Origin of the sequence: Paucibacter sp. B2R-40, from assembly GCF_025717555.1 — a bacterium.
In the GTDB taxonomy this organism is placed as follows: Bacteria; Pseudomonadota; Gammaproteobacteria; order Burkholderiales; family Burkholderiaceae_C; genus Paucibacter_A.
Map to the genome: position 1 here is coordinate 1 of NZ_JAJIRP010000012.1, position 115,343 is coordinate 115,343.

Sequence of the window (115,343 nt, forward strand, 5' to 3'; positions counted from 1 at the left end):
GGTTCGGTGCAATGGCTGAGCGAATCGGGCGCCATCATTTCCTATTTGCGCGGGCGCTTTGCGGCTTGAGCCACAACCCCGGTCAATGAGCCAACCAATGCGGTCCTAGTGCGAAAGCCTCCGGGCCCCTTTTCTGCACATTGATTCAAGCTGCACATAGGCAAGTTTGATTCAACTTAGCAAGCCACGGCAACCAGCGCCCTTGAGTACAGCGCCCTTGGACGCGCTTTTTATATGCCTCAGCTGAGGGCGCATTTTCTTGCCGCCTCTGATGGCGCCGCCGATTGCAGACCAAGCACGCGGCAACGATGTTTCCAGCCTGATCAGGCCCACCGTCGCATTGCGCTATCAGGTGCTCAGCTGTCGCTCGGTGTAGTTCGGCCTGCGCCATGGTCAAACCATGAGACTTGGCAAATGTACATACGTCCTGCTGCCACATCGAATGGCTACAGTAAAAGCAGCGGCCATGTTGCTGATCGAAGGCGGATTGACGAAGTTGTGCAATGGATTTACGCATAGGGATCTCCAAAAAGACTGGGAGTCCCCGATGGCGTGACGCTCAGAGCGGGCACCGGTGCAGTGCTGATCCGGTGGTGCGTGCAGTTGCTGCTACGCGGTCTGGCTACCTGCCAGCGCGCTCAAACTATAGCCGACATCGCCAAAGGCGGAGAACGAGATGGAGATGCTCCACGTCCACACTCGTTGGGTGCGCATGAAAGCCAATCGCTTGCTTAGGCGTATAGGTGAAACACCGAAGCCGATGGATCAGTGCAGTGGCTGGGCGAATCCGGCGCCATCATTGCTTACTTGCGCGGGCGCTTCGCCGGCTTGAGTTGATTAAGTGATTTAGGTTCTTGGCAAGCCAAGGACAAAGCCCTCGTGTGAAAGCACCGGGGCCATTTTTTTTGTCCGAACGGGTGGATGGCTAGCCGGGATGGTCGGAACAGCCTGAATTGAGCCTAGCAACGGGAACGCCCGGTATCGCCACACGACCTCCAGTAGCATGCAACATCATCACGCGAATCAACCCGGAGCATGACCCTGTGACCATACGTCGTCTTCATGACTTTTCAGTATTTGCGAAGGCTCAGCCTGTACGGCAGAAGATAGCTGTTGGCCCACTCCAACTAGACGCATCCGTATCTTCATGCGGCCGCGCATCTTGGCCTCCGCAGGCGAGCGGTCCAGTCGGCCTACCCAACCCAGTTAGCCCTTGCAAAGACTCAAGAATCACGCATCGCTTGCAAATGGCTATTGTTTTCTGTGAATAGCCACTGCACAACGTCAAGAACTCACCAGCCCGCCTACTAGAATCCAGCTATCGCTTTTGCAATAGTTGGTCACACATTTAAGAGCTAGGACAGAGCGCCCCCTCGCCCCTTTTCGAGTTTTGCCATGCTAAAGGCACTACCTCACATTTACGAGGGGTGCGAAATAAGCGGCAAAGTGTACTACCCCTCTGAATTTCGGGTTAGTCATTCTGCGCACTGCCGTTACAGAGTGGAGCGAGAGCATGAAATTCAGCAAAATAAGTCCATTCCGCCTCCCGGCAAGAAGTTAAAAAATAATATGAACTCTATTCTCAGGTGGGCAGGAAGCAAAAGAAAATTGCTTAATGTTTTACAGAACCGCGCCCCAGTGAGTTTTGGAAAGTACTACGAACCATTCGCAGGATCAGCCGCCTTGTACTTCAAGCTACAGCCCAAACATGCTGTACTTGGCGATATCAACCCTGAAATCATCAGCATGTATAGGGCAGTAAAATCCTCGCCGCGCGAAGTTCTTGACTACATCGAATCAATACCAACGACAAAAGAAGGCTATTTGACTGTTCGAGCACTGGAGCCCAAGAACCTTTCTGAAAATCAAAGGGCTGCAAGGCTAATCTTTATCATGAAGGCCTGCTTTAATGGTGTATACCGAACCAACAGAGCTGGCGCATTCAATGTCCCACTTGGTTCTAGGTTTTATCGCCTCCCCTCCAAAGAAGAAATAGATGAGGCCTCGCGAGTACTCAGCAACACCGTATTAAGGCTCGGAGATTACTCTAAAGCACTCGACGGAGCAGAGGCAGGTGATTTCGTATATCTCGACCCCCCATATAGTGATGGCAATAGATTCAGGGGCGAGTATAGTTACGATGGTGCATTTTCCGTCGATGACCGGGACAGATTCCTGAAAACATGTGCGGACTTGACCACAAAGAAGGTAAAAATTCTCGTTTCATTCAAATTGGAAGAGAGCTTCATTACTAAACTTAAAGGGTGGAATGTGCAAAAATTAGATGTACCTCGAAGCGTCGCAGGGTTTGCGTCGAGTCGGGTCGCCGCTGCTGAAATTATTGCAACAAACTACTGAGTTCACCAATGACTGAGCGACGGTTGAAAATTGGACTACTCAGCGACCTGCACGCCTTCAAGCCAGAAAATGGAAAGCCGAGCATCTCTCATCTGCCAGCAAATCCGGTTGGATCCAATCCAGACCCTTTCGGCGACCTAGAAAATATAATCGCTTCGGACCCCAGCCTGAAATGCGACCTACTAATATGCCCTGGTGACATTTGTGATAGAGCAGACTATCATGGATTTGATTACGCATGGAAGCGCCTAAATGCACTAAAGGCTCGATTGGAGGCAAAGGCATTAATTGCAACATGCGGAAATCACGACTTAGATTCCAGAATAACTTTTGATCCGGATGATCCAGACCCTAAGGGGGCGCTGCAAACGATAACTCCTCAATTCCCTTTTGATGACGATGGTGATACCAATCATTATTGGGCGAAGAATTTTGTCGTACTGACCCCACTTGATGGTGTGCGAGTCGTAGTTCTAAATACTAGCGCGTTTCATGGAAGTAAGACTGACGAACAACAGCATGGCCGAGTTAGCCGAAGGACGATTGAAGCCATAGTTAAAAAACTGAAAGATGACCCGCATAGTTACCGCATAAATCTACTCGTTTGCCATCATCACCTCAGGCCATTGCGCGGATACGGAACTACAACAGATACCGAATTCGTCAAGAAGGGCGGCGAGCTTCTCGAGGCTATTTGTCCATTGACTGACTTGCCTTGGATAGTACTACATGGGCATCGGCATCAACACAACATTGAATTCTCAACTAGCCCGGGATACCTGATTGTCGGAGCATCAAGTTTTTCTATGCCAAATTCAGGCTATCTTAATCAGTATCATTCGCTAGAAATATGCGTAGATTCTGGTTCCTCATACCCACTCGCCGGAACAATTTCCACTCTAAGTTGGGCAACAGGCCAAGGTTGGCACCAAAGACGTGCCCACCCTGGAACCGACGAAGGCTTCCCGCCGTTGTGCGGGTTTGGTTATAGCGGATCTATGGAAAATTTGTGCATTCAAATAGAAACCAGCATCGGGGATACTTACAAGTTCTGGAATGAACTGGCCCAAGATATCAGTGGTCTGCGTTTTCTCACTCCAATAAGTCAAGATAAATTACTACGAGAATTAGGCAAGCGACGCATATCTGTTCAATTTGACTCTAACGGAAACTTTGGCCAAGTTGGGAAGAACAAATGAATGCCCATGCAAGTTCTGCCTTTTTTGGTGCCTACAACGCAAGGCACATTGACCCTGAAGAAGTTGCAGCTCGGTTTGTTCCGTCAGGAAGATTTTGGGAACTCATTCAAGCAAGGAATTCACTTCTCGTAGGGCCACGAGGCAGCGGTAAGACACACCTGCTAAAGATGCTTCAACCAAAAGCACTTGCAGCCTGGGCCGGCCCGAATGCGAGTACGGCTAGATCTAAAGTCGGCTTCCACGGTGTTTTCATCCCTGCCGATATTAATTGGCGAGCTCAAGTTGATTCCCGTTTCTCAAAGTACGACTCACATCAGCAATCACAGTATATTCGGGCAGTATTTCTCACCAATTTTCGAGAAGCATTTATTGGCTCATTACTGCAATTAACACGCGACCGCCCTCAAGTTGACCAATACCTTTCCATACCACTCTCGATAAACAGAGAATCTGAAGCGAGCTTTTGCAAAAACCTTGCCGAATCTTGGCAGCTTTACCTAAAAATTCCTTCACTCGACGGTCTTCGTATAGCCCTAGTCGAAGAGTTGGTACACCTAGGAAGTAATGGAGGCGATAGCGATTCACCATATGTCAAACAGCTACTAAATTCAAATGTTATTACCTGTGCCAAACAGATAGCGGTACATATAGCTCAGTCCTTTCAGGCATACAATTTGCGCTGGGGACTCTGCTTCGACGAACTTGAGATCGCTCCTTCCTCAATTCAAAGGGAGCTGTTTGCGTACTTACGCTCAACGGATCAACAGTTTCTCTTTAAATTAGCTATCAGTCCTTTCAATGATGAATCAGCAGGGCTAAATGAAGCTGTGGGAGCCTCGGTTGGAAATGACTTCGATGCCATCCCCCTCTGGTTCACCGACTCTCGTGAACGTGATGTATTTTGTGAAGAATTGTGGGACAAACAAGCTTCTCATACTGACGTCAAGCAGTTAAAACCGCAGGATTTTTTACTCAGATCTTCGTTTCAATTCGCCAATGACGAAATGAATTCTGGCGCACGCCGGTACAGGGAAAGTAGCCCTTGGACTCAAATCTTTAAAGATCTTGAATACAAAGACAGAACTTTTGCAAAGTATTTACACGACAAGGGTATTCGGGCTGCAGGCTTAGCGGACGTGCCTCGTCCCTTAATGGATTCAGTAGTTAGAAAAATTGCGCCGCTTGTTGGTTTTAGGAATGTCTATTTAACCAAGGCAGGAGACCATTCAACTAGGAGAATTCTCCGAAGTCCACCAGCGGCAATTTTTTCGGGATGGGATGCTCTCTGTACAGCGACTGAAGGCAATCCAAGATGGTTTTGTGGGGTTGCGAGCAAGATGATGCTAAAGCGATCTAGTAGCGTAAGCGGTCGATCAATAACACGAGATCAACAGGCGCTTGAATTCCAGAGCGCCGCAAGAAAATTTATGGCGTGGATAAGTGCAATTCCACTGGTGCCATACACGACTACTGTCGAAAATCCAAACAGTAGCTTGAGTTTACGCGACCTCGTCAATAATTTAGGCCACTATTTTTCAGAATCCGCACTCGGGAAGAAATTCAGTGCAGATCCAGTTCTTTCTTTCGAGGTTGATGAATCTACGCCAGAGCAGATTCGAGCTTTGCTAGTCGTTGCGTTAAACGTTGGCGCTATCGTAATCATGGATGATAGAGAGGTTAATTTCACCCTCAATAGCCTCGTTGGGCATAAGTTCAGGCTAGTTCACATTCTGGCTGCTCATTTCAATATTCCGCTTAGAAATGGAAAGTCGAGGAAGCTCTCCACTATTTTGAAAGAGACTGACTTGCTGCGTTACTCTCCAAAAGTCATTCCTTCAAATACGCCCAACCCACAAATGGGGCTTTTTTAATGACAGCGTTATTCCGTCCGTCTGTTGAGAACATCACCACCACTGACTTCTCCTTCGCAGAGTATCATTTGACGTTGAGTGCACTTGGATTCGAGCAGCGCTGTACTAGCTTTGCATGCGATGTGGAATTCACCTCAAAGAAGAACATTGCCTTAGGTTTTGATCACGGCAAAGACTGCTCGTACGAGGACAACATCTCAAAATTCAAGGCGAGAGATTATTCAATAATAGAAGATATCCCCGACAATGCATTCGATGAAGTTATCGAGAAATTGTTCAAAAAATCTCTCAACGCCTGCAAGTCAACTGATTATTTCCGAATTGCCGTCGATGTATCCTGCTTCAACAGATTTCGACTCGCCAGCATAATTAGCGCAATTTTCGATATTGCTAGGGTGCACGGAATTTCGGTGCACGCTGATTTTCATTATACTATTGCTGCTTTTTCGCCCCCCAACTGTACTTATACGCCAAATAGAATCGTTGGCCCAATCCATCCCAAATTCGCTGGTTGGGCCACTGGCCTTTGTACAGCGACAGCAGCAGTCGTAGGTCTTGGTTATGAGCAGGATCAAGCTTTGGGTGTAGTTGAACACTTACAGGCCGCTCCGGTTTGGGCTTTTTTACCTCAATCGCCATTATCCGAGTATGAAGAGGCCGTTAAATCAGCCAATGACCTGTTACTCGAGGAGCTCCCAGTCGACCAGCTTTTGTACTATGGCGTAACTGATCCAAAACAAATTGTCACATCGCTAGAATCTGTTAGTCGAGGCTTGGAACGCTCACATAATGTGGTTTTCATACCCCTCGGCCCAAAGGTCTTTGTGCTGTGCTGTTTGATCGTTGCTGCAATGCGCGGCGGATTATCAGTATGGCGAGTAAGCCAGGGAGATTCAATTTCACCTGGACCGCGGGCATCCAGCGGCATTAGGTCATGCTTGCGACTACGCCTTGAGACACAAAGAGATTTTTCAGTTTAGTCAGAAGTAGGTCAATGTCAATTATCTGGGATTACGCGCCACTTGTTCCAAGTTCTTTTGAACTACTTTCCTACCGATTCCGGTAGGCCTTGATTTCTTCACCAAGCGCCCTCGGAGCAATCCCAGGGCGTTTTTTATTGCCCAACCGAAAGGACCTTGCCTATGTATGTCATGAGTGACGCCAAGACCATTCAGGCCTTCGTTGCCGAGCCATCCAATACAGAAATACATGCACTCATCACCAAGCAGACCAAAGCCCTCGCCGAATTCGACGACTACGCCATTGATGACCTAGTCAATTTCATCATCATTCAACCAGGAGACACTTTCACCACCCTTTGCAGCCACCTCGGCATTCCACCAAATGCCAGACCATGGGAATTCATCGAAGAGCACTGCACCTGCTATGAAATGGTCGTCGTTCTTCGCAGCGATGGCTTCGGTGTAGTGATATTCGTCCCCAAGGCTGAAGGTATCAATTTAGACCTGTTAGCCATGTGCAAGCTGCACGCTTTACCAACCAACGGCCAAGCAACACCATGAAACCTCAATACCCACCGCCACAGGCCACCTCCGGGTGGTTTTTTTTCGCCTGTACTTTTTCTATAGACCACTAAAGGAGGACCAGCACCAAAGTATTTCGCACTTAAAGACCCATCCCAGAGTGCTTTCCACATACTAGGTGAAAAGCCAATCTGCGGATTAATCGCCACCTTATATGAAGGAACTTAAATCCTTCGCACCTTTCACCAGCAACCAAGGACTATCCATGACTGATATTGATACGCCATTGATTCCCTCTCGAATCCTCAAGGCTGGCACCTGCCCTACTCTTTCCGGTCGATCCAATTTGGCCTACCAAGTAGCTTGCGCTGATGAGCCCGAAGCCAGTGAATCGAATATTCTGATTCGAGTTATCTCCAACACTGGGGGCGGCTACTTTTCCAAGGACTGGGTCAAGTTCGCTGATGTTGTCTGCTTGATATCGGCGCCGGTCCCATTGACGTTCTCAACGCTTCAGCCGCTATTTGCAGGGCGCTCGGTGAACACGGGTGGCTTCTTGATGGCCGTGCTGAAACATCTGGCGGTGATCCGGGCCGTGGCCAACAACCCGCGCATCCATGAGAAGGCCGACATCGATGGATTCCTGGCCGAGATCCAAACCTTGATGGCGTCCGAGGTATCGCTCCGGGAGGATGCGAAGCCTGATGGCGCCAAAGGCAATAGGCGCAAGACCATCACGATGCCTAAGAGCAAAAAGGGTGCACTGGAGACTTAGTCCGGCAGCCACCGAAAGCCATTGCACCTAACTCGTTGAAACGTAAGGGGTCTATCAAACCACTTGGACTACCGGCGCCAATGCCGACCCAATACCGACCCTTTTAGTTTTTTTGGAGCCTCAATGGTGTCTTTAGCTTTCGCCCTATTTACAGCTGCTGCCATCGCATTTGTCATCAAGTCGACCCGCTGGCTTGGCGTCATTTGCTTGGCCTTGTTCTGCTTTTTGCACCCCTGGGTGACGCTGGCCTTGATGGTCACTGCGCTCGGAATCCTCTTTATCTACCACCACTACTTTCGTTGAAGGATTTTCACCATGTTTTTCCAAGACTGCTTACTTACTGCTGCCTCGGCCATGCTCGACCTTGATCTGCCGCCCGAGTTGTTGCCACTGACAATCACCAACTACGCGGCAATGTTGGCCGGCATCGGGTCGGAGTCGATCGGGGACCCTGGCTGGAACTAGGCTAAGACCCCCCGCGCCACCACCCGCTCGACCTGCACCGCCATCTAGCCACTTGGCCATCTAGCCACTCGGCTTCTAGCTCACTTCCCTCGTACCGCCATTCAATCCGCTGTTTTTTTGCGGAGGCATAGGTGCGCCTGGGTTTTGGGTCGGATAGCCGAGTGGGCTTTGATGAATAGGCGCCAATCAGTCGCGCCGCACCTGGTTTCTACATCAACTGAGCAATGGCGGCTTCTATATTGCGCCCCTGATCTCGACCTCGGGCGCTTTTCTTTGTCTTATCCATCGCAACTGAACCAAGGAGTACCTGACCTATGACATTTTTGATCTTCCTCTTGACCATTTCCGGCGGTGCCGCGCTGACCAAGCTCGGTGCCACGACAGCGATGGTGAACATGCTCTGGTGGGTTGTTGGTTCCCTCGGTGCTGTCATCGCATTCCTTCTCGGCTGGATCCTGACCTTGTCTCGAAATCGCTAGTACGCAATACGCGGATAGGCAGCGCGAAGGGGTGCTAGCGATGGCGATTGATGACGGCCATTCGTAAATCCACCGAAAGGCGACCGGCAAGCCACCGCCAGCCCTGTTGCTGGTTTTCTTCCATCTGGCGAGTGACTTTGGTCAAAATGTTGGGCGCGCCGTTTGGAGCGCTCGGCTTTGCCATGAGCCAGGAGCGATTTTTGAAGAGTGCGCCTAGGCGGTGCCAACGTTGGCTGTTGTCCGCTCCCTTTTGGGACCGCCTCGCGCTGACCCTTTGCACCTGTTCGGTTGATCTCTGCTTCAGCCCCTCGCGGCACCGGCCACAAGGGCACCGGAAATCCAGACATGAACCGAGTCGCCCGTCCCGTCAAACCCTGAGTTGCGCTGGCGGTCATGTCACTCCACAAAAAACTGAGGAAAACGACGTATCTAATATGGAGGATCCAAAGTGGATATTCTTTAACCATCAGCCGTATCGCACAGGCTAAAGTTGAGATACACTCCGGCCCGAGCTGAGGCCTGTTCGGGGTCTCTAGCAAACCTCCGATCCCCAGCGATCTGCGGCTTCAGCATCAAAACGTCACCCACTGAGTGGAGCAGACCACAGCATGCTGAGCCAAACAAGTGTGCGGCAAGTGCCCCTCCAGGTATTTGCGCGCATCATCAGGCAAGCGCCGTCCGAAACGAAGTACATGTTTGCCCTGGGCGCCCTACGTCCTTTGCAAGCGCCCCCTGTATTCGTCGCTTGCACGTCCTAGACCTCTAAATGCTCTGTGCAAGCGATCCAATCCTAAAAGGATCGTTCGATGGTTATTGACCTCCAATCCCCTCCTCCCATTAAATTCAAGCCGAGCGCGCCAGCTCTGCCGTTGATCATCACGTCTAGCCCAGAAGTTACGCTAACTTCAGATGATCAAAATTCGATCACAACCGCCGAGCACCCCCAGCACGCCGAACACCACAAGCACGCAAGCCTATGCGGGGCCGGCATACTTCCTTCAAATGCTTCTGCGGATCAGACTCTTCCTAGCCTAACCTCCGGAGGGTCTGATGAATGCCACACCGCCAGCCATCCCGCCAAAGTTCTCCTGAGGGCACTTTGGGGCTCACCCACTGCCTGCCATCAACTGGTGTCCGCGAAGGAGCAAGTGTGGGCGCATCACCAAGTCACCGATATCGCCTCAGCAGTTAAGAAGGCAATGTCGCTTTGCGATGCTGGCCATGAGGTCTACTTCGCATGCGCGGAGTACCTAACACCCAAGAGCCGCAAAGCCGAGAATGTCCTTCAATCCTGGACATTTCATTTTGACATTGACGTCGGCGAAGAAAAGGCCGAGAAGGACGCTGGCTATAGGACCGTCGCTGAGGCCGAAGCAGCTTTGGCTCATTTCTGCACGGTCGCTGGACTGCCAATGCCAACCCATCGCGTCTATAGCGGTGGTGGCCTGCATGTCTATTTTGCACTCGACAAACCAGTAGACAAAGTGACCTGGCAGGACATTGCCCAAAAACTGAAAGACTCAGCCAAAAGCCTTGGCTTTCTTGCAGACCCATCCCGAACTGCGGACATTGCCAGCATCTTGCGGGTGCCTGGGACCGTGAACCACAAGTACAGCCCGGCGAGGCAGGTCACACTTGAGCACGCCAGTGCACCGATCGACAGCGCCGGTCTGCTTCAAGCTATCAACGAAACCCATGACAAGCTTTGCGCCAAGCCCGAAATCCAGTTGGGATTGAGCCAACCCATTGGTGAACCCGCCGACAAACGCGATCCAGGCTCAGCCAAGAGCTACGGGCCGCCGGACTTGACCAAGCTAACTTCTGCTCTCAAGGTTCTTGACCCCGACTGCGACGACGGCACCTGGAAACTTCACCGATTGGCGCCGATGGCCGCCGCAGCCCGCGCGTACCCAGAACTTGCCGATGAGTTGAAAGCGCTAGCTAGGAGCTGGAGCAGTGGCGAGCTATGCGGGAAATCGTCAACTGCTTGGACTACACCGGGTTCTAGCAACGGAGTGACCGGTCAGGCTGCATTTAACGCCACATGGGATCGTTTTTTTACCGGCCCTTGCAATGGCCGGCCAATCACGGTCGGCACCATTTACCTCGACGCAAAGAATGCGGGCTGGCGATTCGGGGGAAAAACTTTCGAGCCACTTGAGACTGAGACGGTCATCCCGGTTGATATGGCCGCCAAGGTCAAGCCAGTGGCCGAGGCTCTACAAGCCCAGCCGGTCATTGACGATCTTGTAGCCAAAGTCAAAGACGGTGACTGCGGTGCGCCGTTGGAGCCCGAGTATTTGGCGGCACTTGCAATGCTCTCAGCACGTGACCCCGCAGAGTACCAGCGTGTACGGAGACAACTGAAGCAGATAAACAAGCACATTTCTCTAGCAAGCATCGACAACGCCGTTAAAGGCAAACGCAGAACCGGGGGGAGCGCGGCAGCAACTCATCACGGCTACGCGACGTCAACTGTCGATCGCTTAACTTTTGAAAATTGGGCTCCAGTCGGACACGAGGGGCGTCTCTTTGTCGTTGATCCCCGTTCGAAACTCTGGGTGGCAAAGGAGTCGGTCGCACTTGAACGAGAGGTGGCCGAGACCCACGACGACCACGAAAACTGTACACGGCGGGCAGACTACAGCGCGATCGCTCAACACGCATGCTCTCTGGTCAGTAACGGTGACTTCTTCGCCGATGCGCCGCACGGTTTAGCTTGCCCTGATGGCTTCTACCGCATCGAGGATGGCACGACAAAAGTCGAGCCCTTGACACCTGCTCATCGCCAACGCATCGGTCTAGACATTACGCCAAGTAGTCAGCCGACACCTCTCTTTAATCAATTCCTTCAGCAGACGTTTAAGGCCAACGACGAAACTGAGATGCAGCAGCAGATCGCCTTGGTGCAGGAGATTGCCGGGGCGGTAATGTTGGGTTTGATGCCACTGCACCAGAAGGCAATACTCTTCTACGACCCTTACGGCAGAGCAGGGAAAGGCACCTTGGAATCGATTCTGAGGAATCTTGTGCCTGAAGTCTTCGTCACTGCGATCTCACCATTCAGCTGGAACGAGCCGTACTTCTTGGTTTCGTTGGCTGGAGCTCGACTGAATGTGGTTGGCGAGCTGCCCGAAAATGAGTCAATTCCGGCCGCGATCTTCAAATCAGTCTTGGGTGGAGACCTTCTCACCGGCCGAAATCCAGCCCATCGCCCGACTTCCTTCAAGAACGAGGCGGCCCACCTCTTCATGTCCAACCACATGATCAGCACAAAGGATCAGAGCGAGGCCTTTTTCGCCCGGTGGTTGATCGTCGAATTTCCAAACAGTCTCCTGCGCTCGGGCTTACGACTTGACCCACACATCGCCGGCCGGATCATCGAGAAGGAGATGCCGGGCATAGCTGGCTGGGCACTTGAGGGGGCTGCCCGCCTTTTGCGAAATGGAAAGTTCTCGCCATCAAAGGCAAATGATCGGCTGATGCAGAAATGGCGACGTAGCAGTAACTCGCTGGATGAATGCATCTTCGAGGACTTCGACTTGGCCCCTGACTTAAGTATTCGTCGGTCCGGACTTTACGAACACTACAAAAACTGGTGTTCGGAAAACGGCCGCAAGCCCTTTGCCAAAGCCCGCGTGAAGGAGCTTTTGGAGTTCAATGTGGGACACGGTATCAAGCTTGCAAAACTCGATGGCTACGAGATCTTTCGTGGCCTGGCAGTAAAGCCTGATCGTGAAATCACCCTGGGACCAATCGGGTAAAAGAACCGTCGCTCTAGTCCTGCTGCAGTCCTTAGGTACAGGCCAGCGGGTTAAGGCTAGAAGTGGAAAAAGTGGATTTTTTGTCTGGGGGATAGGCCTATAGGCAGGATGTGTACCGGAAAGACCAAGACAGGTAGACATGCCTATTTCAGCGCCCCCCGGCACCTCCGCTTTCCCACTTTTCCCACTACGCCTCAGACTGCCGCCCACCTGAGAACGTCAATCGGCCACTAGGGCCAAAACGACGGCGGGACTCGACTGCCCGAACTATCGTGTCCCGTCACATGAGCGTCCAACACGCCACACTGACACCTAGCCAGACCGCCACGGAGGATCGCACGAGCGCCCTCTGTTTCCCATCCCGGTTTCAGACCAAGGAACAAGCTGCTGCATGTAACAAGTTATTCCAACGACATCAACCTCAAGGAGAACGCCATTCCAGTCATCAAACTCACCCCGGCTTTCATGGCCAACTCGCTCCACTGCCCACCTGACCAGCCACGCATCGAATTCGTACCGGATGACCTGCCCGGCATGTACATCGAAGTGCGCGCCACCAGCCCCGGTCAGGGCACGTTCTTCCTCCGGTACAAGGACAAAACCGGCAAGACCTGCCACCAAAAGATCGGCAAATCCACTGAGATCAGCCTCTCAGACGCCCGCAAAGAGGCCAAGAAGCTGAAGGCCGAGATCGCACTTGGTGCCAACCCCAGGGCTCAAGCCAAGGTCCAGAAAGCCGTACCGACCTTCGCCGCATTCTTCACCGACACCTACTTGCCATATGTCACACCGAGAAAGCGCTCGTGGAAACGTGATGAGGAGCTATTCCGGCTGCGCATCAAGGGCGTCTTAGGCGACTACCGACTGAATCAGATCACCCGGCAGCAAGTCCAGCTGTTTCATACCTCGCTGCTCAGTGGTGGTCTGAGTCCAGCCAGTGCCGACCATCACATCAAACTGATCCGGTCGGCGCTGAATCTGGCTGTGCTGTGGGACCTGCTTGAAAAGAACCCGATCAAGGGCATCAAGCTGTTCAACGTGGACAACAAGGTGGAGCACTACCTCGATGGCGCCGAGCTGGACCGGCTGCTGACCGTTCTGAAGACTGATGAGAACCGGAACGTCTGCCACATCGCCATGTTCCTGCTAAGTACGGGATGCCGACTGAATGAAGCGCTGCAAGCCAAATGGGAGCAGATCGATCAGGCCAGCAATGTGTGGCGCATTCCGGCGACTAACTCAAAGTCAAAGCGGATGCGCTCGGTCCCGCTGAACCCAAGTGCCCTGCATGTATTGGCCCAGTTGGACACGGCCAGCGAGTTCGACCATGTCTTTGTGAATCGTCAGACCCGCCTGCCGTACACCACCATCATGAAAGTTTGGTCGAGGCTGCGGGTCAAGGCTCAGCTACCAAGGCTGCGGATACATGATCTTCGGCATGGCTTTGCATCGCTCTTGGTGTCGGCCGGGCGGACCTTATACGAGGTCCAAAAGATCCTCGGTCACTCAGATCCGAAAGTAACGATGCGGTACAGCCATCTGTCTACGTCGGCCTTGCAACAAGCGGCAAACAGTGGATCGGTGATCGTCTAGGAAAGCCATCAAAGTAGGGCACTTGGCAAAAAAAAAGCTAGGCGCCGGGCTGAGTCCAGGGCTTGGGGAGCGACTGCCCCTCGCCTTGGGCCAGAACGGGCCCAGCTTGCTCGGCGCACAGGTGCCCCATGTCCACCCCGTCAGGGCGCCGGGAGGCTCGGCTAGGGACAAGAATTGGCCGGCCGATTTCAAGCAGCAACGACAAATAGATAGCGGAAGAAACTGCATACACACCACCCCTCCATTGCCCTCTACAACTGAACGGAGCTGCATTCGGCGCCATGCCTTGTTGGCGATGACTCGGAATCACCCAAAGCGCCGAAATTGAAGTGGGGCAATTTGAACCCCTACTCATCAGCAATACCGCAGACATGCAATCGAAGCATGTGTCTCAGCAGCATGTCTGCAGAAGCAAACAAAGTGGCCCAATTCAACATCGGCCACTAAGTCCAACGCGTAACACCGTACTGGGTCGCTCACTAGGAAGCTGGCGAATTTCGATCAATTTAGCCGCCTGCTCCGGCCCAACGTAGCCGCCCAGTCCGACAAAGCTAAGCTAGGCACCGGCTATCAAACTTGAACGATTCTGAATGGCCGAAAGGTGCCGGAAGGCGGTGATAACGGCAGGCCAACGGCAGCATCGAAAAATAGGAGAGGCCTCCACAGTCAAAGCCTCGCCCTCCCTTGGCCTGCCGCTATTGCACCCATTGGGCGGGGTAAGGCCTCGTTTTTCCATATGAATCAGTAACCGCTGCGGCAAAGCTATGTGATTTGTGAGACCAGGTCCTGGAGACTTACTGTCAAATCACCGTGGTCGTGCGAGCCATCGACGTAGGCATATTCAAGCACACGTAAATTCATCGTATCTAAGAGCACATTTTGCATATCGACATCTAATGAACCTTGAGCAGCGACAAAAAAATGGCTACGAGATCCAACGGCTCCAAAATTCATATCCTCAAGCACCTGCCGAATATCCGGATCGTCGACGCCACATCCGATGAACAGAAACGTATGCGTCAAAACAAGCGCTCGAAGTATGTCATAAAAGAATGAATGCTCAACTCGCGCCTTCGCATAGTCTTTCCGACCAAATATCATTTTCCGATGTGCATCAACAGATCCATGCGTCTTTATGACAATTTGTCGATCACCACGAATGAACTCGGCAAGTTCCGAGACATGATAATCTTTGACATCAATCGTGCCGCGAGCCTTCTCACCTACATAAACGTCATATATCTTATCGAAGTTCGGAGTAAGTACAATTTTGCAATTTAACCGATAAATTGCATCATGAATAGGGGCTGGCTCATAAGCTGGCGCCAGATACTCATTCCTGACCATTTCAGCATAGTCTTCCTGAGACATTCCATGTCGAATTATATCGAGTGCTGTAAGGTAGTCCTTCGAGTCCAAATATGGACGTATTTTGGCTACCATGTTTCGCCTTATGGCAGCGTCTTCAAGAAACGCTGCCCAAGTCTTGGGTCTGGTCGCGCCATCCCTTCCCAGGGAATTTCTAGACACTCCAGACCCAATAAAGAGAACTACTCGTTCGGCATCAAAGTCATCCAACAATCGCTTTGGCCAACTAATCATGGGTTCACCCCGTCGGCAACCGCCAATCTCTTGAAAAGGTTATCAGCAATTTTTTTGTATATATTCTTCGCGTCATCAACCGCAGCGAAGTGTGCACCCACAACCCCATCAAACTTGTTTAACGCGAATATTGGAGCGTGCGCCAGTTGAGACAGGGGGACTAAGCTTGCCAGGTTTGGAATTTGTCCGAGTGCTGCGGATGCTGAGTCGTGAAATCCAAACTGATTCTCCAGCCGATCTAGTTCGGGTTTAAATCGATTAAGCAGCGTATCGAAAGACTTCACTACCATTCTTTCGCCGCGTACAGTCTTCGTTCGATATTGTTGCATCACGTAACCAATGAACGACACGCCCCACTTCACGTCTATTCCATCCAACGAGTAATGCGTATAGTTATTTTTTCGCTCATAGTGGGTCAATGCGACTTGGAGATCTTCCTTCCATGTGGTCAAAGACACTAAAATATTCTCGATAGCCATTAAGCTAAAAAGGTCGACGGACATCGGAGTAAGAAAATAATCTACCGCCAGAAGAATTGATCTATTGATAGCACCCAGAGATGGGCCCATATCGACAAAAACAAAGTCAAATCCGACAGTCACGTCCTGCAGTAAATGCCTGAAGGTGAATGTCGTTTGCAGTCCGCGTTCCGAGCCTACTAAGCCGTCGCTCCAATCCTTCGAGAGCAGATCTTCTCTAAGCGAGAACTTCGGATGCCCAGGAAGCAGGCTGACACCAAAACGCGCAGATTTTGAGATAAGTGGGGCGGTGTCGGGGAAGCCCTTTCCCCTGGCGACGCTGTCGTAATAGGCGTAAAGATTCATCGATCCATTGCCTTCGTAGATCGAATTTAGCGTCTCCTCGGGCAGCAGGTAGGCCGTGGCATTGCTCTGTGGATCTGCGTCGATTATGAGAACTTTTTTCCCGTGGTGCAAAGCCAAGTAACTCGCCAAATTGCAGAGAAGAGTCGTCTTCCCTACTCCACCTTTGTTGTTGAAGAACGCGATACTTTTCATGTGCACATCTTTTTCAAAAGAGATCCAATAGACGCTGACAACCCTAAGCCTCTCGGCTTCGAATCGGTTGAACTGACGGTAGAACCGACTAAACCTAAGGACAGCGCCGGGAGCCAACATAAAAGCCAGTGGGTACGGGACCGGCGGACGTCGGCATCTAGATTTACCGAACTACGATGCGGCTTCCCGCGAGGTCGTACAGTTACGTTTGTCTGCCGCAGCACGCCGACTACTAACCCGTCCAATGCGGCCGACGGCAGACGAACCTTGTTGAACGAAACGCTGCCAACTACGTGGATAGCAAAGCCCTCTGGCAAAGAGGCTTGATTAGTTCTGGTGGTCAGCATTACGCTGATTATGGACGGCATCTGCACCTCTTTTTTTGGGGCACTCCCTCCTATCGCCTCTTAGCCATGCCAAAACTAGTACTTCGCCTATGTGAAGGCGGTTCGCCTGAACGCTACGGATAGCGCGCCCCGAACCCGCCGAACCCCGCCATAGCCGGTTATTGATCGGTCAATGGCGACCCAAGCCCTTGATTCAGTTCAAGTTTTCCAATGAAATGCCCCGGCACATCTATTCCAGGCTCGGTTCCAGGTCGGTGCTGACCATTGCCAGACCTGCCCATAGACAAAACTCGTTACGAATCTTCAACTTACGCTCAAGAAACTCGGCCGGTGATCTGGACTGTTAATCCGTAGGTCCCTGGTTCGAGCCCAGGTCGAGGAGCCAAACTAAACCCCCAGCATCGTCAAAGGTGTTGGGGGTTTTTTCATAGCCGCTCGCTTTTCACTTCCCTGCCATGAAACCACTGATTCGCCTCTTCTTCAGAACCTTGCGCCTCTTGCTGGGTCCCGTGCTGCTGCTGAAAGAGCGCTTGACGCGCCCCGCGCCGATGCAGCGCTCGGCCGAAGCGCAACTCGAANGCCTATTTGCGCGGGCGCTTTGCGGCTTGAATCGAGGCTGGCGCTTCGGCATGGACAATCCGCTGCAACAATCGCAGCCACGACTGTGCACCATTGATTCATAAGCCAAATCACCATGCCGATCAACTTCCATTCAAAGCCTTTGCTGGCCGCCTTGCTGGCCCTGCTGCTGAGCGCCTGCGCCACGACGCCCGGCGGCCCGCATATCGACCGCAGCTACAGCTCGGAGAATCAAGACAGCCGGGCACAATTTTTGGTGCTGCACTACACCGCCATCGACTGGGAGAAGTCGCTGCGCGCGCTGACCAAGGGGGGCCAGGTCAGCAGCCATTACTTGGTGCGCGACGAGCCGGTGCGCAGCTATTTGCTGGTGGACGAGAGCCGCCGCGCCTGGCATGCCGGGCAGAGTTTTTGGGCCGGGCACACGAATTTGAACGCCTCCTCCATCGGCATCGAAATCGTCAACACCGGCTTTGTGGATACGCCCAGCGGCCGGGTCTACGCGCCCTACCCCGAGGCGCAGATCACGGAGGTGATCGCACTGGTCAAGGACATCGTCGCGCGTCACCAGATCCGCCCGGAACGCATCATCGGCCACGCCGATATCGCCCCGGGCCGCAAGCAGGACCCCGGCCCAAAGTTCCCCTGGAAGCGCCTCGCCGACGAAGGCCTGATCCCCTGGCCCGATATGGAGCAGGTAAAAAACAAGATCGCGCTGTTTGAAAGCCTGCCGCCGGACGCCGCCTGGTTCCAGGACAAGCTCAGCCGTATCGGCTACAAACTGCCGCTAACCGGCCAAATGGACGCAGCCAGCAAGGACGTGCTCTCGACCTTTCAGATGAAGTACCGACCCAGCGACTACAGCGGCAAGGCCGATGCCGAAACCGCTGCGCTGCTGGAGGTCATGCTGAGCCCGAACGGCATGCTGCTGGTTTCGCCCATCGTGGCCGATGGTGCCGCCGGTGCTGCGCCTGGTATGGCGCCTGCTGGTGAAGCCAAGCCTTACACCTCACGCTGGTGAGCTCGGTTCATCAGAGTTCCCGATGATCAATTGTGAAGACATTCCCGGCCACGCCGACTTCTGCTCGCTGCTGAGCCTGAGCGAGATCGACCTTGACCTGCGCTACGCCTCGCCCGACAACTTCGTCCAGCGCGCGGTCTACGGCGGGCTGGACTGCGCTTGGCTGCGCCGTGAAGCTGCCGACGCCTTGCTCGAAGCGGCCCGCTGGCTGGCAAGGCAGCGTCCCGGCTATCGCTTGCGGGTGCTCGACGCCTTGCGACCGCAACGTGTGCAAGAGGTCTTGTGGGCCGAACTGCAGGGTACGCCGCTGCAGCCTTATCTGGCCGATCCGCAACGGGGTTCCATCCACTCATTCGGCATGGCGCTGGACATCACCTTGCTGGACGGCCAAGGCCGCGAGGTCGATATGGGTTCGGGCTTTGACGAGATGAGCCTGATCTCGCACCCCGATCACGAGGCCGAGCATTTGGCTCTGGGCCTGCTCAGCGCGGCGCAACTGATCGAACGTGGCTGGCTGCGCGCGGCGATGCGGCAAGCAGGCTTCCAAGGCATTCCTAGCGAGTGGTGGCATTTCGAATTCGGCGACCGCGAGGCCGTGCGGCGCGATCTGCCTCGCGTGCTTTGAAGCCAATCACGGCAGAACTTCAGGCGTAGTTGGAGTCGCGCCGCGTGCCTCCAGCACCTGCCGGCAGTCTGCGGGCAGATCGGCCAGGGTCAGCGGCGGAGTTGGCTTGGCAGGCGGCTTGGGATGCAGCGCCTCCTCGCTGAACCACCAGTCCAGGCTGGCGTCACAACCATCCCCCTCGGGGGTCGGGTCTTGCGCTTTGCATTGCGTTTCTCCCTCAGGGCAGAACAAGCGCACATGGAAGTGATAGTCGTGGCCCTGCTCGGGACGAATTTTGCGCAACCAGCTTGCCCCTTTGGCGCTGCGGCAGAGTTCCCGCTTGATGGCAGCGTTAGCAAAAACGCGTTGCACCTGCGGGTCCATGGCAGCGGCGCGCAGCACCGCCTGATGGCCTGCCGTCCAGGTTGCCGGATCCACGTCCAAACGATCGGCACGCACCACGGAGATGGACGAGACTTGCTCCCGCTGCGCCTGCGAAAGGCGCTCAACCGGCATCGGCTTGAGCCAGATATCCGCATCCAGACCCAATTGATGCGACGCATGACCCGTCAACATCGGGCCGCCACGCGCTTGCGCCATATCCCCCACCAAGATGCCCGGCCAAGCGCTGGCCTGGGCAGCCACCGGCGCAAAACGTTCAAGGAAACGAATCAACTCCGGGTGACCCCACATGCGCTGCCGAGACGGGCGCATGGCCTGCCAATGCGGCCCATCCAGCGGCAGCGCCTGGGCGCCAGCCAGGCAGCCTCGGGAATAAAAGCCAATCGCCTGTGGCGCAAGTGCCGCAGCTTTTGTGGCTTGGCCAAACAAGGTCTTGGCGGCCGGCTGCGCATCCGCAGTTTGATGCTGATCTTGCGCCCTGGCTGGCCCCGCACCGAGCAGCACCCCAAAGGTCAAGACCAGAACGAATCGAATTCCACTTTGCATAGATTTTCTTCTAAAAAATAATGCGGCCATTCAAGCCCCTTGGCGCCCAAGCCCATCCAACAAAGTATCCAACACTGGCCTTCCTTTGGCAGCGGCGTTTCGGGCTTGAGCAAAATGATGGCGGGTCACACCGACGACCAGGCGGCAAGATACAGAGCCCTGACAATGTGCAGGCATTTGGCTTCGGTGATCAATGCTTTGTTCGCAATATATAGGCGCGACCCTGGTGCCGGCAAAATCCTGTGTGCGCGGCGACGAGCAGCACCTCGCCTCACCCAAAATGCGCGCAGCATGATTCGCGTCACCTATCGCCACGCAAGCACCCGGCATGAGCACTCAAACCCACCCCACTCATTTACGCATTCACCAATACGCGGGCCTCAAACCCGGCCCCAAACTGCTGGTGACGGCGGCCGTGCATGGCAACGAAACCTGCGGCGTCGAGGCCATTGAGGAGGTGATGGCCGCGCTGGACAGTGGCGCCTTGAACCTGCTGCGCGGCACCCTGAGCTTGCTGCCGATCGCCAACCCGCTGGCCCACCAAATGGGCCGCCGCGAGGGCGAGCGCAATTTGAACCGCAACCTGCGCCCGGCCGTGATCGCGCAGGATTTTGAAGATCGTATTGCAGCGCGTCTGTGCCCGCTGATGGCCGAGCATGATGTCTTGCTGGACCTGCATTCTTTTCAGAGCCAAGGTCAAGCCTTCGTGATGCTGGGCCCGCCCGACAACGTCGGCGACATTGAGCCCTTTGCGCATGCCAGGGCCGAAGCAGCACTGGCCACATGCTTGGGGCCCACGCGCATCGTCGAAGGCTGGCTATCCACCTATGAATTGGGCCTACGGCGGCGTGCAGCGAACAAGCAGGGCGCACCCGCCCCTAGGCAAGACCTGACCCTGGACCCGCACTACGGCGTCGGCACCACCGAGTACATGCGCAGCCAAGGTGGCTATGGCGTCACGCTTGAATGTGGGCAGCATCTGGACCCGCAAGCCCGCGAAGTGGCACGTTTGGCCATCCTGCGCAGCATGGCCCTGCTGGGTTTGATTGCACCCGAGGCCGCTGCGGCGCACCAGCCCGGCCAGCCCGCCGAAGTGCTGCAGCTATATGAAGTCATCGACAGGCAGCACCCGGACGACCGCTTCGAACAAGCCTGGACCAGCTTTGACGCGGTCTCAAAAGGCCAGAAAATTGGCACACGGCACGACGGCAGCGCGGTGCTGGCCCCTGCGGATGGCCGCATCGTGTTCCCCAATAGCAAAGCTTTGACGGGCCAGGAGTGGCTCTATTTGGCGCGGCCTAGCCCGCGCGATTTGAACGCCTAAGCTCAGCGCATATTGACCAGCGCCCAGCTCGGGCGCTCGCTGCGGCAGGCGCCGGCACAGCCGCTCTTCGCGAGTGCCGCATCAAAAACCTCGCGCGCGCAGTCCCCACAGCAACCGCAGGCACTGGCTACGCCGGTTTCATCCTGCAACAGCTCGAAATTGCTGACGCCGGACGCCACTTGGGCTTGGATGTCGCGATCGGAGACTCGGCGGCACAGACAAACAATCATGAGCTTGGCGAAAAAAAGGCAACTCTTGTTGAGTTGCTTGGACTTTAACGCAAATACGAATGTTTCTCAATGCGATTCAATTGACCATCCAAATCCTCGGGGATTGGCGGTCATCCGTGGCTCAGGAGCTGGCGCCGCCCATTTGCGACTGCAGCCAATTCTGCTCACCGACCTGGGCCACCAAGCCGATCTGAGTTTCGAGATGGTCGATATGGTCTTCGGTGTCTTTGAGGATGCTGACCAGCACTTCGCGGGAAACAAAGTCACGCACCGACTCGCAATAGGCGATCGCTTCCTTCAGCCCGGGCTGAGAGCCGGCCTCAAGCTTCAAATCGCAGTGCAAGACTTCGACGGCGTTTTCTCCGATATAGAGCTTGCCCAAGTCCTGCAAGTTTGGCAGGCCGTCCAACATCAGGATGCGATCCATCAGCTTGTCGGCATGCTTCATCTCTTCAATCGACTCGTCATGCTCATGCTTGGCCAGGCGCTCGAAGCCCCAGTTCTTGAGCATTCGGTAGTGCAAAAAATATTGATTGATCGCGGTCAACTCGATCTTCAACTGGGCATTCAGATAGTCCAAAACCTTTGCATCGCCTTGCATGGGAGTCTCCTCAATGAAACAGCAAGCATTGTGCGCGGTGCTTGGAAGTTCACCAACGCAAAACCATCATTTTTTGGAGTGCATAAGAAGCGTTTGCACCGCAGCAAGTCACTCGCAAAAAAACAGAATCCGCAAAAATATATTGCCAGTGCGAATCATTCTCATTTAAGATGCAAACATGCAGACCTTCACCTCCAACGAACAAGCAGCATGCGTCGCTGCGTTTGCCAACGATCGCGACCTATCGGCAAGGCCCACGCATGCCCTACCCGCGCCGCGCAAACGCATCAGCAGCCAGAGCCTATTGGGCAACGAGACAGAGGTCGAAATCGAGCATGGCCAGCAACTCTACCGTCTGCGCCTGACGGCCTTGGGCAAACTGATCTTGACCAAGTAGGCCGACATCCTTGAGCGGCGCGCTTCAGCGCGCCTTGGGGCCCCTCAACCATTGACGTACAAGCATCCGCCCTCGGACATCGGCCAAACCGCCAGCTCAGCGCTCGCGAGCGCGCTCAATCGAGGGGGCAGCCAAGCTTTTCACTGGCGCCAACGCCGGTCATTTGCAGGCTTGGCAAGAACAAGCGCAGCAAGGCCTGTCAATTCAGCAATTCAAGTTCGAGTTTTCGTGCAAAGCGCACAAACCAAAGCAATACCAATTCAGCCCAGTCGCACTTTTCATCGGTGCTTTCCCTAGAATTTCAGCCATGGCGGAGCATCCTTCGCTGTGATCGAAAACTCATCTAATCGAGGTGTTTCAGGTGAAAAGCAAAATGTTGAATCGTGCAAGTGGTCTGAAGTTGGTTTCTATCGCAGCGGCAGCATTGCTGGCCGGTACTGCACAAGCGCTGCCAACCATTGACTTTGGCGCCGCCAAAGGCTTCAGCGCTTTCATTTTGGGCAATGTAGATCAGGCCAACGACATTGAAGGCCGCATGGCGGTGGGCGGCAATATGACGGCCTCGGGCCTGTCCATGAACTACCGCACGCCGGCCGGCACCAGCGGCCCGGCCCTGGTGGTGGGTGGCGATTTGAAATATGTTGGTGGCCGCATCTATGCCAACGCGCCGGCCGGTGTCGACAGTACAAAAGGCTCGCACGTACCCTACTGGGATCAGAACCTGACGAACTACGGCAACAGCTACGGTGTTTATGGCGGCAGCAAGGCCGGCTCATCCAGCGACTTGGACTTGCGTCGGCAATCGAATGTGATTGACTTCAAGGCCGCTGGGGCTACTTTGCAATCAACCGCAAGCCAATTGGGTGACCTCAAGGCGACGGGCCAAACCGCGGTGACGTACCAGTGGAACAGCAACATCGTCAACGGCATCAGTTTCACCGGCACAGGTGCTGACTTTGAGGTCTTCAACGTCAATACAGCGACCTTCCGCAACCTGAGCCTGAGCGGTGTGAAAGCCGGCGCCACCGTCGTCATCAACTACACGGGCAGCGACTCGGTCTTGTTCGCCGGCGGTCAACTGACCCAAAATGTGGGAATTGGCGGCAAAGATGCCTGGGGCAATCCGGCCACCCAATTGGACGCGTTCAGCAGCAACATCCTCTTCAACTTCGACAAAGCCAAGGATGTGACCGTCGGCAGCTTCGTTGGCGGCAGCATCCTGGCACCTAACGCGCTGGTTTACGGCGGCGAGAACCGCCTCGGCGGCGGCCACCTCGAAGGTCAGTTGATGGCGCTGGGCCTGAAGTCAAATCTGGAGATCGGCTATTCACCATTGGTGTCCGCAGTGCCTGAGCCCGAGAGCTATGCTTTGATGCTGGCCGGCCTGGGCGCTGTAGCCTTCATGGCACGCCGCCGCAAGACGCTCAGCAACTAAGACCGAGTCGGCTTCTGGCTGCTTTCAACAAGGGCTCCTTCGGGAGCCCTTTTCGCTTTTTCGGGAGCTCGTCCGAACTGCGTTTCACCAAGTCCAGCAGCTCACAAAGCCTTGCACGGATTCAACCGGCCAGGCAAGGGAACCAAGGGGCTACGGGCTCGCAAGCCTTTGCTGCCAGAGCTCTGAGGCCCGCGCCGGTCCGGCGGCGCGCCACATCCAGCAACAACTTTCTGGCTGAAGCTACAGATGAGCCGCCCCCCCCTTCAAAAAGAAGAGTCGGCTGATGGCAACGTCATATTCGCGCCCAATAAAACAGGGCCGCTGGGCGTCCGAGAACAAGACAACTGTCTGAGCACAAAAGCAAAGGGCACCCATGAGGTGCCCAACTTGCAATCTAAATCCCAACTCGCGGTGACTCAATGACCCGCCACAGCGCGGTCTCAGGCCTGTTTGTTCGAGCGCCTACGTGCGATCAAGCCCAAGCCAGCCAAGCCGGCTGCCATCAATGCAAAGCCGCTCGGCTCGGGCACGGCACTCACCGTCAACAAGTCTTGATAAGTGTCATTGCTGAGCTTTGTCAAGGTGTACAGCTGAGGGCCCGAGTAATTGGCCGCAGCACCGAGATAGCTGTTCACCGAGGCCACAAAAGCCAGATTCTCGGTCGAATCAGGTGCACTGGATGAACTCAAGGAATTGACAAAGAATTGCCCCTTCCCGTAGCCAACATCAAGCGGCGCGCCGGCCGCTTCATGGGTGATCTCCCAAATAGCGGTCTGGAACGCAGCCTGCTGCGTGCTGTTCAAAGAGTTCGAAAAGCTGGTCGCGAACAGCCCTTGCAACAATGCCGCCTGGGTGCCAGAAAAAGAGCCTACGGTATATGTCTTGAAGCCTTGGTCGGCAAAAGCGTGGTCTTGAGCCACTTCAACACAGAAGGCCGCAAAGCTTGCGCCGGCGGTATTTTCAAATCGCAGTCGGCCTGTTTCATAGTCATCGGTCCCGAGCTGAGCACTTGAGCCTGAAACCTTGTAGCTCGTGCTCAGCGACACAACGCCTTCGTTTTCGACGAATTTGATATCCAAGCTTGACGCGAAGGAATTGCTCGCTGCCATCAAAATCAGCGAAGCGAGCAGTGTTTTCTTGGTGGTGATCATGTGAATCCTTGAAAAGCTAGAGTTTGGCTTTGCGGGTGAATCAGCGGCCGAGCTTGCGCCGGCGCGCCAATCCCGCCATGGCGGCAAGGGCCAACAGACTCAGGGCCAGAGTTTGCGGCTCAGGTACCTGGCTATCGGCCTGCACTGCCCCCGAATACGCCCCAAAAGATTTGGAGCGCCGCAGACCTGTGACTTCCAACTGCCATTCGCCCGCGCTCAAACGAACCGGCGATCTTTCCCACCGTTCGCTCGCCGTACCCTCTTGTTTTGTCCAGTCCACGGCTAGAGTTTCTGTGAACGCTAGTCGAGTCGACTCATCGGGCGCACCCTGAGCACCCAGCTTGACGAAAGAGACGCCCTTGATATCGAGCATCTGATCTTTGGTCGCAAGGTAAGCCGTGATCATTTGGTTGCCGTCTACATGCAGCGTCTTGACGATGTCGGAGAAGCCATTTTTCGAACCACTCACTGCTGCATTCCCGAAGGTCCAGTCCGGAGCCAGCGTCAGCACCGGCCCAGCCAGCGCCGAAGTGGCTCCTGCCAGCAAGGCCAAAGCCAAGGAAATTGCTCCCACCGTTTTATTTGTACGCATTTCTTTCACCCTTGTTTAGTCCGGACTCGGAAGCCGAAAGCGGCGAGTTCCGTCGCCTTCAAAATCAACCTCAATCTAGGTCTGAATGCTAGGGGAATGCACCCATTTAGCCGCCCCCCTGACTGGGTGGCGGCGAGCGGCGAGCGTGCAAAAAGCACGGCAAATGCTGCTCTTTTCGGGACCTCGCCGAGGCCAAAGGATCGAGTGCGCCAAAAGCTCGCGCCACATAGGCAAAAAAGAAGGGCCGCATCCTCGCCGGATGCGGCCCTTCTGATGAGATGAATCGATTCAGCTCTGAACCGACTATCAGGCCAGCTTACCGTGGCAAAGCTTGAACTTCTTGCCGCTGCCGCATGGGCAGGGGTCATTGCGACCGACATGGCCGTACTTGCTTGCATCAAAATCGGGCGCAGCGTCTTGCGACACCGAGCCGTCCTCGTTCGGGTGCGTATAAGTAACGTTGCTGACCCGCTCGGCGCGCGCTTCAATTGCTTCGGCCGCACGGTTGGCTTCTTCTTGGGACTGGATACGCACATTCATCAGCGTGCGCGTCACTTCCATCTTCACCACGTCCAGCAATTGCGAGAACAGCTCGAAAGCCTCGCGCTTGTATTCCTGCTTGGGGTTTTTCTGCGCGTAGCCGCGCAAATGGATGCCTTGGCGCAGGTAGTCCAGCGAAGCCAGATGCTCGCGCCAATGTTGGTCAATGCTTTGCAGCAAGACCATGCGCATGAACGGCGTCAGCTGATCGATGCCGACGCGCTCAACCTTGTCGGCAAACACCGTGTCACCGGTCTTGACGACCAGGTCCAACACATCCTCATCGGTGACCGAATCACTCTTGTCGACCATCGCCGTCAAAGCGACTTCAAGCTGCCATTCGTCGCGCAGCACGCGCTCCAGGCCGGGCAGGTCCCACTGCTCTTCGACGCTTTGGGATGGCACAAAAGTGCGCACCACATCGCCCAGCGTGCTGGCACGCAGATTGTCGATTTGCTCGACCAGGCTCTGCGCCTCCAGAATGTCATTGCGCTGCTGATAGATGACCTTGCGCTGATCGTTCGAGACGTCGTCGTACTCCAGCAACTGCTTGCGAACATCGAAGTTGCGTGCCTCGACCTTGCGCTGCGCACTTTCGATCGAGCGGCTGACGATGCCGGCCTCGATCGCCTCGCCTTCGGGCATCTTCAGTCGGTCCATGATGGCGCGCACGCGGTCACCCGCGAAGATGCGCATCAATTGATCGTCCAGCGACAAATAGAAGCGCGAAGCACCAGGGTCGCCTTGGCGACCGGAGCGGCCACGTAACTGGTTATCGATACGGCGGCTTTCATGCCGCTCGGTGGCGATGATACGCAAGCCGCCTGCGGCCTTGACTTGCTCGTGCAGGCCGGCCCATTCGTCTTTCAAGGTTTGAATTTGCTGTGCCTTGTCGGCCTCGGCAACGCTGGCGTCGGCCTCAATCAGCTTGATCTGGTTCTCGACATTGCCGCCCAGCACAATGTCGGTGCCACGACCGGCCATATTGGTGGCGATGGTGATCATGCCGGGTCGTCCCGCCTGCGCCACGATCAGCGCCTCTTGCGCATGCTGCTTGGCGTTGAGCACCTTGTGCGGCAACTTCTCGGCCGTCAGCAGCTTGGAGATGTACTCGGAGTTCTCGATCGAGGTGGTGCCAACCAGAGTCGGCTGACCGCGCTCATGGCTGTCCTTGATGTCGGCGACGACAGCGTGGAACTTCTCGAACGTAGTCTTGTAAACCAGATCCTGCTCGTCTTTGCGCTTGGTTGGACGGTTAGGCGGAATCACCACCGTCTCCAGACCGTAGATCTCCTGGAACTCATAGGCCTCGGTATCGGCCGTGCCGGTCATGCCGGACAGCTTGCCGTACATACGGAAGAAGTTCTGGAAGGTGATCGAGGCCAGCGTCTGGTTCTCGCTCTGAATCGCCACGCCTTCCTTGGCTTCAACGGCCTGATGCAGGCCATCGCTCCAGCGGCGACCGGTCATCAAGCGGCCGGTAAATTCGTCAACGATGATGACTTCACCGTTTTGCACCACGTAGTGCTGGTCGCGGTGATAGATATGGGTGGCGCGCAGTGCGGCATACAGATGATGCATCAGCGTGATGTTGCCGGCGTCGTAGAGGCTGGCGCCTTCCACCAAGAGGCCGGCCTCGCTCAGCAAACGTTCGGCGTTTTCGTGGCCGTCTTCGGTCAGATAAACCTGATGCGACTTCTCATCGACGGTGAAGTCACCCGGCTCGATGACGCCCTCTCCGGTGCGAATATCCAACTCGCCGATCTGCTTCTTCAGGCCAGGTGCGACCTTGTTGATGGCCAGGTAGACATCGGTCTGGTCGTCGGCTTGGCCGGAGATGATCAGTGGCGTGCGTGCCTCGTCGATCAGAATCGAATCAACCTCGTCGACGATGGCAAAAGCGAGTGGGCGCTGCACGCGGTCCGAGACCTCGTGCACCATATTGTCACGCAGGTAGTCAAAGCCATATTCGTTGTTGGTGCCGTAGGTCACGTCAGCGGCGTAAGCGGCCTGCTTCTCTTCGCGCGACATTTGCGCCAAGTTGACACCGACCGTCAGCCCCAGGAAGTTATAGAGCCGCGCCATCCACTCGGCGTCACGCTTGGCCAGGTAATCATTGACGGTGACCAGGTGCACACCTTTGCCCGTCAAAGCATTCAGGTAGACGGCCAGGGTACCCATCAGCGTCTTGCCCTCGCCGGTGCCCATTTCGGCCACTTTGCCAGCATTCAACACCATGCCGCCGATCAGCTGCACGTCGAAGTGGCGCATCTTCAGGGCCCGCTTACCGCCTTCACGCACGACGGCAAAAGCCTCCGGCAGCAAAGAATCCAAGGTCTCGCCCTTGGCAAGACGCTGCTTGAATTCTTCGGTCTTGGCCTTCAGGGCTGCGTCATCGAGTTGCTCGAATTGCGGCTCCAGCGCATTGATCTGCTGGACGGTGCGGCGGTAGCCTTTAAGCAAGCGCTCATTACGGCTACCGAAAATCTGGGTGAGAAGCTTGGGCAACATGCAGCGTGGTGATTGAATCGTAAGTTCTAGGAACAGCATGGCTGCTCCCTGGGGTAGGCGGTCGCTGTCGGCAAGCAAATCCTCTTGCTTGCCCAGAGCTAGGCCCCTGAATTCTTCTTGATGCTTGGCCCATATGAGGCGCTCTCGGCGCACTGCAATAGGACAACACCTGTGCTGCTCAACACTAGCCAGCGCAAGGGTCCGGCAGTTTAGCATCTGAGTGAAGACAGTCCTTGGGGGCCGGGCCTGCGGCATACACTGGGCGGATGCGCGCGCCTTTTAGTCCCCGATCGAAATTCCGCAATGGCCAGCAAGTGCCAGAACCAATGGCGATCGCAAGTGCCATACAGCAGCATGAGGGCTTGGCCCGATTGAGCTTGCTGATGCGGGAATCAAATCGGCGCATGGATCTGATTAAACATTGCCTGCCGGGCGCTTTGATCAGGTTTGTGCGCCCCGGGCCAGTCGATGAGGATGGCTGGACCTTGCTGGCCGCCAACGCCGCTGTCGCCGCCAAACTGCGCCACCTGCAACCTCGACTGCAAGAGCTACTTGATGAAGCTGGACTGCAGCCGGCCAAGGTTCGGGTGAAGGTGCAGAAGTAGACCAGTTCGGCTGATCGGCTTAGGTACCGTCAGGGTGCGACTCTTGCTGGCACTCTCTTGCTGGCACGCTCTTGCGAGCACATCAGGCATTTCGTTGAAGTTCGACAGGCATCCGCGCCGCCGCAGCCATACCCCAAGCCTTGTTCAGACTCGCAGAGCAAATTTCTTCGGGCAAAAAAATACCGCCTAAAAAAGCGGTATTTTCAACTTTGGTGCCGGCTATCGGATTCGAACTGATGACCTACCGCTTACAAGGCGGTTGCTCTACCAACTGAGCTAAGCCGGCGAAAGACCAAGAGTATAGCCTGTATTTTTCAGGCTGTAAACTATTTTATGCGCTTCAATGAAGGCCGGCCCGAATTTGGTGGCGGCAATTCGGGGCCGTCGTCGCCCACCGGGACCTCGGCTGCGCTTGCGGGGGCCAACACAGGCTTGGCGTCAACCGACTCTGACTCACCGCCCTGGTTCAACTTCACTGAACGTAAAGGCACTGCAGCGAGACGCTCCGGCGCCGCCAGCTCCTGCTCAGGCGAGCTCGCTGAAACGGGCGAGACAGCTGCCACGGCCGGACCCATCGCAGTTTGCGTATCGGGCGCTGGGAAAGCCATGCCTTGCCCGTTTTCACGCGCATAAATAGCCACCACATGGTCAATGGGCACAATGATTTCGCGCGCCGTGCCGCCAAACCTGGCTTTGAACTGAATGAACTCGTTGCCTAATTCGAGACTGCTGGTGGCGTCGAAACCGACGTTGAGGACAATCTCGTTATTGCTGACGTATTCCATCGGCACCTGCACGAACTTGTCGACATGGACCGCGATATAGGGCGTGAAGCCGTTATCGGTGCACCAGTCGTGCAAGGCTCGGATCAGGTAAGGACGGGTTGACGCACTGCCCGGCCCGCCGTTCTCACTGCTTTGTTCCATATGCAGATCGCCAATTACTTGCGCATGACCTTTTCGGACGGCGTCAACGCCTCGATATAGGCCGGGCGCGAGAAAATCCGCTCGGCATATTTCAGCAGCGGCAGCGCATTCTTCGACATATCGATGCCGTAGTAATCAAGGCGCCACAGCAATGGGGCAATGGCCACATCCAGCATGGAGAAATCGTCACCGAGCATGTACTTGTTCTTCAAGAAGATCGGCGCCAACTGAGTCAGGCGATCGCGGATTTGCGAGCGAGCCTTTTCCAGCTGCTTGTCGGCCGCCTTGGCGGTCTGGCTGCGACCTTCCAGCACATTGACATGCGCAAACAGTTCCTTCTCGAAATTGAGCAGGAACAGGCGCACGCGAGCGCGCGCGACCGGATCGCCGGGCATCAGTTGTGGATGCGGGAAGCGCTCATCGATGTACTCGTTGATGATGTGCGACTCGTACAGGATCAAGTCGCGCTCAACCAGGATAGGCACTTCGTTGTACGGGTTCATCAGGGCGATGTCTTCGGGCTTGGCGAACAAGTCCACATCGCGGATTTCAAAGTCCATACCCTTTTCGAACAGCACGAAGCGGCAGCGATGCGAGTAAGGGCAGGTGGTTCCAGAATAAAGCACCATCATGGCGGCAGGCTCCCAAAGAGTGAGGTGAAAAGGGTTGCGGACTTAACTGATCGAATCCGCACAAAATGCAAACGCAGTGGGAGCTTTCGCAAGCATCCCACTGCGCTTTCGGCCGGGCAAAGCCCAGGCCTGATCGACTACTTCACGTCTTTCCAATACGACGCATTCAGGCGCCATGCAAAGACGGTGAACACCAGCAGGAACAACAGCACCATCACGCCAAGGCGGAAACGCTGCGCCTGCGCCGGCTCACCCATCCACTGCAGATAGGCCACCAAGTCTGCCACGGCATTGTCATATTGGGCGGGCGTCAAGCTACCCGGCGTCAGTTGCTCGTAGCCCTTGAAGACGTGGATCTTCTTGGCGTGGTCATGCGGGTCGGACTCCTCGGCAAAATTGGCGCCACGTGTTCCCTGCAGTTCCCACAAGACATGCGGCATCGCCACACTTGGGAAGGCCAAGTTGTTCCAGCCGGTGGCCTTGGTGTCATCAGCGTAGTAGCTGCGCAGATAGGTGTACAGGTAGTCAGCACCAGAGCCCTTGGCGCCATCGGCTCGCGAGCGTGCAATGACAGTCAAATCCGGCGGCGCAGCGCCAAACCATTCTTTGGCCTGGCGCGGATCCATCGCAACCTTCATCGTGTCGCCCACCTTGTCGGTGGCGAACATCAGGTTGTTCTTGATCTGCAACTCGGTCAATCCAAGGTCACGCATGCGGTTGTAGCGCATGAACGCAGCGGAATGGCAGTTCAGGCAATAGTTGACGAACAGCTTCGCGCCATTCTGCAGCGCTGCCATGTCCTGCATCTTCTCTTTCGGGAACTTGTCCCATTCGATGCCGCCCGCATTGGCAAAGGCGCCGGACACCAAGCCAAAACAAGTCAGCAAAGTCGCGATGAGTTTTTTCATTCTTTGTACTCCGAGGCTCAGTGGGCGTGGAAGGTCACACGATCAGGCACAGCCTTAGGCGTGCCCAATTTGCTCCACCAAGGCATCAACAAGAAGAAGCCAAAGTAGTACAAAGTGCCGATCTGCGCCACCAGCGTGCCCGCATCGGTAGGCGGCTGAATGCCCAGATAACCCAACACCAAGAAGAACACGACGAACACGGCGTACACATACTTGTGCCAGTCAGGACGATAACGGATCGATTTGACCGGGCTGTGATCCAGCCAAGGCAAGACGAACAGAATCACGACCGCGCCACCCATCACCACCACACCCCAGAACTTGGCGTCGAACGTCTTCAGCAGCGCGGCTGCCACCAAGGCAGCAACCAAGACCACCACTTTGGCCTTGCCAGAGAAACTACCCTTCAAGACCGCCAAGATCGCCGACAGGCCAATGATGCCGACCAGTACATTGATCAGCGTGTCATTGGTGGCACGCAACATCGAGTAAAAAGGCGTGAAATACCAGACCGGTGCAATGTGAGCCGGGGTCTTCAATGGATCAGCCGGGATGAAGTTGTTGTACTCGAGGAAGTAACCACCCATTTCAGGGGCAAAGAAAATGATCGCCGTAAACACCATCAAGAACAGGCTCAGGGCATAGATGTCATGCACGCTGTAATAAGGGTGGAACGGGATGCCGTCGAGCGGATGACCGTTGGCGTCCTTGGGCGCTTTGGGGCCCTTGATCTCGACGCCGTCCGGATTGTTCGAGCCGACTTCGTGCAGCGCAATGATGTGCGCAACCACCAAGCCCAGCAACACCAGCGGCACGGCAATCACGTGGAAGGCGAAGAAGCGATTCAGCGTCGCGTCACCCACCACAAAGTCACCGCGAATCAGCAAAGCCAGATCCGGGCCGATGAAAGGCACGGCCGCGAACAAGTTCACGATCACCTGCGCGCCCCAGTAGGACATCTGGCCCCAGGGCAGCAAATAGCCCATGAAGGCCTCGGCCATCAAACACAAGAAGATGCCGCAACCGAAGATCCACACCAGCTCGCGCGGCTTGCGGTAGGAGCCGTAAATCAGGCCCCGGTACATATGCAAGTAGACGATGATGAAAAACGCCGACGCGCCGGTTGAGTGCATATAGCGGATCAACCAGCCCCAGGGCACATCACGCATGATGTACTCAACCGACGCGAACGCCAGCGCCGCATCGGGCTTGTAATGCATCACCAGGAAAATACCTGAGACGATTTGAATCACCAGCACCACCAGGGCCAGCGAGCCGAAGATGTACCACCAGTTGAAGTTTTTCGGAGCGTAATACTCCGACAAATGCTCTTTATAAAGCTTGCTCGCCGGGAAACGGTTATCCACCCAAGTCAGGAGCTGCTCACCCATCGGTGCGCCTGCAGGAGCTTCTTTGAATTCAGCCATGTTGACCTCTGTCCTTTAGCCTAATGCGGCGATTAAGCCGGCTTGTCTTCACCAATGATGATCTTGGTGTCGGACAGGTACATATGGGGAGGCACTTCGAGGTTATCGGGCGCCGGCTTGTTCTTGAATACGCGGCCCGCCAAGTCAAAGGTCGAACCATGGCAAGGGCACAAAAAGCCGCCGCGCCAGTCATCCGGCAGCGAAGGCTGAGGGCCGGCCGTGAACTTCTCGCTGGGCGAACAACCCAAGTGCGAGCAAATACCGACCGCCACCATGAACTCGGGCTTGATCGACCGAGCCTCGTTTCTGGCGTACTCCGGCGTAGGGAACGCCGTTCGCTTGGACATAGGATCTGCCAATTCGGCGTCATGGCCACTCAAGGCAGCCACCTGTTCGGGCGTGCGACGCACGATCCAAACAGGCTTGCCGCGCCACTCGACGGTCAATTTCTCGCCCGGCTTGATGGCGCTGATATCAACTTCCACCGCAGCTCCGGCGGCCTTGGCGCGCTCGGACGGGGCGAAAGAACTAACGAAAGGTACGGCGACGGCTACACCGCCAACGGCACCGGCGCAACTGGTGGCTATTAGCCAAGTACGCTTACCGTGGTCCACTTGCTGGTCACTCATGGGCATCCTCAAACGAGACTTCACTTCTGATCGGGGTCAACCCGAGATTCTAACGGACGGCATCGCCTATTGGCGGCACCATCCTTAAGCCGATGTATTTTCACACGACAATAGCGGCGTTTTTACGCCAAAGTGAGCACCCGTCACCCGCAGGCGACAAGCTGCTGACTCGGTGCTCAATTTAATGCAAACCCGCCCTCGTGGCGTCATTGGAGCGATTTATGGGAATGTTGTCAGAATTCAGAGAATTTGCCGTCAAGGGCAATGTGGTTGACTTGGCTGTCGGCGTGATCATCGGCGGCGCTTTCGGCAAGATCGTCGACTCTGTCGTCAAGGACTTGATCATGCCGGTCATTGGTCGCATTGTCGGCGGCCTGGATTTCTCGAACTACTTCATCACCTTGGCCAGCCCGCCGGCCGACTACAAAGGGCCCGCCACTTACGAAGCCCTCAGCAAAGCGGGCGTGCCTTTGTTTGCCTATGGCAGCTTCCTCACCGTGCTGCTGAATTTCATCATCCTCGCCTTCATCATTTTCATGATGATTCGGCAGATCAATCGACTCAAGCGCAGTGAGCCAGCCGCAGCGGAAGTGCCTGTCGTGACGCCCGAAGACATCGTCCTGCTGCGCGAGATTCGCGACTCGTTGAAGCGCTAAGCCAGGCAAGCATCTGGCGGCCCCACTTGTAAGCGAAAGTTTCAGCGCAACAAGGCGTTAGCTATTTGACAGTTGAGCCAGCCAATCTCGTCTCGCTGGCAGCGGCCAAGCGATTTAAGCTCGATACTTGCCTCATATAGACTGTGGCAACCAAGCTACAAATATCGCCAAGCAAATTCATGCACGCGCCCGAACTCAGTCGACTGAACCCTCATCTGGAAGCCGCCGTCCAGCGTATTCGCACGGCAGGCGACCAAGCAGCCGAACGCTGCGCCGAGGGTTTGGGGCTGTCCGCCCTTTCTGCGGGCCAAGTCAAACGGCGCGAGGCCTTGCTGGCGGCTCAGTTTTTGTTCCGCAAACAGCAAGCCTTGTTTGGTCAGCAGTTCTACCAGTCACTGCGCACCCAGTTGGGCCAGGAACAAACGGTCAAGGCTGACTCCGGCTCTGCTGCCAAGAAAGACTGGGGCGAGTTGTCCTTGATGGATGACGAGCAGGTCGACGCCTTGGTGGTCGGCGACCGCATCGGCCTGGCCATCGGCCATCAAAGCGAGTGGGAGTTGCGCGAAGTCGAGTCCTATATGAGCGGGCTGCGCATTGGAGAACGCAACCCGCTGCGCCCCGAATTGATAGGGCAAGCATTGCTGGCAGCGGTCCAGGCGGTCACCGAGGAGGCTGACATCAGGCAAATCCTGATCGATGAGCTGACGCGTGCCCTGGCCCAGGAAATGCGCATTTGCTACGCAGACATCGCCGAACTGTTTCGCAATCGCGGCCTGCGTCCGCAAGATCTGCGCGTAAGAGGCTCTGATTCAAGCCCGTCCAGTCGCGCGCACACGCTGTCTGGTCATAGCCAGGCCGGCGCCTTGGATGAAGGGGCGAGCATTGGCGGCAAATTTGGCAACTCCGGACATTGCGGTGGCCATGGCCACGGCAGTGGCTTTGGTGGCGGCGGCGGTGGCGGTAGCACTGGCAGTGGGGGCGGCAACTTCGGCGGCGGGCCACAAGGCTATGCCTCCCAAGCCTCGGGCAGTCTGGGCGCTGTCGACGCCCAATTGATGGACTTGCTGCGTCGTTTGGCCCATGTGCCTACCGGACTAGCGGCTCCCGGTCTAAGTGTTCCCAGCCAAGGCCCAGCCCAATGGACGGCGGCTAGTGAAAATCAGCCTGGAGGCTACTCTCAGCTCGGCGAGCTGAGCTCGGGCGGGCGCTGGAACGAGGACTTCAGCGCTTCAAACTGGCAGGGCACAGCGCCCCCCAATTTGATTCACCTGCACCGAGAGGAATTGCGCGAGGCAGCCACCGGGCGGCTCGACCACATGGTGATCGATGTGGTCAGCAGCTTGTTCGATCAAGTCTTGTCCGACCCCAAGGTCCCGCCTCAGATGGCCCGGCTGCTCGCCAGCTTGCAATTGCCGGTCTTGCGCGCTGCGCTGGGCGATCAAACATTCTTTTCATCGCGTCGGCATCCGGTGCGCCGCTTCATCAATCGCATGGCTTCGCTCGCCTGTGCCTTTGATGATTTCAGCGAGGATCCAGGTCTGGCCTTCTTGGCCCATGTGCGGGAGCTGGTGCAGGACGTTGCCAACGGCGACTTTGATCGCATGGATGTTTACGAGAGCAAGCTGGATGCACTCGAACAGTTCATTGCCGATCAGGTCGGCAAGGCGCTGAGTCAACAAGGGGATGCCGCCACGCTGCTGGCCCGCAAAGAAGTCGATTTGCGCCTGCAGCAGCAATATTCAAAGCAACTGCAATCCGCCTTGACGCCGGTTGCCATGCCGGATTTCATTCGCGACTTTTTGTCGCAGGCATGGAGTCAAGTCATCGTGCTGGTCAGCCGCGACAGCGCCAGCACGCCAGAGCGCACGCAACGCATACGGCAGTTTGGCCGCGACTTGGTCATGAGTGTGCAAGCCAAGGCCGGCACGGCCCAAAGGCAGGCTTTCTTGGGCGCATTGCCCAAGTTGATGCAGACCCTCAACGAAGGCCTGGACTTGATCGCCTGGCCAGAGCCCGCACGCAATGCCTTCTTCGGCCAACTGCTGCCCGCCCATGCCGAATCTTTGAAAGGCCAGGCCCTCAGCGCCCTTGAGGCCAATTTGCTGTCCAAGCAACTCGACGGCGTCTTTGGCAGCGCGCCGCCAGCCGAACAAGATTTGAGCGCCGATAGCGCTGGCGCCATGCCGCAAGATGCTGACTTGTCCGCGCGCTTGAGCGCCGCCGAGGCCGCGTCGCTGGGCCTGATCAAAGAGTCCGGCGTTGATTGGTCAGGTGAGATTGACATCGACCTGAGCGCCGATGCGCCCTTGCAGGCGGTGGACATCAGCATCGAGGGCTTGCCCGCTGCCACCGACGCCCCCGAGCCCAGCGAGGGCGAGTTGCTGATCGAGCATTTGCAACTGGGTTTTGCCTATCAAATGCACACCGGCGATCAATGGCACAAGGTGCGGCTGGCCCATATCAGCGCCGGGCGCAGCTTTTTCATCTTCACGCAAGGCGCCAAGCATCAGGAAACGGTCACCATGACCGCACGCATGCTCAAGCGCCTATGCGAAGCCAAACGGATGCGCGCGTTCGAGAATGCCTACCTGATGGAGCGCGCCATCTCCCGTGCACGCAAGCAGTTAGCCGCCATCAAGGCCTGAGGCTCTTGGCGGCTAGCGCCTACGCGGTTTTCAGGGCAGCAGTTCACAAGCCATATTCAATGCGGCCCTAAGGCTAGACGCATCGGCTCGGCCACTGCCGGCCAGATCAAAGGCAGTGCCGTGATCCGGACTGGTGCGCACAAAGGGCAGGCCCAAGGTCACATTGACGCCCTGCTCAACGCCCAGATATTTGACCGGGATCAGGCCATGGTCATGGGTCATGGCCACCACCACATCGAACTCGCCCGGGTGCCCTGCAGCATTGCGTGCCCGCATAAAGACGGTATCGGGCGCAAACGGGCCGCTGGCAGCGATACCTTCGGCGCGCGCCAGCGCGATCGCCGGCGCAATATGCAAAATCTCTTCATCGCCGAACAGGCCGCCCTCACCTGCATGAGGGTTCAAACCTGCCACGGCGATGCGCGGCGCTGCAATGCCAAATTTCAGCATCGCAGCTTGTGCAATCCGCAAGGTCTCCAGCACGCTGTCGACATTGATCAGCTCGATCGCCTTGCGAAGCGAGCAGTGAATGGTCACCAACACGGTACGTAACTCGTTATTGGCGAGCATCATGCGCACCGGCGCGGGTGCGCCATCCAAGGCGGCCAAGGCCTGCAGCATCTCCGTGTGGCCCGGATAGCCGATGCCCGCCGCATGCAGCGCTTCCTTGTGGATAGGCGCCGTCACCAAAGCGTCGGCCGCGCCCGCCTGGATCGCAGCTACGGCCGCTTCTACGCAATGCGCTGCTGCTGCGCCTGCCTTTGCCGCGATCTGGCCGATAGCACAGTCCAGCAGCCCCTGCGGCAAGCCCTCGGGCTGCCAAAGCGCGACACTGTGAGGAGGCAAGTTTTCAAGCTCATCCAGCGAACTCAAGCGCAGCAAGGGCCGCTGCACGCCCGCCCAAGCCATCGCGCGGCGCATCACTGCGGCATCACCGACCACGCACAGCTGAGCGGCCATGCCGGCCTGCGGATGGCCAAGCGCCATGGCCACAATTTCCGGGCCGATACCGCACAGGTCGCCCATGGTGACCAAGACCCGCTTGCCGGCGTGCGACTTGCTCATGCCGGATTCGCAATATCGATAAATTGCTGGGTCACGCCCAGCTCACGCGCCAAATGCGCGGACACCGCCTGCACACCATAACGCTCGGTCGCATGGTGGCCGGCGGCAATGAAAGCAACCCCGGTCTCGGCCGCCAAATGGGCTTGCGGCTCGGAGATTTCGCCGGTCACAAAAGCATCCACGCCGGCCGCAATCGCGGCCTCAAAATAGCTTTGTGCGCCGCCCGTGCACCAGCCCAGTCGCCGCAGCGGGCGACCATCGCCGCCCACCACCAGCACCTGGCGCTGCAACTGCAACTCCAATTGCGAACTCAATTCGGGCAGCGACTGCGGCGCCGCCAAATTGCCGGCGAAGCCCAGCTCCTGCTCACCAAACCTAGCATCTGCCTGCCAGCCCATAAGCCGCCCAAGCTGCGCGTTATTGCCGAGTTCGGCATGCGTGTCGAGCGGCAAATGGTAGGCGAACAAATTGACATCGGCGGCCAGCAAGCGAGCCAGTCGCTGCTTCATCCAGCCGGTGACGCGACCATCCTGGCCGCGCCAGAACAGACCATGATGGACCAGGATCGCATCGGCGCCGGCCGCGATCGCGGCCTCGATCAACCCCAAGCTGGCGGTGACCCCGCAGACGATGTGCCGAATCTCGGCGCGACCCTCGACCTGCAAGCCGTTCGGCCCATAATCCTTGAACCGATCGACCTCCAGCAGGCGTTTCAGATGGAGATCGATGACGTGACGTTGAGGCATGGGGAGATTTTGCGAGTGCGTAAGCTTTGGTTGATTTTCGCTCAGACCACGACCGTGGTGATGGCCATTCTTTTTGTGCTGAGCACGCTCAAGCCCGAATGGCTGCGCCCAACCACGAATCCAGCCTTACCTGCGGCCAATCAACCGGCATTGTCGGCCGCCTACCCGCCCGCCCTCGCAGCCAGCAGCGGGCAGCGCGCCGGCTATAGCCTGGCTTCACGCCGCGCCGCGCCCGCCGTCGTCAGCATCACCGCCAACAAGGCGCCGCCGCGCAATAGCGAAGCTCAAGACCCCTGGTTCAAATTCCACTTCGGGCAGCGTGGCCGGGGCAAAGAAGCTGTGCGACCGCAAACCGGCTTGGGCTCGGGCGTGATCGTCTCCGCCGACGGCTATTTGCTGACGAATAATCATGTGGTCGAAGGCGCCTCGGACATCGACGTGATGCTGACCGATGGCCGCCAAGCGCGCGCCACGCTGATCGGCACCGACCCAGAAAGCGATTTGGCAGTCTTGAAGATAGCGCTCGAACGCCTGCCTGTGATTCACCTCGGCACGGCGGACAGCTTGCAAGTCGGCGATGTGGTGCTGGCCATAGGCAACCCCTTCAACGTCGGGCAGACGGTGACCTCGGGCATCGTCAGCGCGCTGGGTCGCAGCCAGTTGGGCATCAATACCTTCGAGAACTTCATTCAAACCGATGCGGCCATCAACCCCGGCAATTCGGGCGGTGCGCTGGTCGACGTAGACGGCAACTTGGTCGGCATCAACACTGCGATTTACTCACGCAATGGCGGCAGCCTCGGCATCGGTTTTGCCATTCCGATCAGCTCGGCGCGGCTGGTAATGGACGCCTTGTTGCGCGACGGTGAGGTCGCGCGGGGCTGGATCGGCGTGCAGACTCGCGAGCTCACGCCTGAGTTTGCCGAGGCCTTCAAGCTGCCGTTGACGTCAGGTGTGCTGATCAGTGGTGTGCTGGCCAATGCGCCGGCCGCCAAGGCTGGCGTCAAGCCAGGCGATGTGATGACCAAGGTGGGCCGTACCGCCGTCCAAAATCCGGCTCAGCTATTGGCGGCGGTGGCGGCGTTGCCGCCACTCAAGCCGGCGACACTGGCCGTACAACGTGGCGAGCGGCAGATCGAGATTGAGGTCATGGTGGGGCAGCGGCCCAAGCCACAGCCACAGCCGCTACAGGCCTCGGACGGCGAGCGCTAGGCCCAGCGCTAGACCCGGCACCTCAAGCTTGCTCGTCCGGTGCCTTCGAATACTGGTTGAAATAGCCGGCCGCGAAGACACCGAGCTCATACAAGATGCACATCGGAATCGCCAGCGCCAGCTGCGACACCACATCGGGTGGCGTGATGATGGCGGCAATCACGAAGGCCAAGACAATGAAGTAGCCGCGAAATTCGCGCAACTTTTCGACCGTCACCAAGCCCATGCGGACCAGCAAGACCACCACGATCGGCACCTCAAACGCCGCGCCGAAGGCAATGAACATCGACAACACAAAACTCAGATAGGCCTCGATATCGGGCGCCGCCGTGATGCTCTTGGGCGCAAAGCTCTGGATGAATTTAAAAACCTGCCCGAACACAAAGAAGTAGCAAAACGCCACGCCAATGAAGAACAACACGGTGCTGGAAAACACCAAGGGCAGCACCAGACGCTTTTCATGCGAGTACAAACCCGGCGCCACAAAAGCCCAGATTTGATAGAGCACGATGGGCAAGGCAATCATGAACGCCGCCATCAAGGTGATCTTCAAAGGCACCAAAAAGGGCGAGATCACATTGGTCGCGATCAGCGTCGAGCCGGCCGGCAATTGCGCCACCAAGGGTGCCGCCAGCATGTCATACAAGGCCGAGGGGCCAGGGAAGAAAGCCAACACACCGAAGGCAATTGCCACCGCAATCGAAGCGCGCACCAAACGGTCGCGCAATTCGATCAGGTGGGAGACAAAGGGTTGTTCGGTGCCGGCGAGTTCGTCGTCGGGCTTGCTGTCATTGCTCATGCGGAATTGGCGTCGCTATCTGGCTTGATTCAATTTAGGTCGGACGGCGAAGCGCTGCGCCAACAGGACGGTAGCGTGCCACCCTGGCCGCGCCGGATTGCGCATGACGGCGCACGCCTTGCTGCTGCTTGTACCACTGCGGCATGGCACCACGCTTCAAACGCCAGTTCTTCTTGGGTCGCTTATAAGCCGGGACACCGAAGGCGTTCCCCTCATAACCATGCCCACCGGCGATGCTGTTATCGCCGAGATCGGACCAAGTCTGCGCGAACGCCTGATTCGCACCATCGACCTCTTGCTGAACAGCCTGGCCCACATCGCGTGCCGCTGTCTCCATCTCGGTCTTCATCTTCTTGAGCTCTTCGAGCTCGATCGAGCGGCTCACCTCGGCCTTGACGTCAGACACATAGCGCTGCGCCTTGCCGATCAGGTGGCCGACGGTACGCGCCACCCGAGGCAGACGCTCGGGGCCGATCACGATCAGGGCCACCGCGCCTATCAGCGCCAGCTTGTCAAATCCGAAGTCAATCATGCAGCGTCAAACCGGCTGTCCATCAAGACTTGGTCTTGGCCTCGACGTCCACCGTATTGCTGTCGGCCGTCTTATTGCTGGTAACTTGTTGCGCAGGGGCGGTCGACGTCGGGGCTGCGTCTGCACCACCGTCCTTCATACCGTCTTTAAAGCCTTTGACGGCACCACCCAGGTCGCTGCCGATGTTCTTGAGCTTCTTGGTGCCAAACACCAGCACGACGATCACCAACACGATCAGCCAGTGCCAAATACTAAACGAACCCATTATTCAACTCCTACAGACAATCTTGGCATTCTAGTTGGGCCACATGACAAATCGCTCGGGCGACATATGACGATGTCACAGATCAAACCTCGCTAAATGCTTGATCAACCTTTCAGCCAGGGCCGCGGCCCACCCATCACATGCATATGCAGGTGGTAGACCTCTTGGCCGCCGTCCGGCCCGGTGTTGATGACGGTACGAAAGCCATTCGTCACCCCCAGCTCCCGCATCAGCTTGGGCGCCAGCACCGCCATATGACCCAGCAATTGTTGATGCTCCGGCCCCACATCGCTCATCATTGCGATGTGCTGCTTGGGCACGATCAGCAGATGCACGGGCGCCCAGGGGTGGATGTCATGAAAGGCCAGCACCAATTCATCCTCATAGGCCTTGCGGCTGGGGATCTGGCCAGCGATGATTTTGCAGAACAGGCAGTCGTGTGACATAACTTTGATCCAGATTCAGGGCATGGCGCGGCCAGCATTCATCGCGGTCCAGCCGCGCACAATGCGGTAGAGGAACCAGAGCGACACGAGGGCCCAGGCTATCCAGCCGGGCACGAAAAAGAGCAAAAACAAAGGGCTGGTCAACACATAAAGCGCGCCCGCCCACAAAACGCTGCGCAGCCGCCAGCTGAAATGCGTGGCCTGCCAACTGCCCCGGGCCTCATCGCGCTTGATCAGATCGATCAACACCGCCACCAGCAACAGAAAGACGCTGGCTTGCACGCCGGGCACCACGGCCCCCACGGCCACCACCCCATGCAGCAAGTAACTCAGCACGCCGACGCCGCGCAGGCTGCGTTCGCGCTCGCTGTCCAAGCCCATGCTTTGCACCGCCTCGTTTGCGTCAGTCATTCGGTTCTTCCTGCTGCGTTTTGCCGCGCTGGGCAAATTCTTGCAAACCCGACAAACCCTCGCGGCGCGCCAGTTCCGCCAGCACCTGCTCGGGCTTCAAGCCAAAGTGGCTGAGGGCGATGATGGAGTGGAACCACAGATCGGCCACCTCATAGACCAGCTTTTGCGGCTCGCCATCCTTGGCGGCCATCACCGTCTCGGTGGCCTCCTCGCCGATCTTCTTCAGAATGGCATCCAGCCCCTTGTCGAACAGCTTGGCCACGTAACTGACGGCCGGGTCGCCGCCATTGCCGGGCTTGCGGGATTCGATCACGGCCGCAATGCGGGCCAAAGTGTTGTCGCCGACTTGGCCTTGCTGTTCACTCATTTATAGATTCTCTCGGGGTCTTTGAGCACCGGCTCAACCGCCAGCCAATCATCTTGCTCCAGGCGCTGATAAAAGCAGGAATGCCGCCCGGTATGGCAGGCAATGCCGGGAGCACCTGGACTTTGGCCGTTCTGGGTGATTTTCAAGAGCACGACATCGTTGTCGCAATCCAGCCGCATTTCGTGCACAGTCTGCGTATGGCCCGACTCCTCGCCCTTGTGCCAGAGCCTGGCCCTGGAGCGGCTCCAGTACACCGCCTCGCCGAGCTCCTGGGTGCGCGCCAGCGCCGCGCGGTTCATCCAGGCAAACATCACCACATCACCGCTGCTGCGCTCCTGTGCGATCACCGGCACCAGGCCGTTGGCATCCCATTTGATTTGATCCAACCAGTTCATGGGCTTCAGTGTAATGGTGGCTTCATTCGAGATAAGTGGGGCCGACAAAACCTCGCTCAGCCGCGAACCAATCCAGCACCGGAATCGTGCCCGGCAAAACCGGCTGCACCTGCACCGGCAGGCTTTGCCAGGCCATCGCCTGCTGCTCACGCATCTCGAACTCACCGCGCCACTCGAACACCTTGCAAAAATGCAGGCGCACGCGCGCATGCGGGTAGTCCATCACCAGCTCTTGCCAAGGGTGGGCCGCGCCGATCTCGATGCCGAGCTCCTCTTGCAACTCCCGGCGCAACGCCTGCTCGACGGTTTCGCCCGCCTCAAGCTTGCCGCCGGGGAACTCCCAAAAGCCGGCGTAGACCTTACCCACCGGCCGGCTGGTGAGCAGAAAGCGGCCCTCGCGCCCCTGTGCATCACGCTCGACCAAGACGCCCACGGCGACGTCTACCGGCACCCGTTCAGACATGATCCAAACCCTCGCGCCCGGCCAGATCGCGGGCAAACTGGTAGGCCACACGACCCGAACGCGAGCCACGCTCCAGCGCCCACACCAGCGCCGGCTGACGCGCGGCCACAATCACCTCCTCGGGCACGCTGAAGTAACGCAACCATTGAGCGGCAATGGCCAGATACTCGTTCTGGCTGAAGGGGTAAAAGCTCAACCACAGGCCGAAGCGCTCGGACAGCGAGATCTTCTCCTCGATCGCCTCGCCTGGATGCACCTCACCGTCCGGCTGATGCGTATAGCTCAAGTTATCCTTCAACTGCTCTGGCAAGAGATGACGGCGATTGCTGGTGGCGTAGATCAAGACGTTGTCGCTGGCAGCCGACACCGAGCCGTCCAGCATCGACTTCAGCGCCTTGTAGCCCAGCTCCCCTTCATCGAAGCTGAGGTCGTCACAGAAGATCACAAAGCGCTCGGGCCGCTCGGCCACCAAGTCCACCAGATCGGGCAGATCCACCAGATCAGCCTTGTCGACCTCGATCAGACGCAGGCCGCGCGGCGCAAATTCGTTCAAGCAGGCCTTGATCAGCGAGCTTTTGCCGGTGCCGCGCGCGCCGGTCAGCAGCACGTTATTGGCCAAACGGCCGGACACGAATTGCTCGGTGTTTTGCAGCAGGCGCTGCTTTTGCGTGTCGACCTCCAGCAATTCGCCCAGCCGAATGCCGGCTGCATGGCGCACCGGCTCCAGCACCGGCACGCCGCGCCGGCGCCGATAGCGAAACGCCACCGCGGCCTGCCAGTCAGGCGCCGCCAGCACCGGCGGCAATAGAGTTTCGACGCGAGCCAGCAAGGACTCGGCTCGTTGCAGAAAACCCTGCAGAGAAACTTGCAAAGAATCGACCATGGTCCGCGCGCTTTAGAGGGCTGGCCAGTGTAGCGGCCAGCCTCGGCAGACCTGCGATTCAGCTCAGCAACATGCGCAAGGCCGAATCCAACTGCTCGATCGGGCTGCGCTTGAAGCCGCTGCGCGCATAGCGCTGCAGCCGCCCGATGATGAAGCTGACCAGCACCGAGGCTTGCGCATTGGCGTCTACCGTCGGTGTACTGGAGCCCTTCGCTTCGGCCGCATTGCGCAGCACCTGGCGCAAGCTTGACTCCACACGGTCGAAGAACTGGTTCATGCGCAACACCAGGCGCTCGTTTTCGTACACCAGCGCGTCGCCGACCATCACCCTTGTCATGCCGGGGTTGCGTTCGCCAAACTGCAAGAGCATCGAGACAATTTTTTGCGCCTGCAGCAAGCCCGACCCTTCGCGCTCACTGATCTGATTCAATAGCGTAAAGATGCTGCTCTCGATGAATTCGATCAGCCCCTCGAACATCTGCGCCTTGCTGGCGAAGTGCCGGTACAGGGCCGCCTCGCTAACCTCCAATTTAGCGGCCAAAGCGGCGGTAGTGACGCGGTCGGCGCCCGGCTGCTCCAGCATGCCGGCCAGGGTTTGCAAAATCTGCACCCGGCGCTCCCCGGGTCGCGGCCGCTTGCGCGGCGCGGAGGCAGCATCTGGCAAGGCAGTGGCGACAAGATTCAGTTTAGGCTCTGAGGCTGGCATGGGCATAGCGGCTTGGGGTTATTCGCAAAAAAGTCGTCGCGTCACGAAAGCGCGCGGCCCATGACGGCAGCCGGCGGCCGATTCTGGCACAGCCGCGAGGCACACTCTTTTGCCGCGCAGCCGGCTCAATCCCGCAACCAACCCAGGCGGCGCGCTTCATAGATCGCCTCCACCTTGGAGCGCACATGCAATTTGCGATAGACCCGCTTGACGTAAGTCATCACCGTGTGCGGAGAGACCGCCATGAAGCCGGCAATTTCATCAAAGGTAAAGCCCTTGGCGGCCAGACTCAAAACCCTGGACTCCTGCTCCGACAAGGCCACCGCATCCTCGTCCGCCAAAGCCATGCTGCCCGCAGCCACAACTGGATGGGTCGCAGGCGCCAAGCGGCTGAGTAATCGGCGCGCAATGATGGGGCTGATCGGGCTGCCGCCGCAGCGCAGCGTACGCAACTGCTCCGGCAGATCCAGGGCCAGTTCGTCCTTGAGCAAATAGCCGCTGGCCCCCGCCGCTATGCTGGCCAGCACATGCTGCTCATCGCCAAACACCGAGATCACCATCACTTCGCAGTCGGGATGCGTCTGTGCAGCATGGCGAATCAAATCGATGCCGCTGCCGCCGGGCAAATCCAGATCGACCAGCAACACATCGGGCCGGTGTTGATCAAACATCTTGCGCCCCTGCGGAAGATCATGTGCCAGCCCCAGCAAATTGATATCCGCCACATGCGCCAGCGAACGCGCAAAAGCCTCGCGAAAGCGGGCCTGATCTTCAACGACAAGCACGGAGAAAACACTCATGAGCGCGTCACGATTTGAGTTTGCAAACCAATAAACGGACGCTGTACGGTACCGCAAGGCCGGGCGAAACGCCGCGCCCCAAGCGGCCTCAAACTGGGGGGATGGTCAGCAAGGCGCTGAGTCGATTGATACGCCTATCCACATAGTTAGGCCGGCGCCGCAAGCTTCTATCAGCTTCCGGACCGAGCGGATGGCTGCGCGAGCGGTGCAGCCAGCGCAGCATCCAGACCGTGCGCATGCCGACCCGACGCGCGGATTTTTGATGCACCAAGGTGTCTTCCACCAGTACACAGTCAGCCGGCCGCAACTTCAACCCGGCCAGCAAATGCCGGAACATGCGCGCGTCCGGCTTGGGGCGTAACTGGCCAAACATGCGCATCTGCTCAAAGGCAATCACGCTCTCGAAGCAATGCGAAATGCCCAGCACGGCCAGCACCCGCTGCGCATAGGCGAGCGGGGCATTGGTCAACAAAAACTTGCGGCCGGGCAAACGCTTGAGCGCCGCCAGGTCATGGGCATGACCGTGCAGCAAGGCCTCCACCCCAGGCAACTGATGGGTATGGTGCAGAAAATGTGCCGGCTGCACGCCGTGGTGACGCACCAAGCCCAAAAGCGTCGCGCCGTAGCGATGCCAGTACAGCGCGCGCAGGCGATTGGCCTCATCGCGCGGCACGCCGACATGGGTTTCGATGTAATCGGTCATCGCCACATTGAGCGCCCGGAACACATGGGCCGAGGCGTTATGCAGCGTGTTGTCGAGGTCGAAGAACCAGACTTTCCTGCGGACTTTGCCCATTCATAGTCCTCTGTGCGACCTGATCATGGCAAGTCCTCCCGTTGGTCGGACGCGCAACGACGACCCGATCCCTTAGTGTGGAACCCAATCATCGCAAGTCCTCCCTTCGGTCGGACGCGGAACGATGATCCGATCCCTCAGTGGGATCGGATCATCGTTCCGTACGCTTGGTCGCTCAAAATCTCCAGCAGCATCGCATGCGGCACGCGGCCGTCGATGATGTGGACGGCGTTGACGCCGCTTCGGGCCGCCTCCAGTGCCGAGGCAATTTTGGGCAGCATGCCGCCCGACAGCGTGCCGTCGGCAAACAGCTCGTCGATCTCGCGCGCGCTCAGGTCGGTCAGCAAATTGCCGGCCTTGTCCAGCACGCCGGGCGTGTTGGTCAGGAGCACGAGCTTTTCCGCCTTCAAGATTTCGGCCAGCTTGCCGGCCACCACATCGGCATTGATGTTGTAGCTCTCGTTGTGCTCACCAAAGCCGATCGGGCTGATGACCGGGATGAATTGGTCGTCCTGCAGCGCCTTGACCACGCTCGGGTCAATGCTGACGATGTCACCGACCTGGCCGATATCGTGCTCTTTGGCCGGATCATCCCTGTCCAGCATCTTGAGCTTCTTGGCGCGGATCATGCCGCCGTCGCGGCCCGTTAGGCCTACCGCCTTGCCGCCGGCCACATTGATCAGGCCGACGATGTCTTGCTGCACTTGGCCGGCCAGCACCCACTCCACCACTTCCATGGTTTCTTCGTCGGTGACGCGCATGCCCTGGATGAAATGGCCCTTCTTGCCCAGGCGAGTCAAAGCACCCTCGATCTGCGGGCCGCCGCCATGCACGACGACCGGGTTCAGGCCGACCAGCTTCAAGAGCACCACATCTTCGGCAAAGTCCTGCTGCAGGGCCGGGTCGGTCATTGCATTGCCGCCGTACTTGATGACGATGGTCTTGCCATGAAATTTGCGGATATAGGGCAGCGCCTGCGACAGGATTTCGGCCTTTTCGCGCGGAGCGATATGGGAGACATCGGTGCTGTGGGCCGAGCTGGCTTCGTTCTTCATGGCTGATCCAGACAAAAACAAGGGTGTGAAGTCACAAATTCTGGCGGGATTGTAGGTGGCACCCGGCGCTGAAGCTCGGGCTTGCGGACACAATTCGAGCCGCAGCTTAGGCCGCATTTCAACTGCCACCGAGGGAATAGTTTTGATCGCGATTTTGCAAAGAGTGCGCCATGCCAAGGTCGAAGTCGCCGGACAAGTCATAGGCGCCATTGGGCCCGGCCTGCTGATGCTGATCTGCGCCGAGCCCGGCGACAGCGAGGTTCAAGCCGAAAAGATGATCCACAAGGTCTTGAAGCTGCGCATCTTCAGCGACGCTTCGGCCAAGATGAACCTGAGCCTGCAAGACGTGGGCGGCGGCCTCTTGATCGTCTCTCAATTCACGCTGGCGGCCGACTGCAGCGGCGGCAACCGGCCCAGCTTCACCGGCGCGGCCAGGCCCGAAGCGGGCCAGCGCCTATACGACCATTGCCTCAGCTATGCCCGCGGCCTGCACCCGGAGGTGGCCGGCGGCGAATTCGGCGCCGATATGCAACTCAGCCTCTTGAACGACGGGCCGGTGACGATCCCGTTGCGAATCAACTAGCCTGCATTTGCCTGCTGCAGGCGCGCAATGCGCTGCTCCATCGGCGGATGGCTGGAGAACAGCGCCATCAGGCCGCTCGGCCGGGCACTGATGCCCATCGCCTGCATGGACTTGGGCATCTCGCCGGGGTCCAGGCCACCGAGCCTGGCCAAGGCATTCATCATCGGCTGCTTACGCCCCATCAACTGCGCCGCACCGGCATCGGCGCGGAACTCCCTCTGACGCGAGAACCAGGCCACGATCATCGCCGCCACCACGCCGAGCACGATATCCATCACGATGGTGGTGATGAAGTAACCCATGCCGGGCCCGTCGTTCTGGTTGCGCAACACAAACTTGTCGACCAAATAACCAACGACTCGGGAGATAAACACCACAAAGGTGTTCATAACGCCTTGAATCAAGGCCATGGTGACCATATCGCCGTTGGCTACATGGGCGATTTCATGGCCAAGCACAGCTTCGACTTCCTCGCGCGTCATGGATTCCAGCAGGCCGGTAGACACCGCCACCAGCGCTGAGTTCTTGAAAGCGCCGGTCGCAAATGCGTTCGGCGGCCCCGCATAAATGCCCACCTCGGGCATTTTGATGCCGGCCGTTTTGGCGAAGCGCTCGACCGTCGTCACCAGCCACATATGCGTCGTGTCGCCGGAGTCGTTGATCAACGTCACGCCGGTGGTCCACTTGGCCATAGGCTTGCTGATCAGCAGCGAGATAAACGCACCGCCAAAGCCCATCACCAAGGCAAAACCCAAGAGACTGGAGAGATTCAGCCCATTGGCAGTGAGAAAGCGATTCAGGCCCAAAAGGTGAACGGCCAAGCCCAACACCAGCATGACGCCAAGGTTGGTCAACAAAAACAGGGCAACGCGTTTCATGAACGGCCTTTCTACAAAATTTCTGGCTTAACGCGGAGGAGCTTCAACAATGGCGTTGACAGACAGATGGCCTGAGTGCCAAGGCGACACCAAGCCCGCCCCAACGGCCATGATGAGGCCAGCTTAGGTTTGAACAAAGCAGCCAATCCAAGAGCTTGACTCCTCTTTTTACGAACCAGCCTCTTCTCATCCTTGCTCAAACAGCCTGCGCGGCCAAAGGCCGGCCGGCACCGAGCTCCAAACAGCGACCTTGCTGCCATTGCGCCTGCAACTGTTGCATCAGCGTCTCGGTCTCTCGCCGCTGCGTGGCCAGGGTTTTTTGCATGGCATCAATTTCACTCAAACGGGCTTGCAGGCTTTGCATCACCAAGTCATGCGGCATCTCGCGCCCTTGATGGCCGGCCAGGCGGCGCAGGGTTTCCAGCGAGAAGCCCAGGCGCTGCGCGATCTGAATCACCAACAGTCGCTGCAAGGTCTCTTCGTCGTAAAGGCGGTAGCCATTGGCGCCGCGCTTGGCCGGCGGCAGCAAACCGCTGGACTCATAGAACCGGATCGCCGACGCCGCCATCCCGGTGCGCTGTGCCAAGTCGCCAATCTTCATCTAAATTCACCCCGTCTGACTGATCAAAAACCGCTTGACCTTCAAGCCAACTTGAAGCTTAGCATGGCGACCATGAACACAAACCTCACCATCAACGGCCAGCGCCATAGCCTGGATATTGAACCCGAGACTCCGCTGCTGTGGGTGCTGCGCGATGAGCTCGGCTTGACCGGAACCAAGTTCGGCTGCGGCGTTGCCAGCTGCGGTGCCTGTACGGTCGAGGTGGACGGCGTCGCAACGCGTGCCTGCGTGATGCCCATCGTGGCGCTGGAAGGCAAAAGCATACGCACCATCGAGGCAGATCCCGACCGCATCACCGCCGCCCTGCAAGCGGCCTGGATTGAACTGCAAGTGCCCCAATGCGGCTACTGCCAGAGCGGCATGATCATGGCCGCCGCCAGCCTCTTGCGCGCCAAGCCCCGGCCCACCGATGCCGACATCGACGCCAACATCAGCAATATCTGCCGCTGCGGTACCTACCAGCGCATTCGAGCGGGCATACACCTCGCTGCCGCTCGACTGAACGGAGCTTCAGCATGAAGCGCCGCGGCTTTTTAATCGCCGGAGGCTTGCTGGGCGGCGGCGTCCTGCTGGGCGTGAGCCTGACAACACCGCCCTCGACCCGCTCGCGCCTGGGTGACAAGAACAGTTTCCCCGCCAGTGGCGATCAAGTCGCGCTGAACGGCTGGGTCAAGATCATGCCGGACGGCCGTGTCATCGTCGCCTCGCCGCGCGCCGAAATGGGCCAGGGCGTGCACACCGCTTTGGCGATGCTGGTCGCCGAGGAGATGGACGCCGACTGGGCCAGCGTCAGCACCGAGCAGGCGCCGGTCGCCCAAATCTATGCCAACACCGCGCTACTGCTCAATGTGCTGCCCTTCGCCAGCGATGATGACAGCCTGCTGGCCCGCATTGCGCGCCGCTCCGTACAGAAAGTCGGTTATGCGCTGAGCCTGCAAGTCACCGGCGGTTCCTCCAGCGTACGCGATGCCTGGGCCCCGATGCGCTTGGCCGGCGCGACGGCCAGAGCGATGCTGGTCGACGCCGCCTCGCAAGCCTGGGGCGTGGCAGCCGAGACCTGCAGCGTGAGGGCCGGCGTGGTCAGCCACCCACCCAGCGGCCGCAGCGTCGGCTTTGGCGAGTTGGCGGCTGCCACAGCAAAAATTGCACCACGCAGCGATGTGAAGCTCAAAGACCCGAGCGAATTCCGCCTGATCGGCAAGCCCACCGCGCGCACCGACATCCCGGCCAAGGTCAATGGCAGCGCCGAGTTCGGCATTGACGTCAAACCCGTTGGCCTGCTCCATGCCGCGATTCGCCAATGCCCGGTCTTGGGCGGCAAGGTCTTGCGCTTTGATGCGAGTGCGGCCAAGGCCGCGCGCGGCGTGGCGGACGCTTTTGTGATTCAAGACCAAGCCGTGGTCGTCGTAGCCGACCGCTATTGGCGCGCCAAGACCGCGCTGGAGGCCCAGACTATCGAGTGGGACGAGGGCCCCAACGCCAAGCTAGCCTCGGCGCAGATCAGCGCCCAGTTGCAAGCCGCATTGACCGGCAGTGACACTGGCAGCGGTTTTCGCAGCCAAGGCGATGCCGACAAGGCCTTGAGCCAAGCCTCGCGCAAATTGGAGGCGACTTACTCGGCGCCGTTTTTGGCCCATGCCGCGATGGAGCCGATCAACTGCACCGCCCAGTTCAAGGACGGGCATTTGACCGTCTGGTGCGGCACCCAAGTCGCGTCGCTGGCACGTTGGCGCGCCGCCAAGATTGCCGGCCTGGACAGCGAACAAGTGACGCTGCATGTGCCGCTCTTGGGCGGCGGCTTCGGCCGCCGGCTGGAGCTCGACATGATCGAGCAGGCGGTGCTGATCGCGATGCGAACAAAGGGTCAGCCGGTCAAGCTGATCTGGTCGCGCGAAGAAGACATGCAGCACGATATGTACCGCCCAGCCGCGATGGCCAGCTTCGCCGCCGCGCTGGACGAGCAGGGCCAAGCCCTTGCCTGGCTGAATCGGGTAGCGGCGCCCTCGATCGGCCTGTCCACCACCGAGCGTCTGCTACCCGCCTTTGCCGCGGACTCGCCGGACAAAAACCAGATCGAAGGCGCGTTTGACCTGCCCTACGCAATTCCTCACCTGAGCGTGCGCCAGCTGCGCGTGAAGACCCCGGTGCCGGTGGGCTCCTGGCGCAGCGTCGGCCACTCCTACAACGCCTTCTTCACCGAAGGCTTCATCGATGAGCTGGCCCATGCAGCCGGCAAGGGCCCGCTTGAATACCGCCGCGTCCTGTTGGCCGACAAGCCCCGCCACCGCGCGGTGCTGGAGTTAGCTGCCGCCAAGGCCGGCTGGGGCCAAGCCTTGCCCGCCGGCCGAGCACTCGGCATTGCCGTGCATGAAAGCTTTGGTTCCTGGTGCGCCCAGGTCGCCGAAGTGTCCGTGCAAGACGGCCAGCCGCGCGTGCACCGGGTCGTCTGCGCGATCGACTGCGGCGTGGTCGTCAACCCCGACACGGTGGAGGCGCAGATGCAAAGTGCGATCGTCTATGGCCTGTCGGCCGCCTTGTTCGGCGTGATCACCATCAAGAACGGCCGCATCGAACAGAGCAACTTCCCCAGCTATGAAGTTATTCGGATGGCGCAGATGCCGGTGATCGAGGTCCACATCATGCCGAGCAGCGCGCCACCTGGCGGCGTCGGCGAGCCAGGCACGCCGCCGATTGCCCCGGCAGTCGCAAACGCCTTGTTCGCGCTGACCGGCCAGCGCCTGCGCCAGTTGCCGCTGAAACTTCAACAGGCCGTTTGATCTGTCAGTTAGAGTTTTCGCTGGTAATTTGCCAGTCGCCGGTCTTGCCCTTGAGCAGCTCCAAAGTCTTGTCATTCTTCATCTTCAAGGCGTCGGCGCGGTAGTCTTGTTTGAAAGTGACGGTCGCGGTGCTGCCGTCGAACTTGACCTGCACATCGCTCAACACCACCGAGATTTCCTTTTTGCTGGAAATACGTGCGACCCGGTCCGCTTCCCAGGCCTTGCGGCTGGCCAACTTGCCCTTGAATTCAGGGGCATAGGCGGCAAAATAGCCCCACATATCGCGCTTGCTCCAGGCCGCTGCCCATGCATCAACTGCGCTTCGAACCGCTTGACTGTCGCTGGCCTTGCTGTCGACTTTGGCAGCGGCGACAACTGCTGTCGCCGGCTTGGCCGCTGCTGGGCCAGCAACCAGGGCTGCAGCGGGCTGCGTCGCCTTGGCCAGATTGGCCTGGCTGCTGGCCGCCTTGGGAGGCTGAGTGGCCAAGCTGGAAAGCACGGCAGAAGTCAGCGGATCTGCAGACTTGGCCGATTCAGCGGCGGTTTTTGCCACTGCCGCTGGCGCGGGTGAGGTTACAGATGGATTTGCAGCTGGCTTTGCAGGCGGATTTACAGCCGAATTTACAGCCAAGGGGCTGGCTACTTGCCCTGGCGCCTTGGATGGTGCCGGCGTCGCCACTGGCGGGTTGGCACGCGCTGGTGCGCCGGGCTCAAAAATATTTTGCACTGCGGCAATCTTCAGCGGCAAGGCCAAGTCGGTCTTGTCCAATGAGAGCGACTTGGCATAGGCCTTCTCCGCCAAGCGCGCATGGATATCGCCCAAGTTTTGATACGCGGTGGCGTAGTCCGGGTTGGCCCTGACCGCTTGCTCCAGCGACTGCCTTGCTTTTTCATAGTCGCCCTGGTTGGCATAGAGCACGGCAAGATTGTTGTAGGGGCCGGGCATTTCAGGGTGGCTCACGACCAACTTCTTGAACACCTCGATCGCCTCCGGGTTGCGACCCAACAAGGACAGGGCAATGCCGCGCTGCAAGCGCAAACGCGCGTCCGTGGGCTTGGCCTTGAGCAAGTCGTCGACCTTCTTCAATCCCTCGGCGACCTTGCCGCCGGACAACAGGGCCTGCACATCGCCAACATCATCGGCCCGCGCCCATGTCGGCAGCCCGGCGGCCAATGCGCAGGCGATGTAAAGAGGTAGAAGGCGCCAAGACAAAGGCCGGTGGTTTGTTGCAGCTGAGGACATGGGAGCTAATCTCGGTAGAAATGTGCGGGGCATCAATCAGCCTCGCTTTTTAGGAGACTGAAACGCCGCAACTATAGCCAAGCCGCTCGTTGGCAAAAACGCCATCAAGCCGGTAAATGCGGCTTGCTTCAGCGCCGGCCTTTGCTGCGTGTCATTGGTAAGAGCGCGCGTCTTCAATCACCCGGCCATCGTTGGGCAGGCTGCCAAGCGCCAGTATCTGTACTTCCGCACGCAGCTTGGTGACTTCACGGACCACCGCCGCGATCCGCTCCAGCAAGCCTGCGTCGGCGGGCGTCGCGGATTCGATCTTCAAGCTCATGCGGTCCTGCGCCATCTCGCCCTCGATCACCAAGCGCGCACGGCCCAAGGCCGGAAAGCACCGCATGATCTCGGCCACCTGGGCCGCGTGCACAAACATGCCGCGCACCTTGGCCGACTGGTCGGCGCGACCCAGCCAGCCGCGAATACGGGTATTGCTGCGCCCGGTCGGACAAAGCCCCGGCAACACCGCAGACAAATCCCCGGTGCCGAAACGAATCAAGGGGTAGTCGGGGTTCAAACTGCTCACAACCACCTCACCCACCTCCCCGTCCGGCAGCGGCTCGCCCGTGCCTGGTCGCACGATCTCGACGATCAAGGCTTCGGCCAAGACCAAGCCCTCGCGCGCGGCGGTCTCGTAGGCCATCAGCCCCAAGTCGGCACTGGCGTAGCACTGATAGGCGTCCACACCGCGCGCTATGAACCAGTCCCGCAAGGACGGTGGCAAGGCCTCGCCGCTGAGCAGCGCTGTTTTGAGCGAGACGGTATCCAGGCCCGTGGAGGCGGCTTTCTCCAGCAGGATGCGCAGAAAACTCGGCGTGCCGGCAAAGGCCTGCGGGCGCAAATCCGCAATGGCCTGCAGCTGCAACTCGGTATTACCCACGCCGCCGGGGAAAACGCTGCAGCCCAGCGCATGCGCGCCGCCTTCCATCATCGAGCCGGCCGGCGTCAGGTGATAACTGAAGCTGTTGTGCAGCAAGTCGCCTTGGCGCAAGCCGGCCGCAAACAGCGCCCGGGCGACGCGCCAGTAGTCGCCCGCCTGGCCTTCGGGCTCATAGATGCCGCCGGGCGACTGAAAGACTCGGCGCGCACCAGCGCTCACGCCGCGCACACCCCAGCCAATCGCCGCATAACCGCCAAACACATCGCTGGCACGCAGACGCTGTTGGCGCGCCAGCAGATCGGACTTGCGGGTGACGGGCAACTGCGCCAAGGCGGCTCGGCTGTTGATGCTGCGCGCGTCCAGGCCGGCAAAGAGTTCCGCGAAGGCCGGCGCATGGGCTTGGGCATGCGCGACCTGCTGCGGCAGCGCCGCCATCAAGGCGCGCTCACGCTCATCCGGATCAAGGCATTCCAAGGCGTCATAAAAAACACCGGCCGGCAAGCGACTCATGGTGTTTCGTCCGTCCAGCGCGCCAATCGGCGCTTGATCTCGTCTTGCAGCGCCCGCACTTCGCTGCTGCTCTTGCAATCCCGCAGTTCCCAATCCGGGCTTTGCGCCGGGCGCTTGGCCAAGCGCGCTCGCAAGACCGGCTCGACCAGGCTGAGTTCCAGCACCACCTGACCCTGCAGGCTGAATTGATTGTTGCGCTCGCTCAGCGAGCGAAAGTCGCGCAGCGCCCGCTTGAGCTGCTGCAGCGCCTCGTCCGGCTTGAAGGCCGGCGGGGCGAAAAAGCTGTCGTCATTCATTCCTTGATCCCTTGCGCCTTCAAGCCAACCAGCGCTTGCGGCGCTTATAGCTTTTGACATCCTTGAAGCTTTTTCTTGGGCTGCCATCATCAGCCCCGCCCATACCCAGATAGAACTCCTTGACGTCCTCGTTCTCACTCAGCAGATCCGCCGCACCGTCCATCACGACGCGGCCGTTTTCCAGGATGTAGCCGTAGTCGGCATAGCGCAAAGCCATATGGGTGTTTTGCTCGGCCAGCAAGAAAGTCACGCCCTCTCTTTTGTTGAGGTCTTTGACGATTTCGAACACCTCCTCGACGATCTGCGGCGCCAAGCCCATCGAGGGCTCATCGAGCAAGACCATCTTGGGGTTGGCCATCAGCGCGCGACCGATCGCACACATCTGCTGCTCGCCGCCCGAGGTGTAAGCGGCCTGGCTGCTTCTGCGCGTTTTCAAGCGCGGAAAATAGTTGTAAACCTTCTCCAGCGTGGCGGCCACCGCCGCCTTGCCGTCGCGGCGGGTGTAGGCCCCCGTCAGCAGGTTTTCCTCGATGCTGAGATGGGCGAAGCAATGCCGCCCCTCCATCACCTGGATCACGCCGCGGCCCACCATCTCGGCCGTCGAGAGCTTCTCGATCCGCTCACCGCGCAGCTCGATAGACCCCTTGGTGACGGCGCCGCGCTCGCCGGCCAGCAGGTTGGAGACGGCCCGCAAGGTGGTCGTCTTGCCGGCGCCGTTGCCGCCCAGCAAGGCCACCACCGAGCCCTCCTTGACCTGCAACGACACGCCTTTGAGCACCAAGATCACGTGGTTGTAGATGACCTCGATGCCGTTGACATTCAGCAATATATTGGGAGTACTCACGCTGACACCTCACATGCCGTCAAGACTGACAGTCTTCGGGAGTTCTTCGCGTCAACTTCTTCTCCGTCGCATATCGCTCGGCGGTGGCCTTGACCAGCGGCTTGATGATGCTGTCATCGGCCTGGTACCAATCGGACGTGAAGTGCCACTGTTTGCCGTCCCAGCTGTGCACGCGCGCCCAGCTTGAGCCCATGTGGTCGACGCAGGATGTAGACACCGGCCGCATCACGCCGGCCAGGCCCAGCGCGTCGAGCTTTTTCTGGTCCAGCGCCAAGTTCTCCAGGCCCCAACGGACCTGCTCGCCGTCCATATGCTTGCCCTTGCCGAAACGCTCTTGCGCGCGCTTGACACCTTCCACACCCAACATCGCCGACAGCAGGCCGCGCATATAGAGCACCTGCCCGACCTCTTCCTTAGGCCCGGTGCCCTGCCCCTTGGCGTGCAGCTCCTTGAGCACATCCTGCACAACCTTGGCATTGGGCTCGGCGCCATGCTGGATAGTGACGGCGCTATAGCCCTTGGCGCCATCGCCTACATCCTTGACATCGGGCTCAGCGCCGGCCCACCAGACGCCATACATCTTCTCGCGCGGATAGCCGGTCGCCTGCGCCTCCTTCAAGGCGGTCGAGTTCATCACGCCCCAGCCCCACAGCAAGGTGTAGTCAGGCTTGCTCTGGCGCACCTGCAGCCAGGTGGCTTTTTGCTCAACCCCGGGTGCGGTCACGGGCAGCAATTGCAGCTCGAAGCCATGCATCTTGGCACGCTCCTGCAGCAGCGGGATTGGCTCCTTGCCGTAGGGACTGTCGTGATAGACCAGCGCGATCTTCTTGCCCTTGAGCTTGTCCCAGCCGCCTTCTTTCTTGGCGATGTGCTGCAAGAGCACATCGGCCGCCACCCAATAGGTGCCCAAGAGCGGGAAGTTCCATTTGAAGACGCCGCCATCGGCCGACTCGCTGCGGCCATAGCCGGCGGTGATCAAGGGGATCTTGTCGCCGGGCGCTTTCTCGGTCAAAGCGAAGGTGGCGCCGGTGGAGAGCGGCTGAAACACGGTCGCGCCCTTGCCCTTCAAGCGCTCATAGCATTCGACCGAGCGGTCGGTCGCGTAGCCCGTTTCGCATTCCTCATAGGTGATCTTGACGCCGTTCATGCCGCCGCGCGCATTGACCAGCTTTAGATAGTCGACATAGCCATTTGCCCAAGGGGTGCCGTTGGGCGCGTAGGCGCCGGTGCGATAGACCAGCACCGGGAAGAATTGCTCGGTGGGGGCTGCCGGCGCGGGCAAGGCGGGCAAGGCGATCAGCAAACTGCTGGCAAAGGCGATTGATTTGAGTTTCATGCTTGTTGTCTCCGTTTTTTTAGGGGCTGATCAGTGCGGAATCAATGTGGAAAGGGCCACAGGCGCAACTTCTCTTTGGCGGTTGACCACAGGCGTGCAATGCCATGCGGTTCAACAATCAGGAAGAACACGATCAGCGCGCCGAAGATCATGAACTCCAGATGCGAGGCGGTTTCGGTTTGAATGGGCAGGCCAAACCAATGCGGGATTTGACCCAGCATGATGGGCAAGATGATGATGAAGGCAGCGCCGAAGAAGCTGCCCATCACCGAACCCAGGCCGCCAATGATGACCATGAATAACAACTGAAATGAGCGGTCGATCGAAAACGCCGCCGGCTCCCAGCTGCTCAGGTGGACAAAGCCCCACAAGGCGCCGGCCACGCCGACGATGAAGCTGCTGACGGCGAAGGCGCTCAGTTTGGCGTACACAGGCCGTATGCCAATGACGGCGGCGGCCACGTCCATATCGCGCATCGCCATCCATTCCCGGCCAATCGCGGAGCGCACCAGGTTCTTGGTCAACAGCGCAAACACCAACACAAAGCCCAGGCAGAACAGGTACTTTTGCACCGGCGAATCGATGCTGTAACCCATCAACTGCAAGCCGGACACCGACACATTGCCGGACGGCGAGTCATGCGTGAACCACTTGATGCGCAGGAAGGCCCAATCGCAAAAGAACTGCGCCGCCAGCGTCGCCACCGCCAGATACAGGCCCTTGATGCGCAGCGAGGGAATGCCGAACAGCACACCGACCAGCGTCGAGCACAGACCACCCAAGAGCAGCGACGCAATTAAGGGCATGCCCTCGATGCGCACATGAAAGTTATAGGCCGCATAAGCCCCGACCGCCATAAAGGCGCCGGTGCCCAGCGAGATCTGCCCGCAATAGCCGACCAGCACGTTCAGACCCACGGCCGCCAGCGACAGAATCAAGAAGGGAATCAGAATCGCGCGGAACAAATACTCCGACGCGAACAAGGGCACGCCGACGATGGCAATCAGCAGCAGCAAGGCGACGGCAATCTGGTCCTGCCGAATCGGGAAGATCTGACTGTCGGCGCGATAGCTCGTTTTGAACTGGCCGTTTTCTCTATAGAACATTGCTCAGACCCGATCAATAACTTTCTCGCCGAACATTCCTTGCGGCCTGAACAGCAAGAACAGCAGCGCCAGCACATAGGCAAACCAGATCTCGATACCGCCGCCGAGCAGCGGGCCGATATAGACCTCGCTGAGCTTCTCGCCCACCCCGATCACCAAACCGCCGATGATGGCGCCTGGCACCGAGGTCAGCCCGCCCAGGATCACCACCGGCAAGGCCTTCAGCGCCACCAGCGAGAGCGAGAACTGCACACCTAACTTGCTACCCCAGATGACACCGGCCACCAGGGCCACAAAGCCGGCCACACTCCAGACAATCACCCAGATGGTGGACAGCGGAATGCCAATCGACTGCGCCGCCTGATGATCATCGGCCACCGCGCGCAAAGCCCGGCCGGTCGCGGTTTTCTGGAAGAACAGTGCCAGCAAGGCGACCATCACGGCCGCGATCAAGGCGGCATAGAGATCCTCCTTGTTGACCAAGAGCCCGCCCTCAAACGTCTTCTCGAACAAAAAGATCGGGTCTTTGGGCATGCCGACATCGATCTTGTAGATGTCGGAGCCGAACAGCGACTGACCCAGCCCTTCGAGAAAGTAGGTGATGCCCAAGGTGGCCATCAGCAACGTGATGCCTTCTTGGTTGACCAGATGGCGCAGCACCAGGCGCTCGATACCCCATGCCAGGCCAATCATCACAAGGAAGGCCAGACCGAAGGCCAGCGCGTTCACCGCGATGGGATTGCTCAGGCCGCTGTACTTCGGTATCCATTCGGCAAAACGCGCCATCGCCAGGGCGGCGAACAGCACCATCGCGCCTTGGGCGAAATTGAATACACCGCTGGCCTTGTAGATCAGCACAAAGCCCAAGGCGATCAGCGAATACAGCATGCCCGTCATCAGGCCGCCAAAGAGGATTTCAAGGAAGGGTCCCATGCCGGATGCTCTCAGTGGGATGTGCCGAGATAGGCACTGATGACGTCTTCATTACGCCTTACCTCAGCGGGCGTGCCGTCGCCTATCTTCTTGCCGTAGTCCAGCACGACGACGCGGTCGGAGATGTCCATCACCACGCCCATATCGTGCTCGATCAAGACAATCGTGCAGCCGAACTCGTCGTTCACGTCGAGGATGAAGCGGCACATATCCTGCTTCTCCTCCACATTCATGCCCGCCATCGGCTCATCCAGCAGCAAGACCTGCGGTTCCATCGCCAAGGCGCGGCCCAGGTCGACGCGCTTTTGCAAACCGTAGGAGAGCCGCCCGACCGGGGTCTTGCGGTAGGCCTGAATTTCCAGGAAGTCGATGATGTGCTCGACCTTCTCGCGCTGCTCGTTTTCCTCGCGCTCGGCTGGCCCCCAACGCAAAGCCTGCCAGAGCAAATTGCACTTCATATGCAGGCTGCGCCCGGTCATGATGTTGTCCAGCACGCTCATGCCCTTGAACAGCGCCAGATTCTGAAAGGTGCGCGCCACGCCCAGCTCGGCCACCTGGCGTGAGTTCATATGCTTGAAGGTCTGGCCGCGCAAGCTGATCGCCCCTTGCTGCGGCTGGTAGACGCCGTTGATGCAGTTCAGCATCGAGCTTTTGCCCGCGCCATTGGGGCCGATGATGGCGCGGATCTCATGCTCGCGTACATCGAAACTGATGTCGGTCAGCGCCTTCACGCCGCCAAAAGCGAGCGAGATGTTCTTGACCTCGAGGATGATGTCGCCGATCTTTTTTTCAGCCATCAGGCGGCCCTCCCGACCGAGGCGAATGTCTTCGCATCGACGATCTTCAAGTCAGCCGATATCGAGCCACTGCGCCCATCCTCAAACTTGACTGCGGTCTCAATAAACTGCGATTGGCGTCCGTCATACAGCGCCGAAATCAAAACCGCATATTTCTCGGCAATCGCGCTGCGCTTGACCTTGCGGGTGCGGGTCAGCTCGCCATCGTCGGCGTCCAACTCCTTGTGCAGAATCAGGAAGCGCGCGAGCTGGCTGCCGGCCAAGGCGCTGTCTTCGCTCAAGTCGGCATTGACCTTCTCCACGCAATCGCGGATCAGCTCATAGACCTCGGGCTTTTGCGCCAGATCGGTGTAGCCGGCATAGGACAGATTGCGCCGCTCGGCCCAGTTGCCGACCGCCTCGAAGTCGATATTGATGAAGGCGCAGACGCTGGCGCGCTGGTCCCCGAAGGCCACCGCCTCCTTGATATAAGGGAAGAACTTCAACTTGTTCTCCACGTATTTGGGCGCAAACAGCGCGCCGTCAAAAGTGCCGCCGAGCATGCGCCCGACATCCTTGGCGCGGTCGATGATCTTCAGATGGCCGTGGCCGTCGATGAAGCCGGCGTCGCCGGTGTGATACCAGCCCTCTGGCGTCAAGACCTCGGCGGTGGCCGCCGCGTTTTTGTAATAGCCACTGAACAGACCGGCCGACTTGACCAGGATTTCACCGCTCTCGCTGACCTTGATGTCAACCCCGTCTATGGGCACACCGACCGTATCGGCACGCGCCTCGTGGTCGGGCTGCAGGCACACGAACACTGCCGTCTCGGTCGAGCCGTAGAGCTGCTTCAAATTGATGCCAATGGCGCGGTAGAAGCTGAATAAATCCGGCCCTATCGCCTCGCCCGCCGTGTAGGCCACGCGCACCCGCGAGAAGCCCAGGCTATTGCGCAGCGGGCCGTAAATGGCCAGATTGCCGAATGCGTATTTGCAGCGGTCGACAAAACCCACGGCCTTGCCGTCCATCAGGTTTGGGCCGACTCGCCGCGCCAGCTGCATGCAGCGCTCGAACAAAACCCGTTTGAGCGCGCTCGCATCCTCCATCCGGATCATCACGCTGGTCAGCAAGCCCTCGAACACGCGCGGCGGCGCGAAGTAATAACTCGGGCCAATTTCCTTCAGGTCTATGGACACGGTGCTGGCCGACTCGGGCGCATTGACCACATAGCCGCAGGCCAACCACTGCGCGTAGCTGAAGATGTTTTGGCCTATCCAGGCCGGCGGCAGGTAAGCCAAGACCTCCTCGCTGGACGTCAGCTTGTCAAAGCGCGCGCCGGCCTGCGCCCGGTCGATCAGGCTCTGATGGGTATGGACGACGCCTTTTGGATTGCCGGTCGTGCCCGAGGTGAAAAACATCGCGGCGGTGTCGCTGGCCTGGCCCGCCGCCACCTGCTCGGCGAAGAAGCTGGGGCGCTCGCCGGCATGTTCACGGCCAGCTGCACAAAGTTGATCCAGCGAAGCGAGGCCGGCTTCCACATAGTTGCGCAGCCCGCGCGGCTTGTCGAACCAGATGCAGCGCAGCTGCGGGCAATGCTCGCGCAGCTCCAACATCTTGTCGACCTGTTCCTGGTCCTCGACCACGGCATAAGCAATTTCGGCGTTATTGATCGGGAACACAAACTCGGCCGCGACCGCGTCTGAATACAGCGGCACGGGAATCGCACCCAAGACTTGCGCGGCCAAAACGCTGGCCGACAAACGCGGCCGGTTCTCTCCCACCAGCGCAATATGGTCGCCACGCCGCAGGCCGGCCGCCGCCAAGCCGTGGGCCAGCTCGGTGACCAAGGCCTGCAACTGCTGCCAGCTCAAGCTCTGCCAGATGCCGTATTCCTTCTCGCGCAGCGCCGGCGCAGCGGGGCGCTGCGCTGCATGCTCGAGCAAGAGCCGGGGGAATGTCGTCGCCACTGGTTTTGTCTCCTTGTGATGCCTGGCGCCCAACGTTGGGGCGCCTCGTTCATCAGCAGGACCCAATACTAGGCTGGACTTTGACGCCATGTTGTCGTTGCAACGACATTCCAAGGGACTTCCCTGCCGCGTACTTTCCCCTAGTTACCAACAAACGCCGTGTAAGCCAAGCGTCATGGGACTGCGTCGACACTCAGGCATGCAATCCGCAAGCCAAGCCACGCCTCTTCGCCAACGCGCGCGCGCCGCGACGCCCCATGAGCTGGCCGCTATCCCTTGGCTGAGCGTGCTGACGCCGGCTCAGCACCAGACCGTGCTGGCGCAGTTGCAAGTGGCCGACGCCGAGGTCGGCGAGCGGATCTGCCGGATTGGCCGGCCGGCCAATTTCTGGTTCGGCGTGATCGACGGCTTGTTGAAGATGAGCAATGACGACAGTCAGGGTCCGGCCGTCACTTTCACCGGCGTGCCGCCCGGCGGCTGGTTCGGCGAAGGCACGCTGCTCAAGCGCGAGAGCTACCGCTACAACATCCAGGCGCTGCGCCGCAGCGTCGTGGCGGGTCTGCCAATCGAGACCTTTCACGACTTGCTGGAGAACAGCATCGCCTTCAACCGCTTCATGCTGAATCAACTCAACGAGCGGCTCGGCCAGTTCATCGCGGCGCGTGAGATCGACCGCATCTCCGACCCCGATCTACGCGTCGCGCGCAACCTGGCCGCGCTGTTTCATCCGCAGCTCTACCCCGGCGTGGGCACAATGCTGCGCATCACCCAGCAAGAGCTGGGCTATCTGGTCGGGCTGTCACGCCAGCGGGTCAATCAAGCCCTCAAAGCGCTGGTCGCGCATCGCTTGATCAGCATTGAATATGGCGGCCTGCGGGTGCTCGATCTGCAGGGCCTGCGCTGCTATCCGCAATTGCCAACTTGACCCCCCTGAATAGAGGGGCGCATGAACCCTCGAATGGGGCTGCCCGCTTGGGTTTGCCCGAATAGGACTGCCCTGAGCCCACTGCTACCGTGAATCACTGCCATTTTATGATCACAGGTCCTCAATGAAACTCAAGCTTTCGCAACGCCTGCTCGGCGCCTCCTTCCTCGCCATTGGCGCTTTCGGCTCGGTGGCCAGCCTGCCGGCACATGCCGCGCCCTTCAGCAGCGTGGTCATATTTGGCGACAGTCTGTCGGACAGCGGCAACAACTATCTGGCCGGTCTCTTCAACCCCGCACAGGTGATCACCGGCAACACCTACGTCCCCTCCTTGACTTATGCGTCGGGCGTCTACAGCAATGGCCCGACCTGGGCCACCCAGTTCACCAATGCGCTGGGTTTGAGTGCGATACCTTCCTTGGCCGGCGGCACAAACTATGCCTTCGGCGGCGCTGAAACCAGCCAAGCCGGCTCCGGCCCCGGTGGATTCCCCTACAGCCTGAAAGCCCAGGTCGGTCAATTCCTCGGTGCCCACCCGGCTGCGCCCAGCGACGCGCTCTACGTGATCGAAGGCGGCGGCAACAATCTGCGCGCAGCGGCAACAGCTTTGTCTGCGCCGGGTCTGTCATTTGCCCAGCAGATCAGCATCATTTCCGACAACGCCAGCCATTACGCGACCGACATCGGCAATATGGTCGACAGCCTGCAAGCCGCCGGCGCACACAACATCATCGTCTGGAATACGCCGAACTTTGGCGCCACGCCCTTCGCCGGCGCGACCGGTACGCAAGGTATCGGCAGCCTCTTGGGCTCAACCATGAACAGCGCTTTGGCCTATCGCCTGAGCACCGAGGCAGGGGTCAAGACTTTTGACGTCTTTGGCCTGATCAGCACCATTGCAGCCAACCCAGCCGCCTACGGGATTGCCAATGTCGGTGACGCCTGCGGCGCGGCGATCAACAACTGCGACCCCGCCACCGCCTTGTACTGGGACGCCATCCACCCGACGGCCAAAGGTCATCAGATACTCGCTGACGCGATGATGGCCGCTGCAGTGCCCGAGCCATCGACCTACCTGCTGTTCGCTTTCGGCATGGCCGGTTTGCTGGCTTGGCAACGTCGCCGGGCCTGATGCAGGCTTAGCTTACCGACCCCGCCCCGGCGGGGTTTTTCAATTTGAAGCGGGTTGTCGTGGCCAAGGGGGAGAATCAAGGCTTCGCGGCAGGTTGTTCACTTCGAACGTCCACCGTGCATATTGGAAGCTCTATGCCCCATCTCACCCTCGAATACACCAGCAACCTGCCCCTGTTCAAGGCCGCCGACACGCTGCTGGCGATGAACAAGGTTTTGCTGGCAAGCGCCGAGTTTGAGGCCTTGGACATCAAAAGCCGCGCCATCCGACTAGACACCTATTTGGTCGGCACTCATGTCAGCAACCATCCGGATAACCAGGCCTTTGTGCATGCCAAGCTGGCCCTGTTGAGCGGGCGCTCGGCGCAGACCAAACAGGCCTTGTCGGCCGCCCTGCTGGTGGTGCTGGAGCAAGCCTGCGCCTGGCCCAAGACGCAAGCGCTGCAGCTCTGCGTTGAAATTGTGGAGATTGACCGCGCGAGTTATGCCAAGTCCACAGGCCTGGCGCAGGCAAATCCTTAGGCCCCGAACGGCGTCGGCTGAGGCTGCACCTTGGGCAGGCCGGCAAAACGCTCGGCGCTGAGCTCATAGACCAGGCTGGGCGCTTGGCCCGGCACATCGGCCAGCGCACTCTTCAAGAGCATGCCGATGCGCTCCAGCGTCTTGCGCGAGGGCGTGTTCGCCGGCAGCACGATCGCCAGCACATGAGCTTGCTGAACAATGTTGAAGCTCAAATCCAGCGCCTTCAGGGCCATTTCGGACGCGTAGCCTTGGCCCCAGACTTGTGGTCGGAAGCGGAAGTACAAGTAGGGGCCGCTGACGCCGTCGACGGTCTTGTGCATCACGCCGCCAAAGCCGAGCACGACATCGGGCTGCTCGCGGGCGCTGATCACCCAATAACCAAAACCATGCGTCTGCCAATGATCAAGCCAGCCCTGCAACAAAGCTTGCGCTTCGTCGCGGCCCACCAAGGTGGCACTGGCGCTGCAGCGGGTGCAGATGGGGTCGGCATGCAATTCGAACACGGCGTCCAGATCGCCTGCGCACGGCGCACGCAGCAACAGGCGTGATGTAGCGACTGCCGCGAAAGCAGCAAAAGCCGCCGCAGGCGCCGAGGCCGCCTCAAAATCTTCTGTCAACGCCATCTAAGCTCGCCTTCGAGTGAACGGTCAAGGATGAAAACTGGTGGAAACCCTGAGATTACCCCAGACCAAGACTCGCTTTGACCGGACCGCCGGATTTCGCCCCCCTCATCTGCAGGGTGGCTGCGGCAAAGACACAACAGCCGAGCGTGACTGAGAATCGCGGCTTCTTCACCGCGATGCCACCATGCAAAGAACCGCCCGCCCTGGCTTTCGCCACCGTTTGCCCATCGCACTTCTGGCAATACTGGCCCTTTTGACGCCATTGCCGCTGCTCGCACAAGCAAGCTCGCCGTCCGTTGAGCTCAAGGAGTTGCGCTCACTCGGCGGCATCAGCGAATACCGCTTGAGCAACGGCCTGTGCGTGCTCTTGATGCCGGTGCCCAAGCACCCACTCACGCGAGTCACGCTGACTTACCGCGTCGGCAGCCGGCACGAGGGGCCGGGCGAGGCCGGCATGGCGCATTTGCTTGAGCACGTGACCTTTCGAGGCACCCAAGAGGCGCCCGACTTGGCGGCCGAAATGCAGCAGATGCAGGTGCGCTGGAACGGCACGACCACCCTGGACCGAACCAATTACTTCAGCTGGTTCAACCCTGATTCGGCCACGCTGGCGCGGGTGCTGCAACTGGAGGCTTCACGCATGCAAGCTGCGCTGCTGAACGAGCAAGGCTTTGAGAAAGAAAAGCCCATCGTGCTGAACGAGATGGGCTTGCGCGCGGCCTCGGTCGCCCAGCAATTGCATCAAGCGCTGCAAGCCAATGCCTACCGCCAGCACCCCTATGGCCGGCCGGTGATCGGTTTCACATCGGACATCGAAGGCCTGTCGCTGCAGCGCCTGCGCAGCTTCTACGCGCGCCACTACCGGCCCGACCAAGCGGTGCTGATGATCTCGGGCGCTTTTGACGCAGGCCAAGCCTTGAGCGCCGTGGTGGACGCTTTTGGAGCGCAGCCAGCCTTGGCACCAGCCGCCGAACCGGACAGCGCGCCAGAGCCTCCACAAACTGCCCCCAGGCTCAGCACCCTGCAGACAGCGCAAACCGCGCTGGCCGTCGCCTACCGCACGCCCGGCATGGCGCATGCAGATGCACCGGCGCTGATGGTCTTGAGCCAGCTCTTGCTGGGCGTGACCCAGCGGCTGGCGCAGGACCCGGCATGGCCGGGCCGGGCCTTGCTGGTGAGCGGCATGCCCATCTCGCGCGAGCCCAATTTGCTAGAGCTGGCCCTGCTGTTGCCGAGCAGCCGCAGTAACAGTGCTGCAGCACGGCGCGAGTTGGCCCAGTTCGAAGAGCGCTGGCTGGATGAGCTGGGCCAGTTCATCGACCCGCAGCGCATGGGCGACGCGCTGGTGCGCCGGGTCGCCAACGAGATCGCCGCGCAACTCAGGCGCCAGTTGCAAGACCCCGACGCGGCCGCTCAACTGCTCAGTCATGCCATCGGCGCCGGCGACTGGCGGCTGCCCTTCAAACTGCTGGACGCGCTGCCCGAGCTGCGCGCCTATGACGTGCGCAAGGTGGCCGCCAACTATGTGCGGGCGGAGAACCGCAGCGTCGCACGCGGCGTCACCGATGCCAGCGTGCGCGGCGTCGAGTCGGGCGATGCGGCTCAGGGCTTGTTGGCGGGCCTGTTCGCCAAGCCGGCCGAGGTGCAGAGCATCAGCAATCCCTCACAAGGATTGGAGAAAATAAAATCCGGCGGGGCCATGCCGAGCCAATCTCCGGGCCTTGCTGAGCGCTCAGAGCGCCTAGATGCCGACCCGGCCGCACTCGAGGCCCGCGTGCAGCGCCAGCGTCTGCCCAGCGGCATGCAGTTGGCGCTGCTGCCCAAGCCCAGCGCCAATGAGCAGGTCAGCCTGCTGTTGTCGCTGCGCTGGGGCAGCGCCGCAGCCATGGCCAGTCAGCAAGGCTGGCGGGCGCTGGCCGCGATGCTGGACGGCGGCGCGGGCAAGCATTCGGCCGCCGACATCCAGCGCCTGCGCCAGCAATTACAGGCCGACATCCGCATGCAAAGCGGGCCACAGGGTTTGCAAGTGCAAATACAGGCCCGCAAGACGGCGCTGCTGCCCGCGCTGGCCTTGTTGCGCGACTTGCTGCGCGAACCTGCGCTGGCGGACGAATCGTTCGAGCGCGTGCGCAAGGCCGCCCTGCTCAATCTGGAGCCGGCCGCGCGCGAGGCGCCCGACTCGGCGCAGGACAGGCTGCGCCGCTACCAAAATCAGCAGCTCAGCATCGGCGACCCCAACTACCAGCCCTCGGCCGAGGACTTGCTGAAAATCTGGCGCGGCTTGGACGCTCAGCAGGTGCGCGACTTCCATGCCCGCTATTGGTCGGCGAACGAGGCGCGGATTGCCGTCGTCGGCGATCTCCCCGAGGGGCTGAGCGCCGGCCTGGAATCCTTGTTCGGTGACTGGAAGCACCCGTCGGCTGCACCCTTTGTGCAAGCACAGCAGACCCGGCAGCCACTGGCAGGGGCGCGCTTTATTGGCGTGAGCAAGCAGCCGACCGAGGGTGCGGCCACGGTCGCCATGCAGCAAGACCTGGCCCTCACCCAGCAGTCACCCGACTACCCGGCTCTGCTGCTGGGCACACGCTTGCTGGCCGGTGACGGCGCGTCCGCCAGCGGCTCGCGTTTGGCCGAGCGCCTGCGCCAAAACGATGCGCTCAGCTACAACATCAGCGCCACTTTGCAAGTGCCTCACAGCCATGCCGGTGACAGCGCGCGCTTCGGCCTGCAAGCCAGCAGCGCGCCGGCCAATGCTTTCAAGGTCGAGGCCGCCTTGAAGGAAGAAATCACCCGCCTGCTGAGCGAGGGGCTCGGTGCCGCCGAGCTGGAGCGGGTGCGCCGGCAACTGCTGGCCGACCGGCGCCAGCAGCGCGGCCAGGACGCCCATCTGGCCGCGGCACTGCTGACGCACTTCGAGCTGGAGATGAACTTCCTCAGCCAGCAAGCGGCCGAGGACGCGGCACTGGCTGCGGCCAACCCGGAGCAAGTCCTGCAAGCATTGCGCCGCGCGCTGCTGCCGCAGCATTGGCTGATCTTGATCAATGGGGCCTTGAGCGCCACACCTTAGCGATCTAGGGAAGCTCTGCATAAATCAGGCCGGACCGTGCAAGCGCGGTCTCGGGCGGTCTGCTGCGTTGCACTTTTCGCCAATAGCTACGGCTATTGGCTTCAAACTGCGCCTTGCAGCCCATCCCGATCCGCACTGCCCGGCTTCGCCCCGATGTGTGCAGAGCTTCCCTAGGTGTTTCCCCGCCGCGCAGGCATGACGAAAGCCTGCGCCTTGCGGGCGCTGCACAATGGCGGCAGCTGCCGGCCTAGAGCCTCCTGGAACCGGCGCCAACATCATCAAAACCGCCACAAGCGAAGACACAGTCCATGAAACTAACCGCCATTGCCTTGGCCGCCGCAAGCTTGCTGCCGCTCCATGCCGCACAAGCCGCCACCACGCCCACTAAAACCGCCGCCAGCGCACCCGGCCACGCCAGCGCGCAGCAATGGGACCTGACCCAGCTTTATGCCGACGACGCCAAATGGGAGGCCGAACGCCTCGCGATCATGGCCGAGTTTCCTAAACTCAAGGCGATGCAGGGCACGCTGGGACAGAACGCGCAGAGCCTGCTGGCCGGCCTGGATTTGATGTCCGCGATGCAACGCCGCCTGTCGCGCCTGCAGTCCTATTCCAGCATGAAGGCGGACGAGAACACCCAGATCACCGCCAATCAAGCGCGCAGCCAACTGGGCGACCAGATCTATAACCAATACGGCGAGGCGATCTCCTTCGTCAACGCAGAAATAGCCGCGCTGGGCCGCGCCAAGGTCGAGGGCTTTATCGCTGCCGAGCCGGGCCTGGCCAAGCACAAGCAGTCGCTGCAGACCATTCTGCGCATGGCCGAGCACACCTTGAGCCCCAAGGAAGAAGCGCTGCTGGCCGCCGCCAGCGAAACGCTGCAGCAGCCCGGCCAGATCTACACCTTGCTGACCAATGCCGATCTGCCTTGGCCCAAGATCAAGATCCGCGGCAAAGAGGTCGTGCTGGACCAGGAGCAATACACCGCTTACCGCTCCGACTCAGACCCCAAAGTGCGCAAGCAGGTCTTTGACGCCTTCTGGCCGGTTTACAAGAACTATGAGCGCACGCTGGGTGCCGTCTATGCGGCCAATTTGCGCGGCACCGTCTTCAATGCCAAGGCGCGCAACTACCCGAGCAGCGTGGCGATGGCGCAGGCCGAGTACAACATCCCCGAGGCCGTCTACCTGACCCTGGTGCAAGAGGCCAACGCCGGCCTGCCGACGCTGCACCGCTACCTGAGCCTGCGCAGCAAGGTGCTGGGCTTGAAGCAAGCCGGCTACCAGGACATGTATGTGCCGCTGGCCAAGCCCGCCGGCAACTACACGCAAGCCGAAGCCGAGGCGCTGACCTTGAAGGCGCTGCAGCCGCTGGGCGAGGACTACACGCAAAAACTCGGTGCCGCCTTCAAACAAAACTGGATGCACTCGCTACCGCAGCGCGGCAAGCGCTCGGGCGCCTATATGAACGGCGCGGCCTACGATGTACACCCCTATCTCTTGATGACTTACAGCGGCGACTACAACAGCGTCTCGACGCTGGCGCATGAGTGGGGCCACGCGATGCACACGGTCTACTCGAACTCGCAGCCCTATGAGACTTCGGGTTATGCGACCTTCATCGCCGAGATCCCGTCCACCGCCAACGAGCTGCTGCTGGCCGACTACATGGTGGCCAACGCCAAGACCCGCGACGAGAAAATCTTCGCGCTTAGCCAGCAGCTGGAGAACCTGCGCGCCACCTTCTTCCGCCAGGCCATGTTTGCCGAGTTCGAACTGGCCGCCCATGCAGCGGTCGAAAAGGGCGAGCCGGTCACCGGCGAGAGCCTCACCAAGATTTACCTGGACCTGCTCAAGCGCTATCACGGTGACGCCAAGGGTGTGGTCAAGATCGATGACCTCTACGGCATCGAATGGGCCTATATCCCGCATTTCTACCGCGACTTCTACGTCTACCAATACGCCACCTGCATCAGCGCCGGCGCCTTCTTTGCCGAAGGCATCGCCAAGGGCGACACCGCCATGCTGGAACGTTACTTCACCCTACTCAAAGCCGGCAACTCGGCCGACCCTTATCCGCTGACCCGCGCCGCTGGTTTGGATTTAGCCTCGCCCGAACCCTACCGCGCGCTGGTGCGGCGCATGAACCGAGCGATGGATCAGTTGGAAGGCTTGCTGGCGCAGAAGAAATAAGCGCCAGACTGATCAAGCAGCGCAGCGGGCGAACACAGCCGGCCCTACAAAGGCTGGCGTCGCCGCGACCTTGACGAAGATGCAGACGAGGAAGTCAAGCGGATGCGCTGCTTAACCCGCACGCGCCGCCCTTTGGACGACAACACCGCCGCCTGCTCCGGCACCGGCGCGGCCGATGGAGCTGCCGCTCCATGGCCGGCTTGTCGGATCGACTTGCTGCGCGCCAACTTGATTGCGGCCTGTTTGCGCATCACCGCCTGCGCGGCATGGAAAAGCACAAACAACACCGCAGCGGTGATCACCCAGGGCTTGATCTCTTCGATCAACTGCTCGGTCATCAGCCAAACCTGCCAAGCGCCCAGCCTGCGCTCCTCTTCGGACACCGCCCCGCCGGCCGCTTGGGCGGACTCAGCGCGTGCAGACTTGGCCTCGTCCAAGCGGCGAGCCAGTCTTTCTTGCTCGGCTTCACCGGCGGCCTGCGCGTTCCTGAAATGGTCGCCGGTCAGTTGGTGCAATTCACCGCGCAGGTCCTTCAAGACACTCTTGACCTCGGCGGAGATCAAGCCCTCCTTGCCAACGCTGCCGAACAATTCTTGCTCGGCGCGCTGGCTGCTGCGCGGGCCGCTGCCGTGCAGCACCTCCCCTTTGACCAAGACCGCTTCGAACTCGGCGCCGGGTTGCTTGGCCAAGTCCAGCAGCGCCGGGCTATTGGTTGCCGTCGCCGTCGCCGTCGCCACCCCCGCCTCCATCCGCAAAGTCTGAATCTGCGCATGGCTCGGCTGGCTCGCCCCGAGTTCTTGCTCTCGCTGTAGCACATCTTGCCCGGCCGGCTGCGTCACGGGCATGGCCATGGCGGCCGCACCCACCAACAGGTCAGCCAGACAAAGCACGAGCCACAATTTCTTTTTGTTCATCACACCGATCTGCGCCGCCATTCAAAGCAAAGCGTCATGGCGAGATTCTAAGAGAGCCGGGCAGCGCACGCCTCCAAGCCACTTGCAAGCTGGGTGCGTAGCCGTATACTGTATAAAAATACAGTTAATTGATGACCCCCAAACCATGTTTGCCCCCGCCCCCCCGCTCTCGACGCCGCCTGACGATGTTGCCGCCGCAACAGCAGCTTCAGCCGCCGCCAACAGCGCCCGCCTGGAGAGTTTGCTGCGTGCCCAGGTCTGGCGCGCCAGCAGCCTGGGTTCCAGCCACAGCGCCTGCGTCAGCAGCGGTTTTGCCGCGCTGGACGGCGAGTTGCCGGGTGGCGGCTGGCCCACGCAGAGTCTGAGCGAAATTCTCTGCGACAGCGTGGCCACGCTGGAATGGCGGCTGCTGGCACCGGCGCTGCGCTTGCTGCTCTCGATCGACGCGGCCAGGCGCCCGTCCAGCACAGCCAAGCCTGCGGCTCGGCGGCCGAGCAAGCCCGCAGCCCTGCGCGCCGAGCGCCCGCTCTTGCTGATCAACCCGCCGCTAACGCCCCATTTACCTGGCTTGCAGCGCACCGGGCTGCCGGCCCACCGACTGATCTGGATCGCGCCCGAAACACCGGCCCAGCAACTCTGGACGCTGGAGCAGGCGATCAAGGCCAATGCCAGCGCTGCCATCCTGGCCTGGCTGCCGCGCGCCACGCCCGCGCAGATCCGCCGCCTGCAAAGCTGTGCCCAGGTGATGGATGCACCGATTTTTCTGTTCCGCCCCTTGGCCATGCAAGCGCAGTCCTCGGCCGCGCCGCTGCGCCTGTGCGTGAGCACCGGGCCGGGCTGGACGCTGCAAGTGCAGATCCTCAAACGCCGTGGGCCGGTCCATGAGGGGCTGTTGAGCCTGCCGTCGCTGCCGCCCGACCTGGCGCAGATGCTGACGCCGCGCATGCTGAGTCTGGCGCAGCCACAAGTTCAAATGCCCAGCGCCGTGGAGGCTCGCCATGCATTGGCTCGCCCTGCTACCCAGTCCGCCGCCATCCACCGATGATCCACCGGCCTGCAGCGCAGCCCCCGAACAGACCCAGCAAGCGCTGGCCTGGTGGGCGCTGCAGTTCAGCCCCAAGGTCGCGCGTCTGGAAGAAGCCGTGGTGCTGGAGGTCCAGGCCTGCCTGCGGCTGTTTGGCGGCGCCGAGGCCTTGCACGAGCGGGTACGGCGCAGCGCCGTCTCGGCCGGCCTGAGCCTGCAAACCATCGCCTGGGCGCCCACCAGCCTGGCCGCCTTGGCACTGGCCAGGGCCGGTCGCAGCGATGGTCTGAGCATTGACATCACGCCGCTACTTGACGGGCTGCCTTTGTACTGCCTGACGGCCGTACAAGCGCAAGAGGCGATGCTGGCGCGGCTGGGCTGCCGCACACTCGGCGATGTACGGCGGCTGCCGCGTGCGGGCTTGAGCCGGCGTTTCGGCAAGGCCTTGCTGCAAGCGCTGGATCAGGCGCTGGGCCTGCAGCCCGAGGCGCACGCCTGGTTGCGGGCGCCGGCGGAGTTCGATGCCCGGCTGGAGCTGCCGCAGCGGGTCGAGAACGCACAGCTCTTGCTGCAGTATGTACGCCATCTGCTCTTGCAGTTGTGCGCCTGGCTGGCGAGCCGCCATGCCGGCATTCAAGAGTTGAGCCTGCATTGGGAACATGATGCGATGCGGGCACGCGGCGTCGGCAAGGGCGGGTCGCTGAGCATCCACACCAGCCACTGCACGCGCGACTTCGGCCACCTCTCGCGCCTCTTGAGCGAGCATCTGGCTCAGCTGACGCTCGCTGCGCCGGCCGGCGAGATCCGCCTCCAAGCGGGCGCAGTACTGCCCTTGGAGGAAGCCAGCGCCAGCCTGCTGCCGGCCGCTCCCGATCAGGCGCTTGAGCCGCTGGCACAGTTGCTGGAGCGCATCTCGGTGCGCTTGAGTCCTGAGCGGGTGCGCTGCGGCAGCTTGCGAGAAGACCACCGACTGGAGGCGATGCAGCAGTGGCAGGCGTGGACGGTCTGCCCTGCCACCAAGCAGCAGCTGAGCTGCGACCAAGCTCAGCCTCAGCCGACTTGGTTGCTCACGCCACCGCTGCGCCTGACCGTGCACCAAGACCGCCCGCACTACCAGCAAGCAGCTTTGCAACTGCTGGCCGGGCCGCAACGCATCGAGGGCGGCTGGTGGGAAGCCAATCTGGCTTTGCCAAATGGCCACGCCCAGGTTCAGCGCGACTACTTTCTCGCCCTGAGCGCCGGCCACCTGGTGTTGTGGGTGTTTCAGCAGCGCTTGTCCGAGTTCGAACATGGCTGGTTTTTGCACGGGGTGTTTGCTTGAACCTCATCAGCAACTATGCCGAGTTGCATGCCCTGAGCAACTATTCATTCCTGCGCGGTGCCTCGACGCCGGCCGAGCTGGTGGAGCGCGCGCATGCGCAGGGTTATGCCGCCTTGGCCTTGACCGATGAATGCTCGCTGGCCGGCGTGGTGCGCGCTCATGTCGCTGCGAAGGCTTTGAACCTCCATGTCGCTACGGGCCAGCCCCCCGAGGGGACGCCGACCGCCTTGGGACGGCCCGGCGTCGACCGCGGCCTCAAGCTGATCATCGGCTCAGAGTTCCTCGTCCAGGGCGAGGCGGGAGAGCCTCTGTTCAAGCTCTTGGTGCTGGCTCGCCATCTGGCCGGTTACGGCAATCTCTGCCAGTTCATCACCGACCTGCGCCGCGCGGCCGACAAGGGCACGTATTGCCTGCGCTGGTCGCAGCTGCAGCTCGCCGCTTTGGAGGGCTGTTTGTTCATCGCTCTGCTGCCGCGCGCGGCCAGCGACGCCGAACTCCTGGCGCCGGCGCGCTGGTTGCTGCAGCATGTGCCGGGCCGCGCCTGGTTAGGCGTTGAGTTGCTGCGCGAACTGGGTGACGAGATGTGGTTGCAGCGGCTGCGCGCCTTGTCGGAGCTGACCGCCCTGCCCCTGGTCGCAACAGGCGATGTGCATATGCACCGGCGCTCACGCAAGCCGCTGCAGGACGTGATGACAGCCACCCGCCTGAACAAGCCCATCGCCGCCTGCGGTTTTGAGCTGCAGCCTAACGCCGAACGCCATCTGCGCAGCCGCCTGCGCCTGGCCCAGCTCTACCCGGCCGAGTTGCTGGCCGAGACCCTGGTGGTGGCAGGGCTGTGCGATTTTTCGCTCGACGAAATCCGCTACCAATACCCCAGCGAGGTGATCCCCGCCGGCAGCACGCCGACCGCCCATCTGCGCGCGCTGACCGAGACCGGCGCGGCGCGGCGCTGGCCTTCTTCTGCAACAAACCCTGGCTTAACGCCCAAACTGCGCGCACAGATCGAGCATGAGCTGGATCTGATCAAGTCGCTGGGCTATGAGCATTACTTCCTCACCGTGGCCGATATCGTGCGCTTCGCGCGCGGCCGCAAGATTCTCTGCCAGGGGCGCGGCTCGGCAGCCAACAGCATCGTCTGCTATTGCCTGTTCATCACCGAGGTCGACCCGGCGCGCTCCAGCATGCTGTTCGAGCGCTTCATCAGCCGCGAACGCAATGAGCCGCCCGATATCGATGTGGACTTCGAGCATGAGCGGCGCGAAGAAGTGATCCAGTATCTGTACCGCAAGTACGGCCGCGAGCGCGCCGCGCTGACCGCCGTCGTCATCAGCTACCGGCCACGCAGCGCGATCCGCGACGTCGGCCGCGCCTTGGATATGGACGAGGCCTTGGTCGAAAAGCTCGCCAAGGACCACAGCGGCTGGAGCGAGGAGAGCCTGCCGGATGAGCGCCTGCAGCAGCTGCAGATCGAACTCGGCCTGGACCCGCAAGACATCAAGCTGCGCCAGCTGGTGCGCCTGAGCCGCCAGCTGATGGGCATGCCGCGCCACCTCAGCCAGCATCCCGGCGGCTTTGTATTGACCCAAGGGCCGCTCTCCCGCCTGGTGCCGATCGAAAACGCCAGCATGGCCGAGCGCACCGTGATCCAGTGGGACAAGGACGATATCGACGCGCTCGGCCTGATGAAGGTTGATGTGTTGGCGCTGGGCATGCTGAGTGCGCTGCGACGCAGCTTTGAGCTGATCTCGACCTTGCGCGGCAAACCGTTCGGCATGGCCGATGTACCCGAGGGCGACACACCCACCTACGACATGATTTGCCAGGCCGACACCATCGGCGTGTTCCAGATCGAATCGCGCGCGCAGATGTCTATGCTGCCGCGCCTTCAACCCCGCTGCTTTTACGATCTGGTGATCGAGGTCGCGCTGGTGCGCCCGGGGCCGATTGCCGGCGGCATGGTCCACCCCTATTTGAAGAACCGCGCACTGCCGCCCGAGCAGATCAAATACCCCAAGGACGAACTGCGCGCGGCCTTGGAGCGCACCTGCGGCATCCCGATTTTTCAGGAGCAGGTGATGCAGGTGGCGATGATCGCGGCCGGCTTCTCGCCCGGCGAGGCTGATCAGCTGCGCCGCGCGATGGCGGCCTGGAAGCGGCCCGGCGACCTGGCGCGCTTCCACGAGAAGATCCTCACGGGCATGCGCGAGCGCGGCTACCAAGACGAATTCGCCGAGGCGATTTTTCGCCAGATCAAGGGCTTCGCGTCCTACGGTTTCCCGGAGTCGCATGCGGCCAGTTTTGCGCTGCTGACCTATATGTCCTGCTGGGTCAAACGGCATGAGCCGGCGGCCTTTCTGTGCGCGCTACTGAACTCGCAGCCGCTCGGCTTTTACACCCCCAGTCAGCTGGTGCAAGACGCGCGCCGGCACCAGATCGAGGTGCGCGCCGTCGATGTCAACGAGAGCGAGCGCTTGAGCAGCCTGGAGACCCTGGCGGGTCGGCAGCAGCCGGCGGTGCGCCTGGGCCTGCATCTGATCTCAGGACTCAGCAAGGCCGCGGCTGAGCGGATAGAAGCCAGCCGCCGTGACGCGGGCCCGTTCAGCGACGCGCAAGACCTGGCCCTGCGAGCCGAGCTAGATCAGCAAGACATGCAGCAACTCGCCGCCGCCGACGCGCTGATGTCGCTGGCCGGCCAGCGCCGCCAGCAGGTCTGGCAGGCCTCAGCGCTGAGCGCGCAGCCGCGCTTGCTGCAGGGCTCATTCAGTGCAGATGACGAGTTAGCTATGCCCACCGCTCCCGAGGGTGAAGAAGTGATCTGGGACTATGCCGCCCTGGGCCTGACGCTGCGCAGCCATCCGCTCAAACTGCTGCGTCCGCGCTTGGCGAAGTTAGGTCTCAAGAGCTCCGAGCAACTACAGCATTGGCCGACTGGCCGCAAAGCACATGCCTGCGGCATCGTCACCGTCCGCCAGCGCCCGCAAACAGCCCATGGCACGCTGTTCATCAGCCTGGAGGACGAGAGCGGCAGCGTGCAAGTGATCGTCTGGCCCGCTGTGTATGCCGAGCACCGCATCGTCGTGCGCGCTGCTCGGCTCTTGGCCGTGCACGGCGTCTGGCAGCATGAAAACGGCGTGCGCAATCTGATCGCGCGCAGCTTCGATGATCTGACGCCGCTGCTGGGCCGGCTGGGGTTGGAACAGAGCCGGGACTTTCGCTGAGCCTGCCCGCAAGCTTTGCGAGGTCTGGCGGCCAGACTCAAGCAGTAGAACGCAATTAGCTCAAGACCTTGTCATACATCAAGGTCACAGCGGAGAACTGCAGCACACTGAACTGGCGACATCGGCGTAAAGCAGCTACATTCGCTCAGCTGCGTGCACGGTCAAGCGAACCCCAAAAAAGGGCCACGAGCTTCCCTCAAGGTCCGAACGGAGACAAGCCCATGCGCAATAACCAGCCCGTGTCCCAACAGGAATACGACTTCCCGGCAACCGCCACCTTGATGTCCACCACCGACATCAACTCCCACATCACTTATGCCAATGCAGCCTTCATTGCTGTCAGTGGCTTCAGCGAAGAGGAGGTGCTGAGTCAACCACATAACCTGGTGCGCCACCCCGATATGCCCCCTGAGGCGTTCGCGGATATGTGGGCCACGCTGAAGGGCGGCGAGTCCTGGACCGCGCTGGTGAAGAACCGCCGCAAGAACGGCGACCATTACTGGGTGCGGGCCAATGCCACGCCGGTCGAGCGAGCGGGCAAGATCGCCGGCTATATGTCCGTGCGCACCAAGCCCGCACGCGCCGAGGTGCAGGCCGCCGAGAAGCTTTACGCCAGCTTTCGCAACGGCTCGGCCCAGGGGCTGGCTTTTCACAAAGGCTTGATTGTGCGCAGCGGCTGGCTCGGCGGCCTGCTGTCCTTGAACCAGACCTTGTCGGTGCGCTGGCGCGTGCGCGCCGCCCTGCTATTGATGCCGCTGCTCTCGCTCGCTGGTGCTGCCACGCTGGGCTTGGCGGCGGGCTCGCTGGCCCTGCTGGCGGCGCTGCTGGTCATCAGCAGCCTGCTCAGCGCCTGGTGCCTGCATGCGCAAGTGACGCGGCCGCTGGAATTGCTGGCCGAGCAGGCCCGCAAGGTCGCCGCCGGCGACAACGCTACCAATGTGCAAATGAATCGGGTCGATGAGATCGGCATGTCCATGCGCGCTATCAACCAGCTCGGTCTGATGTTCCGCTGGATCGTCGACGACGTCAGCGAGCAGATTCTGACCGTGCGCACGGCCAGCGGCGAGATCGCCCAGGGAACTAACGATTTAAGTGCTCGCACCGAACAAGCGGCCTCCAGCTTGCAGCAGACCGCCGCCTCGATGGAGGAGATGAACTCCACCGTCAGAAACAATGCCGATACGGCCCAGCAAGCGACACAGGTGGCCCAGGAGGCCAGCCATGCCGCCGAGCAAGGTGGCACGGCGGTGGGACGCGTCAATCAGACGATGGAAGGCATCACCACCTCGAGCCGCAAGATCAGCGACATCATCAGCGTCATTGACGGCATCGCTTTTCAAACCAATATCCTGGCACTGAATGCGGCCGTCGAAGCGGCCCGGGCCGGCGAGCAAGGACGCGGCTTTGCCGTCGTCGCCAGCGAAGTGCGCAGCCTGGCCCAGCGCAGCGCCGAGGCGGCCAAGGAGATCAAGACCTTGATCAGCGACAGCGTCGAGAAGGTCGAGAGTGGTGCCCGCCAAGTCGGCGACGCCGAAGTGACCATGGGTGAAATCGTGCGCCAGGTCAGCCGTGTCAGCCAGTTGATCGGCAGCATCAGCCATGCCAACCAAGAGCAATCCACCGGCATCGGCCAGGTCAGCGCAGCCATCAATCACCTCGACCAGGTCACGCAGCAAAACGCGGCGCTGGTGGAGCAGTCCAGCGCCACCACCGAGAGTTTGCGCAACCAGACCGATCAGCTCGTGCGCGCGCTGGCGGTATTCCGCGCCGGCCCGAAACGCTGAGTGCGGTCCAATCGTGTCAAGCAGCAAACTGCTGGGCCACAAAGCGCCACAGCAGCCGTGAGGCATCCGGCCCGCAAGGGTCACTGAAGGCCTGCGACTTGGCGCCGCCACTCCAGGCATGGGCCAGCCGATCCACTTCCACCAGACTCACCACGCTGCGGGCGCCGAGTTTGTAGTCGGTCGTCGTCATCGCATAGCGCTGGCCGCGTTGGCTGCGGCGCGCCGGGCCGGCTTTTACCTCGGCATTGGCTGCAGCACCCAGCCGCGCGGCCGCACACCAGAGCTGCACGGCGGCTTGCGCATTCTCAGGCGACACCACGCTATCTTGGCAGCCATGGATGAGCAGCAAAGGCGGCCAAGCCGGGCCAAGCGCCATCGCCCCAGCGGCCATTGGCGCGGCCTTGCGTCGCCCCTTCATCGCCCCCATGGCCGACAAGCTGGAATGCGCCTCGCCCGGCGGCACACCCGAATGCATCACCACCGCCTTGAAGCGCTCGGGGTGGCGCGTCGCCAGCAAGGCCGCCATGCTGGCGCCGGCCGACATGCCGGCCACGGCCACACGCTGCGGGTCCACCGGGTAGAGCAGGCAGACCTGATCAATCGCCTGCATGATCAGCGCCACTTCCGCCTGCGCCTTGCCGGAGCGGGTCGCAAACCAGTTCCAGCAGCCTTGCGGGTTGGCGATGAGGTCTTGCTCGGGGTAAAGCAGCAGACAGCGCTCACGCGCCGCCAAGGCGTTCATGCGCGTACTCTGCGCGAAAGAACTGGCCGACTGGCCGCAGCCATGCAGCATCACCAGCAGCGGCAGCCGCTCCCCAGGCCGCAAGCCCGGCGGCCGGAAGACCCGAAACTGACGCGCACCGCCGGCACCCATGGCGATGCCCGGCAGCCAGTCGCCCGGGCCGGCCGGCGCACGCGCCCGTTTGGCCTGGGCCACTTGCACGCTCTTCATCGACTGTTTTAGCGACTGCTTGAGCGCCTTTGCACCTGCCTGCATTTGGCTGCGCGCCGCCTGCCCAAAGCTACGCTGCAGGCTGCGGGTCCAGATCGACATCAGACTTTTTCTCGCCATCACCCAGCCCTGCTGAATTGTTCAATGACTTGCAGGCTCCCTGGGCCCATTCTCGTCACCAGTGTGACCTGCCCATGTCAAAGGCAAGCCATCAATTGAGATGACCCCGAAAGGTCTGCCGCCAGGCCATCGGCGACACGCCAAACGCCTTGCGGAAATGCGCCCGCAGCGAGACCGCCGAGCCAAAGCCCGCCAGCTCGGCGATCTGCTCGACCGATTGAGCACTGCCCTCCAGCAAGGCCTGGCTGCGCGCCAGGCGCTCGCTGAGCAACCAGGCGCCGACGGTCGTGCCGGTGAGCTGCCTGAAGTGCCGCGTGAAGCTGCGCCGACTCATCATCACGCTGTCGGCCAGGCTGTCCAGGCTGTGCGCCTGCGTCAGATCGGCCCGCACCCGCTCGATCACGGCGGCAAGACGGGTATCACGCGCGCTTTCTGGCAAGGGCTGCTCGATGAACTGCGCCTGCCCGCCGGCCCGGTGCGGCGGCACGACCAAGCGCCGCGCCACGCTATTGGCCGGCCCCACGCCATATTGGCGCCGCAGCAAATGCAGACAGGCGTCGATGCCGGCGGCGGTACCGGCCGAGGTCAAGACATCGCCCTCGTCGATATAGAGCACATCGGCGTCAACCGCCACGTGCGGATAGCGTGCCGCAAAGTCCTGCGCATAGGCCCAATGCGTGGTGGCACGGCGCCCATCCAGCAGGCCGGCCTCGGCCAGCACATAGGCGCCCAGACACAGGCCGACCAGCTGCGCGCCGGCCTCGTGCGCTCGGCACAGCGCATCAAGCAGGGCCTGCGGTGGCCGCTCCCTCGGGTCGCGCCAGCTCGGCACGATGACGGTGCGCGCACCTTTGAGTGCCTCCAGACCCGCCTTCAAGCTCAAGCCAAAGCCGGCCGTCGTCATCAAGGCGCCGGGCTCGGCGGCGCATACCCGCAACTCGAACGGTGGCGCGCCCGGATGCGACTCGCCGAACACGGCGCAGGGCACGGCCAGGTGAAAGGGGCTGATCTGGTCAAAGGCCAGCACGGCAATCGGGTGGGTTCGCATTGGTTTGCACGCGGTATACACGCGCTTTACAGGCGCTTTACACGCGTTTTACACGCGTTTTACACAGTCAGGAAGTTTGGCCCGATCTTAGCGGTTAATGTCATTCAGGCCACTGGTCGGCGAGTGGCTTGCTGGGAACAATCTGTCCATCGATTCACCCATTTGTTCATCAATTCACACGGAGTCACATCTCAATGAAACACAAGCAAGCCCTGATCGTCATCGATGTCCAGATGGACTATTTCCCTGGCGGCAACTACCCGCTGCACAATGCCGAGGGCGTGCTGACGCAGGTCGAAGCCGCCATCCACAAGGCGCAAGCAGCGCAGATGCCGGTGATCCTGGTTCAACACATCGCCGACCCGGCCAAAGGTCCCTCGCCCTTCTTCAATGCCGGCAGCGCGGGCGTGGCCACTCACCCGCGCGTGTTGGCCGCGGCTCCTCAAGCGCCGCTGGTGATCAAGCGCTTTGCCGACTCGTTTGACAGCACCACGCTGACCCAGACCCTGGCCGAACTTGGCGTTAGCGAGCTGCTGATCTGCGGCATGATGACGCAAAACTGCGTCACCCATACCGCCATCTCCAAGGCGGCGCAGGCCTATGCCAAGGTCAGCATCCTGGCCGACTGCTGCACCACGGTCACCGACATGCTGCACCAGATTGCACTGAGCGCGGTCTCCAGGCGAGTGACGGTGCTGCCGATGGCCGAGGCGTTCTAAAACGGGTCGGCCGGGGCGACATGCCAACTCCATCACGGACCGGCGCGCGCTTGAAAAAGTGGCGCCGCACAAGCCCTGCCAACAAAGCGCACTGCGTGCCGCCTATGTCACGAATCAAGCGCTTGCGTGGCCGTGCAAGCCTGTTCAGCTGCCCCGGCTGCTTTGAGAATTGCGTCAACGGGCCAAGTTTGGCCCCGCACTCAAGCCAGCCGAGGTATCGCCATGTTCACAAGCCGCGCCAAATCTCTGACCCGCAAGCTGCTCTTGGCCGCTGCGGCCATCGCCTGCGCCGCGCCGGCATTGGCCGCGCCGCGGGCGCTGGGCGACGAAGAAATGCGCTCGGTCAATGGCGGCACGCAAGCCGCCCCCTTGCTAGCCATGTCCTTGGGCGTGACCTTGCCGGCTCTGCTTGAGCTGCTGGGCAGCGACAGGCTCGCGGCCACAAAATCCAAACTCTCACCGGCCGAGTTTGCCGCTGCCATCCAGGCCGCGGGTTTGAGCGGCGCGCTGCAAAGCGGCTACGACGGCCAAGGCGGCAGTCAGGTTTCGCTCGGATCGGCCAAGCTGAATCTGCAAAACAACCTGGCCGATGTCTTGACGGCCGGCGCCGGCCCATACAGCGGCGCCAACTCGATGGGATCAGTTGCTATCAGCAATCTGGATGCCGGCGGCACCCGTTTGCTGGTCTGGCATCACTGATGGCGCCGAGGCGGCAATAGAACCCGCCTTAGAAGTGAATCCCCTTCATCATCTGCTGCATCGCGATCGCCTCGGGTGAGAGCTGCGATTTGCCGCCCTTGCCCAGCTTATCGCCCTTGGATGCATCGCTGTCCGGGAACATGCGGAAGGTCGTATTCATCACGATCTGCGCGACGCGCGGCATTGCTGCATGCAGCAACTCGCCCGTGATACCTAACCTCGTCGCCACTCGCACCGGCTTCGAGATGCAGGCCTGTGCCACCATATCAGCCGCTTCTTCAGGCGCCAGCGTCGGCACGTTTTTGTAGATCTGCGTCGGGGCGATCATCGGCGTGCGCACCAAGGGCATATTGATGGTGGTGAAGGTGACGCCCTGGTCGGCAAACTCCGACGAGGCGCAGCGTGTCCAGGCATCGAGCGCGGCCTTGCTGGCCACATAGGCCGAGAAGCGCGGCGCATTGGTCAGCACGCCAATGCTGGAGATATTGACCACATGTCCCTTGCGCTTGGCCACCATGCCGGGCAGCAGACCCATGGTGACGCGCAGGCAGCCAAAGTAATTCAGCTGCATGGTGCGCTCAAAATCATGGAAGCGGTCGTAGCTGCCCTCGATGGCGCGGCGGATCGAGCGGCCGGCGTTGTTGATCAGATAGTCGACCCCGCCGAAGGTCTCGGTCAGCCAGGCCACCATCGCCTTGCAGCTTTCTTCGTTGGAGATGTCGGCCGAGTAACTATGGATCTTGGCGTCAGCGCCGGCGGCAGCGCGAATCTCGGCCACGGCCTCGGCCAGCTTGACTTCATCGCGGGCGCAGATCACCGTGATCGCGCCGGCTTCGGCAAACTTGATCGCCGAGGCCAGCCCAATGCCGCTCGAACCACCGGTGACCAAGACCACTTTGCCGCCGCAGGCACCGCGCAAGCTGCGGTCGATGAAGAGGTCCGGGTCGAGATGGCGTTCCCAGAAATCCCACAGGCGCCAGGCGTAGTCATGCAGACTCGGACAGGCAATACCACTGCCTTTGAGCGCGGCGGAGGTCTCGCGGCAGTCAAAGCGCGTCGGGTAGTTGATGAAGGTGAACATATCGTCCGGCAGGCCCAGATCCTTCATCACCGCATTGCGGATGCGCCGCACCGGCGCCAAGGCCATCAAGCCCTTTTTGACGCTCTTGGGGATGAAGCCCAAGAGCGCGGCGTTGATGAACAAATTCATCTTCGGCGCATGTGCGGCCTTGGAGAAGATATCCAGCACATCGCCGACGCGGTAGCCGACCGGGTCGACCAAATGGAAGCAGCGCCCCGTTGCGCGGGTCTGGTGGCTGATGTGATCGAGTGCGTCGACCACATAGTCGACCGGCACGATGTTGACGCGGCCGCCCTCCAGGCCGATCGAAGGCAGCCAAGGCGGCAGGATCTGGCGCAAGCGCTGGATCGGCTTGAAAAAGTAGTAAGGACCGTCGATCTTGTCCATCTCGCCGGTCTTGGAGTCCCCCACCACCATCGCCGGGCGATACACGGTCCAGGCTCGCTTGCACTCCTGACGGACGATTTTTTCGCTCTCGTGCTTGGTGTTGAAATAGGGATGGTCCAGCCCTTCTGCTTCGTCAAACATATCCTCGCGGAACACGCCTTCGTAGAGGCCGGCGGCGGCAATCGAAGACACATGGTGCACATGGCCGGCCTCGATGGCGGCCGCAAACTCGACCATGCTGCGTGTGCCGTCGACGTTAGCGGCCATCTGCGAGGCCTCGTCGGCTTTCAAGTCATAGACCGCGGCGAGGTGGTAGACATGATCGATCTGACCTTTGAGCGCCTTCAGGTCGGCCGCCGAGACGCCAAGTTTCTTGCCCGTTAGGTCGCCAAAGACCGGCACCGCGCGCGCCTTGGCTGACTTGGCCAGACCCCAGAACTCCATCAACTCGGGCAATTTGTCGCGGCTTCCCTCGCGCATCAGGAAGTGGACCGTGCTGCCGCGCCGCGCCAGCAGTTTTTTGACCAAGCGCTTGCCGATGAAGCCGGTCGCGCCGGTGACGAAATACTGCATGTTTGTCTCCTTGGTATAGATCGGATTCTTGACCATCTGGATGGGCTTGCTGATGCGCGATTACCCGCAGTTCGCGCGACCGATCTGGTGAGAACTCACTAGGAACCCTGTACACATCGGCGCTTGTGGCATTTATAGTGAAAGGCATCCCAGCGCGATCCGTGCAAACACACCACCACCAAGGACGAACGACATGGTCAAGAAGCTTCAGAAGATGGCAGCCAAGAAGAACACCGCTTCCAGCGCGGGCTTTGCCTCGGCCCTGCCGGCCGGCCTGCTGGACAGCCAGCTTGCCCAAGGCATCAAGGATTCGGCCCAACATATCTGGGCTGCCGGGCTGGGCGCCTTCGCCAAGGCGCAGGGCGAAGGTGGCAAGGTGTTTGAAGCGCTGGTCAAGGAAGGTCTGAGCCTGCAGAAGAAGACCCAATCTGCGGCCGAAGAAAAGCTCGGCGCGATGGCCAGCAAGGTCACGGGCATGGCAGGCGGTGTCGGCAACAAGGCCGGTCAGCATTGGGACAAGCTGGAATCCATCTTCGAGGACCGCGTCGCCCGCGCCCTGAACCGCCTGGGCGTGCCCTCGGCCAAGGATGTGGCCGAGTTGATCGCCAGCATCGACGCGCTGAACGCAGCAGTCGGCATCAAGGCGCCGGCGAAAAAGCTTGCCAAGGCACCGGCAAAGGCAGCCGTCAAGCCGGCAACAAAACCAGCAGCAACGCCGGCCGCCAAAAAGGTCGAGGCCAAGGCAGCCGCTAAAAAGCCCGCCAAAGCCGCCGCCAAAACAGTTCCTGCAAAAGCCGCTCCAGCCAAAACCGCAGCGAACGCCGCCGTAAAGGCCGCCGCCAAGCCTGCCGCCAAGCCCGCAGCGAAAGCGGCGCCAACGCCGTTCAAAAAGGCCGCCGCCAAAGCAGCCGGTGCGAGCAAGGCAGTGAGCAAGGCCGTCGTCAAAAAGGCAGCCCCACCCGCAGCAGCCCTCAGTGAAGTGACGCAGGCCGTCGCTGCGGCCATCGAGTCCTGAACTCGGCCAAGCCCTGCTGATTCTGTCCACCATGGACGCGTCGCTTGAACACTGAGAAAAAAACGGCTCCACGGCTGGGCTTGGCGCTGGCTGGCGGCGGGCCCTTGGGTGCCATTTACGAAATCGGCGCGCTGTGTGCGCTGGAGGAAGCGATCGCGGGCCTCTCCTTCACCGACTGCGACGGCTATATCGGCGTCAGTGCGGGCGGCTTTATCGCCGCCGGCCTGGCCAATGGCATAGGCCCGCGCGCCCTGTGCGCCGCTTTTATCGAGAACCGCGACTACTCGCCCGACAGCTTCGATCCGGCCGAGTTGCTGCGGCCGGCCTGGGCCGAATACCGCTCACGCCTGAAGTTATTGCCCGGGCTGCTGTTTCGTGCAAGCTGGGCCGCCTTGGTGCAGGGCCGCTCGGTGCTAGGCTCGTTCGAACGCCTGGGTGCGGCCTTGCCGACCGGCCTGCTGTCCGGGGAAATCCTGGCCGCGCAATTGCAACTGCTGTTCAGCCGGCCCGGCCGCAGCAATGACTTCCGCCAGTTGAAAAAGCGCCTGGTGCTGGTGGCCACCGACTTGGACAGCGGTGAGGCCACGCCTTTTGGCCTGCCCGGCTGGGATCACATTCCGATCTCCCAGGCCGTCCAAGCCAGCGCTGCTTTGCCGGGGCTTTTTCCTCCGGTATCCATCGAAGGCCGGCATTATGTGGACGGCGCGCTGAAGAAAACCCTGCATGCGTCGGTGCTCTTGCAAGAGGGCCTGGATCTGCTGATCTGCCTGAATCCGCTGGTGCCCTATGAGTCCGACCCGGCCGACTCGACCCGTGTCAAGCGCGCGCGCATCCCTCACCTGGTCGACGGCGGCCTGCCCCTGGTGTTGAGCCAGACCTTTCGATCGCTGATTCACTCGAGGCTGGAACTGGGCTTCAAGCGCTACGAGCACAGCCATCCGGAAACCGACATCCTGCTGTTCGAGCCCGATCACCGGGACGCCGAGATGTTCCTGGCCAATACCTTCAGCTACTCGCAGCGCCATCATCTGGCCGAACATGCCTATCAAAGCACGCGCGCCGCCTTGCGTCAGCGCGCGCCGCTATTGGCCACGCAACTCGCCCGCCACGGCCTGGCATTGAATGCCGAAGTCTTGGCCGACGAAAGCTTGCGGCTACTCGGCGAACCGGGCGAGCACCGCATGGCGGCCGCGCTGCGCGATTTGCGCCGCACACTCAAACGACTGAAGACCCAACTGAAACCCTCATAGGATTGCAGGCCGGGTCATTGAGGCCGGGGCCGCTCAGGCCAGATACCGCGCTTGCAAATGGGCTTTGAAATGCGCCGGATTGAGCGTCTCGCCGCTGGCCGCTTTGACCAAATCTGGGGTTTCCAAGCGACTGCCCTGCAACCAAATATTGCTGCGCAGCCAATCAAACACCGGCGCCAAATTGCCGGCAGCAATGTCGGCGTCCAGTTCCGGACGGCTGCGGCGAATGCTGGCAAACCACTGCGCTGCATACATCGCGCCCAAGGTGTAGCAAGGAAAGTAGCCGAACAGGCCGCAACCCCAGTGCACATCCTGCATGCAGCCATCCTTGTAATTGCCGCGCGTGTCCACGCCCAGCAACTCCATCATCTTGGCGTCCCACAGCGCGGGGATGTCCTCGCACTCGATCTCGCCTTCGATCAAGGCGCGCTCTATCTCATAGCGCAGGATCACATGGGCCGGGTAGGTCACTTCATCGGCATCCACACGGATGAAGGCCGGATGCACCCGGGTCAGCAGACGATTCAAGTTAGCCGGTTCAAAGGCGGCCTGCGCGCCCAGATGCTGAACGACCAGCGGGCTCAGCAGCCTGGCGAAAGCAGGATGACTGCCGAGCTGCATCTCAAAGCTCAGGGACTGGCTTTCATGCAACCCCATCGAGCGGGCTTGAGCCAGCGGCTGACCGAGCCATTCACGCGGCAAATTCTGCTCGTAGCGGGCATGGCCGGTTTCGTGAATCACGCCCATCAGGCTGGGCAGAAAATCATCCTCGCGGTAGCGCGTGGTGATGCGAACATCCTCTGGCACGCCGCCGCAAAACGGGTGAGCACTCTCATCCAGGCGGCCGGCCTCAAAGTCAAAACCGACCAATTGCATCGCCGCTTGCCCCAAAGCGCGCTGTGCATCTTTGGCAAACGGGCCTTGCGGGCGCACGGTCGTTTCTTGGGCCTGTTTGGCCTGCACGTCCTTGATCAACTGGGGCAGCCAGCTGCGCAGATCGCCAAAAACCCGGTCCACTTCGGCCGACCGCATGCCGGGCTCATATTGGTCCATCAAGGCGTCATACAGACCCAAGCCGCTGCTCTCGGACAAGCAACGCGCCTCCTCGCGGGCCAGCTTCACACATTCACGCAAGAGCGGCAAATAGCCGGCCCAGTCATTTGCCGGGCGCTGCGTGCGCCAGGCATGTTCGCAACGCGAATTGGCCAGCGACTTGGCCTCGACCAGGCTTTGCGGCAGCGCATTGGCCGCCATCCAGGCCCGTCGCATTTCGCGCAAATTGGCGCGCTGATCCTCGCTCAGAGGCTCGGCAGCAGCCGCGTCCAGCAGGCCCTTGAGCTGCGGCTCGGTCGAAAGTTGGTGCAGCATACCGCCCATCTCGGCCAATGCCAGTGAGCGCGCCTCATTGCCCTTGGTCGGCATATTGGCAGACTGGTCCCACTGAGCGATGGCCTGCAAATGAGCCAATCGGTGCAGGCGTTGGTGACGCTGGTGAAGTTCGAGGTAAGCAGGTGTGCTCATGGTGGAGTCGATGGCCGATAGGCGTAAGAGACAGACTTGGCATTGTCTACGCAAGCCGAGCCGAGCCGCCCGTCCCAAAGCTCATCCCGACCCAGGGAATACCCACATCAATGCCGCCGTCATCAGCATGTAGCGGATGAACTTACCCACCGCCATATAACCCACACAAGGCCAAAAAGGCAGGCGCAGCCAACCGGCCAGCGCACACATCGGATCCCCAATCACCGGCAGCCAACTGAGCAAACATGTCTTGGCACCGAACTGCGAAAACCAGGCCAGCAGGCGCGGGTTGGGCGGTTTACGACGAGTGGCGCGCTCATAAGCGGCTTCAGCGCCATAACCCATCCACCAACTGATAGCGCCGCCGATGGTGTTGCCCAGCGTCGCCACCAAAATGGCCGGCCAAAAGAGTGTCGGGTCGGCCTTGACCACCAAAAACACCGCAGGCTCGGACCCCAAAGGCAGCAAGGTGGCAGATACCAATGAAATCAAAAACACGCTGATCAAGCCAACTTCGGGCACGGCCAGTATCATCAACAAACTGCGCAGCAGCGATTCGAGGTGGGCTTCCATTGACAACATTATGCTGACCACTTGGTGCTATCCATTGAACAAGGTTGACGCGGGTGCTGGCCCTGGCCCGCGCCGCCGCAAGCTTTTGGCTGCGGCCCTGTTGCTGTTGAGCGGCTTGCAGGTCGCCAACGCGCAGGAAACCTGCGGCTCGCTGCTGGCCTCGGGCAACCCGCAATATCCCCCCTATTTGTGGCGCGACCCGGCCGACGAAGGCCGCTTGATCGGCGCCAACGCCGACTTGATGCAAATGCTCGCCAAGGAGATTGGGGTGCCCATTGAACTGCGCTATGTTGGCCCTTGGGGCCGCGTGCAGGAAGAAGCCAGGGCCGGGCGCATCGACCTGATTGCCGGTGCATTTTGGACCGGGCCGCGTACCGAATACATGGACTACTTTCACCCGCCCTTCCATGACACGCGCTCCGTCATCTGGGTGCGAGCTAACGCCAAGATCAACTACGCACGCTGGCCTGATCTGATCGGCCTGCAAGGCGTGACCGTCATCAACAACAGCTTTGGGGAAGCCTTTGATCGCTTCGCCAAGCAGTCCTTGAATATGACGCAGGTGGCCAGCTTGGAGCAAGCGATACAGATGCTCAAGCGCTCACGCGCCGACTATATGGTCTACGAAGACAGCCCCGGCCAGGCCTTCCTGAGCAAGCTGGGCGTTAGCGATGTGAAGATGCTGTTGCCGGCCGTGGCGAACGAGAGCTTATTCCTGACGCTTTCGCATAAATCCGCCTGCAATAGCGGCGAAATGCGCGGCCGCATCACCCGCGCCATGATCAGGCTGACGGGGCAAAAAGTCATGGCCGGACTGGTGGAACGCAATATCCAGCTCTGGCGGCGCCAGAACGAAGCGGCCAAGCCGGCAGCTACACCCCAGTAGCTCGGTTCAGCAGAGTTGCGACGAGCAGGTATAATTTTGCCTCTTTTTTAGGCAAGCCCTCATCCTTCCCATGCTCCCGCAGTCTCCGATCATGCAGATCGGCCCTTATTGCCTGCCGAACAATTTGTTCGTGGCGCCGATGGCCGGCGTCACCGACAGGCCGTTCCGCCAGCTCTGCAGGCGCATGGGCGCGGGCTATGCGGTGAGTGAGATGGTGACTTCGCGCAAAGACTTGTGGAGCAGTTTGAAGACCTCCCGGCGCGCCAACCATGACGGCGAAGCCGGACCGATCGCCGTGCAAATAGCCGGCACCGACGCCGCAATGATGGCCGAGGCGACCCGCTACAACATCGACCGCGGTGCGCAGATCATCGACATCAATATGGGCTGCCCGGCCAAAAAGGTCTGCAATAAATGGGCCGGCTCGGCTTTGATGCAAGACGAGCCGCTGGCGCTGCAGATCATCGAAGCGGTGATCGCTGCCGCCGCACCGCACGGCGTGCCGGTCACCTTGAAGATGCGCACGGGCTGGTGCGAGAGCGAAAAGAATGCCCTGCGCTTGAGCCTGGCCGCTGAGAGCGCCGGTGTGGCCATGGTCACTGTGCATGGCCGCACCCGCGAGCAGGGCTATAAGGGCGAAGCCGAGTACGCCACCGTGGCGGCCGTCAAGGCAGCGCTGAAGATAGCCGTGGTTGCCAACGGTGATATCGACTCACCACAAAAAGCCAAACAGGTGCTGGCGCTGACCGGTGCCGACGCAGTGATGATTGGCCGCGCGGCCCAGGGCCGGCCCTGGATTTTTACCGAAACCGCCCATTTTTTGGCCACCGGCGAGTCGCTACCCGCCCCCACCGTGCTGCAAGCGCGCGACTGGCTGCTCGAACATCTGCACGACCATTACAGCCTCTACGGCGAACTGACCGGCATGCGCACAGCGCGCAAACACATCGGCTGGGCCGTCGCGGAGCTGCCCGGCGGTGAGGAATTTCGCCAAGAAATGAATCTGCTGGAGAGCAGCGCTGCCCAAGTCAAGGCGCTGCAAGCTTGGTTTGACACACTGGCGCAGGGCTATCAGCGCTTGCCCTATCTTGCCAAGCCGTCAGAAGCTCGAACAATAGCGCCCCATGAATGCAAGCAACTGAGACAACAGGCATGATGACCCCGAAAACTATCGATGCCTGTGTGCGCGAGAACCTAGAGACTTACTTCCATGATCTGGACGGCGAAGAGCCGCACTCGATGCATGAGATGTTGATCCAAGTGGTCGAAAAACCCTTGCTGGAGGTAGTGATGAAACACGCCGCCGGCAACCAAAGCAAGGCCGCCGAGTGGCTGGGCATCAACCGCAACACGCTGCGGCGCAAGCTGACCGAACACAAATTGCTCTAGTCAGATTGACACGAGCGCCTATTTCTAACGCAGTACTCCCCCGCACACCATGTCCAAATTGACCGCCCTCACAGCCCTGATCTCCGTGTCCGACAAGACTGGCATCGTCGAATTCGCCTCCGCACTGAACAAGCTCGGCGTTCGTTTGCTGTCCACTGGCGGCACCGCCAAGCTGCTGGCCGACGCTGGATTGCCGGTCACCGAGGTGGCGGAGCACACCGGCTTCCCCGAGATGCTGGACGGCCGCGTCAAGACCCTGCACCCCAAGGTGCACGGTGGCCTGCTGGCCCGGCGCGACCTGCCCGAACATATGACGGCAGCGGCGCAGCACGACATCACCATGATCGACATCCTGGCCGTCAATCTCTATCCCTTTGAAGCAACCGTCGCCAAGCCCGGCTGCACGCTCGAAGACGCGATCGAGAACATCGACATCGGTGGCCCCGCGATGGTGCGCTCCGCCGCCAAGAACTGGAAAGACGTCACCGTACTGACCGACGCCGGCCAATACGCGCAAGTCTTGGAGGAACTTCAAAGCAGTGGCAAGACCAGCGACAAGACGCGCTTTGCCGCTTCGGTGGCCGCCTTCAACCGGATCGCCCAATATGACGCTGCGATCAGCAATTACTTGAGCGCACGCCAGGACGATGGCAGCCTGGCCGAGTATCCGGCACAGATGAACTCCACCTTCGTCAAGGTTCAAGACCTGCGCTATGGCGAGAACTCACACCAGAGCGCCGCGCTGTACCGCGATCTCTATCCCGCGCCCGGCTCCTTGGTCACCGCCAAACAGCTGCAAGGCAAGGAGCTGAGCTACAACAATATTGCCGACGCCGACGCCGCCTGGGAATGCGTGAAGGCTTTTGAAGCGCCGGCCTGCGTCATCATCAAGCATGCCAACCCCTGCGGCGTGGCCGTGGCCGAAAGCGCCGCCGCTGCCTACGCCAAGGCGCTCAAGACCGATCCGACCTCGGCCTTCGGCGGCATCATCGCCTTCAACCGACCCGTCGACGCGGCGGCCGCCAGCCATGTGGCCAAGCAGTTTGTAGAAGTGCTGATGGCCCCTGGCTTCAGCGCTGAAGCGCGCACCATCTTCGCGGCCAAGGCGAATGTACGGCTGCTCGAAATCGCGCTGCCGGCCGGGGGCAGCACGCCTTTCAGCCAGGGCCGCAATGCCGTTGACAGCAAGCGCGTCGGCTCCGGCATCCTGCTGCAAACTGCCGACAACCATTTCCTCAAGGCAGCCGATCTGAAGGTCGTCACCACCAAGCAGCCGACGGCGCAGGAACTCGAAGACTTGTTGTTCGCCTGGACCGTGGCGCAATATGTGAAGAGCAATGCAATCGTCTTCTGCGCCGGCGGTATGACGCTGGGCGTCGGCGCGGGCCAGATGAGCCGCATCGACTCGGCCCGCATCGCCAAGATCAAGGCCGAAAATGCCGGCCTGACACTGCAAGGCTCGGCCGTCGCGAGCGACGCCTTCTTCCCCTTCCGCGATGGTCTGGATGTGGTCGTTGACGCCGGCGCCACCAGCGTCATCCAGCCGGGCGGCTCGATGCGCGACGACGAGGTGATTGCCGCCGCCAATGAGCGCGGCATAGCGATGGTGTTCAGTGGCGTGCGCCACTTCAGGCACTGATCAAACCAAGGCCATCAAGCCCGCCAGCCCCAGCCCCAAGGCCGCCAAGGCATCACCGGCAATCAGCCCGCCGCCGACCAAGGAAGTGCTGCTCATGTCTTCGGGCAGCGCTTGTTCGCCGGCCTTGGGCCGTGTCTTGAGGCTGTTGATCAGGCTGGAGACCACCCCGCCGGCAGCCAACCACGCGGAGGTCGGCAGGTTGACGAAACCACCGAAGGACGAGGCGTAGGGGCTGGGCAGAATCAAAGCATCGACGCAGAAGTCAAGGCTGAAGCCCAACTTGCCGCGGGCCACAAACCGACGGTACTCCGCGTTAGATTTGATCAGCTTGCGCAGCAACTCGGTCAGCAGGCCGATGCCCATGCCGATCCAAATCGCAGTGATTTGAAACGGCTTGGGTTCGGTCAAGGTGCTCAGCACACCAACGAATTTGTAAGTCATCGCCGAAGTCCATTGCACCGGCACTTGCTCGGCGCTCATCACGGTTTGATCCAACTTCAGCACAGGGTAAGCGGCCATGAACAGGTGCGCAATCGCCACCGCCAGCACGGCGCCGAGCAAGATGCCCGCGACCTGAAAGCGGAATTGAATCGTGCGATTGGTGCCAAGCCGCCAGCCGGTCGAACGGTCTTGCTGCATGTCACCGGCCACGCTGGAGGAGATGAACACCACGCTGGCGACCATCAGGCCCAGCACCGGGTCGCGCAGGCCGAGCGCGGCCAAGATCAAGACCGTCACCACAAAGGCCGAGGAGATCGGGTTCTGATCGGTCAGACCCAGCGAGATGCCGTTGACGATGGCAAATACATAGACCAAGGCGACCGCAATCAGCATGTACTGCACCGGTTCGTTGAAAAACTGCACGCCGGCCACCACCGTGGCGAGTGTCCAGGCGGCCACCCAAGTCAACAAGCGCGGCAGGCTGGCACGCGGGCCGGTGCGCTGCTCCTCGGGCACCACAGTGCGCGCCCCAGAATCTCGCAAACGTGCGACAGCGCGCCACAGAATCAGGCTCATATCAATGATGGCGGCACCCAGCACCATGCCCAGCGCGATCAAGAACGCGATCTTGCGGAAGGGTTCACCCACATTCAGCCAGCCAATGCTGATGAAATAAGGCGCTAGCGCCCAGAACACCAGACCACCCAAGAGGGCCGGAATTCCGACACGCGCGCCGACAATCAGACCGGCACCGAAGGTCGAGGTGGACAGCTCGATTGCCCCCAGCGCCACTATCTTGACGCTCGCAAAGCCGCCGGCGACGCCCACAGCCATGCCGCCAAACAAACGCGACACCGATTGCCGCAGCAGCACCGGATCGGTCAGTGCCCGCAAAATATTGGCGACCGCCAGGCCCGATGGGAATTGCAGCTGCATGCGTTCGACCAAGATCGGCGTGTAGAGCAGCCCGATGCCGGCGGCCATCATGCCGATGCACAACATATAGATCACCAACTGCCATGCAGGTGGCTGCGGCATACCCATCCAGGTCATCGCCTGGATCAAGGTGCTCATCGCCATCATGCCGGCCACCGAGGCGGCGGTGGTCTGGATGTAGTTCGCGCCGTGTTTGCCCTCGCTGCCGTAACCGAAGGTGACGACGGAGCCCAAGATACCGGCCAAGACCTGCCCGCCGACAAAGAAGCCGATCGAGAAATTCATGAAGGCGGCGGTGATGCCGCCCAGCGGCCCCAGCACCAACATGCCGATAGCCGCCAACAAGGCGTAGTAGCCGACCGAACCCACGGGCGGCAACCAGGCCCAGCGGCGGGCGTCGGTCGAAGTATTTGACTGATCAAGGGCGGAAGAGTGCATGGCGGGCCGAATTGAAAGAACTGGCGCGCACTGTAGCTGCCGGTTCACAATCCGACCATGCGTGAAGATACCCTCTCACTTGTTTCCCCAGCGTTGAAGGTGGCCATCCTGAGCTTTGATGGTTTCAATGAGCTGGACAGTTTCATCATCCTGGGCATGCTGAACCGCCTGCGGTTGCTCGGCTGGTCGGCAGAGCTGTGCGGGCCGGGCCATGCGGTGACGTCGATGAACGGCGTTACCGTGCAATTGCAGCGCCCGCTGGAATGGGCCAACGAGGCGGATGTGGTGATCTTCGGATCGGGCCTTTATGCACGCGCGATGGCCGAAAATTCCGCGCTGCTGGACCGGCTGCAGCTCGACCCGGTGCGACAGCTGATCGGCGCGCAATGCTCGGGCACCTTGCTGCTGGCCCGCCTGGGTCTGCTGGGTGATATGCCGGCGTGCACCGACCTGGGCACCAAGCCCTGGGTGGTGCAAGCCGGCGCCCGGGTGTTGGAGGAGCCCTTTCATGCGCGCGGCGCGGTGGCCACCGCAGGCGGCAGTCTGGCCGCGCAATACCTGGCGACCTGGGTGATGCTCAAGCGCGTCGGCGAAGCCGCCACCCGGGAAGTGCTGCATGAAGTCGCCCCGGTAGGCGAAAAAGACGTTTATGCGCAGCGGCTGCTGGCGCGGGTAAAACCATTTGTACTGCCTGCCTTGGCCTGATTCGATCTGCCGGCGATGCCTGCCTTGCAATTTGGAACCAAGCAAGAGCAAAGGAGCTCGCCTGACAAGACCCGTATTAATACCGATTGTCGGATCATGCACTCGGGCAACTGTAAAAAATAATCGCTAGACTGCCGGGCCGGACCGTTCAACAAGGTGGGAGAGGTGTTTGTGGCGCAATTATTGAGCATGGCGGAGTAGATATTGGACGTATTTTTAACCTCGGATGTTGAAATCTGGTGCACCGGGTGGAAGGACATTGACGCCAAGTTCCCCTTGGCGTTCAAACGCTATGTATACGGTGCAACGCCCAGGGGTGACTACGGCCTGCCACATCAACTCAGCTTGCTCAATGAACATGGTCTGACCGGGGTATTTTTCGTCGAGCCTTTGTTCGCAGGTCGATTCGGACTGCCGCCACTGACCGAGATCGTGCAATTGATCGCCGGCGCTGGCCAAGAAGTCCAGCTTCATTTGCACACCGAGTGGGTTGACGAGGCTCGCCTTCCGATGCTGGGCGGCGCACCTTCAACCAGCAAGCGTCCGTTTTTGCGGCAATTTTCTCTTGACGACCAAACCTGCCTGATTGGCATCGGCAAGGCCTTGTTGGAACAAGCCGGTGCCGCAGCGCCGAACGCCTTCCGGGCCGGTAGCTTCGGCATGGACCACCGCACCTTGGCTGCGCTGGAAGCCAACGGCATCCGCTTTGATTCCAGCTATAACGCTTCAACCTCGGGGCTCCGCAGCGGCATCTTGCCCGGCCAGGTGCTGACGGATTGCATCCAATTGGGGGCCGTTCATGAATACCCGATGACCGTCTTTGATGATGGCTTCGGGAGCTTGCGCCACGCCCAGTTGACCGCCTGCTCGATCCGGGAAATGGAATCACTGCTCTGGCAAGCACTTGAACGAGGGCAACAAGGCTTTGTAATCCTGTCGCACAATTTTGAGTTGATGAACCCAGGCCTGACGGGTGCCGACGATATCGTCATCAAACGATATAAATGGCTGTGCGAGTTCCTCGACCGCAACCGTGATTGCTTCCAGACACGCGGCTTTCATGGCCTTGAACCCAAGCCGCCCGCAGTCCAACCGGCTGCCCTGGCATCGACCCGCTTCAATACCGGACTGCGCATGATCGAGCAGTTCTACAGACGCAAATACGTCTGACTTAGCGCCGTCGGTCGCTACCCGGCTCACCGCAGGCGCGCGCAAATACCTTTGCGCATAGGCCCTGGCCGCCTATCCGCTCGCCGCAGCCGCAGCCGCAGGCGCAGGCGCGATTGTCTAGACGCATCTCCCTATCCAAGGGCCAATACGCTTGGCCGCTTGCTCAACTGCGGTTAGCCTGTGAAGACAAGAATCAGGAGACTGCATGAACCAAACGCTGCACGAACGACTGCACCTGACGCTGGAGCTACAGCGCAGCGCCTTCCGCGCCGAGATGAGCCCGAGCATGGCAGTGCGGCAAGACCGCTTGCAACGGCTGCGCGCCATGACCGCCAAATACAGCGACGCGCTGGTGGCGGCCATCGCCAGCGACTTTGGCCACCGCGCTGTCCAGGAAACGCTGCTGGCCGATATCTTCACCGTCGAATCGGGCGTCAAGCATGCGCAAAAGCATCTGAAAGACTGGATGCGCACGCGCCGCATGCCGACCGCCCTGCATTACCTGCCCGCCAGCAACCAGCTGATGCGCCAGCCGCTCGGCGTGGTGGGCATCGTGTCGCCCTGGAACTACCCCTATTACCTGGCGATGGCGCCGGCCTTGGCTGCGCTGGCGGCCGGCAACCGGGTGATGATCAAACCGTCTGAACTGACCCCGGCAACCTCTGCGTTGATGGCCCAGATAGTGGCCGAATTTTTCAAACCCGAAGAAATGCAGGTCATCACCGGCGACGCCGACGTTGGCCGCGCCTTCACGCAACTGCCTTTTGATCATCTGTTCTTCACCGGCTCCACCGCGGTCGGCCGCCATGTGGCGCAGGCTGCCGCGCAAAACCTGACCCCGGTCACGCTGGAGCTGGGCGGCAAATCGCCCGCGCTGATTGACCGCAGCTGCAATCTGAAGCTGACCGCCGAGCGCTTGGCCTACGGCAAGCTGCTCAACGCCGGCCAAACCTGCGTGGCACCCGACTATCTGTTGGTGCCCCAGGAGATGGTCGAGCCGCTGGCGCAAGAGATCATTGGCGCGATGCAGCGCATGTACCCGACGCTGGAAGGCAATCCCGACTACAGCAGCATCGCCGCCGAGCGCCACTTGACGCGCTTGCAGGGGCTGCTCAGCGACGCCAAAGCGCGCGGCGCGAGCCTGCTGCCCACGCACCAAGAGACGCTCAGCGGGCGCAAACTCACACCCCATCTGCTGCTCGACGTGAACGACGAGATGGCGGTGATGCGCGAAGAAATCTTCGGCCCGCTGCTGCCCATCGTCGGCTACAGCCGCACGGAGGAAGCGCTGGACTACATCAACAAGCATGAGCGGCCCCTGGCGCTGTATTGGTTCGGCGAAGACGCGCTCGCGCAGCAACACGCCATGGCACACACCCATGCCGGCGGCGTCACCATCAACGACTGCATCTGGCATCTGGGCCAGGAAGATCAGCCCTTCGGCGGTGTCGGGGCCAGTGGTATGGGCAGTTATCACGGTGAATGGGGCTTTCGCACCTTCAGCAAGGAAAAACCGATCTTCAGCCAGGCGCGTTTCGCTGGCACCAAGTTGTTCTACCCACCCTATGGCAAGACCTTCGCGCTGCTGTTGAAGCTCTTGAAGAAGATCGTATGAAAAGACGTAGCCTTCTTAAATTGGGCCTGGGCGGCGCCGTGCTGCTGGGCGTGGTGGGCGGCGGCATGGCCTTGTTGCGGCCGGGCTTGGTCGACAAGCACATGAGCCCGTCGGCCCGCGAGTTGATGCGCGCGGTAGCCTTGAGTGTGACGGGCGGGCTTTGGCCCGCAGAGGGGCCAGCAAGAGACGCGGCCGTACAGGCTCATTTGGACCGGGTTGACGCCAATATAGGCGGCTATCCGGCGGCTGTGCGAGCCGAACTTTCGCAGCTGTTCGCCTTGCTGAGCAGCAGCGGCGGGCGCCTGGCCCTGATCGGCATGAGCCAGGATTGGCCAGCAGCCAGCGTGGCCGAAATTCAGCAGCTCATGAACGAGTTGCGCCTGTCCAGCCTGGATCTGCGCCAGCAGATTTATCACGCGCTGCGCGACCTCAACACGATTGCCTTCTTTACCGCGCCCGAGCATTGGGCCAGCACCGGTTACCCCGGACCGAGAGAGATTCCATGAGTTCTATCGCTGACCCGATCAAAGAAGGCCTGGCACGTGGATGGAAGGTGTTAGGCCAGGGCCATGCCGCCTTGCCGCCGAGTCTGGACTGCGATGTCGCCATCGTCGGCAGCGGTGCCGGCGCCGGCATCACGGCTGAGTTGCTGGCCAAGGCCGGGCTCAAGATCATCATCATCGAAGAAGGCCCGCTGCGCTCCAGCTCCGACTTCAAGCAGCGCGAGTCCACCGCCTACGCCGAGCTCTATCAAGAAGGTGCCGGGCGCAAAAACGCCGACCAGTCGATGAACATCCTGCAGGGCCGCTGCGTCGGCGGCAGCACCACCGTCAACTGGACCGGCTCCTTCCGCACCCCGCCGGATGCCTTGGCGCAATGGGTCAAGGAGTTCGGCCTGAGCGATTGCAGCCCGGAAAAGCTGGCCCCCTGGTTCGAGCAAGTCGAGAAGCGCCTCAATATCAGCGACTGGTTAGCCGAGCCGAATGGCAATAACGACACCTTGCGGCGTGGCACGGGCAAGCTCGGCATTTCAAGCAAGGTCGTGCAACGCAATGTCAAGGGTTGTTGGAACCTGGGCTCTTGCGGCATGGGCTGCCCGACCAATGCCAAGCAGTCGATGCTGATCACCACCATCCCCGCTGCGCTTGATTTGGGCGCCACGCTCTTGGTGCAGACGCGCGCGCAGCGCTTCAACCTGCAGGGCGATACAGTGCAGGCGTTGATCTGCCAGCCGGTTGGCCTGGATGGTTCAAACAATGGCCCTGAGCTGAGCATCAAGGCGCGCCATTTCGTCGTCGCCGGCGGTGCGATCAATTCGCCCGCGCTGCTGCTGCGCTCGCATGCCCCCGACCCACAGGGCCTGCTGGGCACGCGCACCTTCTTGCACCCCACGGTCGCCAATCACGCGCAAATGCCGGCGCCGGTTGAAGGCTGGGCCGGAGCGCCGCTGAGCGTTTTTTCGGACCATTTCCTGCACCAAGGTCCGGTCGATGGCCCAATGGGCTTTAAGCTGGAAGTAGCACCCGTCCACCCCGGTTTTGCGATGACCAATCTGGGCGGCGTCGGCCCCACGCTGGCCGAGCGGGCCAAGCTGATGCCTTATGCCAATGTGATGATAGGTCTGCTGCGCGACGGCTTCCACGCCGAATCGATAGGCGGCACGGTCAGTTTGAAGAGCGACGGAACCCCGCAGCTGGCCTACCCGCTGAACGCCTATTTGCTCGATGGCGCTCGCCGCGCGCACTTGAGCATGACCGAAATCCAGTTTGCCGCCGGTGCCAAGACCGTGCGGCCCGTGCATGAGCTGGCGCAGGACTACAGCTCTTGGGCCGAAGCCAAGGACGCGATCAACAAGCTGCCCTACAAACCCTTCCTCACCACGGTCGGCAGTGCCCATGTGATGGGCGGCTGCCGCATGGCGGCCGACGCGGGGCGCGGCGTCGTACGGCCGGACGGCCAACATTGGCAGCTGAGCAATTTGTCCGTGCATGACGGCTCGATCTTCCCGACCAGCATCGGCGCCAACCCGCAGGTGTCGGTCTACGGGCAGGCGGCCAGGATGGCAACCGGGCTGGCCAAGCGATTGACGGCAAAGGATGTGCTGCTGGCGTGACAGGCTATGTCAGCGCATGGTCTGCTTTGAAGCCCGTCACAGAAACTTCGCTACCATGGCGCCATGACCTTAGCTCAATTCACCGGCCTGGCGCTGGCCGGCATCGCCCGGCTGATCACCGGCGCGCAAGGCCATTGGAAGGGTTGCCCGCCGATGGCGGAGCAGCGCATCTATTTTGCCAACCACCAAAGCCATTTCGACTGGGTCTTGATCTGGGCCGCGCTGCCTGGCGACTTGCGCGCGCAAACCCGGCCAATCGCCGCACGCGACTACTGGACCAGCAGTCCCTTGAAGCAATGGATTACCAGCGCGGTGTTCAACGCGATCTATGTCTCGCGCACCCGCTCCACACCGGATGAAGACCCTTTAGAGCCGCTGGTCGAGGCCTTGGGCCAAGGCGACTCGCTGGTGATCTTCCCCGAAGGCACGCGCTCCAACAAAGGTGAGCCACAAGCCTTCAAGGCCGGTCTGTTCCACTTGGCCGAGCAGTTCCCGCAAGTCAAATTGATTCCGACCTGGATAGACAATGTGCAACGCGTGATGCCCAAGGGAGAAGTGGTGCCGGTGCCGATTCTTTGCACCGTCACTTTTGGCGCACCGATGCAACTGCAGCCCGGCGAAGAAAAGCGCGCGTTTCTGGAACGGACCCGCGCTGCGGTGTTGGCCTTGCGCCCGGATGGAGCTCGACCATGAACTGGGCCTGGCTCACTGCACCTAACCCGTTAAGCTCTTGGACGCCATCGCAGCAGGTCGGCTTGCTGTTTGTGCTGCTGTTCGGCGTGTTGCTGTTGACCAGCATAGGCAGTTTTTTGAATGGCCTGCGCGAAGCCGGCGACAACCCCGCAGCCCTGGCAAGCCAGCTGCGACGTCAACGTTTTGCCCATGAATTGCGGCTGGCCTGGGTCAGCTCCAGCATTTTCTGGCTGGCCTGGGTGGCCGGGCCGATAGGCGCCACGCTGCTGTTCGGTGTCTTGTCGTTTCTGGCGCTGCGCGAATACATCACGCTCTTGCACACGCGCCGGGGCGACCATCGCAGCCTGCTGCTGGCCTTTTTTGTAATCTTGCCCTTGCAATACGCATTGACCGGCGGATTGCACTTTGATCTGTTCTCGGTGTTGGTGCCGGTTTACAGCTTTTTGGCAATTCCGGTGGTCAGCGCCTTGGCCGGCGACCCGGCGCGTTTTTTGGAACGTAACGCCAAGATCCACTGGGGCATCATGGTCTGCGTGTACGGCTTGTCGCATGCACCGGCGCTACTGCTGCTGGAGTTTCCGGGGTACTTGGGCAGTGGGGCCTTTTTGCTGTTCTTCCTGGTCGCCGTGGTGGCTTGCGGCCAATCGGCGCAACTCACTGCAAGCAGGCGGCTGCGCAGGCGACCGTTGGCGCGCCAGATCAGCCGCGATTTTTCGATGCGGGCTTGGTGGATAGGCGCCTTGGCGGCCGGTCTGGCCGGAGGCGCTTTGTTCTGGATCACCCCGTTCAAGGCTCCTCAAGCGATGGTGATGGCTTTTGTAGCGGCCGGTGCCGGCAGCTTCGGCGGGCTGATCATGCAGGCCTTGAAGCGCGACGCGGGCGTGCACAACTGGGGCAATCTCAGTGCCATCACCGGCGCGGTCGGCCTGCTCGACCGCATCGCCGTGCTCTGCTTTGCCGCCCCTGTGTTCTTCCATTCCGTGCGCTGGTACTTCCAGTTGGCGCTGTGAGCGTTGGCAGGCAATGGGCGACTACAAAGTGCCCATTGCTGTCGCCCGTCGCTGGAAGGCTGAATCCCGTCAACCAGTTTTAGTGGCTGTACAGATGGCTTCTGTCGGGACCGGTCATTAGCGTGTTCGAGGGCCGTCTGACTGCTCAACCTGCGACAGGTTGGTGGCGCCGGCTCAGAACTGAGCCACTGTGCGGACATCTGAGTGAGCCATCTCTGGTGACCATTTCTTCAGCACCAGTGCGGGCTATCAGTCAATCCGCGCGGATCAACGGACTGTCGGCGTTGGTGCCAACATTGGCTCAATTCGGCGCCGGTGCTAAAAAGACTGGGAAATTTCAGTTGGGCGGGGAAGGATTTGCATTGCAAACCCTCGCATCTGCTCATGAAGTTGCAATGTATTTTGAATCCGCCCCGCCATGATCTTGGCCTCTAGCGCGCGACCGAGCTTCTGGTAGCTGGACTCGGCTATCTGCAAACAAAGCAACTGTCGACGATAACCGGCCTCGCCCAATGAAGATGAGGTCAAACTTTCACCGAGAAGCGTCAATGCCGCTTCGGGCTCTCCGCGACGGTGGTGCAGCTCAGCCATCGCGGTCTGTGCCGCCAGAGCGTCCGAGTAGCCCTGAGCCATATCTCGGGTCCTATCAAGGTCTTCTTGAAGCAAGAGTTGTGCTTCGTCCAATTCGCCGGAAACGAGAAGTAGTTCGCCAAGGTTGTGCATCAGGCTACCTCGACGCCATTCTTCGAGCTCCAGGTTGCCTAGCAGGCTTCGGACGTGGCTGGTGTATAGCCGTGACCGGTCAACGACCACCTGTTTTCCATGCATGTCACCTCGTTGCTCCAGATTTCTCAGCATGATGACGAAAGAGACGAGTAAGTTGTCATAGGCCATTTGCAGGGCAGGCCAACTCTTGGTCTCACGCGCTAGCGAAAGTGCACGCATATGCAAGGCATCCGAATTGTCGAGGTCCGACATCCGCGCATAGACATGAGCCGCACATGACAGCGCCTGTGGCAGTTGCTGGTAGAGCTCTTGCTTCTGTGCTGTCGCAAGGGCGCGCTGGGCTAGCGGCAGGGCATGCAGTTCAAGATTCAGTTCTGTGAGTCCGAAGGCGGCAAGAGTCGCCGCATTGATTGCACCGGCATCGTCGATACCGTTCGTGGCCAAAGCTTCCGACCGCAAGGCATAACGGCAGCACTCGACCAAATCACCGACATGCCAGAGTCCTCGAGCGAGAACCAAATAGGCCAGAGGCTGTTTGCCTTCCGCCTGTGACACAGTAATCGCTTGGCGAGCCTGCGTGATCGCATCAGACCAGCGGTGCTCATCAAGCGCCAACTGCGCCCGTGTGAGCGAATCGCCTGGGCCGAGTGTCAACAGCAGCGAGTCAGATGTGTTCTGCATAGGCGCCTAATCTTACTGCGTGGCGAATTTGAAATGACATCTCAATCTCGCCGACTCACTTTCTGTCACCGACAGATGCGCTTATTGCCAGCTGCGGCAGGTAGTCACTCATCAACGAGGGATCTGCACCCTTAACTGCCGCTGGCTGGGGAAGGCCGTGTTGGGCTAAGGCTGGGTGCCCGGCCTCAATCATTGCCTATGTTTAGTAGATTGAGGTTCTTTCGCGATGGCTGTACAGCGGTACTGAATACCCACTATGGACACTTCGCCGCCATTTCCGAGCGACTCCAATGCGCCTAGAACTGCCTTCCAGACAATAAATACCTCGTCAATTGTCCAAGCCGTTTATTGCACCCAAGCCTTCAAACCGACCTTTGGCCTTTGTGCGGCTGCTCAGCCCAGCAAACCCTGCGCCAATTTGCGCAAGGCGGCCGCGTCCAAGGTCTTGCCCGGGCTGTGCTCGCAAATAGCCGCGACTCGGTTCAATACACCGGCGGCAAAGCGGTGCGCCGCGGCCAGTGTTTCCTCGTCGGTGTCATAGGTGTCATAGGCCTCGACGGCAACGCCGCTGTCGGAGGCGATGGCCTTGATGTCGATTTTCTGGGCGGGGGATTGTGTGGCCATATTGGCACTCCTGTGGCGATTGAATTGGGCGCTACTTTACTGTTTACCGACGGCATGCGCCTTGTCGAGCGCTTTACGCAGCTTGCGAGCCCAGCCCGAAGCGATCAGCTCAGCTTCGCTCTGGTTCATCACGCGGTTGCTCCAGCTCAGCTGACCGCCACGAATATTCGACTCCTGGCGATCCACCATGCGTGACAAGACTTGGCCGGTCTCGGAGTCAAAGGCCTCCAACACCAAGGTCATCTCGCCGGCCGAGCTCACATAGGTGCGGGTGAGGCCGGCCGTGCTGACATCGGGCGCGTTCACGTAGAGATTGATGATGCTGGCCTTGAGCCGCAGTACATCCGGCCCAGCAGTTTCCACAACCTGGTAGCCGTCCTTGGCTTGCAAGGTCTTGACGAATTCTTCCCGCACCAAATTGGCCACGCCGGAACGGATTTCTTCACGTTCCTCGGCGCTGATACGGAAATTGCTGCCAGGGCGCTTGGGGTCCCAGTTCTTGGAGAAGGCCACATCAACCGGACCCAACATCACCTTGGTATAGGCTGCCAAGGAAGTACCCGGCCGAGCGTAGACCAAATCGGCGTCCTTGGACTTGCGCTGCTCAAGCCCATCATGACTCATGACCTCATTGACGGCCGACTTGGTTTCGGCCTTGCTGGCGGCGCCCGCAGTCGAGGGCGGGCTCACCATCGCTAAAGTCAGCAGCAGGACGCTGCCAATATGGCATTGACGCATGAAAACCTCCTCTTGATGAGCCAGTGATGGCAGTGCCATTTTGCACCGAAAACGCGCGTTAGGCGCCGCCTTGACCCTGCTCCGCGAGCGCCAATTGGGCCAACAAAGCCGGCGCCACCGCCGCCACGATGTCCGCCACATCACCAGCCCGAATGGCCTTGAACTCGGGCAGCGCCTCGATCAATTCCAGCGGCGCCTTGGCCGTCAACTGCTGCAGGTCTTCGGCCAGGCTGCGCATGAAGTCGGCGTCTTGCGGCACTTCGGCCAACAGCGCTTGCAAATCGGCGATGGCGTCGGCACGCGCCGCTATTTGCTCGGCATCCAAGGCCGGCGAGGTCTCAATCTTGAGTTTTTCTATCCACAAGCGATCGCTGTCGAGTGCAGCAGCTTGTGCCAACACTTCTTCGCGCAGCTGCGCCTCCAGACCGAACAAGGCGCCATGTGCCGGCGTGCGCCCGACCAATATCACCCGTACCGCCAGTGGCCAGGCGCCGGTCTGCGCGAGCAACAAGGCCTCCAGCGCCTGACCCGTCAAGCTGAGCACCGCCGGCAGATCGGCCGCCGCACTGACGTCCACCGCCAGTCGCTCCCAGCGCAAGACATCAACGATCAAGCGCTCCACGCTTTGAATGCCGGCCTCGCTCACTGTTACCAAGACCGCGCCGCGCGGCCCCGCCTCGCGGATATGCCGCCCTTGCAGATTGCCGGGGAAGACCACCCAGGGCGCCTCGCTCAGCACCGCATGTTCATGCACATGGCCGAGCGCCCAATAGTCGTAACCCTTGGCCTGCAGCTCTTGGACAGAGCAAGGCGCATATCGGGCATGCGCAGCGTAGCCTTCCAGCGCGGTGTGCAAGACGCCGATATTGAGCCACCCACTAACGGGCGCGGGATAGCCGGCGGCGAGGTTTTCCATCGTCGCGGCCTCCTTGAAGCTGCGGCCATGCAGCGCGACCCTCAATGCGTCCAGTTTGTGCGTTACCGGCTTGCGGCTGTCGAACAGATGCACATTGGCCGGCAGCGTCAAACGGCGGGTCATCTCGCTCTCGGCGTCGTGATTGCCGTAGAGCAGATAGACCGGGATGCCGGCCTGATTCAGGCGGCCCATCTCGCGCACGAAAAAATGCCCGGTGTTGTAGTCCCGCCAGTTGCCGTCGTAAAGGTCGCCGGCGATCACCATGAAGTCGACCGCCTCGTCGATGGCCGCGTCGATCAGCCGCGTGAATGCCTCCCGGCTGGCGCCGCGCAGCGCTTGCGCCGGTGCATTCTGGTAACTGGCCAGGCCGCACAAAGGGCTGTCGAGGTGAATATCAGCGGTGTGGATAAATTTAATCATCAGCTTTGCTCCCGGCTATCAGCCAAACGGTCCAACAGACCGCTGGCGCGCCGCGTGCGCAGCGCCAGCGCTTTGGTGAAGCCCGGCGGCCAGCCGTTGACCAAGGTAAAAGCCTTGCGCGCCCGCGTGATGCCGGTGTAGACCAGCTCACGTGTCAGCACCCGGCTCGGCTCGGTGGGCAACACCAGCACGGTGTGCTCAAACTCCGAACCTTGCGATTTGTGCACCGTCATCGCAAACGCAGTCTCGACATCGGCCAGCCGGCTCACCGCCACCGAGCGCAGCTTGGCGCCGTCGGAGAAATAGGCCCGCAGGCGCTGGCTCGTCGCTTCACCCTCAGGCCCAATCTGGCGCTGCGGCCGCAAAACGATGCCGATGTCGCCGTTGAAGACGCCCAGACTGACATCATTGCGGGTCACCATCACTGGGCGACCTTCGTACCATTCGCCGCGTTTGACCAAGAGCCGCTGCTCCAGCAGAGCCTGCTCGACCGCCTGATTCAGACCTAGCGCGCCAAACAGCCCTTCGCGCACCGCACACAGCAGGCGAAAGCGCTCAAAAGCCGTCAAGACCTGGCCCACCCATTGCTCAAAGTCGGCCGCATCGGGCTGTGCCGGGCCTTGTTTGACCAATTCCAAATAGCTGCGGTAGCCGCCCTCGGCGCCGGGCCGGCCTTGCACCGCCAGGCGCAGCAAGGCGGCCAAGTTTGGCGCTTGCAGCTCATGCAGGATTTCGCGCTCCCCCTGACGCAGCAGCTCGGTCGCCGAACGGGCATCGCCCCGGTTGACGGCCAGCGCCAATTGGCCGATCGGGCCACCGAAACGGTGGCTGCGGCGCAGCATCACGGTTTGCTGGGACAGCTTGGAAGCTTGGCTCGCCAGATACTCGGGCGCGATTGCCTGCCCGGTGACGGCTTGCGCGTAGGCCGCCGTTGCGGGTAAATAACGCCCCAGCTCGGCGTCAGTACAAAGATCGCCCAGCACAGCGCCCGCCTCGACCGAGGCCAGCTGGTCCTTGTCGCCCAGCAAGATCAAGCGACAGCCGGGGGGCAGCGCCTCCAGCAAGGCCGCCATCATCTCCAGATGGATCATCGATGCTTCATCGACGATCAGCACATCCAGCGCCAGCGGGTGGGCCGCGTCGGCCTTGAATTTGCGCGTGTCGGGGCGTGCACCCAGCATCGAATGCAAGGTGCGCGCCGGGCCGATTTGCGTCGCCAACTGCTGCAGCGCCAAGCTGGCGCCGAGCTGGGTCTGCAAGTCGCCCAGCGCCGAGTCTATGGCCTGCTTCAGGCGCGTCGCCGCCTTGCCGGTGGGCGCAGCCAGGCCCACGCGCAGACGCTGCGGTTCGGGGTCAACGGCGAACAGCAGCGCCAGCAAGCGCGCGACGGTATAGGTCTTGCCGGTGCCCGGGCCGCCGGTGATCAGTCCCAAGCGGGCATTCAGCGCCAAGCCGCAGGCCAGCTTTTGCCAGTCCAACGCCGGTTCGGCGCCCGTCTCGGGGAACAACAGGTCCAGCCAGCGTCGCACCTCGCTCTGCTGGGGCCGGTCGGCCACGGCAACCCGTGCCAGCACTTGCTGCGCCACCTTTTGCTCGCAGGACCACATGCGGCGCAGGTAGAGCTTGGCGCCGCTCAAGACCAGTGGTTCGCTACCGCCTTGCTGGCCCTCTTGTTCCACCCAAACCAGCGGGCTCGCGCGCAGCGCAGCCAACCAGCTCGGCAGATCGGCCGGCAGCTGCTCTTGCAGCATCAAACGCAAGGCCTCGGCAGCGTCCGCCTTCCATCCCAGCACGGCCTCGCTGTCTTGCAGCAGGAGATCCAGCGCCACACAGCTGTGGCCGCGCCCTTCCAGATGGGCGACCAAGGCCGCCGCCAACAGCAGCAGCGGCGGTGCCTCCTGCTGCTGCTCGGCCACAAAGGCGGCAAAAGCCGCGTCCAGCCGGCGCAACCAGCCCTGCTCGGTCCATTGTTTCAAGGTCGCCAACAGGGGCGTCATGGCGCGGCTCCGATCGCATCAAATTGCGCTGCGCTGCCTTGCAAGAGCGCATCAAGCTCATCCAGCATCTGCAAGGGCGGCCGCAGCACAAAGCAGCCCCGGCTGGGCGCTTGCAGGCCGCGCAGGAAGAAATAGAGGGCACCGCCGAGTTGCTGAGTTGGGTCATAGCTGGTGCCCAAGCGGGCCCGCAGCAAACGATGCAGGGCCAAGAGGTAAAGCGCCGCTTGCAGGTCATAACGATGCTCGGCCATGGCCGCGGCCAGCGCCGGCTCGCCGTAATCACTGTCCGTGGGGCCCAGATGGTTCGACTTGTAGTCCAGCACAAAATAGCGACCCTGATGTTCGAACACCAGGTCGGCGAAGCCCATCAAGAGCCCGTGCATTTGGCGCTGCGGCAGCGTCGGGCGAGCCAGACCGCCCAGCAGATGGCGGCGGCAAAGCGCGTCAAGCGCTTGCGACTGCAACTGGTTCGAGGGGAACCAGAACTCCATCTCGGGCAAAGGGCGACGCAACTCGCTCAAGGCCGCGCCGAGCTCGGGCAAAGGCGTCGAGCACAGCTGCAGCAGCCAGGTCAACACATCCTGCGCATGATGACCCCAAGCCTGGCGCTCGCAGCGGCGCAGCAACTGCGCTTGCAGATCCTGCGAATGCGCCAGCCTGTGGAAGCCCTCCCCGGCCAGCCATTCCAGCTGATCATGCAAAAAATTGCCTGCCAGCGCGCCGCGCGGGAAGCTGTGCCAGGGCTGCGTCAGCGGCTCGGTCGAGCCCGCGGGATCGCCTTGAACGCCTTGAGCGCTCTGAACACCTTGATCGCCCGGTTCATCGGCACGCGCCGCCGCATTCGACAACAGCGCTGGACTGGGCATGGCTCGCACCAAGGCCGAGAAGCTGCCGATGCCCCAGCGCCGCTCAAAATCAGCGTTATACGCCGGTGCCTCCAACAAAGGCGGCAATGCGCCGCGTGGCTGCAGCAAGCTCGGACCCAGCTCGGGCGCGCGCGCAGCCGGCATCAAGGCCATTTGCGGATTGCCGGCGGCCAACTCGCGCGCCAACTGCTGCAGCTGCTGCGCCTCGAAGGGCTGCGCGCCGCCCAGCACATAACCGATCGCGCTGCGGTAGGTCACGCAGTCCTTGCCCTGCCCAACTTTGAGTGCGCCGACGCCGATCCACAGCGCATGGCGAGCCCGCGTCAGCGCCACATACAAAAGCCGCAAGTCCTCGCGCTGACGCTCGACGTCGGCCTGGGCAATCTGTTCATCGCTGGGTTGCAGGTAGAGCTGCGCATGGCCCTCGGCGTCCGGCTGTTTGACATAGCTGCTGCGCGCCTTGCTGATGGCTCTAAAACTCGCGGCAAAAGGCAGGAACACCAGCGGGTATTCCAAACCCTTGGACTTGTGCACGGTGACGAGCTTGACCAAATCGGCATCGCTTTCCAGGCGCACGACCGCGTCTTCGGCCGCGCTGGCGCCGGCCACGCCACTTTGCTCGATCTGCGCCGCCAACCAGCGGATCAAGCCTGCCTCGCCGCTTTGCAGACCGCTGGCCGCCTGCAGCAACTCGGCCAGATGCAGAAAGTTGGTCAGGCGGCGTTCGCCTTGACCGGCTTCGCCGGTCTTACCGATTGCGCCGGCTTCGCCCCCCTTGCCGACACTGCTTTGGTTCAGCCAGCGTGCCGGCAATTGCAAGCGGTGCAAGAACTGACGCAACATTGCCAGCACGCCCTGCGTTTGCCAAATGCCCTGCAGCGCCCTGAGTTCGTCACTGCGCGCATCAAAGGCCTCATCGTCGGTGGCCAAGGCGGCCAGCTCGCTCAGGCTCAAGCCCAGCAAGCGGGTCGCCAGCGCGGCGCGCACCAAGCGCATGTCCAGCGGCGCAGCGACCGCCTGCAGGCAGCGCAAGAGGTCACTCGCCTCGGGGCTGGCAAAGACCGAGTCTTTGTCCGACAGATACACCGAGGCCACGCCACGCCGGCGCAGCTCGCGGCGCACTGCGGCAGCCTCGCGTCCGGTGCGCACCAGCACGGCCATATCGGCCGGCGCCAGCCGTTTGAATTCGCCTTTGCCTGCGTCAAAAAATCCAGCCTCAGGATCATTCAGATAATGCACCATCTGCTCGGCACAGCGCGCCGCAAAGAGGCGCTGGCTGCTGCCCGCATCCAGCAGACTCTCATCGACCACCCATTTGAGGGCCGGCACCGGCCCGCCGGCCTGGACAAAGCGCTCGGCTCGGCCGCGCGCCGCCACGCCGACAAAAGGCAGCGGGCTGTCGCCGGTGCCTAGGTCGCGAAACCTGAATGCCCCCTCGCCTGCCCGCGCTTCGGCAAACTCGAAAACCTGATTCACCGCCTCCACCAAAGCCTCGGTGGAACGGTGATTGGTGCCCAGCACATAGTGGCGGCCGGCGGTCTTGGCGCGCACGTCCAAGTAACTGTAAATATCGGCGCCACGAAAACCATAAATGGCCTGCTTGGGGTCGCCGATCAGCAGCAAAGCACTGCTCCTTGCGTTGGCTTCGATGCGGTAGAGGCGATCGAATATGCGCGTCTGCAGGGGCGAGGTGTCTTGAAACTCGTCAATCAGCGCGACCGGATATTGCGCCAATATGCGCGCCCGCAGGCGCTCGGCGCTCGGCCCCTGCGCGGGGTCCAGCGCCTGATCCAGGCGCGTCAACATATCGGCGAAACCAAACAAGCCCGAAGCTGCCTTCAGCGCCGCCAGACGCTGCGCGATCAGGCTGGCCGCATGCAGGCGCAGTGGTGGCGCCATGGCCGGCAAGTCCGCCATGGCGGCCAACAAGGTCTCAAAGGCGGCGAACTCCGCAGGCAAGGGTGGCAATGAAGCATCGCCTTTGAGCGCATCTTCCAAGCCGGCGGGCGTCAGCCGCGCGCGCCCCGCGTCGGAGATGGCAATCTCCTGCATTGCCGCGTCCTGGCTCCAGGCCGACAACGCAGCCAGCCAGGGCTGGTAGAAGTTGGGACGCAGCTTGGACTTGTTGAATGGGCAGGCTTTGTCAGCGGCCATTTGTGCGTCCAGCCAAAGCTGCATGGTGCTGGCCCGCTCGGCCCAACCCAGCTTCAAGGCTTGCAGCCCGGCCGCGCGTTCGGCGGCCACGCGCTCGATCAAGGCCGACAAAGGTGTTTGCGCGAGCAGCGCCGCTTCGGCCGGCAAACCCTGGCCGACCAGGGCGCGGGCGTCGGCCTGCAAGGCTTCGACATTGCCGAAAACCGCCAGCGCCTGATCCAGCGCCGCGCCGCCCAGCGGGTAAAGCTGGGCACGCCAATAGTCTTGGCTTGCTTCCAGCAGCATCGCCTGTTCATCACCGATCAGCTCTTCATCAAACAAGCAGCCGCTGTCAAAAGCATGCTCACGCAACATGCGTTGGCACCAGGCGTCGATGGTGTGCACGGCCGCGTCATCCATGCTCTCGGCTGCCAGGCTCAAGCGGCGCGCGGCGGCGCTGCGCTGGCCTGCGTCTGCATAGTCCGTCAGCAAGCCCTGCAGCAGCCCGTCATGCGCGGCGACCTCGGCCTCGCCGCGAAAGCATTTCGCCGCTTCCAGCAAGCGCGCCCGAATGCGATCCGACAGCTCGCGTGTCGCCGCGCGCGTGAAGGTCATCACCAATATCTCGGCCGGCAGCAGCGGCCGCCCGAAACCCTGCTCGGTGCCCTGCTCGCCGCCATGGCCCAGCACCAAGCGCAGGTAGAGCGCGGCAATCGTCCAGGTCTTGCCGGTGCCGGCGCTGGCCTCGATCAGCCGGCTGCCCCAGAGCGGGAAACTGCCGGCGTCCAGCAAATTTTGTTTGTCTTCACTCACGCCGATGTGCCCTCCAGCAAGCTCGCTGCCTGATGCAGCTCCAGCTTGGCGCTGCTCAGCACCCATTGATGAAACGGGCCATACAGCGCTTGCGCAAAAATTTCGAAACGACCATCGGTGCTGAGCGCGGCGAAGTCGGGATACAGGCGCGCCAAACAGGGCTCGTCGCCCTCGGCCGCTTGGCGATAAGGGCCGCCTTCATAGACCTGGGCAGCATCCCCCTTGCCGCTGACCAGCGCCAAGCCGGTACTCAGCGCCAGCGGCAAGGGCGCGTCCGCGCCGTCCATGCCCTGGCCCCAGGCCGATAAGAGCTCAGCCAACAAGCTCTGTGCCTGCTCCAGCGGCAAGGGCTCAAACGTCACCGTCGCGTCCTTGCCGATCAACACCCCGCGCAGCGGCACACCGCAAGCACTGGCCGCCAACTGGCGCACCCAGGCCTCCAGCAGGCGCTCGGGGTAGATGGCCTGGGTCTTCTCGTTCAGACACAGCCGGCTGGTCGTGAGACCGAGCCAGACCCGCTGCCCGCCCAGCTCTTGGCACTGCAAGTCGGCCAGCCAGTCCTCAAAAGGCGGCCCGCCCTGAGCAGCTTGAGCGGTCTCAAAAGGAAAACGCAACAACTGCTTGGGCGCCGCCAGCGGATAGAGCGCATGCAGCGCCAGCCAGCCCTGCAACATCGGCGTGAGCGTCGCGACCAATTTCAGCTCAACCCGCCGGCCCTGCTCGGCCATCGGCAAGCGCCCCGCTCGGCGCAAGCGTGCCGTGTAGGCGGCCACCCGCTCGGGCAAGTCCTGCGCTGTATCCAAACCCACCAGCAACTCGTCCAGCAGCTCTCGCAGCATCGAATATTCCAGCAGACCGGCGACCGCAAACGCTTCATCGTCCTCGGCCGCCAGCGCCTGTTCGTCAAACTGCACCAGCAAGCGCTGCTTGAAGAAGGCCTTGACCGGGTTTTTCAAAAACGCCACCAGCGCGCTCACGGTCAGCGCCGGTGGCGCCTCGGCGGCGTCTTGCTCTGGCGCTGCCGGCGTGCCCTCGGCCTCAGCTTGTGTGTGCGGCTGCGGCGCCACATGCGCATCGCGCCACTCGCGCGCATGGGTGAAAAAACCTGCCTGGGGCGACGTTGGAGCCGACTCAAAATAACGCCGGCTGAAGGGCTGCAGCGGATGCTCGGTGGTCAAAGCCTGGAGCACGTCCTTGTGCCAGCCGGCTTGCAGATAGTCGCGCAACTGCGAGACCAGCACCGAGGGTGGCTGCTCGCTGTTGTCGCGCACGCTGCGGCCGCTCCAGCTGATGTAGAGCTTGGCCCGCGCGGACAGCAGGGCTTCCAGCATCAGCTGGCGATCGTCATCGCGGCGCGAGCGGTCGCCCGGGCGCGCAAGGCCGGGCAGGCCCATCAAATCGAAGTCGCTGCGGCTGGCACGTCGCGGGTAGTCACCATCATTGAACCCCAAGAGGCAAACCACCTCGAAGGGCACCGCGCGCATAGGCATCAGGCTGCAAAAGGTCACGCCGCCGGCCTTGAAGCGGCGATTCAGCGTCGGCGCGTCCAGGCCTTCGAGCCAGGCTTCGCGCACGACGCCCAGCTCGACGGCTTCGTCAAAGCCGGCCAAGGCGCAGACGTCCAGCCACGCCGTCATGGCCGACTGCACAGCCGCAAGCGTCAGGCTTTCGGCCTCATTGCTGGGCGCAAAGAAGTCCGCCAGCAATTGGCGGCCGCGCTCGGCCCAAATGGCTGGCTCGGCTGGCTCGGCGGGGGCGGCGACCAGCTGCCACCAGGCCTCCAGCGCGGCGGCCAAATCGGCCAGCGAGCCGGCCAAACCCGCGCTCAAGCCACCCACCTCGGCATAGGGTTGAATGCCCTGGAAGGCCGGCCCCTCGCCAGCGCCATAGCCCAGCAAGATGCGGCGCAGGCCAAACACCAGGCTGTTTTGCTCGCCACAGGCGGCCAGCCCCATATTGGCGCGCTGGGCCGCGTCCAGGCCCCAACGTATGCCGGCACCCTCCATCCATTGATTCAGGCGCGGCAAGTCGTCCAGCGTCAGGCCGAAACGCGCCGCAATCGCCGGCACTTCCAGCAAGGCCTGCAACTCGCTCAGCCGGCAGCGTTGCTGCGGCAGGCGCAGCAGCCATTCCAGCGCGACCAAGAGCGGATTGTTGGCACGCTCCTTCAGGTCGGCGATGTCATAGGGGATGAAGCGTTTGTCGCTGCTGCGCGCGCCAAAGCCGAATTGCCCGAAGACCGAGCGGACCGCCGGCGCGAAGGACTCGATGTCGGGCACCATCACGACGATGTCGCGCGGCGAGAGTGCGCCCTGGGCCTCGACCAACAATGTCAGCAACTGGTCATGCAAGATCTCGACCTCGCGCTGGGCGCTGTGGGCGATGTGGAAAACGATCGAGCGGTCATTGGCCGCCACCGCCAGGTGCGGGTGTTCGGCCAGCGGGGTCAGGTCGCGGATATGTGCTTGGACCTGGCTCAGCAAGCTGTCACCGACCGACTCGTCAAACAAATCTACCTTGCTGACCTGGAAGCGCTCTTGGGCCTGCAGCACATCATCGAAGCCATCCAGCTGACGCACAAAATCGCGCCCCTGGCGACCCCAGCTGGCCAGCAAGGGGTGGGCATGGGCATGCATTTCTTCCAGCGACAAGGCGGCCAGATCCAGCCCTTGGCGCAGCGGTTGGCG

Annotated in this window: 100 protein-coding genes, 1 tRNA gene and 2 pseudogenes (1 of these 103 running past the window's edge); 47 read left to right on the plus strand and 56 right to left on the minus strand. The window is 60.6% G+C overall.

All coding sequences use genetic code 11. The annotated features are described in order from the left end of the window. Positions 1–145: 145 nt before the first annotated feature. Positions 146–517 (minus strand): HNH endonuclease, encoded by a 372-nt coding sequence (locus LNV09_RS24845; RefSeq protein ID WP_411969331.1) that lies wholly within the window; start codon positions 515–517, stop codon positions 146–148. A gap of 1,052 nt (positions 518–1,569) precedes the next feature. Here LNV09_RS24845 and LNV09_RS20930 point away from each other — a divergent pair. From LNV09_RS20930 to LNV09_RS20975, 10 genes are all read left to right on the plus strand, one after another. Next, the gene (locus tag LNV09_RS20930; RefSeq protein WP_263558999.1) at positions 1,570–2,358 is read left to right on the plus strand and encodes a DNA adenine methylase; all 789 of its coding nucleotides are present in this window, start codon (positions 1,570–1,572) and stop codon (positions 2,356–2,358) included. Positions 2,359–2,366: 8 nt separating this feature from the next. Further along, entirely contained in the window at positions 2,367–3,557 is a 1,191-nt protein-coding gene (locus LNV09_RS20935) for a metallophosphoesterase family protein (protein WP_263559000.1), read from the plus strand. After that, complete coding sequence (locus LNV09_RS20940; RefSeq protein WP_263559001.1) at positions 3,554–5,428, plus strand: ORC-CDC6 family AAA ATPase; 1,875 nt, start codon at positions 3,554–3,556, stop codon at positions 5,426–5,428. Before LNV09_RS20935 ends, LNV09_RS20940 begins: the two co-directional genes overlap by 4 nt. Further along, positions 5,428–6,408 carry a hypothetical protein gene (locus LNV09_RS20945; protein WP_263559002.1) on the plus strand — a complete coding sequence of 327 codons (981 nt, stop codon included), beginning with the start codon at positions 5,428–5,430 and terminating at the stop codon, positions 6,406–6,408. Before LNV09_RS20940 ends, LNV09_RS20945 begins: the two co-directional genes overlap by 1 nt. A 162-nt stretch (positions 6,409–6,570) precedes the next feature. Continuing rightward, complete coding sequence (locus LNV09_RS20950; protein ID WP_263559003.1) at positions 6,571–6,951, plus strand: hypothetical protein; 381 nt, start codon at positions 6,571–6,573, stop codon at positions 6,949–6,951. A 226-nt stretch (positions 6,952–7,177) separates the two neighbouring features. Then, complete coding sequence (locus tag LNV09_RS20955) at positions 7,178–7,687, plus strand: hypothetical protein (protein WP_263559004.1); 510 nt, start codon at positions 7,178–7,180, stop codon at positions 7,685–7,687. Between the two features lie 315 nt (positions 7,688–8,002). Continuing rightward, complete coding sequence (locus LNV09_RS20960; protein ID WP_263559005.1) at positions 8,003–8,152, plus strand: hypothetical protein; 150 nt, start codon at positions 8,003–8,005, stop codon at positions 8,150–8,152. 314 nt (positions 8,153–8,466) lie between these two features. Next, positions 8,467–8,631 (plus strand): hypothetical protein, encoded by a 165-nt coding sequence (locus LNV09_RS20965; protein ID WP_263559006.1) that lies wholly within the window; start codon positions 8,467–8,469, stop codon positions 8,629–8,631. Between the two features lie 1,130 nt (positions 8,632–9,761). Next, a complete protein-coding gene (locus LNV09_RS20970; RefSeq protein WP_263559007.1) occupies positions 9,762–12,395 on the plus strand; it encodes a DNA primase family protein in 2,634 nt (877 codons plus the stop codon). A gap of 465 nt (positions 12,396–12,860) precedes the next feature. Next, complete coding sequence (locus tag LNV09_RS20975; protein ID WP_263559008.1) at positions 12,861–13,988, plus strand: site-specific integrase; 1,128 nt, start codon at positions 12,861–12,863, stop codon at positions 13,986–13,988. A gap of 762 nt (positions 13,989–14,750) precedes the next feature. Here the strand turns inward: LNV09_RS20975 and LNV09_RS20980 are convergent. Further along, the gene (locus LNV09_RS20980) at positions 14,751–15,359 is read right to left on the minus strand and encodes an SIR2 family NAD-dependent protein deacylase (RefSeq protein WP_263559009.1); all 609 of its coding nucleotides are present in this window, start codon (positions 15,357–15,359) and stop codon (positions 14,751–14,753) included. Between the two features lie 227 nt (positions 15,360–15,586). Beyond that, positions 15,587–16,606: a ParA family protein gene (locus LNV09_RS20985; RefSeq protein WP_263559010.1), complete on the minus strand. Its 1,020-nt coding sequence runs from the start codon at positions 16,604–16,606 to the stop codon at positions 15,587–15,589. A 1,041-nt stretch (positions 16,607–17,647) separates the two neighbouring features. On the opposite strand from LNV09_RS20985, the gene LNV09_RS20990 reads away from it, so the two are divergent. Together LNV09_RS20990 and LNV09_RS20995 are read left to right on the plus strand one after the other, a co-directional pair. Continuing rightward, positions 17,648–18,553: an N-acetylmuramoyl-L-alanine amidase gene (locus LNV09_RS20990; protein ID WP_263559011.1), complete on the plus strand. Its 906-nt coding sequence runs from the start codon at positions 17,648–17,650 to the stop codon at positions 18,551–18,553. 22 nt (positions 18,554–18,575) lie between these two features. Next, a complete protein-coding gene (locus tag LNV09_RS20995; protein ID WP_263559012.1) occupies positions 18,576–19,178 on the plus strand; it encodes a M15 family metallopeptidase in 603 nt (200 codons plus the stop codon). A gap of 6 nt (positions 19,179–19,184) precedes the next feature. On the opposite strand, the gene mepA is transcribed toward LNV09_RS20995, so the two are convergent. Next, positions 19,185–20,105, minus strand: a complete 921-nt coding sequence (mepA, locus tag LNV09_RS21000) for a penicillin-insensitive murein endopeptidase (protein ID WP_263559013.1) — start codon at positions 20,103–20,105, stop codon at positions 19,185–19,187. 328 nt (positions 20,106–20,433) lie between these two features. Between mepA and LNV09_RS21005 the strand changes: the two genes are divergently transcribed. Continuing rightward, complete coding sequence (locus LNV09_RS21005; RefSeq protein ID WP_263559014.1) at positions 20,434–21,429, plus strand: succinylglutamate desuccinylase/aspartoacylase family protein; 996 nt, start codon at positions 20,434–20,436, stop codon at positions 21,427–21,429. A gap of 2 nt (positions 21,430–21,431) precedes the next feature. Here LNV09_RS21005 and LNV09_RS21010 read toward each other — a convergent pair whose 3' ends face one another. After that, entirely contained in the window at positions 21,432–21,659 is a 228-nt protein-coding gene (locus LNV09_RS21010; RefSeq protein WP_263559015.1) for a (2Fe-2S)-binding protein, read from the minus strand. 121 nt (positions 21,660–21,780) lie between these two features. Beyond that, complete coding sequence (bfr, locus tag LNV09_RS21015) at positions 21,781–22,260, minus strand: bacterioferritin (RefSeq protein WP_263559016.1); 480 nt, start codon at positions 22,258–22,260, stop codon at positions 21,781–21,783. Between the two features lie 178 nt (positions 22,261–22,438). Here bfr and hemP point away from each other — a divergent pair, with 178 nt between their 5' ends. The 3 genes and pseudogenes from hemP to LNV09_RS24875 all read left to right on the plus strand — a co-directional run. Further along, complete coding sequence (hemP, locus tag LNV09_RS21020; protein WP_263559017.1) at positions 22,439–22,657, plus strand: hemin uptake protein HemP; 219 nt, start codon at positions 22,439–22,441, stop codon at positions 22,655–22,657. 373 nt (positions 22,658–23,030) lie between these two features. Then, positions 23,031–23,978 (plus strand): annotated as a pseudogene (locus LNV09_RS21025) (choice-of-anchor A family protein); the annotation flags it as partial. 15 nt (positions 23,979–23,993) lie between these two features. Then, positions 23,994–24,092: pseudogene (locus tag LNV09_RS24875) on the plus strand (PEP-CTERM sorting domain-containing protein); the annotation flags it as partial. A 440-nt stretch (positions 24,093–24,532) separates the two neighbouring features. Here LNV09_RS24875 and LNV09_RS21030 read toward each other — a convergent pair. The 3 genes from LNV09_RS21030 to secA all read right to left on the minus strand — a co-directional run bounded on the left by LNV09_RS21030 (position 24,533) and on the right by secA (position 28,886). Then, positions 24,533–25,243: a PEP-CTERM sorting domain-containing protein gene (locus LNV09_RS21030; RefSeq protein WP_263559019.1), complete on the minus strand. Its 711-nt coding sequence runs from the start codon at positions 25,241–25,243 to the stop codon at positions 24,533–24,535. Positions 25,244–25,283: 40 nt separating this feature from the next. Then, positions 25,284–25,802 (minus strand): FxDxF family PEP-CTERM protein, encoded by a 519-nt coding sequence (locus LNV09_RS21035; RefSeq protein ID WP_263559020.1) that lies wholly within the window; start codon positions 25,800–25,802, stop codon positions 25,284–25,286. Positions 25,803–26,141: 339 nt separating this feature from the next. Next, entirely contained in the window at positions 26,142–28,886 is a 2,745-nt protein-coding gene (gene secA / locus LNV09_RS21040) for a preprotein translocase subunit SecA (RefSeq protein WP_318023311.1), read from the minus strand. A 326-nt stretch (positions 28,887–29,212) separates the two neighbouring features. Here secA and LNV09_RS21045 point away from each other — a divergent pair, with 326 nt between their 5' ends. Continuing rightward, positions 29,213–29,491 carry a hypothetical protein gene (locus LNV09_RS21045; protein WP_263559021.1) on the plus strand — a complete coding sequence of 93 codons (279 nt, stop codon included), beginning with the start codon at positions 29,213–29,215 and terminating at the stop codon, positions 29,489–29,491. Between the two features lie 210 nt (positions 29,492–29,701). Here the strand turns inward: LNV09_RS21045 and LNV09_RS21050 are convergent. The 6 genes from LNV09_RS21050 to petA all read right to left on the minus strand — a co-directional run bounded on the left by LNV09_RS21050 (position 29,702) and on the right by petA (position 34,013). After that, positions 29,702–29,777 (minus strand) — tRNA-Thr (locus LNV09_RS21050). A gap of 40 nt (positions 29,778–29,817) precedes the next feature. Then, positions 29,818–30,417, minus strand: a complete 600-nt coding sequence (locus LNV09_RS21055) for a ClpXP protease specificity-enhancing factor (RefSeq protein ID WP_263559022.1) — start codon at positions 30,415–30,417, stop codon at positions 29,818–29,820. 14 nt (positions 30,418–30,431) lie between these two features. After that, positions 30,432–31,049: a glutathione S-transferase N-terminal domain-containing protein gene (locus tag LNV09_RS21060; RefSeq protein ID WP_263534520.1), complete on the minus strand. Its 618-nt coding sequence runs from the start codon at positions 31,047–31,049 to the stop codon at positions 30,432–30,434. A gap of 137 nt (positions 31,050–31,186) precedes the next feature. Continuing rightward, positions 31,187–31,957 (minus strand): cytochrome c1, encoded by a 771-nt coding sequence (locus tag LNV09_RS21065; RefSeq protein ID WP_263559023.1) that lies wholly within the window; start codon positions 31,955–31,957, stop codon positions 31,187–31,189. A 17-nt stretch (positions 31,958–31,974) separates the two neighbouring features. Next, positions 31,975–33,384 carry a cytochrome b gene (locus LNV09_RS21070; protein ID WP_263559024.1) on the minus strand — a complete coding sequence of 470 codons (1,410 nt, stop codon included), beginning with the start codon at positions 33,382–33,384 and terminating at the stop codon, positions 31,975–31,977. Between the two features lie 32 nt (positions 33,385–33,416). After that, positions 33,417–34,013, minus strand: a complete 597-nt coding sequence (gene petA, locus LNV09_RS21075) for a ubiquinol-cytochrome c reductase iron-sulfur subunit (RefSeq protein ID WP_263559025.1) — start codon at positions 34,011–34,013, stop codon at positions 33,417–33,419. A 221-nt stretch (positions 34,014–34,234) separates the two neighbouring features. On the opposite strand from petA, the gene mscL reads away from it, so the two are divergent. Beyond that, complete coding sequence (gene mscL / locus LNV09_RS21080) at positions 34,235–34,669, plus strand: large conductance mechanosensitive channel protein MscL (protein WP_318023312.1); 435 nt, start codon at positions 34,235–34,237, stop codon at positions 34,667–34,669. A 179-nt stretch (positions 34,670–34,848) separates the two neighbouring features. Further along, positions 34,849–37,314, plus strand: a complete 2,466-nt coding sequence (locus tag LNV09_RS21085; RefSeq protein ID WP_263559026.1) for a DUF1631 family protein — start codon at positions 34,849–34,851, stop codon at positions 37,312–37,314. A gap of 30 nt (positions 37,315–37,344) precedes the next feature. Here the strand turns inward: LNV09_RS21085 and pdxA are convergent, their stop codons facing one another. Both pdxA and LNV09_RS21095 read right to left on the minus strand, forming a co-directional pair. Next, positions 37,345–38,379, minus strand: coding sequence for a 4-hydroxythreonine-4-phosphate dehydrogenase PdxA (gene pdxA, locus LNV09_RS21090; RefSeq protein WP_263559027.1), 1,035 nt, complete (start codon positions 38,377–38,379; stop codon positions 37,345–37,347). Next, a complete protein-coding gene (locus LNV09_RS21095; RefSeq protein WP_263559028.1) occupies positions 38,376–39,125 on the minus strand; it encodes a Nif3-like dinuclear metal center hexameric protein in 750 nt (249 codons plus the stop codon). The genes pdxA and LNV09_RS21095 overlap by 4 nt, the downstream gene beginning before the upstream one ends. A 15-nt stretch (positions 39,126–39,140) precedes the next feature. On the opposite strand from LNV09_RS21095, the gene LNV09_RS21100 reads away from it, so the two are divergent. Continuing rightward, entirely contained in the window at positions 39,141–40,337 is a 1,197-nt protein-coding gene (locus tag LNV09_RS21100) for a trypsin-like peptidase domain-containing protein (protein WP_263559029.1), read from the plus strand. A 22-nt stretch (positions 40,338–40,359) separates the two neighbouring features. On the opposite strand, the gene tatC is transcribed toward LNV09_RS21100, so the two are convergent. The 13 genes from tatC to argB all read right to left on the minus strand — a co-directional run bounded on the left by tatC (position 40,360) and on the right by argB (position 48,255). Continuing rightward, positions 40,360–41,136 (minus strand): twin-arginine translocase subunit TatC, encoded by a 777-nt coding sequence (gene tatC, locus LNV09_RS21105; protein ID WP_263559030.1) that lies wholly within the window; start codon positions 41,134–41,136, stop codon positions 40,360–40,362. Positions 41,137–41,170: 34 nt separating this feature from the next. After that, the gene (tatB, locus tag LNV09_RS21110) at positions 41,171–41,668 is read right to left on the minus strand and encodes a Sec-independent protein translocase protein TatB (RefSeq protein ID WP_263559031.1); all 498 of its coding nucleotides are present in this window, start codon (positions 41,666–41,668) and stop codon (positions 41,171–41,173) included. A 22-nt stretch (positions 41,669–41,690) separates the two neighbouring features. Continuing rightward, positions 41,691–41,933: a Sec-independent protein translocase subunit TatA gene (gene tatA / locus LNV09_RS21115; RefSeq protein ID WP_263534531.1), complete on the minus strand. Its 243-nt coding sequence runs from the start codon at positions 41,931–41,933 to the stop codon at positions 41,691–41,693. Between the two features lie 104 nt (positions 41,934–42,037). Next, positions 42,038–42,379: a histidine triad nucleotide-binding protein gene (locus LNV09_RS21120; RefSeq protein WP_263559032.1), complete on the minus strand. Its 342-nt coding sequence runs from the start codon at positions 42,377–42,379 to the stop codon at positions 42,038–42,040. Between the two features lie 15 nt (positions 42,380–42,394). Continuing rightward, a complete protein-coding gene (locus LNV09_RS21125; RefSeq protein ID WP_263559033.1) occupies positions 42,395–42,790 on the minus strand; it encodes a DUF4870 family protein in 396 nt (131 codons plus the stop codon). Beyond that, positions 42,783–43,157, minus strand: coding sequence for a phosphoribosyl-ATP diphosphatase (locus LNV09_RS21130; protein ID WP_263559034.1), 375 nt, complete (start codon positions 43,155–43,157; stop codon positions 42,783–42,785). Before LNV09_RS21130 ends, LNV09_RS21125 begins: the two co-directional genes overlap by 8 nt. Beyond that, positions 43,154–43,561, minus strand: a complete 408-nt coding sequence (gene hisI / locus LNV09_RS21135) for a phosphoribosyl-AMP cyclohydrolase (protein WP_263559145.1) — start codon at positions 43,559–43,561, stop codon at positions 43,154–43,156. Before hisI ends, LNV09_RS21130 begins: the two co-directional genes overlap by 4 nt. A 13-nt stretch (positions 43,562–43,574) precedes the next feature. Further along, positions 43,575–44,015, minus strand: a complete 441-nt coding sequence (locus tag LNV09_RS21140) for an NUDIX domain-containing protein (RefSeq protein WP_263559035.1) — start codon at positions 44,013–44,015, stop codon at positions 43,575–43,577. Continuing rightward, a complete protein-coding gene (locus LNV09_RS21145; RefSeq protein WP_263559036.1) occupies positions 44,008–44,898 on the minus strand; it encodes an ATP-binding protein in 891 nt (296 codons plus the stop codon). Before LNV09_RS21145 ends, LNV09_RS21140 begins: the two co-directional genes overlap by 8 nt. A 58-nt stretch (positions 44,899–44,956) precedes the next feature. Continuing rightward, on the minus strand, positions 44,957–45,610 hold the full coding sequence (gene slmA, locus LNV09_RS21150) for a nucleoid occlusion factor SlmA (RefSeq protein ID WP_411969333.1): 654 nt from the start codon (positions 45,608–45,610) through the stop codon (positions 44,957–44,959). A 119-nt stretch (positions 45,611–45,729) separates the two neighbouring features. Further along, complete coding sequence (locus LNV09_RS21155) at positions 45,730–46,404, minus strand: response regulator (protein WP_263559038.1); 675 nt, start codon at positions 46,402–46,404, stop codon at positions 45,730–45,732. A gap of 88 nt (positions 46,405–46,492) precedes the next feature. Further along, a complete protein-coding gene (locus LNV09_RS21160; RefSeq protein WP_263559039.1) occupies positions 46,493–47,200 on the minus strand; it encodes a pyrimidine 5'-nucleotidase in 708 nt (235 codons plus the stop codon). A gap of 137 nt (positions 47,201–47,337) precedes the next feature. Next, positions 47,338–48,255 carry an acetylglutamate kinase gene (gene argB / locus LNV09_RS21165; RefSeq protein ID WP_263559040.1) on the minus strand — a complete coding sequence of 306 codons (918 nt, stop codon included), beginning with the start codon at positions 48,253–48,255 and terminating at the stop codon, positions 47,338–47,340. Positions 48,256–48,397: 142 nt separating this feature from the next. Here argB and dtd point away from each other — a divergent pair, with 142 nt between their 5' ends. Next, positions 48,398–48,838 carry a D-aminoacyl-tRNA deacylase gene (gene dtd / locus LNV09_RS21170; protein ID WP_263559041.1) on the plus strand — a complete coding sequence of 147 codons (441 nt, stop codon included), beginning with the start codon at positions 48,398–48,400 and terminating at the stop codon, positions 48,836–48,838. Here the strand turns inward: dtd and htpX are convergent. Then, entirely contained in the window at positions 48,835–49,716 is an 882-nt protein-coding gene (gene htpX, locus LNV09_RS21175; RefSeq protein WP_263559042.1) for a protease HtpX, read from the minus strand. The genes dtd and htpX overlap by 4 nt on opposite strands. Positions 49,717–49,912: 196 nt before the next feature. After that, positions 49,913–50,317, minus strand: a complete 405-nt coding sequence (locus LNV09_RS21180) for a MerR family transcriptional regulator (protein WP_263559043.1) — start codon at positions 50,315–50,317, stop codon at positions 49,913–49,915. Between the two features lie 72 nt (positions 50,318–50,389). On the opposite strand from LNV09_RS21180, the gene LNV09_RS21185 reads away from it, so the two are divergent. Further along, positions 50,390–50,857 (plus strand): (2Fe-2S)-binding protein, encoded by a 468-nt coding sequence (locus tag LNV09_RS21185; RefSeq protein WP_263559044.1) that lies wholly within the window; start codon positions 50,390–50,392, stop codon positions 50,855–50,857. After that, positions 50,854–53,115 carry a xanthine dehydrogenase family protein molybdopterin-binding subunit gene (locus tag LNV09_RS21190; protein ID WP_263559045.1) on the plus strand — a complete coding sequence of 754 codons (2,262 nt, stop codon included), beginning with the start codon at positions 50,854–50,856 and terminating at the stop codon, positions 53,113–53,115. Before LNV09_RS21185 ends, LNV09_RS21190 begins: the two co-directional genes overlap by 4 nt. 4 nt (positions 53,116–53,119) lie before the next feature. Here the strand turns inward: LNV09_RS21190 and LNV09_RS21195 are convergent, their stop codons facing one another. From LNV09_RS21195 to LNV09_RS21235, 9 genes are all read right to left on the minus strand, one after another. Beyond that, positions 53,120–54,358, minus strand: coding sequence for a nuclear transport factor 2 family protein (locus LNV09_RS21195; protein ID WP_263559046.1), 1,239 nt, complete (start codon positions 54,356–54,358; stop codon positions 53,120–53,122). Between the two features lie 151 nt (positions 54,359–54,509). Further along, positions 54,510–55,790 carry a phenylacetate--CoA ligase family protein gene (locus tag LNV09_RS21200; protein WP_263559047.1) on the minus strand — a complete coding sequence of 427 codons (1,281 nt, stop codon included), beginning with the start codon at positions 55,788–55,790 and terminating at the stop codon, positions 54,510–54,512. Then, entirely contained in the window at positions 55,787–56,086 is a 300-nt protein-coding gene (locus LNV09_RS21205; protein WP_263559048.1) for a hypothetical protein, read from the minus strand. The genes LNV09_RS21200 and LNV09_RS21205 overlap by 4 nt, the downstream gene beginning before the upstream one ends. Before the next feature lie 19 nt (positions 56,087–56,105). Beyond that, positions 56,106–56,930: an ABC transporter ATP-binding protein gene (locus tag LNV09_RS21210; RefSeq protein WP_263559049.1), complete on the minus strand. Its 825-nt coding sequence runs from the start codon at positions 56,928–56,930 to the stop codon at positions 56,106–56,108. A 19-nt stretch (positions 56,931–56,949) separates the two neighbouring features. Further along, the gene (locus tag LNV09_RS21215) at positions 56,950–58,266 is read right to left on the minus strand and encodes an ABC transporter substrate-binding protein (RefSeq protein WP_263559050.1); all 1,317 of its coding nucleotides are present in this window, start codon (positions 58,264–58,266) and stop codon (positions 56,950–56,952) included. 41 nt (positions 58,267–58,307) lie between these two features. Further along, complete coding sequence (locus LNV09_RS21220; protein ID WP_263559051.1) at positions 58,308–59,372, minus strand: branched-chain amino acid ABC transporter permease; 1,065 nt, start codon at positions 59,370–59,372, stop codon at positions 58,308–58,310. 3 nt (positions 59,373–59,375) lie between these two features. Beyond that, positions 59,376–60,305 (minus strand): branched-chain amino acid ABC transporter permease, encoded by a 930-nt coding sequence (locus tag LNV09_RS21225; RefSeq protein ID WP_263559052.1) that lies wholly within the window; start codon positions 60,303–60,305, stop codon positions 59,376–59,378. 11 nt (positions 60,306–60,316) lie between these two features. Beyond that, entirely contained in the window at positions 60,317–61,102 is a 786-nt protein-coding gene (locus LNV09_RS21230; RefSeq protein WP_263559053.1) for an ABC transporter ATP-binding protein, read from the minus strand. Next, positions 61,102–63,048: an AMP-dependent synthetase/ligase gene (locus LNV09_RS21235; RefSeq protein WP_263559054.1), complete on the minus strand. Its 1,947-nt coding sequence runs from the start codon at positions 63,046–63,048 to the stop codon at positions 61,102–61,104. The genes LNV09_RS21230 and LNV09_RS21235 overlap by 1 nt, the downstream gene beginning before the upstream one ends. A gap of 199 nt (positions 63,049–63,247) precedes the next feature. Between LNV09_RS21235 and LNV09_RS21240 the strand changes: the two genes are divergently transcribed. The 3 genes from LNV09_RS21240 (at position 63,248) to LNV09_RS21250 (ending at position 65,626) form a co-directional block, all read left to right on the plus strand. Beyond that, complete coding sequence (locus LNV09_RS21240; protein WP_263559055.1) at positions 63,248–63,973, plus strand: Crp/Fnr family transcriptional regulator; 726 nt, start codon at positions 63,248–63,250, stop codon at positions 63,971–63,973. 124 nt (positions 63,974–64,097) lie between these two features. After that, on the plus strand, positions 64,098–65,105 hold the full coding sequence (locus LNV09_RS21245; RefSeq protein ID WP_263559056.1) for an SGNH/GDSL hydrolase family protein: 1,008 nt from the start codon (positions 64,098–64,100) through the stop codon (positions 65,103–65,105). A 134-nt stretch (positions 65,106–65,239) separates the two neighbouring features. Then, on the plus strand, positions 65,240–65,626 hold the full coding sequence (locus LNV09_RS21250) for a 5-carboxymethyl-2-hydroxymuconate Delta-isomerase (RefSeq protein WP_263559057.1): 387 nt from the start codon (positions 65,240–65,242) through the stop codon (positions 65,624–65,626). Here the strand turns inward: LNV09_RS21250 and LNV09_RS21255 are convergent. Further along, the gene (locus LNV09_RS21255; protein WP_263559058.1) at positions 65,623–66,249 is read right to left on the minus strand and encodes a GNAT family N-acetyltransferase; all 627 of its coding nucleotides are present in this window, start codon (positions 66,247–66,249) and stop codon (positions 65,623–65,625) included. The two genes, LNV09_RS21250 and LNV09_RS21255, sit on opposite strands and share 4 nt — an antisense overlap. A 184-nt stretch (positions 66,250–66,433) precedes the next feature. Between LNV09_RS21255 and LNV09_RS21260 the strand changes: the two genes are divergently transcribed. Together LNV09_RS21260 and pepF are read left to right on the plus strand one after the other, a co-directional pair. After that, positions 66,434–69,316: a M16 family metallopeptidase gene (locus tag LNV09_RS21260; RefSeq protein WP_263559059.1), complete on the plus strand. Its 2,883-nt coding sequence runs from the start codon at positions 66,434–66,436 to the stop codon at positions 69,314–69,316. Between the two features lie 308 nt (positions 69,317–69,624). Further along, complete coding sequence (pepF, locus tag LNV09_RS21265; RefSeq protein ID WP_263559060.1) at positions 69,625–71,508, plus strand: oligoendopeptidase F; 1,884 nt, start codon at positions 69,625–69,627, stop codon at positions 71,506–71,508. A 44-nt stretch (positions 71,509–71,552) separates the two neighbouring features. On the opposite strand, the gene LNV09_RS21270 is transcribed toward pepF, so the two are convergent. Beyond that, complete coding sequence (locus LNV09_RS21270; RefSeq protein ID WP_263559061.1) at positions 71,553–72,422, minus strand: hypothetical protein; 870 nt, start codon at positions 72,420–72,422, stop codon at positions 71,553–71,555. Positions 72,423–72,567: 145 nt separating this feature from the next. On the opposite strand from LNV09_RS21270, the gene LNV09_RS21275 reads away from it, so the two are divergent. The 4 genes from LNV09_RS21275 (at position 72,568) to LNV09_RS21290 (ending at position 79,769) form a co-directional block, all read left to right on the plus strand. Continuing rightward, positions 72,568–73,467, plus strand: a complete 900-nt coding sequence (locus tag LNV09_RS21275) for an ImuA family protein (RefSeq protein ID WP_263559062.1) — start codon at positions 72,568–72,570, stop codon at positions 73,465–73,467. Then, positions 73,421–74,767, plus strand: a complete 1,347-nt coding sequence (locus LNV09_RS21280; protein ID WP_263559063.1) for a Y-family DNA polymerase — start codon at positions 73,421–73,423, stop codon at positions 74,765–74,767. Before LNV09_RS21275 ends, LNV09_RS21280 begins: the two co-directional genes overlap by 47 nt. Continuing rightward, positions 74,764–77,985 carry an error-prone DNA polymerase gene (locus LNV09_RS21285; RefSeq protein WP_263559064.1) on the plus strand — a complete coding sequence of 1,074 codons (3,222 nt, stop codon included), beginning with the start codon at positions 74,764–74,766 and terminating at the stop codon, positions 77,983–77,985. Before LNV09_RS21280 ends, LNV09_RS21285 begins: the two co-directional genes overlap by 4 nt. Positions 77,986–78,206: 221 nt before the next feature. Further along, positions 78,207–79,769 (plus strand): methyl-accepting chemotaxis protein, encoded by a 1,563-nt coding sequence (locus LNV09_RS21290; RefSeq protein WP_263559065.1) that lies wholly within the window; start codon positions 78,207–78,209, stop codon positions 79,767–79,769. Between the two features lie 16 nt (positions 79,770–79,785). Here the strand turns inward: LNV09_RS21290 and LNV09_RS21295 are convergent, their stop codons facing one another. Continuing rightward, the gene (locus LNV09_RS21295) at positions 79,786–80,823 is read right to left on the minus strand and encodes an extracellular catalytic domain type 1 short-chain-length polyhydroxyalkanoate depolymerase (RefSeq protein ID WP_318023313.1); all 1,038 of its coding nucleotides are present in this window, start codon (positions 80,821–80,823) and stop codon (positions 79,786–79,788) included. Between the two features lie 109 nt (positions 80,824–80,932). Further along, entirely contained in the window at positions 80,933–81,889 is a 957-nt protein-coding gene (locus tag LNV09_RS21300; protein WP_263559067.1) for a helix-turn-helix domain-containing protein, read from the minus strand. Between the two features lie 194 nt (positions 81,890–82,083). Between LNV09_RS21300 and LNV09_RS21305 the strand changes: the two genes are divergently transcribed. Further along, the gene (locus LNV09_RS21305) at positions 82,084–82,608 is read left to right on the plus strand and encodes an isochorismatase family protein (RefSeq protein WP_263559068.1); all 525 of its coding nucleotides are present in this window, start codon (positions 82,084–82,086) and stop codon (positions 82,606–82,608) included. A gap of 222 nt (positions 82,609–82,830) precedes the next feature. After that, positions 82,831–83,307, plus strand: coding sequence for a hypothetical protein (locus LNV09_RS21310; protein ID WP_263559069.1), 477 nt, complete (start codon positions 82,831–82,833; stop codon positions 83,305–83,307). A gap of 28 nt (positions 83,308–83,335) precedes the next feature. Here LNV09_RS21310 and LNV09_RS21315 read toward each other — a convergent pair whose 3' ends face one another. Beyond that, positions 83,336–85,348, minus strand: coding sequence for an SDR family oxidoreductase (locus LNV09_RS21315; protein ID WP_263559070.1), 2,013 nt, complete (start codon positions 85,346–85,348; stop codon positions 83,336–83,338). A 193-nt stretch (positions 85,349–85,541) separates the two neighbouring features. On the opposite strand from LNV09_RS21315, the gene LNV09_RS21320 reads away from it, so the two are divergent. Continuing rightward, on the plus strand, positions 85,542–86,363 hold the full coding sequence (locus tag LNV09_RS21320) for a phasin family protein (protein WP_318023314.1): 822 nt from the start codon (positions 85,542–85,544) through the stop codon (positions 86,361–86,363). Between the two features lie 44 nt (positions 86,364–86,407). Beyond that, positions 86,408–87,613, plus strand: a complete 1,206-nt coding sequence (locus LNV09_RS21325; protein ID WP_263559071.1) for a patatin-like phospholipase family protein — start codon at positions 86,408–86,410, stop codon at positions 87,611–87,613. Positions 87,614–87,646: 33 nt separating this feature from the next. Here the strand turns inward: LNV09_RS21325 and LNV09_RS21330 are convergent, their stop codons facing one another. Continuing rightward, a complete protein-coding gene (locus LNV09_RS21330; RefSeq protein ID WP_263559072.1) occupies positions 87,647–89,134 on the minus strand; it encodes a carboxypeptidase M32 in 1,488 nt (495 codons plus the stop codon). A gap of 81 nt (positions 89,135–89,215) precedes the next feature. Beyond that, complete coding sequence (locus LNV09_RS21335) at positions 89,216–89,707, minus strand: YqaA family protein (protein WP_263559073.1); 492 nt, start codon at positions 89,705–89,707, stop codon at positions 89,216–89,218. A gap of 10 nt (positions 89,708–89,717) precedes the next feature. Here LNV09_RS21335 and LNV09_RS21340 point away from each other — a divergent pair, with 10 nt between their 5' ends. From LNV09_RS21340 to purH, 4 genes are all read left to right on the plus strand, one after another. After that, positions 89,718–90,593: a substrate-binding periplasmic protein gene (locus LNV09_RS21340; protein ID WP_263559074.1), complete on the plus strand. Its 876-nt coding sequence runs from the start codon at positions 89,718–89,720 to the stop codon at positions 90,591–90,593. Positions 90,594–90,684: 91 nt separating this feature from the next. Continuing rightward, the gene (dusB, locus tag LNV09_RS21345) at positions 90,685–91,749 is read left to right on the plus strand and encodes a tRNA dihydrouridine synthase DusB (RefSeq protein WP_263559075.1); all 1,065 of its coding nucleotides are present in this window, start codon (positions 90,685–90,687) and stop codon (positions 91,747–91,749) included. After that, positions 91,749–91,982, plus strand: a complete 234-nt coding sequence (locus LNV09_RS21350) for a helix-turn-helix domain-containing protein (protein WP_263559076.1) — start codon at positions 91,749–91,751, stop codon at positions 91,980–91,982. Before dusB ends, LNV09_RS21350 begins: the two co-directional genes overlap by 1 nt. A gap of 49 nt (positions 91,983–92,031) precedes the next feature. Further along, on the plus strand, positions 92,032–93,621 hold the full coding sequence (gene purH / locus LNV09_RS21355; protein WP_263559077.1) for a bifunctional phosphoribosylaminoimidazolecarboxamide formyltransferase/IMP cyclohydrolase: 1,590 nt from the start codon (positions 92,032–92,034) through the stop codon (positions 93,619–93,621). On the opposite strand, the gene LNV09_RS21360 is transcribed toward purH, so the two are convergent. Then, positions 93,622–95,436, minus strand: coding sequence for an OPT/YSL family transporter (locus LNV09_RS21360; protein ID WP_263559078.1), 1,815 nt, complete (start codon positions 95,434–95,436; stop codon positions 93,622–93,624). 93 nt (positions 95,437–95,529) lie between these two features. Here LNV09_RS21360 and LNV09_RS21365 point away from each other — a divergent pair, with 93 nt between their 5' ends. The 7 genes from LNV09_RS21365 to LNV09_RS21395 all read left to right on the plus strand — a co-directional run bounded on the left by LNV09_RS21365 (position 95,530) and on the right by LNV09_RS21395 (position 102,742). Then, the gene (locus LNV09_RS21365; RefSeq protein WP_263559146.1) at positions 95,530–96,141 is read left to right on the plus strand and encodes a DJ-1/PfpI family protein; all 612 of its coding nucleotides are present in this window, start codon (positions 95,530–95,532) and stop codon (positions 96,139–96,141) included. Positions 96,142–96,345: 204 nt separating this feature from the next. Beyond that, positions 96,346–97,311, plus strand: a complete 966-nt coding sequence (locus tag LNV09_RS21370; RefSeq protein WP_263559079.1) for a polysaccharide deacetylase family protein — start codon at positions 96,346–96,348, stop codon at positions 97,309–97,311. A gap of 205 nt (positions 97,312–97,516) precedes the next feature. Beyond that, positions 97,517–98,926 carry a coniferyl aldehyde dehydrogenase gene (locus LNV09_RS21375; protein WP_263559080.1) on the plus strand — a complete coding sequence of 470 codons (1,410 nt, stop codon included), beginning with the start codon at positions 97,517–97,519 and terminating at the stop codon, positions 98,924–98,926. Further along, positions 98,923–99,432, plus strand: coding sequence for a hypothetical protein (locus tag LNV09_RS21380; protein ID WP_263559081.1), 510 nt, complete (start codon positions 98,923–98,925; stop codon positions 99,430–99,432). The genes LNV09_RS21375 and LNV09_RS21380 overlap by 4 nt, the downstream gene beginning before the upstream one ends. Beyond that, the gene (locus LNV09_RS21385) at positions 99,429–101,039 is read left to right on the plus strand and encodes a GMC family oxidoreductase (RefSeq protein WP_263559082.1); all 1,611 of its coding nucleotides are present in this window, start codon (positions 99,429–99,431) and stop codon (positions 101,037–101,039) included. Before LNV09_RS21380 ends, LNV09_RS21385 begins: the two co-directional genes overlap by 4 nt. Positions 101,040–101,102: 63 nt before the next feature. Next, a complete protein-coding gene (locus LNV09_RS21390; RefSeq protein WP_263559083.1) occupies positions 101,103–101,732 on the plus strand; it encodes a lysophospholipid acyltransferase family protein in 630 nt (209 codons plus the stop codon). Continuing rightward, positions 101,729–102,742: a phosphatidate cytidylyltransferase gene (locus LNV09_RS21395; protein WP_263559084.1), complete on the plus strand. Its 1,014-nt coding sequence runs from the start codon at positions 101,729–101,731 to the stop codon at positions 102,740–102,742. Before LNV09_RS21390 ends, LNV09_RS21395 begins: the two co-directional genes overlap by 4 nt. A gap of 318 nt (positions 102,743–103,060) precedes the next feature. Here LNV09_RS21395 and LNV09_RS21400 read toward each other — a convergent pair whose 3' ends face one another. The 7 genes from LNV09_RS21400 to recC all read right to left on the minus strand — a co-directional run. After that, positions 103,061–104,149 (minus strand): hypothetical protein, encoded by a 1,089-nt coding sequence (locus tag LNV09_RS21400; protein WP_263559085.1) that lies wholly within the window; start codon positions 104,147–104,149, stop codon positions 103,061–103,063. A gap of 393 nt (positions 104,150–104,542) precedes the next feature. Then, positions 104,543–104,773 carry a hypothetical protein gene (locus LNV09_RS21405; protein WP_263559086.1) on the minus strand — a complete coding sequence of 77 codons (231 nt, stop codon included), beginning with the start codon at positions 104,771–104,773 and terminating at the stop codon, positions 104,543–104,545. A gap of 36 nt (positions 104,774–104,809) precedes the next feature. Next, positions 104,810–105,511 carry a DUF3313 domain-containing protein gene (locus tag LNV09_RS21410; RefSeq protein ID WP_263559087.1) on the minus strand — a complete coding sequence of 234 codons (702 nt, stop codon included), beginning with the start codon at positions 105,509–105,511 and terminating at the stop codon, positions 104,810–104,812. A 58-nt stretch (positions 105,512–105,569) separates the two neighbouring features. After that, complete coding sequence (locus LNV09_RS21415; protein ID WP_263559147.1) at positions 105,570–106,844, minus strand: metallophosphoesterase family protein; 1,275 nt, start codon at positions 106,842–106,844, stop codon at positions 105,570–105,572. Positions 106,845–106,846: 2 nt separating this feature from the next. Continuing rightward, complete coding sequence (recD, locus tag LNV09_RS21420) at positions 106,847–108,844, minus strand: exodeoxyribonuclease V subunit alpha (protein WP_263559088.1); 1,998 nt, start codon at positions 108,842–108,844, stop codon at positions 106,847–106,849. After that, complete coding sequence (gene recB, locus LNV09_RS21425; RefSeq protein WP_263559089.1) at positions 108,841–112,656, minus strand: exodeoxyribonuclease V subunit beta; 3,816 nt, start codon at positions 112,654–112,656, stop codon at positions 108,841–108,843. The genes recD and recB overlap by 4 nt, the downstream gene beginning before the upstream one ends. Further along, positions 112,653–115,343: the 3' portion of an exodeoxyribonuclease V subunit gamma gene (gene recC / locus LNV09_RS21430; protein ID WP_263559090.1), read on the minus strand. It continues 855 nt past the right edge of the window; the window shows 2,691 of its 3,546 coding nt (coding positions 856–3,546); its start codon lies off the right edge, out of view; the stop codon is at positions 112,653–112,655. Before recC ends, recB begins: the two co-directional genes overlap by 4 nt.

Excerpts from the sequence above, each read along its gene's own strand:
- purH (WP_263559077.1), top strand. The coding sequence starts at position 92,032 with ATGTCCAAATTGACCGCCCTCACAGCCCTGATCTCCGTGTCCGACAAG.
- LNV09_RS21130 (WP_263559034.1), bottom strand. The coding sequence starts at position 43,157 with ATGAGTGAACAGCAAGGCCAAGTCGGCGACAACACTTTGGCCCGCATT.
- LNV09_RS21160 (WP_263559039.1), bottom strand. The coding sequence starts at position 47,200 with ATGGGCAAAGTCCGCAGGAAAGTCTGGTTCTTCGACCTCGACAACACG.
- LNV09_RS21375 (WP_263559080.1), top strand. The coding sequence starts at position 97,517 with ATGAACCAAACGCTGCACGAACGACTGCACCTGACGCTGGAGCTACAG.
- LNV09_RS21410 (WP_263559087.1), bottom strand. The coding sequence starts at position 105,511 with ATGCGTCAATGCCATATTGGCAGCGTCCTGCTGCTGACTTTAGCGATG.
- LNV09_RS21220 (WP_263559051.1), bottom strand. The coding sequence starts at position 59,372 with ATGTTCTATAGAGAAAACGGCCAGTTCAAAACGAGCTATCGCGCCGAC.
- petA (WP_263559025.1), bottom strand. The coding sequence starts at position 34,013 with ATGAGTGACCAGCAAGTGGACCACGGTAAGCGTACTTGGCTAATAGCC.
- LNV09_RS21070 (WP_263559024.1), bottom strand. The coding sequence starts at position 33,384 with ATGGCTGAATTCAAAGAAGCTCCTGCAGGCGCACCGATGGGTGAGCAG.
- LNV09_RS20935 (WP_263559000.1), top strand. The coding sequence starts at position 2,367 with ATGACTGAGCGACGGTTGAAAATTGGACTACTCAGCGACCTGCACGCC.
- LNV09_RS21140 (WP_263559035.1), bottom strand. The coding sequence starts at position 44,015 with ATGTCTGAACGGGTGCCGGTAGACGTCGCCGTGGGCGTCTTGGTCGAG.
- slmA (WP_411969333.1), bottom strand. The coding sequence starts at position 45,610 with ATGCCCATGCCAGCCTCAGAGCCTAAACTGAATCTTGTCGCCACTGCC.
- LNV09_RS21315 (WP_263559070.1), bottom strand. The coding sequence starts at position 85,348 with ATGCAGTATTTCGTCACCGGCGCGACCGGCTTCATCGGCAAGCGCTTG.
- LNV09_RS20930 (WP_263558999.1), top strand. The coding sequence starts at position 1,570 with ATGAACTCTATTCTCAGGTGGGCAGGAAGCAAAAGAAAATTGCTTAAT.
- argB (WP_263559040.1), bottom strand. The coding sequence starts at position 48,255 with ATGAAGAACGAAGCCAGCTCGGCCCACAGCACCGATGTCTCCCATATC.
- LNV09_RS21340 (WP_263559074.1), top strand. The coding sequence starts at position 89,718 with ATGCTGACCACTTGGTGCTATCCATTGAACAAGGTTGACGCGGGTGCT.
- bfr (WP_263559016.1), bottom strand. The coding sequence starts at position 22,260 with ATGCAAGGCGATGCAAAGGTTTTGGACTATCTGAATGCCCAGTTGAAG.
- LNV09_RS21395 (WP_263559084.1), top strand. The coding sequence starts at position 101,729 with ATGAACTGGGCCTGGCTCACTGCACCTAACCCGTTAAGCTCTTGGACG.
- LNV09_RS21305 (WP_263559068.1), top strand. The coding sequence starts at position 82,084 with ATGAAACACAAGCAAGCCCTGATCGTCATCGATGTCCAGATGGACTAT.
- LNV09_RS21255 (WP_263559058.1), bottom strand. The coding sequence starts at position 66,249 with ATGGCGTTGACAGAAGATTTTGAGGCGGCCTCGGCGCCTGCGGCGGCT.
- pepF (WP_263559060.1), top strand. The coding sequence starts at position 69,625 with ATGAAACTAACCGCCATTGCCTTGGCCGCCGCAAGCTTGCTGCCGCTC.
- LNV09_RS21380 (WP_263559081.1), top strand. The coding sequence starts at position 98,923 with ATGAAAAGACGTAGCCTTCTTAAATTGGGCCTGGGCGGCGCCGTGCTG.
- tatA (WP_263534531.1), bottom strand. The coding sequence starts at position 41,933 with ATGGGTTCGTTTAGTATTTGGCACTGGCTGATCGTGTTGGTGATCGTC.
- LNV09_RS20990 (WP_263559011.1), top strand. The coding sequence starts at position 17,648 with ATGCCGATCAACTTCCATTCAAAGCCTTTGCTGGCCGCCTTGCTGGCC.
- LNV09_RS21205 (WP_263559048.1), bottom strand. The coding sequence starts at position 56,086 with ATGAATGACGACAGCTTTTTCGCCCCGCCGGCCTTCAAGCCGGACGAG.
- LNV09_RS21215 (WP_263559050.1), bottom strand. The coding sequence starts at position 58,266 with ATGAAACTCAAATCAATCGCCTTTGCCAGCAGTTTGCTGATCGCCTTG.
- LNV09_RS21405 (WP_263559086.1), bottom strand. The coding sequence starts at position 104,773 with ATGGCCACACAATCCCCCGCCCAGAAAATCGACATCAAGGCCATCGCC.
- LNV09_RS20965 (WP_263559006.1), top strand. The coding sequence starts at position 8,467 with ATGACATTTTTGATCTTCCTCTTGACCATTTCCGGCGGTGCCGCGCTG.
- LNV09_RS21320 (WP_318023314.1), top strand. The coding sequence starts at position 85,542 with ATGGTCAAGAAGCTTCAGAAGATGGCAGCCAAGAAGAACACCGCTTCC.
- LNV09_RS20955 (WP_263559004.1), top strand. The coding sequence starts at position 7,178 with ATGACTGATATTGATACGCCATTGATTCCCTCTCGAATCCTCAAGGCT.
- LNV09_RS21145 (WP_263559036.1), bottom strand. The coding sequence starts at position 44,898 with ATGGTCGATTCTTTGCAAGTTTCTCTGCAGGGTTTTCTGCAACGAGCC.
- LNV09_RS21065 (WP_263559023.1), bottom strand. The coding sequence starts at position 31,957 with ATGAAAAAACTCATCGCGACTTTGCTGACTTGTTTTGGCTTGGTGTCC.
- LNV09_RS21125 (WP_263559033.1), bottom strand. The coding sequence starts at position 42,790 with ATGACTGACGCAAACGAGGCGGTGCAAAGCATGGGCTTGGACAGCGAG.
- LNV09_RS21300 (WP_263559067.1), bottom strand. The coding sequence starts at position 81,889 with ATGCGAACCCACCCGATTGCCGTGCTGGCCTTTGACCAGATCAGCCCC.
- htpX (WP_263559042.1), bottom strand. The coding sequence starts at position 49,716 with ATGAAACGCGTTGCCCTGTTTTTGTTGACCAACCTTGGCGTCATGCTG.
- LNV09_RS21010 (WP_263559015.1), bottom strand. The coding sequence starts at position 21,659 with ATGATTGTTTGTCTGTGCCGCCGAGTCTCCGATCGCGACATCCAAGCC.
- LNV09_RS21295 (WP_318023313.1), bottom strand. The coding sequence starts at position 80,823 with ATGTCGATCTGGACCCGCAGCCTGCAGCGTAGCTTTGGGCAGGCGGCG.
- LNV09_RS21030 (WP_263559019.1), bottom strand. The coding sequence starts at position 25,243 with ATGATCACCACCAAGAAAACACTGCTCGCTTCGCTGATTTTGATGGCA.
- mscL (WP_318023312.1), top strand. The coding sequence starts at position 34,235 with ATGGGAATGTTGTCAGAATTCAGAGAATTTGCCGTCAAGGGCAATGTG.
- LNV09_RS21095 (WP_263559028.1), bottom strand. The coding sequence starts at position 39,125 with ATGCCTCAACGTCACGTCATCGATCTCCATCTGAAACGCCTGCTGGAG.
- LNV09_RS21385 (WP_263559082.1), top strand. The coding sequence starts at position 99,429 with ATGAGTTCTATCGCTGACCCGATCAAAGAAGGCCTGGCACGTGGATGG.
- LNV09_RS21275 (WP_263559062.1), top strand. The coding sequence starts at position 72,568 with ATGTTTGCCCCCGCCCCCCCGCTCTCGACGCCGCCTGACGATGTTGCC.
- tatB (WP_263559031.1), bottom strand. The coding sequence starts at position 41,668 with ATGATTGACTTCGGATTTGACAAGCTGGCGCTGATAGGCGCGGTGGCC.
- secA (WP_318023311.1), bottom strand. The coding sequence starts at position 28,886 with ATGTTGCCCAAGCTTCTCACCCAGATTTTCGGTAGCCGTAATGAGCGC.
- LNV09_RS21270 (WP_263559061.1), bottom strand. The coding sequence starts at position 72,422 with ATGAACAAAAAGAAATTGTGGCTCGTGCTTTGTCTGGCTGACCTGTTG.
- LNV09_RS21390 (WP_263559083.1), top strand. The coding sequence starts at position 101,103 with ATGACCTTAGCTCAATTCACCGGCCTGGCGCTGGCCGGCATCGCCCGG.
- LNV09_RS21195 (WP_263559046.1), bottom strand. The coding sequence starts at position 54,358 with ATGTCCTCAGCTGCAACAAACCACCGGCCTTTGTCTTGGCGCCTTCTA.
- LNV09_RS21225 (WP_263559052.1), bottom strand. The coding sequence starts at position 60,305 with ATGGGACCCTTCCTTGAAATCCTCTTTGGCGGCCTGATGACGGGCATG.
- recD (WP_263559088.1), bottom strand. The coding sequence starts at position 108,844 with ATGACGCCCCTGTTGGCGACCTTGAAACAATGGACCGAGCAGGGCTGG.
- LNV09_RS21335 (WP_263559073.1), bottom strand. The coding sequence starts at position 89,707 with ATGGAAGCCCACCTCGAATCGCTGCTGCGCAGTTTGTTGATGATACTG.
- LNV09_RS21190 (WP_263559045.1), top strand. The coding sequence starts at position 50,854 with ATGAAGCGCCGCGGCTTTTTAATCGCCGGAGGCTTGCTGGGCGGCGGC.
- LNV09_RS20945 (WP_263559002.1), top strand. The coding sequence starts at position 5,428 with ATGACAGCGTTATTCCGTCCGTCTGTTGAGAACATCACCACCACTGAC.
- LNV09_RS21200 (WP_263559047.1), bottom strand. The coding sequence starts at position 55,790 with ATGAGTCGCTTGCCGGCCGGTGTTTTTTATGACGCCTTGGAATGCCTT.
- LNV09_RS21330 (WP_263559072.1), bottom strand. The coding sequence starts at position 89,134 with ATGAGCACACCTGCTTACCTCGAACTTCACCAGCGTCACCAACGCCTG.
- LNV09_RS21250 (WP_263559057.1), top strand. The coding sequence starts at position 65,240 with ATGCCCCATCTCACCCTCGAATACACCAGCAACCTGCCCCTGTTCAAG.
- tatC (WP_263559030.1), bottom strand. The coding sequence starts at position 41,136 with ATGAGCAATGACAGCAAGCCCGACGACGAACTCGCCGGCACCGAACAA.
- LNV09_RS21400 (WP_263559085.1), bottom strand. The coding sequence starts at position 104,149 with ATGCAGAACACATCTGACTCGCTGCTGTTGACACTCGGCCCAGGCGAT.
- LNV09_RS21045 (WP_263559021.1), top strand. The coding sequence starts at position 29,213 with ATGGCGATCGCAAGTGCCATACAGCAGCATGAGGGCTTGGCCCGATTG.
- dusB (WP_263559075.1), top strand. The coding sequence starts at position 90,685 with ATGCAGATCGGCCCTTATTGCCTGCCGAACAATTTGTTCGTGGCGCCG.
- LNV09_RS21155 (WP_263559038.1), bottom strand. The coding sequence starts at position 46,404 with ATGAGTGTTTTCTCCGTGCTTGTCGTTGAAGATCAGGCCCGCTTTCGC.
- LNV09_RS21360 (WP_263559078.1), bottom strand. The coding sequence starts at position 95,436 with ATGCACTCTTCCGCCCTTGATCAGTCAAATACTTCGACCGACGCCCGC.
- LNV09_RS24845 (WP_411969331.1), bottom strand. The coding sequence starts at position 517 with ATGCGTAAATCCATTGCACAACTTCGTCAATCCGCCTTCGATCAGCAA.
- LNV09_RS21085 (WP_263559026.1), top strand. The coding sequence starts at position 34,849 with ATGCACGCGCCCGAACTCAGTCGACTGAACCCTCATCTGGAAGCCGCC.
- LNV09_RS20960 (WP_263559005.1), top strand. The coding sequence starts at position 8,003 with ATGTTTTTCCAAGACTGCTTACTTACTGCTGCCTCGGCCATGCTCGAC.
- LNV09_RS20985 (WP_263559010.1), bottom strand. The coding sequence starts at position 16,606 with ATGAAAAGTATCGCGTTCTTCAACAACAAAGGTGGAGTAGGGAAGACG.
- LNV09_RS21060 (WP_263534520.1), bottom strand. The coding sequence starts at position 31,049 with ATGATGGTGCTTTATTCTGGAACCACCTGCCCTTACTCGCATCGCTGC.
- LNV09_RS21280 (WP_263559063.1), top strand. The coding sequence starts at position 73,421 with ATGCATTGGCTCGCCCTGCTACCCAGTCCGCCGCCATCCACCGATGAT.
- LNV09_RS21290 (WP_263559065.1), top strand. The coding sequence starts at position 78,207 with ATGCGCAATAACCAGCCCGTGTCCCAACAGGAATACGACTTCCCGGCA.
- LNV09_RS21180 (WP_263559043.1), bottom strand. The coding sequence starts at position 50,317 with ATGAAGATTGGCGACTTGGCACAGCGCACCGGGATGGCGGCGTCGGCG.
- LNV09_RS20940 (WP_263559001.1), top strand. The coding sequence starts at position 3,554 with ATGAATGCCCATGCAAGTTCTGCCTTTTTTGGTGCCTACAACGCAAGG.
- LNV09_RS20980 (WP_263559009.1), bottom strand. The coding sequence starts at position 15,359 with ATGTCTCAGGAAGACTATGCTGAAATGGTCAGGAATGAGTATCTGGCG.
- LNV09_RS21310 (WP_263559069.1), top strand. The coding sequence starts at position 82,831 with ATGTTCACAAGCCGCGCCAAATCTCTGACCCGCAAGCTGCTCTTGGCC.
- LNV09_RS20975 (WP_263559008.1), top strand. The coding sequence starts at position 12,861 with ATGGCCAACTCGCTCCACTGCCCACCTGACCAGCCACGCATCGAATTC.
- LNV09_RS20995 (WP_263559012.1), top strand. The coding sequence starts at position 18,576 with ATGATCAATTGTGAAGACATTCCCGGCCACGCCGACTTCTGCTCGCTG.
- LNV09_RS21240 (WP_263559055.1), top strand. The coding sequence starts at position 63,248 with ATGCAATCCGCAAGCCAAGCCACGCCTCTTCGCCAACGCGCGCGCGCC.
- LNV09_RS21185 (WP_263559044.1), top strand. The coding sequence starts at position 50,390 with ATGAACACAAACCTCACCATCAACGGCCAGCGCCATAGCCTGGATATT.
- LNV09_RS21005 (WP_263559014.1), top strand. The coding sequence starts at position 20,434 with ATGAGCACTCAAACCCACCCCACTCATTTACGCATTCACCAATACGCG.
- LNV09_RS21245 (WP_263559056.1), top strand. The coding sequence starts at position 64,098 with ATGAAACTCAAGCTTTCGCAACGCCTGCTCGGCGCCTCCTTCCTCGCC.
- LNV09_RS21120 (WP_263559032.1), bottom strand. The coding sequence starts at position 42,379 with ATGTCACACGACTGCCTGTTCTGCAAAATCATCGCTGGCCAGATCCCC.
- LNV09_RS20950 (WP_263559003.1), top strand. The coding sequence starts at position 6,571 with ATGTATGTCATGAGTGACGCCAAGACCATTCAGGCCTTCGTTGCCGAG.
- LNV09_RS21230 (WP_263559053.1), bottom strand. The coding sequence starts at position 61,102 with ATGGCTGAAAAAAAGATCGGCGACATCATCCTCGAGGTCAAGAACATC.
- pdxA (WP_263559027.1), bottom strand. The coding sequence starts at position 38,379 with ATGAGCAAGTCGCACGCCGGCAAGCGGGTCTTGGTCACCATGGGCGAC.
- mepA (WP_263559013.1), bottom strand. The coding sequence starts at position 20,105 with ATGCAAAGTGGAATTCGATTCGTTCTGGTCTTGACCTTTGGGGTGCTG.
- hemP (WP_263559017.1), top strand. The coding sequence starts at position 22,439 with ATGCAGACCTTCACCTCCAACGAACAAGCAGCATGCGTCGCTGCGTTT.
- LNV09_RS21260 (WP_263559059.1), top strand. The coding sequence starts at position 66,434 with ATGCAAAGAACCGCCCGCCCTGGCTTTCGCCACCGTTTGCCCATCGCA.
- LNV09_RS21350 (WP_263559076.1), top strand. The coding sequence starts at position 91,749 with ATGACCCCGAAAACTATCGATGCCTGTGTGCGCGAGAACCTAGAGACT.
- LNV09_RS21055 (WP_263559022.1), bottom strand. The coding sequence starts at position 30,417 with ATGGAACAAAGCAGTGAGAACGGCGGGCCGGGCAGTGCGTCAACCCGT.